Below are 86,201 nucleotides of genomic sequence, written 5' to 3'. Positions count from 1 at the left end.
CCCACCCCCCCCCCCCCCCCGCCCCCCCCCCCGCCCCCCCCCCCCCCCGGGGGCCCATGACGTGGTGTGGTGTGGTCGCCTTGTTGCTCCACCGCCTATCCTTCAACCTTTACTTTGCCCCCTACCTCCCGCATCACCGCGCGATGAGCAGCTCCGCCGTCGCCGATCCGGTCGCCTTCATCTACGGTAATACACGTCTTCGCCCGGTGCCGCTGGTGCCCGAGGTGTCGCTGCATGTCGCCGACGAAGCGCTGCCGTTATGGAGCAAGACCGAGGAGGAGCTCGGCGAGGCCGGGTTGCCGCCGCCGTTCTGGGCGTTCGCCTGGGCGGGCGGACAGGCGTTGGCGCGCTACGTGCTCGATCATCCGGACAGCGTCGCCGGCAAAGAAGTGATCGATCTCGCCTCGGGCTCCGGCCTGGTGGCGATCGCCGCGATGAAGGCCGGCGCACGCCGCGTCACTGCGTTCGACATCGACGACTTCGCCCGGCAGGCGATCGCCCTCAACGCATCGGCGAACGGCGTGGCGCTGGATATCAGCGGCGACGACCTCCTCGGCGGCCCGCATCCGCTGCCAGCGCAGGCGGTGCTGGCCGGCGACATCTTCTATCAGCAGGACATTGCCGGATTGGCCTTCGCGTTCCTGCAAAGCCGCGCCGCGCAGGGCGCGCGCGTGCTGATCGGCGATCCGGGGCGTTATTACTTGCCGAAGGATAAGCTCATGCAGCTCGCGACCTACAGCGTGCCGGTGACGCGCGAGCTGGAGGATGCAGAGATCAAGGCGACGGGCGTGTGGACGCTGAAGTAGCGCGCGGCGGCGCCCCAACCACAAACCGTCACCCTCCGCGAAAGCGGAGGGCCCAGTATTCCAGAACGCTGCTTGTTAGTAATGACTTATCAGCAATGCTCTGGAATACTGGGTCGCTCGGACAAGCCGGGCGATGACGGTGGGCGGTGTGGGGGCGCCATGCGCTATCCGCGAATTTCGATTCGCCCAGACCAGCTACGCCGCCGCGGCCGTCACCACCTGCGCCAGCAATTGCTCGCGCTTGGTCTGAGAGCGCGTCCCCTTCAGCGTCGCGGCGAAGCGCTCGAGGATGCCGTCCTCGAACGCGGTGACGATGGTGGCGTGGACGTAGCTCTTGCGGCAGATCGCGGGCGTGTTGGCGAGTTCGTCGGCGGCTTCACGCAGCGCGTTCAGCACCTGCTTGCGACGACCGGTGGCGCTGGTGGCGGGCTCGATCCGGGCCAGCGATTCCAGCACCACGGCCGAGGCCATCAGCGTGCGAAAATCCTTCAGCGAAATCTTGATGCCGGCGATCTCGCGCAGGAACACGTTGACCTGCGTGGCGCTGACCGCATGCACGGCGCCGTCCTGGCCGACATATAGAAACAGCCGCTTGCCCTTCAGCTTGCGCAGGATCTCGACCGCCCGCACGAGCCGTGCCGCGCCGCACTCCTTGCGCACCGCCTTGCCGCCCTTGGCCTTGAACGACAGGATCACGCAATCGTCGTCGATCGCCACGTTCGACTTGAGCAGCGTCGCGGCTCCGCGCGTGCCGTTGAGCCGCGCGTAGGATTCGCTGCCCGGCCGGATCGCGGTCCGGGCGATCAGTTCGATCACCGCCGCCAGCGCGAATTCGCGGGTCGGCTCGTCGCCGGACAAATGCTTGGTGACGGCCCGGCGGATCCGCGGCAGGGCGCCGACCAGCTGCGCCAGCCGATGCGCCTTGCGGGTCTCGCGGACCTTCTCCCAATCGGAATGATAACGATATTGCAGCCGCCCCGCGGCATCGCGGCCGACCGCCTGCAGATGCGACGCCGGGTCCGCCGCGTAGCGGACATCCTCATAGGCCGGCGGCATCGCCAACGCGTTGAGCCTGCTGATGACGTGCTGCTGCTTCACCGGCGAGCCGTCGGGTCGCAGATACTGGAAACGCTTGCCGCGCCGGATGCGGCGCAGCGTCAGCTGTTCGGGTTCGCCCAAGGTGAGCCCGAGATCCTTGGCCAGCACCTCGACCGCAACGGCAGCATCCGCGCGATTCTCGGACGTCTCGAAATTCTGCTGGTCCATCATGACCTTGCACGACCTCTGGTGTGGCCGGCGATAATGCCGGCCACGGCGCGATGTTCCTCACGCCCATGGTCATGCCTGCAGGGATGCGGTGGCCTAGATGTTATGGCCCTTCTTGCGCAGTTCCTCGATGATCTGCTTCTGCAGATCCGACCCGACCGAACGGCCGAACGCCTGGCCGGCCGCCATGGTCTGCTGCGTCAGCGAGGGCGTCTTGTCGAGCAGCTTGGTGCCGGTCGGGGTGCGGTAGAATGCCAGCAGGCTGCGCATCTCGTCGGGCGTGAAGTTCTTCGCGTAGATCAGCGTCACGGCGTCGATCAGTTCGCCGAGCCTCGCCTCGAAGCCCTTCGACAGCACCGGAACGATCGCGTCATAATCGCGGGCGACCTCGGGCCGGCCCTGCACGATGCTCGGCTTCAGGCTGGCCAGCACGGCTGGCAGCAGCGCCTTGAACTGGTCGGCCAGACGAATGGTCTCGACCAATTCGTGCGCCAGCGTCTTCGCTTCGGGCGATGGCTGATCGTCGGCACGAGCCGGCAGGCTGGCGAATGCGGCCAACAGCCACGCCACCATTGCCAGCAGCAGCACCGCGGGCCGATGCCATGGCGAAGGTGCCGTGCGCGCGCTTGCGGTTTGGATCAAATATCCCGAAGCCATCGAACAAACTCACTTGATCGTCCGGCGCCACCAGACAAAAGTGGCATTGCATTCCGCTTGCCGGTCCGGAAAGCAACAACGCATAATCGCCTCAACAAACCAACATGAAGAGCGTCTGCCGCACCGTTGGCGGTAGCATAGTGGAGGATTTGATGTCCGAGAAGATTTACGACGTGCCCTCGGAATGGGCGAGCCGAGCTTTCATCGACGACGCGAAATATCGCGAGATGTATGACCGTTCGGTGAATGACCCGAACGGCTTCTGGGCCGACGAGGCCAAGCGCGTCGACTGGATCAAGGCGCCGCACAAGATCGACAATTCGTCGTTCGCGCCCGGCAATGTTTCGATCAAATGGTTCGAGGACGGCGTCCTCAACGTCGCTCACAATTGCATCGATCGCCATCTCGCCACCCGCGGCGATCAGGTCGCGATCATCTGGGAAGGCGACGATCCCTCGCAGTCGCGCAGCATCACCTATCGCGAACTGCACGACGAGGTCTGCAAGTTCGCCAACATCCTGCGTAACCGCAATGTCGGCAAGGGCGACCGCGTCACCATCTATCTGCCGATGATCCCCGAGGCCGCGTTCGCGATGCTGGCCTGCGCGCGGATCGGCGCGATCCATTCGGTGGTGTTCGCCGGCTTCTCGCCGGACAGTCTCGCCGGCCGCATCAACGACTGCCAGTCGAAGATCGTCATCACCGCCGACGAAGGCCTGCGCGGCGGCCGCAAGGTGCCGCTGAAGGCCAATGTCGATGCGGCGCTGAAGAAGTGCGACGGCGTCGACTGGGTGATGGTGGTGAAGCGCACCGGCTCGCCGGTCGACATGGATGACGTGCGCGACTTCTGGTACCACGAGGCCGCCGAGATGGTGACCACCGAGTGCCCGATCGAGCACATGCACGCGGAAGATCCGCTGTTCATCCTCTACACGTCGGGCTCGACCGGGCAGCCCAAGGGCGTGCTGCACACTTCGGGCGGCTACCTCGTGTTCGCCTCGATGACGCACCAATATGTGTTCGATTATCACGACGGCGACATCTACTGGTGCACCGCCGACGTCGGCTGGGTCACCGGCCACAGCTACATTCTGTACGGCCCGCTCGCCAACGGCGCCACCACGCTGATGTTCGAGGGCGTGCCGAACTACCCGACCAATTCGCGGTTCTGGGACGTGATCGACAAGCACAAGGTCAACATCTTCTACACCGCGCCGACCGCGATCCGCGCCCTGATGCAGAGCGGCGATGAGCCGGTGAAGAGGACCTCGCGCGCCTCGCTGCGGCTGCTCGGCTCGGTCGGCGAGCCGATCAATCCGGAAGCCTGGGAGTGGTATCACCGCGTCGTCGGCGACGACCGCTGCCCGATCGTCGACACCTGGTGGCAGACCGAGACCGGCGGCATCCTGATCACGCCGCTGCCGGGCGCCACCAGGCTCAAGCCCGGTTCGGCGACACGTCCGTTCTTCGGCGTGGTGCCGGAGATTCTCGATCCGGAAGGCGTGGTGCTGGAAGGCGAATGCACCGGCAACCTGTGTCTGGCGCGGTCCTGGCCGGGCCAGATGCGCACCGTCTATGGCGATCACGCCCGGTTCGAGCAGACCTACTTCTCGGCCTACAAGGGCAAGTACTTCACCGGCGACGGCTGCCGCCGCGACGCCGACGGCTATTACTGGATCACCGGCCGGGTCGACGACGTCATCAACGTCTCCGGCCACCGCATGGGCACCGCCGAGGTCGAATCCTCGCTGGTGGCGCATCCCAAGGTGTCGGAAGCCGCGGTGGTCGGCTATCCGCACGACATCAAGGGCCAGGGCATCTACGCCTATGTGACGCTGATGGCCGACGAGGAGCCGACCGAGGAACTGCGCAAGGAGCTGGTCGCATGGGTCCGCAAGGACATCGGCCCGATCGCCTCGCCGGACCTGATCCAGTTCGCGCCTGGACTGCCCAAGACCCGCTCGGGCAAGATCATGCGCCGCATCCTGCGCAAGATCGCCGAAGACGAGCCGTCGTCGCTCGGCGACACCTCGACGCTGGCCGATCCGTCGGTGGTCGACGACCTTGTCGGCAACCGCCAGAACAAGCACCTCAAGGACAAGGTCAGCTGATCGCCAGCTGACCGGCAGCAGCACCGTGCAAGCCCCGCCCCCGCGGCGGGGCTTTTGCGTGGGCCTCGCCGCGATCACCGGACGCTGGTGATCCAGCGGCACGGCGATTAGTCCCGCCGGCGACAATCCGGCTGGCCCGCCTCAGGCGATGATCACGCCGGTTCAACACCCTGTGTGAGCCCGCTCACACGCGTACTTTGCGAGCCAGTGTTGTTTCCGCGTCATTTACTTTACCGCGCAGATTTTCTTTGTAGGGATCGTCCGATCCCATTTTCGAGTCCGACACCAATTGGTCGGTTACCACGCGGCGCCACACTCGCGACGCGCGAGTGGCCGTGTCGGACACGGACCGGCAGAGGGAAACTGGAGAGACACGAATGTATTTTGGATGTCGTTCGGTGAAGATGCTCGGCGCCGTTGCGGCCTTGGCGGCTGCCTGCGTGCTGACGGCGCCCGGCGCCGAGGCCCGGCCCGACGTGGTGGCCTTCCGCGGTGACTATGCGCCCGGCACCATCGTGGTGAAGACCAACGAGCGAAAACTGTATCTTGTGGTCGAGCCGGGTCACGCGGTGCGCTATCCGGTCGGCGTCGGCAAGGCCGGCAAGCGCTGGGAAGGCGTCACAAAGATCGACGGCAAGTATCGCAACCCGGCCTGGGCGCCGCCGGCCGACGTCAAGCGCGACAATCCGCAGATCCCCGCCGTCATCCCGGGCGGCACCCCCGAAAATCCGATGGGCGTTGCGGCGCTGACGCTGGCTGGGGGCGGCGAATATGCCATTCACGGCACCAACCGGCCCAATTCGGTCGGCGGCTTCGTCTCCTATGGCTGCATCCGGATGCTCAACGACGACATCACCGACCTGTACCAGCGCGTCTCGGTCGGCACCCAGGTGGTGGTCACGCGCTGAGCGCCTCGGCCATTCCGCACGCTGCACCGTCTCCCTCGGGGAGGTCCAATCACCGTAATGAAAAAGCCGCGCCCGTTTCGGAGCGCGGCTTGTTCGTTTGTTGTCGTGCTCAGGCTCAGCGCGGCGGCGCGGTGCCGGGGGGCGGCGGGGGCAGCGAGGCCTGGCCACCGTTGAGCAGCGGGGTGATGCGGCGGACCGTGACGCGGCGGTTCTGCCGCTCCGGACCATCCGTCTTCACCTTCAGATACTGCTCGCCGTAGCCCTGCGAGGTCAGGTTCTCGGCCGGGACGCCGAACTGCTGGGTCAGCAGCGCGGCGGCCGATTCGGCGCGACGATCCGACAGCGACAGGTTATCGGTGTCGTTGCCGACCGCATCGGTGTGGCCTTCGATCAGGAACACCTCGCGCGGGTTGCGCTGGATGGCCCGATTCAGACCGTCGGCGATCACCTGCAGCTTCGCGGCCTGATCCTGCGGGATGTCCCACGACCCGGTCTCGAACGTGATGGTGTTGAGGTCGATCGACGGCATCCGCTGACGCACCGCCGGGCTGTAGCGGATTTCGTCCATGGTGTAGCGGCGTTCGATCCGCTCGACCGGCGGCGCTTCGAGCGTGTCGTAAATCACCTCGGGCGAGGCGTCCTCGTAGTCGACGATGTAGCGGTCGCGCGGGATGCGAATCACGGGCGGCGGCAGGTCGACGTAGAAATTGGCCCGGTCGCGCGGACCGAAGCTGTTGTCGATGATGACGATCTCGCGGCCGTCGCGATCGCGGCGGATGCGGCGCATGAGTTGTCCGTCGTCACCGGTGACGTTGATGATCTCGGTGCCGTCGGGCCGCACCACGATGGTGCGGGAGCCGCCACCGCGGACCTGCTCGGTGCGGATGTCGCGTGCGCCATAGCGGAAGCGATCCACCTCGTTGTGGCGGATGAACTCCTGCCCGCTCGGATCGCGCACGATGACACGGCCGGGCTCGGTGATGACGGTGCGGCCGCCCTCGGTGGTTTCGCGGCGCTGGCTGCGGAAGTCACTGAGGTTACGCGGGCCGGGCGCCATCGTGCCCGGGGCGATCGGAGCGAGCGCCTGGGGCGGCGGCGGGGCCGCCGGAATCGGCGCCGTCACCGACGGCGGTGGCGTCCGGCCGATCGGCGCACCGGGCGGCAAGCCACCCGCGCCGCGCGGGCCGAGTGTGCCCGGCGGCTGACCCGGCGCACCCGCCGGCGGAGCCGCGGTGCCCGGAGCAGGCGGAGGTGTGGCGGCGCCCGGTGCGGGCGGCGGCGGAGTCTGGGCCGCCGGAGGCGCACCGATCTGACCGCCGGCGGGAGGAGTGCCGGCGGGCGGCGTGGCGGCCGGTGGCGGCGTTGGCGCACCCCTCAGGCCTTCGCGGGGCGACGGTCCGGCAGCAGGCGGCGAGCCGGCCGCCGGCGGCGTGCCGATCTGGCCGGCAGGCGGGGTCGCACGCGGCGGCGGCGCGCCCTTGTCGGCCGGGGGGACCGGACGCTGCGGCGCAGCGGCGGGAGGCGCGCCCTTGTCGGCAGGCGGAGCAGACCGCTGCGGCGCGGCCGCGGGCGGCGTGCCCTTATCGGCAGGCGGCGGCGGGACCGGACGCGGCGGAGCGCCTGGCCCACCCTTGTCGGCCGGCGGAGCCGTACGTTCCCGCTCGGCGGGCGGCGTCGGCCGAGGTGCCGGCGGCTCTCCGCGGGGCGCGGCTTTTTCGCCAGCCGGAGGCGCGGCGCGCTCGACCGGCGGAGTCGGTCGTTCGGCTGCCGGCGGACGCGGCGGAGCAGCCTTCTCGGCGGCAGGCGGCGGAGGCGCAGCACGCGGCGGCGCCGGTGGCTCGGCGCGGGGGGCCGGCGGCTCAGCCCGGGGCGCGGGGGCGGCAGGACGCGGCGGTTCGGCGCGAGGGGCTGCGGGCGGCTCGGCGCGCGGCGCCGGAGCGGCGCCCGGCGGCGGACCCTTGCGCTCGCCGGGCGGCGGGCCCTTGCGCTCCTCGCCCTTTTCGGGCGCGGGGGCGGCCTGAGCCAGGATGATCGGTGCATCGCCAGCCTGCGCCGGCACGCTCGCGACATGCCATGCCGCAATGGCCGTGGTGGCGAGCAAGGCGAATTGCAGTTTTCTCATCGTAATTCCTTGCTAATCCTAAGCGGCGAACTCTGCGTTCCTCGACGCGGAACCGGTTCGCGGTGTGATGAACGACGATGCGTTGGGCCGGATTGTGGCAATGCGCTGCATCGTGCTGCTAATTATTTCTTTTGCTGCGGCCGCGCGGTAGGCGGCTATTCATCGCGCATTCAGCACGCTCCCTCAGTGATGCGGTGAGTACCATGACGGACACAGAAAGAGCGGCGCCCGAAGACGCCGCTCTGTGATCGAACTAATCGTTGACTACATCACCGCAGGATTCGGCGCGCCGGGACCCGGCGGCTGCGGTGTCGGCATTTCATCGGGCACGTCCCCAGGTAACTCCTCCGGCCGCGGCGGCGCATCGGGCTCGCGCACCGGCGGTGGAATGTCCGGGTTCGGATTTCCGGGCGGCGATTCCGATGGAGGCTCGGTCGGTGTGCCGGGCGTGGCCGGCGGAATTTCCGGCGGCGGCTCCGATGGCCCTGGATTATCCGATGCGGCGGCCATTCAGATCGCGACCTTACGGTTCTCGCCGAGATCGGGACGCCCACCGGTGGCGGCCGCGACTGCCATCTTGACATAGCTCACGATGGTGCCGGGCGAATCCCAGTATTCGGCTTCTTCCGGCGTCACCTTGAGGACGCGAATATTCGGATCGTCCGGGCTGTCCCACCAGGCTTTGGCAGCGGTGCCGAACAGCTCCTTGATCTTGGCGCGATCGTTGGAGATCGCCGCGTAACCGGAAACCGACACGTATTTCTGCGCGCTGGCATCGGCGAAGCCGAGGTTGACGTGATGATCGCGGGCGATCTCCTCGTCCTTATGGCGGCGCGCATCGGTGAGGAAATAGATGAGACCTTCTTCGGGCCGCACATATGCCGCCATCGGTCGCGAGCGAATTTTCTCGCCGTCGCGCGTCGCCAGCATCGCGAAGGTGATCTTCTTCATCAGATCCCAGGCGTGCTGCGCATTGCCTTGGTTATCGGGTGTCGCCGCCATCGTCATCTCCCTGTGCGTCAGCGGCGATAACGATCGCTCTGCGACGATGTTCCGCGGTTCTGACGACGTGGAGACGCTGGCGACGCGCCAGCACGGGCAGACGCACGCAAACGATCGCCGCGCGCAATGATGATGCGGCTGCGCGGGGGTGAATTCGGAACGACCGAAAGACTAAGCTTCGCCCGGCGCCTTGGCCTTGATGGCGAGGGCGTGAACGCCGGCTTTCAGTTCCGCGGCCAGGAGGTCGTTGACCATGCGGTGACGTTCGAGCCGGCTCTTGCCGGCGAAGGCAGGCGACACGATATTCACTCGGAAATGAGTCTCGCTGCGGCCCGAATGGCCCGCATGACCTTCATGAAGGTTGGATTCGTCGATGACGTCGAGGCTTTCCGGTGTGAAAGCTTCGCGCAACTTCTGTGTGAGAGTATCGGTGACGCTCATGGTTCGGCCGGGATCCGGTTCAACGTTGCGCTTCAACCATCAACCCGGGGCTCGCTGATAATGTCAAGACTTGAAGCTCAGCGCGGAGCGTAGTCAAAGTCCCCCATGCCCATCGACTCGTCCAAGTTCTTCGACAAGATCCGCATCAAGCCGGCCAAGGCCGCGGCGGCACGTGAAGCCGCACGCGAACAGGTGGTGATGTGTGACGCACCCGGCTGCGCCAATCGCGCTGCCCATCGCGCCCCGAAGGGTCGCGGGCTCGAAAAGGACTATTGGCATTTCTGCCTGAACCACGTCCGCGAGTATAATCAGGGCTACAATTTCTTCGAAGGCATGAACGCCGACGCAGTGGCGCGCTATCAGAAGGATGCGCTGACCGGCCATCGGCCGACCTGGAAGATGGGGCAGAACGGCGCCAAGAGCCGGACCAAAAATCCCGAGGATCTCGCCGGCGCTGCCGATCCCTTCAACGTGATCAACGAGTTCAACGGCCGCAGCCGCTGGCGCCGCGGTCCCGATCCGTCGGAAGAAACCAAGTCAGAGCCGCGCAAGGTGTTCAACGCCGAACGCAAGGCGCTGCAGGTGATGGGGCTGGACAGCGACGCCACGCTCGAAGTCGTGAAGGCGAAGTACAAGGCGCTGGTCAAGCAGCACCACCCCGACGCCAACGGCGGCGACCGCTCGACCGAAGACCGTCTGATCGAAATCATCAAGGCCTACAATTATCTGAAGACGGTGGTCCGGAGCTGATCCGGACGCTTTTCGAGGAAATCGGCTCTCCGCTGAGGAGCCCGGCGCAGCCGGGCGTCCGGACCGATGCGCTCCGAGGCACAGCGTAGGTTGCACAAGGCTGGGGCCGCGCGGCTGCGTGGCTCAAGCCCGATGTCGGGTGCCTGAAAGACTTTCACTTCGGCAGCGCACGGCTTTGGCGCCTACGCCACAGCAGCCACCCCGCCATCAGCAGCAGCGCCGCGACGCCCGCGACCACCGGCAGCCAATGATGCAGCCGGCCGTGCGATTGCTCCAGCGCCGTCGCGGCAACCACGCCCGGCAGCACATGGGCTGGCGCCCACAGCAGGATTGCCGGGATGTTGATGGCGAAGAATCGCGCTGGCGTCATCTGCAGCGCGCCGGCGGTGACCGGCACGAAAGCGCGGATCGGCGGCACGAAGCGCGCAAAGAATACCGCCCAACCGCCGAAGCGCTGAAAGAACGCCTCGGCTCGCGCCACCAGTTCCGGATGTTGCGACATCGGCCAGGCCGAGAGAATCTGGCGCTGCTCGCGGTGGCCGATCAGATAGGCGGCGCCGTCGCCGAGCACCGCGCCAGCGGCGGCCGAAGCCAGCACACCGACCAGATCGAGCTCGCCGCCCGGGATCAGGGCGCTGAGCGCCAGGATGATGGTCGAGCCCGGCACCAGCGAGCCGAGCACCGGCACGGCCTCGAGCAGCGCCGCCAGAAACAGCACGCCGTAGGCCAGCCCGCGATGCGCGGACGCGAAGGCGATCAGGGTGTCGAGAAAGGCGTCCAATGGGCACTCCGCAGCCAGGCCGAACCAGAGACAACGCAAACTATGCGACTGCGCTTGAGGAAAGTTTGCAACTGTCGGTCAGCAGCCGCGATCTTCTCCCCCGGTTTCGCAACGCAGCCTTTCAAAATCCCACGCCACCGCCTATCTCAATGAAAGATCGACGGAACTTTGATCACGCAGCGGGCTTCTGCCAATCGCCGCTCTCTGCTAGGTTTAAATCCGCACTCAACCGCATCCACCACCAGAGATCGGGTTTCGGGCGCGTCCGGGACCACGGAGGATTGATGACCGCCGCCACGACCAAAGCCCAGGAGATCACCGGCCAGCCCGACATGAAGGTGTCGGTTCGCCAGGTCTTCGGCATCGACAGCGACCTCGAAGTTCCGGCTTTTTCCGAAGTCGATCCGCACGTGCCGGACACCGATCCGGACTATCGCTTCGACCGCGCCACCACACTCGCCATTCTGGCCGGCTTCGCCCGCAATCGCCGCGTCATGGTCACGGGCTTTCACGGCACCGGCAAGTCGACCCATATCGAGCAGGTCGCGGCGCGGCTGAACTGGCCGTGCGTGCGCGTCAATCTCGACAGCCACATCAGCCGGATCGACCTCGTCGGCAAAGACTCGATCGTGGTGCGCGACGGCAAACAGGTCACCGAATTCCGTGACGGCATCCTGCCCTGGGCGCTGCAGCACAACGTCGCGCTGGTGTTCGACGAATACGACGCCGGCCGCCCGGACGTGATGTTCGTGATTCAGCGCGTGCTGGAAGTCTCCGGCAGGCTGACGCTGCTCGACCAGAACAAGGTAATCAAGCCGCATCCGGCGTTCCGGCTGTTCGCGACCGCCAACACCATCGGCCTCGGCGACACCTCGGGCCTGTATCACGGCACCCAGCAGATCAACCAGGGCCAGATGGACCGCTGGTCGATCGTCACCACGCTGAACTATCTGCCGCACGACGAGGAAGTCGAGATCGTGCTGGCGAAGGCGAAGCACTATCGCAACCCGGAAGGGCGCGACATCGTCAACAAGATGGTCCGCCTCGCCGATCTCACTCGCAACGCCTTCGCCAACGGCGATCTGTCGACGGTGATGAGCCCGCGCACGGTGATCACCTGGTCGGAGAACGCCGAGATCTTCGGCGACATCGGCTTCGCGTTCCGCGTCACGTTCTTGAACAAATGCGACGAGCTGGAGCGCCCGCTGGTCGCCGAGTTCTATCAGCGCTGCTTCAACGCCGAACTGCCGGAAAGCTCGGTCAACGTGGCGATGAGCTGATCGACATCCCTCTCCCCTTGCGGGAGAGGGTGCCTTCGCGCAGCGAAGGCGGGTGAGGGGTTTGCCTCTCGCTGAACAAGGCCCCTCATCCGGCACGGACGTCGTCCGCGCACCTTCTCCCACGAGGGCAGAAGGAAACGAGGTTTAAGCTTGCGATGACGACCAACACCAAACTCCGCACCGGATCGAAGGAAGCGCCGACCGAGCCGTTCAAGCGGGCGGTGACGTCGTGCCTGCGGGCGATCGCGAAGTCGCCGGAGCTGGAAGTCAGCTTCGCGGCCGAGCGACCCGGCCTGTCGCCCGGCAAGGCCCGTCTGCCCGAGCCGGCGCGCAAGATGAGCAAGAAGGACGCGGCGATCGTGCGCGGTCATGCCGACTCGATCGCGCTCAAGCTCGCCTGTCACGACCCGAAAGTGCATCGCAAGCTGATGCCAGGCAATCCGCAGGCCCGCGGCGTGTTCGAGGCGGTCGAGCAGGCCCGCGTCGAGGCGCTGGGATCTCGGCGGATGGCAGGCGTCGCCAGGAACCTCACAGCGATGCTCGACGATCATTTCCATCGCGGCAAGTTCGACGAGATCACCGACCGCGCCGACGCGCCGCTGTCGGATGCGCTGGCGATGCTGGTGCGCGAGCGCCTGACCGGCCTCGCCCCGCCCACCGCGGCGAAGAAGCTTGTCGATCTGTGGCGACCGGTGCTCGAAGACAAGATCGGGCCGCGGCTCGATCAGCTCGAGCGGTTCGCCGAGGACCAGACGAAGTTCGGCGACGCCATCCATGATCTGCTCGACGTGCTCGAACTCGGCGACGAGCGCGACACCGAATCGGACGAGGAAGAGAACCAGGACGACAAGCAGGAAGGCGAGAACGACCAGTCCGGCGCCGAAGGCGAGCCGCAGGGCGAAGCCGCTCAGGAGATGACGGCCGAGCAGGCGGAGACGTCGACCGACGAAATGAGCGACAGCGCGATGGACAGCGCGCAAGCCTCGGCGTCCGACAGCTTCGACGATTCCGAGATGGGCGAGGACGACACGCCCGGCGAAGCGACGCGGCCCAACAACCGCGGCGCCAACGAGCCGCGCGGGCCGGAGTATCACGCCTACGCGCCGAAATTCGACGAAGTCGTCGCGGCCGAGGACCTGTGCGATCACGACGAGCTGGAGCGGCTGCGCAGCTATCTCGACAAGCAGCTGGCGCACCTGCAGGGCATCGTCGCCCGCCTCGCCAACCGGCTGCAACGCCGGCTGATGGCGCAGCAGAACCGCGCCTGGGATTTCGACCTCGAGGAAGGCATTCTCGATCCGGCGCGGCTGTCGCGCGTGGTCACCGACCCGTTCCATCCGCTGTCGTTCATGAACGAGAAGGAAGCGACGTTCCGCGACACCGTGGTGACGCTGCTGCTCGACAATTCCGGCTCGATGCGCGGCCGCCCGATCACCGTGGCGGCGACCTGCGCGGACATTCTGGCGCGGACGCTGGAGCGCTGCGGCGTCAAGGTCGAGATCCTCGGCTTCACCACGCGCGCCTGGAAGGGCGGGCAGTCGCGCGAAGCCTGGCTCGCCGCCGGCAAGCCGACCAACCCGGGCCGGCTCAACGATTTGCGCCACATCATCTACAAGTCCGCGGACGCGCCTTGGCGTCGTGCGCGTAAAAATCTCGGGCTGATGATGCGCGAAGGTCTCCTGAAGGAGAACATCGACGGCGAGGCGCTGGACTGGGCGCACAAGCGGCTGCTCGGCCGCCCCGAACAGCGCAAGATCCTGATGATGATCTCGGACGGCGCGCCGGTCGACGACTCGACGCTGTCGGTCAATCCCGGCAACTATCTCGAGCGGCACCTGCGCCACATCATCGAAGAGATCGAGACCCGCTCGCCGGTCGAGCTGATCGCGATCGGCATCGGCCACGACGTGACGCGTTACTATCGCCGCGCCGTCACCATCGTGGACGCCGAGGAACTCGGCGGCGCCATCACCGAGAAGCTCGCCGAGCTGTTCAGCGAGACCGCGGTTGCGCCCACGGGCCCCGGCAAGCCGCGCCGCCGGCTGCATTCGTGAGCGTGCGCCTCGCGCGATGAGGCGACCGGGCCCCCGCTCGGCTGAGTTGGTGGAGCACAGCGTGAGCAGCTCTGACGGTGCGCTCCTTCCCCCCTTGCGGGGGAGGGTCGGGGTGGGGGGTACCCCAAGCGAGACGCCATCCTTGTGGACCCCCACCCCCGCCCCCTCCCCGCAAGGGGGAGGGGAGACGACACGCCGGGGATTTATCGCACGAGGTCTCGCACTCGGCGGTTTGGCGTCGGTGCAGTTAGTTGCACCGCATCCCGCGTTCGCCCAAGGTACCAAGGCCGAACTCGAGGCCTACGCGGTCAGTACTCCGGAACGCGTCGAGGTGGTGGCGCGGCCGATCGACTCGTTCGATCTGCGGGACCGCGCGGCGCAGCGGTTCGGCGCGCTGCAATTCCGCAGCGGGCTGGTTCTCACCTCGTCGTTCCGCGGCTTCGGCGGCCTGTCGGCGCTGCGGCTCGATCCGAAGGGCGAGCGCTTCGTTGCGGTCAGTGACCGCGGCAGTTGGTTCACCGGTCGGATCGTCTATGCGGGCGCCGCGATGACCGGGCTTGCGGATGTCGACGCCGCACCGATCCTCGGAGCCGACGGCGAGCCGCTGACGCGGCGCAAATGGTACGACAGCGAGTCGCTCGCCTTCGACGGTGGCACCGCCTATGTGGGCTATGAGCGCGTCAACCAGATCGTGAAGTTCGATTTCGGCCGCGACGGCGTGCGTGCGCGAGGCCAGCCGATTGCGGTGCCGCCGGGACTGCGCAAGCTGCCGAACAACAAGGGCATCGAGGCGCTGATCGTGGTGCCGAAAGGCCTGCCGCTGGCCGGCACGCTGATCGCGATCTCCGAGCGCGGCCTCGATGCCGATCGCAACATCCTCGGCTTTCTGATCGGCGGCAAGACACCCGGCACCTTCGCGATCCGCCGCACCGAAGGGTACGACATCAGCGACGCCGCGCTGCTGCCCGCGGGCGACCTGCTGGTTCTCGAACGTAAATTCTCCTGGCTGGAAGGCGTGCACATCCGCATCCGGCGGATCGCGCTCACTTCGCTGGCCCCGGGCGCAACCGTCGACGGGCCTACGCTGTTCACCGCCGACCTCGGCCACGACATCGACAACATGGAAGGCATCGACGTGCATCGCGACGAGGCCGGCGAAACGGTGCTGACGCTAGTGTCCGACGACAATTTCTCGATGCTGCAGCGGACGCTGCTGTTGCAGTTCACGCTGATCCAGGACTGACCGGCCCGCCGCGCGCATCACCTCGCGGCGCGCGTCGCTTCCGAACTGGCGCCGATCCGCTCGTCGCTCGGCGCGGCGCGTTCGACAGAGCCGGCCTCCGGCGCGGTGCTCAGCGCCTGCCGGATCGTCCGGGCCAGATCGATCCGCCGATACGGCTTCGACAGCAGCAGGATGCCCGAAGCGATGCGATCGTTGTGGATCAACGCGTTCTCCGAATAGCCGGAGGTGAACAGCACCTTCAGGCCAGGGCGCCGCCTGGTCATCTCGGCGGCGAGCTGCACGCCGTTATACGGCCCAGGCATCACCACGTCGGTAAACAGCAGGTCGAACCTGGTGTCGCTATCGCAGATCGACAGCGCCGCCGTCGCGTTGCCGACCGAGATCGCCGTGTAGCCGAGGCTCTTGAGCTGGGCGTTGACGTAACTGCGCACCATGGCGTCGTCCTCGACCACCAGAATGGTTTCGGTGCCGCCGATCGCGCCCTGTTCGGAGGAAGGCGGCGCTTCGCGTTCGGCCTCGGCCGCGGCGCGCGGCAGATACAGCCGGAACGTGGTGCCCAATCCTTCCTCGCTGTACAGCGTGATGTGGCCGCCGGACTGCTTGATGAAGCCGTACACCATGCTCAGTCCGAGCCCGGTGCCTTTGCCGATTTCCTTGGTGGTGAAGAACGGATCGAACACCTTGCCGCGGATCGCCTCCGGGATGCCGCAGCCGGAATCGCTGATCGAGATCATCACATAGGCGCCGACATCGACATTGCCGAGCCGCCGGGCGAATTCCTGATCGACCATGACGTTGCAGGTTTCGAGCGTCAGCTTGCCACCGCCCGGCATCGCGTCGCGGGCATTGACCGCCAGATTGACCAGCGCGGATTCCAGCTGGCCACGGTCCACATAGATCGGCCAGACATCGTCGGCCATCAAGGTCTCGACCTCGATCTGCTCACCGAGCGTCGGCCGCAACAGGCTTTGCAACCCTGCGACCAGCCCGTTGACGTCGGTCTCGTCGGGCCGCAGCGGCTGTTTGCGGGCGAACGCCAGCAACAGCCGCGTCAGTTCGGCGCCGCGGTCCGCCGCCTCGCTGATCAGCTTGGCGATCGCCGCCAGATGCGGCTGGTCGGAGACACCGTCGCTGATGATATCGATGGTGCCGGTGATCACCGTCAGCATGTTGTTGAAGTCGTGCGCGATGCCGCCGGTGAGCTGCCCGATCGACTCCATCTTCTGCGACTGCCGGAGCTGCTCCTCGAACGCGATCTTCTCGGTGAGGTCACGCAGGAACGCGTTGATGACGAAGCTGCCATCGCGATACAGCGCCGTCATCGCCACCTCGATCGGGATCGGTGCGCCGTTGTGGCGAACCGCTTCGATCTCGACGCGGAAGCCGCTGTCGTCGCGGCCGAGCGTGGTGGCGAACTGCGTGAACTCCTCGGTGCGCTGCGCGAGCTGGTCGGGCGGGATCAGCAGTTGAAAGACGTTGCGGCCGATCGCTTCGGTGCGCTTCCATCCGAACATCAGCTCGGCATGCGGACTCCACTCGGTAATCGTCGCCAGCGCGTCGATCTGCACGAAGGCATCGAGCGCGGTGTCGACGATCGCCCGCGCCATCTGCTCGCTGCGGCGCAGCGCCTCCTCGGCTTTCTTCTTCTGCGTGATGTCGTGATACACCATCACGGCGCCCTGGACGTCGCCGTTATCGTTGAGCAGCGGCCGCCCGTTGGCGATCAGATAGGATCGCCGTCCGCTGCCGAGCGGCTGCACGATGAACTCGAAGTTCTCGATCGTCTCGCCCAGCGAGGCGCGCAGCAGCGGCGCCTTGTCGGCCGCGAGCGGTTTGCCGTCCGGGGTGAAGCGGTCGAACGAGCGCGTCGTGTTGAGGACGCTGGTGCCGGTCAGCGCACCGAACATCGCGTGCGACGCAGGGTTGGTGAGAATTACAATGCCGCGCGCGTCCGCGACCAGCACCGGGTCGACCATGCTGTCGACAGTGTTCTGCAACACGCCGGCCAGACGGCTGCGCTCTTCGGCTTCTTCCGCGAAGGCGATGGCGCGGCGCTGCGAGTCGCTGGTCATCTGTTCGAACGCGTCGGCCAGCAGCTTGATCTCGTGGCCGCCGCCGGGCGCGAGTTCGAATTTCTCGCCGCGCGCGAAGGCCTGGACCGATCGGGTGATCCGCACCAGCGGCCGGGTCAGCGAACGGGCCAGTGGCACCGCGATCAGGATCGCGATCAGCAGCGCGACCGCGCCGCCCGCCAAAGTGGAGTTGCGGACCGCGGTCTGTACCGACCCGAACGATGCGTAGTCACGCATCTCGACCACACCGATCAGCGGACCGTCGGCCAGCCTGACCCAACCGACGCCGATGCCGAACGATCGTCCCTCGGCGTTCTCGATGACCGAGGGGATCGCGCGCTGGTCTTTCAGAGACGCGGCGAACGTCGGGAAATCGTCCTGGATGCGGCGCGGCCGGCCGAGATCGAAGCCGAACTCCTGCGTACGATCCGGATGCACCAGATAGTCGCCGTCCTCGTTGACGACGTAGATCGTATCGCTGGCGTCGACGCTGGATCGGACCCGTTCGAACAGCGCGTCCAGATTGGTGTTGATCACCAACAGGCCGAGACGCCGGCCATCGGCCGTATCGATCGGCGCGATCGTCCGCACCGTCGGCGTGTAGGGCAGCTCGAGGTCGGTCGCATCCCGGTTGAGCTCGATGCGGGAGATCGACACCTCGCCGCGCGGCAGCGCCATGCCTTGTTTGAAGTAGGCCCGGTCGCCGCGCCGCGTCAGTTCGGCAGGCGGAACCGCGCGAATGCCGCCTTGCGGTCCCAGACGATCGACACGGACCAGTTCGAGTCCGTCATCCTCGGCTCCGATAATCCGCAGGATCGCGCAGTTCGGCTTGGCGGCCAGCTCCGCGGCGAATCGGTCTTCGATGCGATGTCGCCAGCCCACGCTGGTGGCCCCCACGAATTCGGGGCGCCTGACGAGGAGATCCTGCAGCGCCGTCGACGCTTGCGCACTCTTGGCGTCGGCGAGCGTGCCGCGCAGTTGCGCATCCATCAGCAACGCATTGAGCTGAGCGTGGGTCTGCAGCCGCTGCACCGTGCGGGGGATCAGCAGTTCGACGATGCTACGATAGTTGAGGAAGCCGAGCACCGCCGTAGTCACCAGGACCAGGGCCACCATCGCCAGCATCAGGCGTGTCGAAAGCTTCATCGCGGCCTCTGCGACCGGGCGGCGGCGCCTTTGCCCAGGATCGGAAACCGGTGCGGCTTGCGGGGCATCGTCGAATCCGACACATCATTTGATCGTAACAGCTTTTGCGTGTGGTCGCCGGACCCGTCACCTCGGAACACTACGAGATTCGACCAACGTCGGATGGATAGTCTTGATCCGGGATGCGGGCGCTTCGCAAGCGCGTCCATCCGCGTGCGGATCGTCCATCGCGGCGATGCGCAGCTGGCACGCAGGCAAACGAAACGGCCGGGTCTTTCAACCCGGCCGTCCGAAATCAGGATCGCCGATAGATATTCGCGCGGGACGAGGCGCTCAGCTCGCGACTGCGACCGCTTCGCCGGCCTTCTTCTTGGCAATCGCACGCTTCAGCTCGGCGGCCTTCGGCGACAGCTCGGCAATGCTCGCCTTCAGCAGGAAGGCATCGAGACCACCGCGGTGGTCGACGCTCTTCAGCGCGTTGGTCGACACCCGCAGCCGCACCGGGCGGCCGAGCACGTCGGACAGGAACGTAACGTTGACCAGATTGGGCAGAAAACGCCGCTTGGTCTTGATGTTCGAGTGGCTGACCTTGTGGCCGGTCTGGGCACCCTTGGCGGTCAGTTCGCAGCGCCGGGACATGGCGAAAATCCTTTGTCATCCCCGCCTGCCCACTGGCAGGCGCGGGGGTTCTATCGACGTCCATTTCAGGAACCGCGGACCTATAGTCGGGCTCGCGTCCAGCGTCAACCCAGAGCAGCCTCCGATGCGGTATTTTGCCGACCGGCTGGAACCCCGAAATGCCCTGCCCGGGTCATTGATTACCCGCGCCGGATCAACAATCTACCATCATATAAACGACGCATTCGGTTCCGAAACCGGGGAATTGGATCGGCCGTCGATCGCAGACCGTTGAACGGCGTGCCGCGGCCGCCAGGCAGGACGACCTGAGTGAACATTTCCGTCAGCAATCGCCTTCGTCGGCAGCCGGGCGCTTCGCCGCGGCGGCCGGGATTTTTCGCCGGGATGCTGGCGTTGTCCACGCTGGTGCTGGCGCTTCCCGGCACTGCCAGTGCCCAGGGCAAGCTGGATGCCCGTTACGAGGCGACGCTGGCCGGGATCGAGGTCGGCAAGGGCACCTGGGTAATCGAGATCACCGGTGACGGCTATGCGGCGGCCGCCAATGGCGCGACGTCGGGCGTGATGCAGGCCTTCTCCCGCGGCCATGGCAGCGGCGAGGCGCAGGGCCGCATCGTCAACGGCCAGTTCGTGCCGATGAACTACATGGCCTCCACCACCAGCGCCAAAAAGACCGAGATGGTCCGGATCTCGCTGGCGAACGGCAGCGTCAAGGAATCGTCGATCGAGCCGGAGCCGCCGGTGGATCCGGACCGGATTCCGGTGACCGACGCGCATCGGCGCGGCGTAATCGATCCGATGACCGGCTCGTTTCTGCGCGTGGCCGGCACCGCCGACCCGATGACGGCCGACTCCTGCCGGGTGACGACGCCGATCTTCGACGGCCGCATGCGCTACGACCTGCGGCTCGAATACAAGCGCACCGAGATGGTCAAAGCCGAAAAGGGCTATCAGGGTCCGGCGCTGGTCTGCGGCATCTACTTCACCCCGATTTCCGGCTATATTCCCGACCGCGCAGCGATCAAATACCTGATCGAACAGCGCAATATGGAAGTCTGGCTGGCACCGATCGCGGGCACGAGGGTGCTGGTGCCGTTCCGCCTCAAGATCCCGACGCCGCTCGGCAACGCGGTGCTGCAGGCGACGCAGTTCGTCACCACCGCCACCCCGCCGAAATCGGCGTTGCGGACCCAATAGACCATCGATCGCTCGCGCCGACGGGCGTGACCGCGGCTCGTTCGAATCCAGTTGACTCCGGCCGGAATCACAGAACGCATGACTGCGACGGCGACTACCGCGTTCCAAGGCGTTGATCTTGCGATCGACCCCTGATCTGGTGGGAAAAGTCTCGCGCAACGCGAGATGTTGCGACGGAGCGAAGCTGGACCCGGCGAGTCTGCGATTCGGCCGCGTTTCGTTCCAGACTCGTTCTACACCTTAACTGGCGTGCGCTGCGGCGTCGCAATGTGACACATCTCTGACCGCACCCATGCAGAAATACACCCAAAATGCCCACCAGGTTTTCCGCGCCGTTTACCAATGACCGGGCGCCCGGCGCCGGCGTCACCGCGGTGCTCGGTCCGACCAACACCGGCAAGACCCATCTGGCGATCGAACGGATGGTGGCGCATCCGTCCGGGTTGATCGGCTTGCCGCTGCGGCTCTTGGCACGCGAGGTCTACAACAAGGTCGTCGACCGGGTCGGCGAGGGCGCGGTGGCGCTGGTCACCGGCGAGGAGAAGATCAAGCCGCCCAAGGCGCGGTTCTGGGTCTCGACCGTCGAGGCGATGCCGCGCGATCTCGACGTGTCGTTTCTGGCCGTCGACGAAATCCAGATCGCGGCCGATCTCGAGCGCGGCCATGTCTTCACCGATCGTATCCTGCACCGGCGCGGCCGCGACGAAACGCTGCTGCTCGGCGCCGCGACGATGCGGCCGATCATCGAGCGGCTGCTGCCCGGCGTCAGCATCGTCACCCGGCCGCGGCTGTCGCAGCTCGAATTCGCCGGCGACCGCAAGCTGACGCGGCAGCCGCGGCGGACCGCGATCGTGGCGTTCTCGGCCGACGAAGTTTACGCCATCGCCGAACTGATCAAGCGGCAGCATGGCGGCGCCGCGGTGGTGCTCGGCTCGCTGTCGCCGCGCACCCGCAACGCCCAGGTGGCGATGTTTCAGTCCGGCGACGTCGATTATCTGGTCGCCACCGATGCGATCGGCATGGGTCTCAATCTCGATGTCGATCACGTCGCGTTCGCGTCGGATCGCAAATTCGACGGCTATCAGTTTCGCCGACTGACGCCCTCGGAGTTCAGCCAGATCGCCGGCCGCGCCGGCCGCGCCACCCGCGACGGCACATTCGGCACCACCGGGCGCTGCGCGCCATTCGAGCCCGAACTGGTCAACGCCCTGCAGAACCACAGCTTCGAGCCGGTGAAGATGCTGCAATGGCGCAATTCCGCGCTGAATTTCAGCTCGGTCAGCGCCCTGCAGGTGTCGCTGGCGGAAGCGCCGCGGCAGGAGGGGCTGACCCGCGCGCCGGTCGCCGAGGACCTGCGGGTGCTCGAGCACGTCGCCCGCGACGGCGAAATGCGCGACATGGCGCATGGCGCCGCCGCCGTGGAGCGGCTATGGGAGGTCTGTCAGGTCCCGGATTATCGCAAGATCGCACCCGCGGCCCACGCCGAATTGGTGACGACTCTGTACCGCTTTCTGATGCGGAAGGGGCGGATTCCGGATGAATGGTTCGCCGCGCAGGTCGACCAGGCGGACCGGATCGATGGCGGCATCGATACGCTTTCGGCGCGGATCGCCCAGATCCGGACATGGACTTTCGTCGCCAACCGGACCGACTGGCTGGCCGATCCTGAACACTGGCAAGGCATTTCGCGCGACATCGAAAATAAATTGTCAGATGCGCTGCATGAACGGCTTACGGAACGTTTCGTAGATCGTCGGACCAGTGTATTGATGCGCCGCCTGCGGGAAAACACGATGTTGAATACGGAAATTGGTAAGACCGGCGAGGTCATCGTCGAAGGACATGTGATCGGTCGTCTCGACGGGTTTACGTTCGCCCCTGATGCGGCGGAAGCGGGATCCGATGCGAAGGCCTTGCAGGCGACCGCGCAGAAGGCCCTGGCCGGCGAGATCGACTCCCGCGCCGAGAAGCTTTCGGGCGCGCCCGACGAGCAGTTCGTGCTGACCTCGGAAGGCCTCGTGCGCTGGACCGGCGACGCAGTGGCGCGGCTGGTCGGCTCCGACGACGTGCTGCGGCCGCGGCTGCGCATCATCGCCGACGATCGTCTGGCCGGCGCGGCGCGCGAAGCCGTGCAGACCCGGCTCGATCTCTGGCTCAAGACCCACATCGAGAAGATCCTCGGGCCGCTGTTCGAACTCGGCAAGGCCGAGGACATCACCGGCATCGGCCGCGGCATCGCGTTTCAATTGATCGAGTCGCTGGGCGTGATCGAGCGCAGCAAGATCGCGTCCGAGATGAAGGACCTCGACCAGCCGTCGCGCGCCACGCTGCGCAAATACGGCGTGCGGTTCGGCGCCTATCACATCTACATCCCGTCGCTGCTGAAGCCGGCGGCGCGCGCGCTGGCGTCGCTGCTCTGGGCGCAGAAACTCGACAATGTCGATATGTCGGCGCTGTCTGGCGCGCAGCATCTGGCCAGCAGCGGCCGCACCTCGTTTCCGATCGACAAGGCGCTGGATCGCGACGCCTATCGGACGCTCGGCTACAAGCTGTGTGGCGAGCGCGCCGTGCGCGTCGATATTCTCGAGCGCTTGGCCGACCTGATCCGCCCGGCCTTGGCCTGGCGTGAAGGCGCGCCCGGAGAGAAGCCGGCTGGCGCGTTCGACGGCCGCAGCTTCGTGGTGACGCAGGCGATGACGTCGCTGACCGGTTCGGCCGGCGAAGACTTCGCCTCCATCCTGAAGGCGCTCGGCTATCGCATGGAAAAGCGGCCGCCGCTGCCGCAGGCTCCCACGCCGCAGCCGTCGCAGGCCGAAGCTGCCTCCGCAGCCGAGGCCACACCCGCCGCCGACACCACGCTGTCGGCCGAAGACCACGCCATTCTGGCCGGCGCGATCGCGTTCGAGTCGGTGGCGACCCCCGAGGCGCCGGAAGCGGCTCTGGACGCTGCTTCTGCCGATCAGGCCGAAGCGCCGACCGAGCCGGTTGCCCAGGAGACTGCGGCGGCCGAGCCGACCGAAGCCGCGCCTGCCGAGGACAGCTCGGCCGGGACTGCGGCGCAGACCGAAGCCGAGGCGCCGGCTGGCGAGGGCGCTGCGACCGAGTCTTCGGCAGCAGAGGTCGCAACCGAAGCTCCCACCGAGACGGCGACTGCCGATGCGCCGGCTGTTGAGGCGACCAGCGCCGAAGCGGCACCTGCCGCCGAAGCTGCCAAGCCGCAGCCGGATCTGGTCGAAGTCTGGCGTCCGGGCGGCCGCTCGGATGAGCATCGCCCGCGTCACGATCGTAACAAGCGTCCGAATAACCGCTCGCAGCAGGGCCAGGGCGGTCAGGCGAATGCCGACGGCGAAGCCGGCGCGCGTCAGGACCGGCCGGATCAGGGCAATCGCCGCGGCAAGGGGGACTTCCGCCGAGACCGCCGCGACGGCGAGGGTGCTCCGCGTCGTGAGGCGCAGGGCGAAGGCCGTCCGCCGCGCGAGCGCTTCAAGGGCCGCGACAAGTTCTCCGACAAGGGCGGCAAGGGTCGCGACAATCAGGGCGGCGGATCGCACCGGCAGGTGCATTCCAGCGCGCCGCCGCGCGAGCGCGATCGGCCGATCGATCCGAACTCACCGTTCGCCAAACTCGCTGCGCTCAAGGAGCAGCTCTCCGGCGGCCGCAAGGACTGAGTTTCGCCGCGCGCCCGCGCGGCCGATCTTGGGTGTCAGGTGGAGCGGCAGCGTCTCGACAAATGGCTGTGGCATGCGCGGGTGGTGAAAGCCCGCGCCACAGCGGCCGCCTTGGTGGAAAGCGGCCATGTCCGGATCAACGGCGCGCGCGAACGGTCGCCCGGACATGCGATCAAGCCCGGAGACGTCGTGACGATTGCGCTGGATCGTGGCGTGCGCGTACTGAAGGTGATTGGATTTGCCGAGCGCCGCGGTGACGCGGGCTCTGTTACTGGACTTTATGCCGATCTCGAAGTGCCACGGGACTAGGCATCTTCATCTTGCGGCTGTGGGACACCTGCGGTACGCAAACACTCAAAATTAGAACCGTTCCGGAGCTTCGGATGACTTACGTCGTCACTGAAAACTGCATCAAGTGCAAATACACCGATTGCGTTGAAGTCTGCCCCGTGGATTGCTTCTACGAGGGCGAGAACATGCTCGTCATCCATCCGGACGAATGCATCGACTGCGGCGTGTGCGAGCCCGAGTGCCCGGCCGACGCGATCAAGCCCGACACCGAGCCGGGTCTCGAGAAGTGGCTCGAGCTGAATTCGGAATACGCCAAGTCCTGGCCGAACCTGACCCAGAAGAAAGACGCGCCCGACGAAGCCAAGCAGTTCGACGGCATGGAAGGCAAGCTCGAGAAGTTCTTCTCGAAGGAGCCCGGTACCGGCGACTAAGGCTGACGCCTCTCGTCCCGCTCGCCGCGGACGCGATTCTCAGACCCTGCTTAACCCTGTTGATGATCAGTCCGCCCGGCGCCGCATCGGCACCGGGCGCGATTCGTCATAAATCATTGATTTTTGCGGGAAATGTGCTATATTTGGCACATTCTACACACTCGGCATGCCGTTTTTGCGGCCGGGAAGGGATCCCGTCAAGAACAACCAACAGGGGCGTGGCGGTTCCACGCGCAGGCTGTGTCACAGAAAACGCGTAAAATGAGTGCTTCCTCGAAGGGTGCCAAGCACGCTGGCAGCCGCAGCGCAACCAATAGCCGATCCCGTGCATCAAAGGACGCCCGGACCACCAAGACCGCGGGCTCCAAATCGACGATTTCAAAGGCTTCGGTGTCGAAGCCCTCACAATCGAAGACTTCGGTTTCGAAGTCACTGGCCGCCAAGGCGCCGAGCGCAAAAGCGAGCGCCGCCAAGGTCGCAACCGCTAAGGGTTCCGCCGGAAAGGCTTCGGCCTCTTCGGTAACGTCCCTCAAGTCCTCGAAAACCAAAAGAAGTGCAATGCCATCCAAGACTGCGAAACCCGACGTTGCGGCGACCGTCTCCAAGGCTGCCTCCGCCAAACCTGCCGCTAAGCCCGCCGCCAAGGCTCCGGTCGCTGCCGCGCCGAAGGCTGCTGCGAAGCCGGAGGTGAAGCCGGTGGCTGCCAAACCGGCAGCGGCCCCGAAGGTCGAGGAGCCGAAAAAGGCCGTGACCCAGCGCCAGGGCTTCAAGGCCAACGAGTTCGTGGTCTATCCGGCGCATGGCGTCGGCCAGATCCTGGCGATCGAGGAGCAGGAAATCGCGGGCGCCAAGCTCGAACTGTTCGTCATCAACTTCATCAAGGACAAGATGACGTTGCGGGTGCCGACCGCCAAGGTCGCCAATGTCGGCATGCGCAAGCTGTCGGACCCGGCGCTGGTGAAGAAGGCGCTGGAGACCCTGAAGGGCCGCGCCCGCGTCAAGCGCACGATGTGGTCGCGCCGCGCCCAGGAATACGAAGCGAAGATCAACTCCGGCGACATCGTGGCGATCGCCGAAGTGGTGCGGGATCTGTATCGCTCGGACTCGCAGCCCGAGCAGTCCTACAGCGAGCGCCAGCTCTATGAAGCGGCGCTCGACCGTCTGTCCCGCGAAATCGCCGTGGTGCAGCAGGTGACCGAGACCGAAGCCATTAAGGAAGTCGAAGGCCAGCTCGCCAAGAGCCCGCGCCGCGGCGCCAAGGCGGACGCCGAAGGTGAAGCCGACGCGGACGGTGATGCCGACGGCGACAGCGACGACACCGTGACCGATGAAGCCGCGTAAGGCTTGCGATCAGCTTTGAGGGTCACGGGCCCGCGAGACTTCAAGGCCCGGCGGAACGCCGGGCCTTTTTGCTGTCTTCAATAGGAAAGCCGGATGGGCTGCTCGGCACGTTCCGCGCGCTGCCCTACAGGGTATTACCCGTGATCTTGCGGGCTCGACCTGGAGTTCGCGGACGAAGGAAACGCATTCATGGTGTATGAGCTGACCACGCTGTCCGGTCCCCTTCTCGAGCTCGCGCGGCTGTCGCAAGGCGCCCGCGTCTGGATGAACGATCCGGACGCGAAGGGCGAAGTGCTTGGGATCTGGCGCAGCGACATCGGCACGCTCGGGCAATTGCTCATCCTGCGCGGCTTTGAGGCCGAGGCTGAGCTGCGCAAGGAGCGTGACCGTGCCCTGCTCAGCGCCAACCCATTCAATTGCGTCGGAACAGCGAGCGCATTGAGCATGGATAGCTACGCCGGCTTTCCGTTTCTGCCGCCGGTTCGACCTCGGCAATGCGGCGGGTTCTACGAATTCAGAACCTACACGCTGAAGCCCGGCGGGTTGCCGGCGACACTTGCGGGGTGGCAGGCAGCGATTGCGCCGGCGCACGACTACACGGCCCACCTCATCATCAACATGTATGCACTCGATGGTCCACCGCGCATCACCCACATCTGGGGCTTCGTGGGTGTCGACGAACGCATGAAGCTGCGGGCCGATCACTACGCCGCCAAGCTGTGGCCGCCAAAAGGCGGGCCTGAACAGATCGCACAGGCATCCTCGACCATCGCCATCGCCGAACCGGGGTTGCCGCTCGGCTGAGCTCGCAGCGACATCGCGCGTCAATCCACCACGATCTTCACCAGGTCGCGCGCCTTCACGGTGGCGTTGGCTTCGAGGCCGTTGAGGACGCGGAAGCGCTCGAGCGGGCGGTCGACGCCGGCCATCCGGTGCGACAGCGACTCGACGGTGTCGCCGGGTTGCACGGTGATCACCTTGATGCGCAGCGGCCGCGCCGCCTGGATCTCGTCCAGCGTCAGCCGGCGAAACGAATTCACCGTGTCACGCGCGTTGCGCTCGCTCTCGGCCGAGCGCTGCCGTGTCGCGAAGATGAAGCGGTAGACGTCGCTGCCGAACCGCAGCGCATAGACCTTGAACTGCCACTGATCGCCGCGCGCCACCACCGCGGCGGCCGGGAAGCCGTTGATACTCAGCTCCTCGGTCGAACTCTTGTCGACGTTTTCCATCCAGCCGGAATTGAGGTAGTCGCCGAGCGACTGCTCGGCCGGCACACGCACCACGTCGAAGCGCATCGCCTGGCTGCCGCCCTCGCGCACGCCGATCACCGCCTGCGCGGTATTGTCGAGCGTGTAGCTCTCGGGCGCCTGGAAGGTGAAGCCGAGCTTGGGATGCAGGAAGCGGCGGCCGCGCACGAAGCCTTCGCTCGGGTCCTCGCCATAGACGATGTTGTCGATGGCGTTGAGATAGGTCTCGCGGTCGCGCTCGCCCTTGGCGGTCTGCTCGGCCGACGCGTATTGCCGCGCGTTGGCCTGCGCGTTGCGCACCCGCTCGGGCGTCGCCGGATGCGACGCCAGGAAGTCCTGCGACCTCGTATCGCCGCTGCGGCCGGCCTTCAGCGCGGCGCTGCGCTCCATCGCGGTGAGGAAACGCGCCGCCCCGAACGGATCGAACTGCGCACGTGCCGAGATGCCCACGCCGATGCCATCGGCCTCCAGCTCCTGCTGCCGCGAGAAGCTCGCCATCGACAGCTTGGTCTTGGCCAGCGCCAGCGCGGTGAGTTCGGGATCGTTGCCCATGTCGGTGACGACGCGCGTCACCAGTGCAGCCTGCCGCGCCTGGTCCTCGCGGATCGCCGCGTGCTTGGCGAGCACATGCGCCATCTCGTGCGACAGCACCGACGACAATTCGGACGTATCGCTGGCCAGCGCCACCAGTCCGCGGGTGACGTAGAGCTGCCCGGTCGGCAGCGCGAAGGCGTTGATGGCGCCCGAATTCAGGATCGTCACCTTGTAGGTGAGGTCGGGCCGGTCCGACGCGGCGACCAGCCGGTCCACCGTGCTGGTGATCAGCGCCTCGAGCCTGGGATCGTCGTAGGCGCCCCCATAGGTGGCGAGGATCCGCTCGTGCTCCCGTTCGGCGGCGGGAGACTGGGCCGGCGGCCGCGCCGGCTTCGGCGCCGCCGGGGTGCTGGACGGGATCGAGGCGGTCTCGAACCGGCGGAAATCGCCGCAGCCGCCAAGCGCCAGCGCGCCGAGCAGCGGCAGCACCAGCCAGCGGCGGCTTGTCCAGATGTTACGCCGTCCCTCGGATCCGCTCACGTATGGCTCTTTCGCGGACGCTAGCGCGCGCCCGGCACCTCGATCTGTCCCACCTCGCGAATCCCGATCTGCGGGCCGGTGCGCCGCTCGATCCAGCCGCGGACTCGGATTCGCTTGTATTCCAAGGACTTGGGCGAGATGCCCGCGGCCTCGAAGGACCCCAATATGCGCCTTGAAATAGTCACCGCAAAGTCCCGAGTCCAGCGCCGGCCGAAGTTCAGGAAGATCATGCTGCCGGCCTCGCGGACCGACACAATCCGGCCTTCCACCACCGTGAACCGACCGGCACGCGCCAGCAGCGCATCGCCGTCCGCGGCTTGCAGCAGCGCGCCCGGCTCAGCCCACAACCCGAGCCGGGCGTCGCGGGCGGCCGCTTCGGCGGCGAGCAGCTCAGCCCGGCAGTCCGGCTGCGCAATGCCCAGACCGACCATCGCGTGCCCGGCCTGCAGCAGGCGCGCCTGAACCGGCAGCGCCGCGTCGTCGGTCACCACATAGGCCGGCTGCCGGCCGTAGCGGTCGGGCGTACCGTCAGCGCCGTGCAGCGCGACGTGACGACCGCGCGTCAGTGTGGTCAGCGCGGCGATGGTTGCGGCGGCGTGTGCGGCGGCGACTTCCAGGCCGGCGAGCCGGATCTCGCGGCCATCATCGAGCCGCAGGCTGCGCGCATCGTCGATCGCCGCGACGACGCCGTCGCCCTGGACAGGAAGATCCGCGCAGCCCGCCTGCGCGCTGCCGCAGGCGATCAGCAGCACAACTACGGTCACCGCCGAGCGCCGCTCGCGTCCTGATCGAGTCGTCGTGCTCATTCGCCACACTCGCACCAGCGGATGCGCAGACGAACGGCGCCGCGCACTCACGCCTCGTCGCTTACTAATCGTGTCTGCGGCGCGCAAGCGCATTCCATCCGCCGGAAAACCTGATCGCTTGCCGCTGCGGAAACGATACGGCATGATCGCACCGCGATCAGAAGCGCCGCGAATGAAGTCGGCGCCGGTCAGGGGGAGGACGCTGTGAGAATGATCCGAACGAGTGTTTTTGCATGTCTGTCGCTAGCCGCGGTTTCGCTGGCACAGGCGCAGTCCCAGCCACCGCTGAAGCTCGGCGCAATTCTCGACATGTCCGGTCTGTACGCCGACATCACCGGCACCGGCAGCGAGACCGCCGCCAAGATGGCCGCGGAGGATTTCGGCGGCAGCGTGCTCGGCCGCAAGATCGAGATCATCGCAGCCGACCATCAGAACAAGGCGGACATCGCCGCCAACATCGCGCGCGACATGCTGGACAATCAGGGCGTCGAGGCGATCATCGACGTCGCCGCCTCGGCCACCGCGCTCGCCGCCGGCGAGATCGCCAAGGCGCGCGGCAAGATCATCATGTATTCGGGACCGGGCTCGGTGCGGCTGACCAACGAGGCCTGCGGCCCGTACACCATGCACTACGCCTACGACACCTACGCGCTCGCGAATGTCAGCGGTCTCGCCACCGTCAAGCAGGGGCTCGACACCTGGTTCTTCCTGTCAGCCGACTACGCGTTCGGTCAGGACCTCGAGCGCGACGCCACCAACGTCGTCAAGGCGTCGGGCGGCAAGGTGCTGGGCGGCGTCAAGCACCCGATCAACACCTCGGATTTCTCGTCCTTCCTGCTGCAGGCGCAGAGCTCCAACGCCAAGGTGATCGGGCTCGCCAATGCGGGCGGCGACACCATCAACGCCATCAAGCAGGCGGCAGAATTCGGCGTCACCCGCAAGGGCGGCCAGAAGATCCTGCCGCTGCTCGCCTTCATCAGCGACATCGACAGCATCGGGCTGGAGACCGCGCAGGGCCTGCTGCTGGCCGACGCCTTCTACTGGGACCTCAACGACGACACCCGCGCGTTCTCCAAGCGCTTCATGGAGCGTACCAAGCGGGTGCCGACCTCGGCGCAGGCGGGCCTGTACTCCGAGACGATGCACTATCTGAACGCCGTGAAGGCCGCCGGCACCACCGATGCGGCGGCCGTGATGGCAAAGATGAAGGAAATGCCGGTCAACGACTTCTTCGCCCGCAACGGCAAGGTCCGCGCCGACGGCCGGATGGTGCACGACATGTACCTGTTCGAGGTCAAGAAACCGGCCGACTCCAAGGCGCGCTGGGACTACTACAAGCTGGTCGCGACGATCCCGGGCGACCAGGCGTTCCAGCCGCTCGAACAATCACGCTGCCCGCTGGTGAAGAAGTAACACAATCAACGGTCGTTATTGCGAGGAGCGGAGCGACGAAGCAATCCAGCCCCGGGCACTGAGCCCTGGATTGCTTCGCCTTCGGCTCGCAATGACGAAAGTGAGATACCCGGCCGCAAAACGGCCCAACAACAAGGACCACCATGACCGACATCGTCCTGCAACAGCTCGACCGCGGCCTGCTCACCATCACGATGAACCGCCCCGAGCGGCGCAATGCGCTCAATCAGGAGATGATCCGCGGCCTGGTCGAGGCGGCGCATCGCGCCAAGGACGATCCGGAGGTGCGTGCGGTGCTGCTGAAGGGCGCCGGCGGCACGTTCTGCGTCGGCGGCGACGTCAAGTCGATGGCAGCGGCCGGCGCCCCGCCGCCGCTCGAGCAGAAGGTGGCGAATCTGCGCCGCGGCATGGAAGTCTCGCGCATCCTTCATCTGATGCCCAAGCCCGTCGTCGCGCAGATCGACGGCGCGGCCGCCGGCGCGGGCCTGTCGATGGCGCTGTCGTGCGATCTGCGGGTCGCTGGTAGCTCGGCCAAGATCACCACCGCGTTCGCCAAGGTCGGGCTGTCGGGCGATTTCGGCGGCACCTATTTCCTGACGCAGCTGATCGGCGCCGCCAAGGCGCGCGAGCTGTACCTGACCTCGCCGGTGCTCACCGCGCAGGACGCGCTGGCGCTCGGCATCGTCACCAAGGTGGTGCCGGATGCCGAGGTCGAGCAGGCGACGCATGAGCTGGCGCTTTCGCTGGCACAGGGCCCGACCGTGACGCTCGGCTACATCAAGACCAACATCAACAATGCCGAGAGCCTGTCGCTCGAAGCCTGCTTCGACGCCGAGGCGCTGCATCACTCGCGCTGCGCCGAGACCGCCGACCACAAGGAAGCGGCCGCCGCCTTCGTCGAGAAGCGCAAGCCGTCGTTCCAGGGCCGCTGACGATGGCGCCGTTCCTCCGCCTGCGCCAGATCTGCCTCGTCACCGAGCCGATCGAACCCGCCGCGTCGCAGCTCGCCGCGATCCTGGGGCTGAATATCTGCTACCGCGATCCGCATGTCGGCAAATACGGCCTCGAAAATGTGCTGCTGCCGGTCGACACCACGCTGCTGGAAATCGTCGCGCCGACGCAGCCCGGCACCGCGGCCGGCCGCTTCCTGGACAAGACGGGGGGCCGCGGCGGCTACATGGCGATCTTCTGCTGCGACGATCCGGACGCGCGCGGCCGCCACGCCGCCAGCCTCGGCGTGCGCACCGCCAACGTCATCGACCATGCGCCCTATCACGGCGTGCAACTGCACCCGCGCGACTGCCGCGCCGCCTTCATCGAACTCAACCACACCGAAGGCAGCGACAACATCCGCGGGCCTTACCCGCCCGCCGGTGCCGATTGGGACAAGGCGATCCGCACCGACACGACGCAGGCGTTGACCGCAGTCGAAATGCAGAGCCCCGACCCGGCGGATCTCGCCGCGCATTGGGGACGGATTCTCGACCTGCCGGTGAGCACAGGTGCCGACGATGCGCCGGAATTGAAGCTGCCGAACGCGACGTTCCGGTTTGTGCAAGGCGTCAGCGAAGCGATGACCGCGCTCACGTTAGAAGTCGCGGACGTAGCCAAGGTGCGCGACGCCGCAAAGGCGCAGGGTGTTACTTCCACTGACGACGGCTTCAACCTCGCCGGCGTCGAGTTCAAGCTAACCACCTAACCACGAGTCATTCCGGGGCGCTCCGCGCAGCGGAGCGAACCCGGAATCTCGAAGTTGTGGAAATGATTGAGTCGCAGAACACGTCGGGATTCCGGGTTCACGCGCTACGCGCGTGCCCCGGAATGACCGCCTGGGGCTGACGACGAGCCGGGGCTGACGCGTAGCTGGGCCTCACTGTCCCTGACGCTCGCCGTGTTCGCCGAGCGTCGACTACAAGCTAACCACCTAACCCCGAGTCATTCCGGGGCGCTCCGCGAAGCGGAGCGAACCAGGAATCTCGAAGTTGTGGAAACGATTGAGCCGCAGAACATTTCGGGATTCCGGGTTCACGCGCTCTGCGCGTGCCCCGGAATGACGGACTGGGGCTGGCGACGAGCCGGGGCTGACGCGTAGCTGGGCCTCACTGTCCCTGACGCTCGCCGTGTTCGCCGAGCGTCGACTACAAGCTAACCACCTGACCCCGAGTCATTCCGGGGCGCTCCGCGCAGCGGAGCGAACCCGGAATCTCGCAGTTGTGGAAACGATTGAGCCGCAGAACACGTCGGGATTCCGGGTTCACGCGCTCTGCGCGTGCCCTGGAATGACGGACTGGGGCTGGCGACGACTCGGGGCTGACGAGCCGTTGCTACGCCGTCAGCGCCCCTTGAAATGCGCGGCGCGGCGTTCTTCGGTGGCTTTGACGCCTTCCTTGAAGTCCTCGGTGGCGCGCAGCCGCGTTTGTTCGGCGAGTTCGTGCTTGGTGGCTTCCATCACCCGGTCGGCCAGATTGGCGCGCATCGTCGCGCGGGTCGAGAGCAGGCCGAGCGGCGAGCATTCGGCGATCTCGCGGGCGAGCTTCAGGGCGGCGCTGCGCACTTCGTTGAGCGGCACCAGCTCGTTGGCAAGGCCCATCTTCACGGCATCCTCGCCGGTGATGCGACGCGAGGTGTAGAACATCAGCTCGGCGTTGTTCTGGCCGATCAGCTCGGGCAGCGTCACCGTCAGGCCGAAGCCGGGATGGAAGCCGAGCTTGGTGAAGTTGGCGGAGAACCGCGCTTCCGGGCAGGTGATGCGGAAATCGGCCGACACCGCGAGCCCGAGCCCGCCGCCGATCGCGGCGCCATGGATCGCGGCGACGATCGGCTTCTTGGCGCGGAAGATTCGCACTGCTTCCATGTACAGATGCCCGATCTGGCCGAGGCTGTCGGCCGGATCGCCCTGTGCGGCCTTTTCGTCGATTTCCTTGCGCGCCGGATCGCCGAAATTGGCGCCAGCGCAGAACGCCTTGCCCTGCGCGGCCAGCACTGTGGCGCGGACCTCCGGATTGGCGTCGATCTCGTCGAGCGCGTTGGCGATCTGCTGGATCAGCGAGATGTCGAAGAAATTCAGCGGCGGACGCTGGATCTCGATCAAAGCGACGTGGCCGGTGATTTCGACCGCGATGTCGGTGAATTTGCTCATGGTAAGTCCTTCAGAGTTCGAGAGGCGCGCCGCGTTCAGCGCAGGCCGAGGCCGCGCGCGATGATGCCGCGCAGCACCTCGGTGGTGCCGCCCTGGATGGTGAGTTTCGGCGCCAGCTGGGTGGCGAACGCGGTGAGTTCGCCCAGCGTGGCGTGGTTCGAGTTCTCCGCGTCGACGAAGGCGGACAGTTCGCGCACGCGGTGCGGCAGCTGCTGCTCCCACACCGTGCCGATGTCCTTGACGATCGAGGCTTCGACCACCGGCTCCTTGCCGGCTTGCAGCATGCCGGCGACCGACACCGACATCCGCCGCATCGTATGCAGCTGCGCCACCAGCCGGCCGATGCCCTCTGCGCCGCGCGTATCCGGCTCGGGCCCGAGCGCGCGCACCAGTTCGGTCAGCACGTAGTAAGTCTCGAGGAAGCGCTCCGGCCCGGAGCGCTCATAGGCGAGCTCGGAGGTCGCCTGTTTCCAGGCGCCGTCGATCTCGCCGAGTACGTGATCGTCCGGCACGAAGGCGTCGGTGAACACCACCTCGTTGAATTCGTGCTGGCCGGTGATCTGCGCGATCGGGTTCACCTTGATGCCCGGCGTCTTCATGTTCACCAGGAACTGCGTCAGGCCGTGGCGACGGTTCTCCTTGGTGGACGGCGAGGTGCGGAAGATCGCGATCATGTAGTCGGCGATATGCGCCGAGGTGGTCCAGATCTTCGAGCCGTTGATCAGCCAGCCGCCATCGGTCTTGGTCGCCTTGGTCTTGGCGGCGAACAGATCCGACCCGGAATTCGGCTCGCTCATGCCGATCGCAAAGCACAGCTCGCCGCGGCAGATCCGCGGCAGGATGTCCATCTTGATGTGCTCGGGCGCGTATTTCAGCAGCACCGGCCCGCTCTGCCGGTCGGCGACGAAGAACCGCCGGGTCGGCGCATTGGCGACGCGCATCTCCTCGGTGACGACGTAGCGCTCCAGGAAGCTGCGCTCGTGGCCGCCATATTGCTTCGGCCAGGTCATGCCGAGCCAGCCGCGCTCGCCGACCCGGCGCGAAAATTCCGGTGCGTCGGTGTCCTCACGCTGCGGCTTGTGCGGATCGAAGGTGCCGGCGGCGATCTCCTCGGCGAGAAATGCGCGGACTTCCTTGCGCAGCTCTTCGCAGACGGGCGGCAGACGGATCGGATCGAAACGGAGGGCGGCGGTCATGGTGTTGCTACTCGTTTGATGCGGTCAGCGCGAGGCGACCAGCGGCCACAGATCGTCGGCGCCGCGCTTGGCCACCATGCGGCCGAGCTCGACCGCCCAATGGCTCTCGTTGCCGAAATCGTCGCGCCAGGCGAGCGCGCGCAGCGAGTAGCGATGCAGGATGTGCTCGGACGTGAAGCCGATCGCGCCATGCACCTGATGGGCGATCGCCGCGCCCTTTTCGGCCGCTTCGGCGCAGCGGATCTTGGCGGCCGCGGCTTCGAGAAACACCGCATCGTCGAACGCCGCCGCGGTGCTGATCGCATCGGCCGCTGAGGTCGCGGCGGCCAGTGCGGCGGACGTCTCGCCGGCGAGCTTCGCGAGATTGTGCTGCACCGCCTGGAATTTGCTGATCTTCTTTTCGAACGCGACGCGGTCGTTGGCGTAGGCCACGCTGATCTCCAGCAGCGTCTCGAGCGCACCGGCGATCTGCAGGCTGCGCGCGACCGAGCCCATCAGCAGCAGCGCGGTGGCGCCGAAGTCCTCGGATGCGGAGGCCAGCTGCAGAGGTGTGGTCTTGTCGAACGACACCACGTCGGACGCATCGTTGCCGAGGCCCAGTCCCTTCTCGATCCGGCAGGCGGAGGCCTCGACCAGCGCGATCGACGCGCCGTTGGGGCCCTGCGCCAGCACCGCGATATGCTGCGCGTCCTGGGCGAACGGCACGCCGCGGGCGCGGCCCGTCAGGGTGCCGTCGGCCGCCAGCGTGATACGATCCTTCGGATGCGCCGGCGCGATCGTCATCGCGCCTTCGGGCGAAGTGATCCCGCCCTGCGCCAGCAGCCAGCCGGCCAGCATCGTTTCGGCGAGCGGCACCGGCAGGCCGGCGCGGCCGGCGGCGTTGAGCACGCCAAAACCTTCCGCCAGGCTGGCGCCGGACCCGCCGAACTCGTCCGACACCCAGGACAGCGGCAGGCCGGATTCGCCGAGCGCCTGCCACAGCGGCGCTTTCCAGCTTCCGGATTTGTCGGCGTTGATGGTCTGCGCGTCGGCGAGGTCGGCGAAGATCTTCTCCGCGGTCTCGACGACGATGTTGTCGGTCTCCGTCACAGCGTTCCCCGGTTCGCGCAATCTCGTCGCAGTCCGCGCGACGCGGACAGGGAGCTGCAGCCTTGTTGTTGCGCAGCATGATGCGGAAAACCGCCAGCGATGACAAGCGGCGGCCCGCGCGCAGCCGCCTGCAACGGCGGCATGGTGTTATTCCGCCCGGTGGGACTGACCTTGAGAGTCTCACGCTTGCCGAGCGCCTCGCAGCCGATATGGTGGCGCACGCGCTGCGGGCGTGAACGGATGAACGGAGCAAAGATGGCGAAGGGTGGACTGAATGTGATCGTGACCGGATCGGCGTCCGGTCTCGGCGCGGCGACAGCCAGGATTCTGGCACAGGACGGCGCCCGGCTGCTGATCAACTACGCGTCGAGCGAGACCGACGCGCACGCCGTCGCCGAGGAATGCCGCAAGCTCGGCGCCGCCGAAGTGGTGGTGGCTCAGGGCGACGTCTCCAAGGACGAGGACTGCAGGAAGATCGTCGCAGCCGTGGCGCATTGGGGCGTGCTCGACGCGCTGATCAACAACGCCGGCACCACCAAGCATGTCGCCCATCATCTGCTCGACGAATTGTCGGCCGAGGATTTCCAGCGGCTCTACGCCATCAACACGATCGGTCCGTATCAGATGGTTCGCGCGGCGCGCGCGCTGCTGGAAGCCGGCGCCAAGGCATCCGGCCGCGCCAGCGCGGTGGTGAACGTGTCGTCGGTGGCGGGCATCAGCGGCGTCGGCTCGTCGATCGCCTATGCGGCCAGCAAGGGCGCGCTCAACGTGATGACGATGTCTCTGGCGCGCGCGCTGGCGCCGGCGATCCGGGTCAACGCCATCTGCCCGGGCTATATCGACACGCCGTGGTTCACCAAGGGCCGCGGCGCCGAGGCCGCCAAGCAGGTACGCGATGCGGTGACGTCGCTGGTGCCGCTGCAGATCGCCTCGTCACCGGAGGACATCGCCGAACTGGTGTGCTTCCTCGCCACGCCGCGGTCGAGCAGCATGACGGGCGAGCTGGTCCGCATGGATGCCGGCATGCATCTCGGCGAGTTCAAGGCCGTGACGCGCAAGCAGTAACAAGCGAAGCCGTCCTAGCGAGGAAGCGTAGCCGACGAAGCAATCCAGCCCGGTGCACGGGCTGGATTGCTCGCTCAAGCTTGCAATGACGACGTGTCGGTGCTGCCCCGCCTACATCGATCGTCGGGCTGTAAACCTGTTCCAGACAAACAGCACCAACACCGCGCCGATCGTTGCGGTGATGAAGCCGGCGCCCTGGTTGGGGCCGTAATGCCCGATCGCCTGGCCGATCGCGGTGGCCACGAAGGCGCCGACGATGCCGAGCACCGTCGTCAGCAGGAAGCCCTGCGGATTGTTCGGACCGGGCGTCAGCAGCCTGGCAATGATGCCGGCGACGAAGCCGACCAAGATGATCCAGAGTATCCCGCCCATCGCCCGTTCCTTCAGATGTTGGTTGCTGCTACGCGGCCGGCGGAACGCACGGCCGTTCCGCTCAATGAGGATGGCCGGCCAAAGGTTCCGTCTCGGCTGCGTGCGCCGAGGTTCAGATCCAGCGCGAGGCTTCGTCTTCGTTCGGCAGACGGCCCTCGGGGGTCATCTGGTCGATGAATTGCGGCAGCTGGTGGCTGAGGCCGTCGAGCAGCTCCTCGCGCGACATCCCGGTCTGGTGCTGCAGCATCTCGAGCTGATCGGCGCCGAGCGCGTTGGCGAGATCGTTCGGGCCGATCGACTGGTTCTCGCCGCGGCCGACCCAGGAGTTGGCGGCGTCGCCAAGCCCGCTGGTCTGGAATTGCCGCAGAAGATCACCAAGCCCGCCCGACAGGATGCTGCCCGCGGCGCCGCCGGCCAGCAGACCGCCGAGCCCGCCCTTCAGCATATCGCTCAGCCCGCCGCCGGGCATGCCGGCGTTGATCGTGTTGGGCGGCGGCGAATTCGGCACCGAGGGCGGCCGTCCGCTTCCGTCTGGCACCTGCGGATGATTGTCGGCGGTGACGTGCTTGTAGGCCTTGTAGGCAAGCAGCGCGAGGATCGCCATGGTGAACTTGGACATCCCGCCGCTCTTGTCGTTCGGATCGGCCGGGCCGCGCGGACCGTTCTGCATGCCGTTCAGAATGTCGAGCAAACCCATCGTGGCCTCCCTGTGACCCTGTGCAATCAGTCTACCGGCCCAACATGAACCGGCGGCAACAAGCCGACAGCAACGCAAACCGCGCCGCTTCGTTCACGGCCGGCCAGAGATAGGAACGCCCCGGGGCGGCAGCAAGGCAGGGACGGTGCGGATCGGACTAACCGGATGTGTGACGAGACCGTGACGGGCGTATCGAGAGCACTGCGCCCGCCCCACCCCCAACCGTCACCCTCCGCGAAAGCGGAGGGCCCAGTATCCCAGAGCGCCGCTGGTGATCATCGTCGGCACTCTGGGATACTGGATCGCCCGCTTTTGCGGGCGATGACCCGTGGCCGCGGGGTATGGGCTGAGCCCGATCGCTCATTCCGGGGGTGGCGATTCGCGGGGCCCTCTGCTATTTGGTTTTGCCAGGCCCGCGGCACGCCGCGGCCGGCCGGTCCCGTAGCTCAGCCGGATAGAGCGGCGGTTTCCTAAACCGTAGGTCGGATGTTCGAGTCATCCCGGGATCGCCAATTCTCGCTTGCTCCAAGCAAGCGCGAGTGATCGGGACCTGCTCCCGCCAGTTGATCTTCATCGTCGATAAATCAGGATCTCGTCGCCGCGGCTGTTGGTCAATGTCTCGACCGGCGACTGGCCGAAGCGCGATTGCAGCTCTTGCGCCAGGCCCGTCTGGCTCTGCCGCAGCTCCAGCACCACGGCGTCATAGTCCGACCAGCGGTCGAAGATGGCGGGATTTGGTCGTTGCGGGCCCAAGCCGACGACGAGATCGGGCGTCGTATTGGCGAAGCCGCCATAGAACAGGATCTGATTGCTGTTGCTGGCGATCCGCGCGGTTTTTGGAAGATGGCTCGCCAGCCAGGCACCGGCCGTCATCCGATAGCTCTGCGAGTCCGACTTGCGCATGCCAACGGCGAATCCCGCCAACAACAACGCGGCGATGAGGCCTGCGAGCACCCTCGTCCAAATCCTCCGCTGCGACTTCGTCGCGCGATAAAGGTCAGCCAGGCCGACCGCCGCGAAAGGAGTGAAGATCAGCGAAAGAATCAGGCCGTGGCGCGGATCGAAGACGAGATTGAAATAGACCTGCGTGGCGTAGATGACGATGCCCGACAGCAAGTACACACCCGCCAGACGGAGCCCGGATGAGCGCCGCACCGTGCCGTCCGCGCGCGCAGCGAATCCGACCAGCAGGATGGTGGCAACTCCGATGGCGGTCACGAGGCCGTAGAGCAGCAAGCCGCCGACCATCGCCACATACGCGTAGGACGCTTTGCGCGACTCGAACGGAAACAGCACCTCGGAACGCAGGATCTCGATGCGGGCCGCCGGCGCTGCGAGCAGGTTTTGCAGACTGCCGGAGTTGCTCCAGCCAGCAATCGCGGCCAGGGCCGCGAGCGGCGCCAGGATGAGGAGGGCGATGGCGGCCCATCTCATCGGGCGCGACGTCGATTCGAAGACGATCCTCAGCGTCGGGACCAGGACGAGAAATCCGAGCGCCTCGATGCGAAACGCCGCGGCGACGAGGGTCAGGCCTGCGAAGCCGAATTTGTAGGCCATGCGCGGGGATTGCAGATCGCGAAGGGCGCAATAGAAGCCTGCGATCATGAACAAGAAATAGAAATGCTCACGCACGATGGTGGCGCGCAGGTCGTTGAACCAGAGATTGCCGAACAGCAGCAGCGCGGCCGCGATCAGCGTCGCGCGCTGCGGCCGAACGATCCAGGCGCAACGCAAGATCAGCAGCACCGTCAGGGTCGAGGCGGCGCCATTCAGGAAGAGCGCGAGCGGCCATGCGTCCACGCTAGTCGCGGCCATCGTGCTGCCGACCAGCAACGGATAGGCGAACCAGAAGAACAATTGCCGCGCGCCGTCCCAGTCTCCCGACGCGAACAATCGCGCCGCGCGTACGTACAGGATACCGTCGTTGTTGATCTGGTCGATGTGAGCCTGCCAGGCGACGAGCGCCACGTTGATCAGGCAGATGATCGCGACCGTGATGGCGACCGACATCGAGGCCGATTTCTTCTGCGGCAATGCACTCTCAGCGGTCTCGTTTGTCATGCGGCGCTCGCGGGATCAGTCGAAAGTAGTCCAACTCGGATTAGTCGTGGCGGGTAGCATCATAATCGAGTCGGCATGCATTCGACTGATGACGTATTCACGCCCGACGACATCTTACTTATCGTGCCAGCCAGTATTATTTTTTTCTCTATTATTTTCGCAGGCCGCAATGCCGCCGCTTCGGGTCCTGTTCTTTATTTCGGACAGGCTGACCGCAGATATCAGAATTATTCCTTTGCTGGTCCCGCTCTGCCTGTCCGGCCGGGTGCGCCTCGCATTCGTCGATCGCAACATGCGGCTCAGCGGCAACGTCTCGGACAGATACGATGTCTTAATTGCGCATCGCAATTTGAGCCAGCGGCAAACGCGGTGGCTGCGTGACCACGATCTGCCTTTCGTCTACGACATCGACGATCTCATCCTTTCGGACGACGATAGTTGCGCCGAACCGGCAGGCCGCCGCCGCGCGCAGCAGCAGAAGTCGATCCGATGGTGCCTGTGCCATGCGGCAGCGGTGACGTCGCCGTCCCGCCGCCTGCTCGACGAACTCGATCGCATCGTCGGCGGAGCGATCAGCGCGAAGGCGAGGTTTCTGCCGAATCCGGGTCAGGATCGAGCACCGCCCCGAAAGGCGGGCTCCTGCGGGGCGATCATATGGACCTCGAGCGCGGAGCCGATGCTGGCTCCGGATATCGAGGATGTCTGCGCCGGCATCGGCGACGCCGCACGGCTGGAGGGCCTAGAGGTTCTGCTGATCGGCCGATTTCCGACGCGAATGCAGTGGTGCCTCGGCGCCGGCCGCCGCATCGACTGGCTGGAGCCGGCGGCCTATCTGCGGCTGCTTGCCGACGAGAACCTCATCGCCGTCGCGCCGCTGAGCCAGCAATTGCCGCCGCCCTTACAGAGATTCGCCGACTGCAAATCCGATATCAAGATTGCGCAGTACGACTCCAGTCGGGTCGCTGGAGCCTATTCGCCCGCTTTGCCTTTCATCGACAGCGATTTGCCGCGGCGCATCGTCGGCGCCAATACGCGCGACGCGTGGCGTGACGCTGTCCGAGAGCTGGTATGCGGTGCTCCAGAATCGGGAAACGAACTCGCCGAGGGCGCCGAGGTGGTGGCGCGACGCCCCGGCGTGCTTGCGGAGAGCTATTATCACGTCCTCGCGGGTGTCGCGCAGACCGCGCCCCCCTTCAAATTCTGGGCGATCCCGACGCCAGAGATCGGCCGGCGCCTCGAAGAAGGCTTCAGGGCGATCAAGCGCCAACTTGAACCGAGGGGTCGGCCGAGCGCGGTCCGATGAGTTCGATCCGCCCCTCTCCGTTGAAGCTCCTTAGACCTTCACCATCCGCTTGCCGCGGTTCTCGCCCGCCAAGAGTCCGATCAGCGCCTGCGGGGTGTTCTCGAGGCCGTCGATGACGTCTTCCTGCACCTTGAGCTTGCCGCTTTCGACCCAGCCCTGCAGCTCGGCCACGGCCTCGTCGCGGCGGTCCATGTAGTCCATCACGATGAAGCCCTGCATGATCAGGCGCTTCACCACGATCAGTCCGGGCACGCCACGCGGGCCGGTGGCCGAGGGGGTGCGGTCGTATTGCGAGACGGCGCCGCAACAGGCGATGCGGCCCTTGAGGTTCATCTGGGCCAGGCAGGCCTCGAGAATGTCGCCGCCGACATTGTCGAAATACACGTCGATGCCGTTCGGCGCCGCGGCGCGCAGCGCCTTGAACAGAGCGCCGTCCTTGTAGTCGACGGCGGCGTCGAAGCCGAGTTCGTTCACCAGCCAGTCGCACTTGGCCTTGCCGCCCGCGATGCCGACGACGCGGCAGCCCTTGAGTTTGGCGATCTGGCCGACGATCGACCCCACCGAACCAGCCGCGGCCGACACCACGACGGTCTCGCCGGCTTTCGGCTGGCCGATGTCGAGCAGGCCAAAGTACGCGGTCAGGCCGGCGATGCCGTAGACGCTGAGTAGATGCGTCAGCGGCTCGACCTTCGGCAGCTTGGTGAGATGCTTGGCGGGCAGCGCCGCGTAGTCCTGCCAGCCGGTGTCGGCGAATACGATGTCGCCGGCTGCGAGCCCGGGCGCCTTCGAACTCACCACTTCGGCAATGCCGCCGCCCGGCATCACGCTGTCGGTCTCGACCGCGGCCCGATAGGTCGCGCCCTGCATCCAGGCGCGGTTGGCGGCGTCGAGCGAGATGTAGCGTACCTTGACCAGCGCCTCGCCGTCCTTCGGCTCCGGCATCGCGGCGTCCGCCATCCGAAAATGCTCGGTCCCGAGCTTCTCTTTCGGCTTCTCGATCAGCAGCACCTGGCGATTGACGGCGGTCATGCGTTCTCCCTTGGCGATTGTTTTGTATCGGGCGCGGACGCTAATCGGCGCTGCGCCGATGCGCAACTTTCAAATGGCCGCGATCAGAAGAAGCGCAGATCCTCGGCGCGGCCGCCGCGCAGCACGGTGGCGAATTCGATCGCCAGGAACAGCCCGCCCGCCACGTAGATCCGCGCGCCGAGCCGCTCGGCCAACGCGCGCGCGTCATGCACCGCGTCCGCAACCGTCGCGGCGACGTACACCTCGGCGCGCGGATTGGCCGCGCGCGCAGCTTCGGCGATGACGTCGGCCGGCGCGCCCTTGTGATGCGCCGAGCTGCACACGATGGTGTCGAACGACGGCGCCAGCGCATTCACGATCTCGGCCGCGGCCTTGTCGCGCGACACGCCGAGCACCAGCAGCCAGCCCTGCGGGCCATGCGCCGCTGAAAGCCCGGCGAGCGCCTGCCGGATGCCGTCCGGCGTGTGGCCGACATCGATCACGGTGAGCGGCTCGGTGCTGATCGTCTCCAGGCGTCCCGGCCAGCGCGCGTCGCACAGGCCGTTGCGGATCGCAGTCTCGACGCGCGCCGGATCGTGATCGGGACGCGCCCGCCGTACCCATAGCGACACCAGCGCGGCGGCGACCGCCGCGTTATTGAGCTGGAAGGCGCCGAGCAGCGAGGTCTCCAGTCCCTGATAGGTGCGATCGCCGATCCGCAGATCGAAGCGCTGCCGCGCCTCGACGATCGTGGCATTGGCGATGCCGATAGCGTCGCCGACAAACAGCGCCTCGACGTTGCGACTGCGATTGTACTCGGTGAGGTGATCGCGCAGCGGCCGGCAGTTCTCGCCATACACGATGGTGCCGCCGGCCGCGCAGGCGTCGCTCTTGTCGGAGACGATCAGTTCCAGCGAATCGCCGAGCAGCGCGGTGTGTTCGAGGTCGACAGAGGCGACACAGCTGACCGGCGCGCCGAGCAGCCGCACCGGATCGTAGCGGCCGCCGATGCCGGCTTCGAACACCGCCAGATCACACGCGCTCTGCTGGAAGTACACGCAGGCCAGCGCGAACTGCGCCTCGAACGCGCCGAACTTCTCGCCGCGCTCGCGCGCGACGTCGGCGAGCGCATCCGTGACGCGCGCCAGCAGCGGGTTCAGCAGCTCGTCGGCGATCGGCTCGCCGTCGAGGCGGAAGCGCTCGTTGAAGCGGGTGAGATGCGGCGAGGTGAACAGCCCGGTGCGCAGCCCGAAGGCACGCCCGATGCTGGCCGTGAAGGCGGCGGTCGAGCCCTTGCCGTTGGAGCCGCACACCGCGACAGCACTACGCCGCAGCCGCTCCCGGTCGACGCCGAGCCTGCCCAGCAGGGCGCCGAGCCGCGCCAGGCACAGGCCTTCGCCGTATTTCGGCAGGTCGAACATTTACAGCAGTCCCATGGTGGTGAAGGTGTGACGCCAGATCGCAACTATCAGATCGGCGCGGCCGCAGCTTTCCAGAAAGCGGATCGCCGGGTTGGCGTTGACCTCGATGACTCGAACCGACGCGGCATCGTCCGGATCGACGAACAGATCGACCGCGCCGAGCCGCAGCCCGAGCGCTTTCACCGCCGTCGTCGCAGCGGCAACCGCCGCCGCGCCGGCGTCCGCCATGCTCATCACGCCGCCGGCGCTGAGATTCATCCGCCCGGCAATGTCGCAGCGCTCGCCCGCCGCGGGCACGCGATCGAACGCCGCATCGTCCGTCGCGCTCTCCGACAGCCCGTGCGCCCGCAATGCGCGATCGTGCTCGGCGACGAGCGTGCGCAGCGTGCGCGTGCCATCGCCGATCACGTAAGGCGGCAGCTTTCGGGCGCTGTAGAGAACATTGCCGTCGATCACGAACACCCGGTACTCGTCCCCCGAGGCGACCGGCTGGATCAGCACCGAATCGTAGGTGCGCCCGACCTCGCCCAGATACGCGGCCAGCGCCGCGGGCCCCTCGATGATCTGCGCGAAGTCGCCGCGCGACCCGGTCAGCGGCTTGGCGAAGGCGCGGCCGCCGAGGCCGGCGAGATACGCGGCCGCGTCGCCGCGGTTGTGTCCGGCGGGACGCAGGGCCTGGTGGCGATCGTGCAGAAAGAAGTAGTTCCCGCCCAGCGTCGCCACACCGGCGCGTTCGAGTAGCGCATTGGCGAGCGCCTTGTCGGTGGCGAGTGTGGCCGCCGTGGCATTGTTCTGCGGATAATACGAACAGCGCCCGCCGCCGAAGCACACTTCCGTGGCGTTTGAGGCCACGCTGAACAGCAATCCACTGCCGCCGTCGAGATCCTGAAAGGACAGGCCGAGCCGTGCACACGCATAGGCCGCATAGATCGCCTGATCGGGATAATATCCCGGCTTTCCGGCGCGATAGTCCTGAAGCTTCGGCATCACACTCCGGCCCACCGCGGTCCGCGCCCGGACGACTTGCATGGCCGCAACCTAGCGGATCAACGAGGCGTGATCCAGCGACCTGCTGCCGTTATCGTGTCGCGATCGGCGTGCTAAAAGCGCGGCCGCGGTCCGCCGCCACGGACGACAACTCGGCCGGTGCCTCGCGATCCGGCCTGCGGAGATTTCATGGACACCATCCTGCTTCCGTTTTCGCCGCGCTACATCGCGCTGACGATCTGCACCGTGCTGACCGCGCTGTTCGCGGCCGTGGCGCTGTCGGATGTCGACAGCGATCTGTTCGGCCTGGTGCTGACGCTGGCGCTGCTGTTTGCGGCGCTGATGCTGCTCGGACTGTGGGACCTGGTGCAGAAGAACCACGCGGTGCTGCGCAACTATCCGATCTCGGCGCATCTGCGGTTCCTGCTCGAGGAGATCCGGCCCGAGATGCGGCAGTACTTCTTCGAGAGCGAGAAGGACGGCAAGCCGTTCAGCCGCGACACGCGGGCGCTGATCTATCAGCGCGCCAAGATGGTGCTCGACAAACGGCCGTTCGGCACCCAGGAGGATGTTTACGGCGACGGCTACGAGTGGATGCATCACTCGGTGGCGCCGCGCCCGCATGCCGAGGAGGATTTTCGCATCAGCATCGGCGGTCCGGACTGCGCCAAGCCTTACTCCGCCTCGGTGTTCAACATTTCGGCGATGAGTTTCGGCGCGCTCAGTCCGAACGCCATCCGGGCGCTCAACGCCGGCGCGAAGAAAGGCGGCTTCGCGCACGACACCGGCGAAGGCGGTGTCAGCCCGTATCACAGCGAGAATGGCGGCGACCTGATCTGGGAGATCGGCTCCGGTTACTTCGGCTGCCGCACCCGCGACGGCCGGTTCGATCCGGGAGCCTTCGCGCGCGTCGCCTCCGAAGATCAGATCAAGATGGTCGAGCTGAAGATCAGCCAGGGCGCCAAGCCAGGCCATGGCGGCGTGCTGCCGGCCGCCAAGGTGTCGGAGGAGATCTCGCGCATCCGCGGCGTGGCGATGGACGAGGATTGCGTGTCGCCCGCCTATCACAAGGCGTTCTCGACCCCGATCGAGATGATGCGCTTCATCGCCGAGATGCGGCGGCTGTCGGGCGGCAAGCCGACCGGCTTCAAACTGTGCATCGGCCATCCGTGGGAGTTTCTGGCGATCTGCAAGGCGATGCTGGCGACCGGCATCACGCCGGACTTCATCGTGGTCGACGGCAAGGAAGGCGGCACCGGCGCGGCGCCGCTGGAATTCATGGACCATCTCGGCATGCCGATGCGCGACGGCATCAATCTGGTGCACAACGCGCTGATCGGCGCCGGACTGCGCCACAGGATCAAGCTCGGCGCGTCCGGCAAGATCGCCACCGCTTTCGACATGGCGCGCGCGATGGCGCTCGGCGCCGACTGGTGCAATTCGGGGCGCGGCTTCATGTTCGCGCTCGGCTGCATCCAGTCGCTGAGCTGCCACACCGACCGCTGCCCGACCGGCGTCACCACCCAGGAGCCGACCCGGTATCGCGCCTTGGTGGTGCCGGACAAGATCGAGCGCGTCGCCAACTATCACCGCGCCACGCTGCACGCGCTGGCCGAACTGATCGCCGCGGCGGGGCTCGATCATCCGCAGGAGATCCGGCCCTATCACTTCTCGCAGCGCGTCTCGCCGTCCGAGGTGGTGTCGTTCGCGCAGCTCTACCCGGCGCTGCGCGAGGGCGAGTTGCTACAAGGCACCGAGGATGCGCGCTTCAAACAGGCCTGGGCGATGGCCCGCGCGGAGAGCTTTGCGCCGGTGGCGTAAAGGCCCGCAATCAGCAACGCGGAGCTGAATTCACGCACCGTCATGCCCGGGCTTGTCCCGGGCATCCACGCCTTCAAGCCTCTCGACGGAGCAAAGGCGTAGATGGCCGGGACAAGCCCGGCCATGACGAAGGAGGGCCGCGTCGTAACGACGATCAAAACTCCCCGTGCAGCCGTCCCGAGAACACCGAGACCGGGCCGCGGTCGGCGTTGAACGCCGGGTTGACGATGTATTGGTAGTCGGCCGTTGCGGTCCAGGCGGGGGTGACGGCGTAGGCGTAGTAGGTTTCCAGCACGCGCTCGCGGCGATAATTCAACGCGCCGTCGCCGATCAGCGGGCCGAGGCCGCCGGCGGCGAGGAAATCGCGGTGGTCGCGCGACAGGCCGTTGCTGGCGCCGGCGATGCCGATGACGTCGTCGGGCCGGCCCCAGCGCGCGCCGCGAATCGAGATGCCGCCGGATAGGCTGTCATCGATATCGGTGAACGCCATGATCTCGTTCTTGCCGTCGTTCCAGCTCCAGCGGCCGAACAGGCCGAGATCGTCGGTGATGGCCTGTTCGAGATTGAACGCATAGCCGTATTTGATTCGTCCCTTGCGGGTCTGGCTGATGTCGACGCCGTACTGCGGATTGTCGAGCGTCTCGCGATAGCTGCCGGCGAACACGCTGTTGATGAAACCAAGCGTGCGCAGCTTGCCGGGCTGGCCGAACAGCGTGTAGCGCGTCTCCAGCTCGGCGACGTATTGGCCGCGCCTGAACAGTCGCATGTCGAAATTGTTGGAGTTCGATTCGGCGTCCATCAGGAAGTAGCCGGCGCGGATCGCCCATTGCTTCTGGTTCAGCTCGGCGGTCGCGCCGTAGGTCAGCCCGAGCTTGTCGGCGGCGTAGTCGAACGCACCGGACGCCCAGATCGACCAGTTCATGAAGTCGCGTCGCGGATCGTGTGCGTAGCTGTTGCCGTCGAATAGATCGACGACGCTGAAGCGGCCGACCTGCAGCGTCAGCCGCGAGATGTCGGCCTTGCCGGACAGCTGCGAGGCGCTGGAGGCGAGCTGCTCCTGTTCGCCGCCGAGCCCGAAGGTCTGACGCAGATAGAACCGCGACGGGCTGATATGCGGGTAGGCGAAGCCGGATTTCTGGCCTTCGCCATTGGGGAAGCCAGCGACGCCGACGGTGTCGCTGAGCCCGTAGCCCTGCAGGAATTCCGGGCCGAGATACAATTCGCCGCCGTCCCACAGCCGGACATTGGCGAACAGGCCGCTGCTCCAGGTGGCCTTGAACTGGCTATTCGGCGCCAGACTGTTGGTGCCGCTATAGGGCGCGCGGAACGACGGATAGCCCTGGCCCACCACGGTGGTCTGGCCGTGGATTTCCCAGCGATCCGATTCCGGATCGGCGACTGCGGCGAACGGTGTCGCATCGCCGGTGCCGAGCCAGTCGAGCCGGCGATTGAGCCCGACCCGGATGGTCTGCAGATTCAGCGCCGACTCGAAGCGGCCGCCGCCGGGCAGCGCCACCGAGGCGTGCTGATAGTCGCTGTACAGATACTCGATCCGCGCGCTCCAATGCGGCGTGAACCCGTATTCGAGGCCGGCGCCCGCCACCCAGCCGAACCGGCCGTTGAGCGCCTTGTCGGATTCCGGATCGGTCAGATAGCGCTCATGCGCGTAAGCGAGACCGCCGGTGACGTAAGCCAGCCATGGTCCGGTCGCGACGCCGAGCCGGCCCCGCACGCCGCCGTAGAAATCGAGATGCTGCAGCTGCGCCGGCGTGCCGCTGAATTCCGACAGCACCGCGTTGGCCGGCAGGTAGCTCGGAAACGAGATGTCGGCCTCGAGCCCGACCAGCACGCCGGACCGCGTCAGCCAGTTGTAGCCGGCCTGCGCGCCGGCGGTGACGCCGCCGGAGCCGTTCGAGGCCTGGGCGACGAAAGCCGGGTCGCGCAGCGTTGCGTCGGAATGGCCCCGCAGGTAGCCGGCGTGAGCGCCGACATAGAAGCCGCTCCAGTCATAGGCCGGCGCCGGCAACGCCTTCAGCGCGTCGGCCGCCGCAGCGGCGTGCGGCAGCGCCACCGCTCCGAGCGCCGCACCGGCGAACAGCCAGGCGACACCGCGCGGGGCGGGCCGATCGGCGGGCGGGAATTTTCGAGCGGATGATACTGGGCGGCGGAAGACCATCGAATGACCTGACTTGTAGAGTACGACGAGCGACACCGGGCCGATGCATCGATTAGTTGTACGTGCAAGAGGCTCGCAAGCTGACGATAGTCGAGGTCGTTGTCACTGATTTGACATGGGAGCACAGCAACCCGGCCAGCGGCCGGAAGCTGAGCTCCATGCGCCGCGATCCAGTACTCTGGAATAGTTCGGCCGCACAAGCACGCGGCGCCCTGATGTAGTAAGGGCTGTGCAGCTCGTCGCCGGGCGTGTCATTGCGGCCACGAGCCGCGACACCGTGCGGGCGACTTCAGGCGCGCGGCGTGGTGCCGAGCGCTGCGAGATCGAAGCGGTCGACGTCGGCCAGCAGGTCGCAGAACGCGCGGGCGCCGTGGTCGAGCAGCTGCCGGCCCTTGTCGGCGGAGGCGGCGCCGGCATCGCCGATCGCGCCGCTCGGATGCAGGTCCTGCGCGGCCCAGGCGAACGGCGCCGGCCGCTGCGCCGACAACACGCGAAAATCCTGCTCGATCGCGCGCGTGGTCGGCACGAAATCGGCGATGCGTTCGGTCCGCACCAGATCCGGCGCGTGTGCCAGCATGATCGAGGTCTCGATCGCGCCGCCATGGATGCCGTGGCGCAGCTCGTCGTCTTCGAAAAGGCCGGCGGGCGTGCCGAACCGCGCCCAGCCTGTGGTCACCGCCAGCATGCCGTGCCGCACCCGCAGCTCCTGCGCCACCAGCCCCATCGCGGCGCTGTTGCCGCCGTGGCTGGTCACCATCACCAGCTTGCGGACGCCGGCGCGCGCCACGCTGTCGCCGATCTCGGTCCATAGTTTGAGCACGGTGTCGGAGGCGAGCGTCAGCGTGCCGGGAAACGCCAGATGCTCCAGCGACAGCCCGACCGGCTGCAGCGGCAGGAAGGTCACCGGCAGCTCCGCCGGCAGCAGCGCGCGGACACGCGCCAGATAGGCCTCGGCGATGGTCACATCGGTGCCGAGCGGCAAATGCGGGCCGTGCTGTTCGGTGGCGGCGAGCGGCAGCACCGCGATCCAGCGCGCCGGGTCGGCGGCTTCGATCTCGGGCCAGGCAATCGCGGTCCAATCGTGCGGCGGCTGTCTGGTCATCGGCGCGCGGCGGCTGTCCGCATCAATGGTTCAAATGCCCGCATTGTTTCGCTATCAATCCTCGACCGGACCTAACCGCGCCGCCTCGTCGCTGCATCATGGGGCAAAACGAACGACGGAGTCCAACCATGACGGCCGCCTTCCTGCTGCGAGCGTTAACCGGGGCCCTCGTGGCGGCCTCGCTGGTGCTGCCGGCGCTCGCCTCCCCGCCGCCGGCGCCCGAAAAGCCCCCCGAGAAACCCGCTGCGCCGCCCCCTCCCCCGAAGAAACCTCCGCCGCCGGTGGCGCAGCCGTCCCGCAAAGTGCCGGAAGGCGGTTTCGACAAGGTCTCGTTCGGCACCAACTGGGTCGCCGAGGGCGAGCACGGCGGTTTCTTCCAGGCGGCGGCGGACGGCACCTACAAGGCCTACGGGCTCGACGTGACGATCGTGCCGGGCGGACCGAACGTCAACAACCGCGCGCTGCTGCTCGCCGGCAAGCTCGATTTCTTCATGACCGCCAACACGCTGCAATCGTTCGACGCGGTCGCCAACAATGTCCCGGTGGTGGCGATCGCGGCGGTGTTCCAGAAGGACCCGCAGGTGTTCGTGACGCATCCGGAAGCCAAGGTCGAGAAGCTCGACGATCTGAAGCGGCTGACGCTGTTCGTCTCCAAAGAGGGCATCACCAGCTACTTCCAGTGGCTGAAATCCGAATACGGCTTCGACGAAGCCAAGGTGAAGCCCTACACCTCGAACCCGCAGCCGTTCCTCATCGACCGCAACTCGGCGATGCAGGGCTACGTCACCTCCGAGCCGTTCGTGATCGAGCAGCGGGCCAAGTTCAAGCCGAACGTGCTGCTGCTCGCCGATTACGGTCTCAACGGCTACTCGACGCTGATCGAGACGCGGCGCGACCTCATCGACAAGAACCCCGACATGATCCAGCGCTTCGTCGATGCTTCAATGATCGGCTGGTACACCTATCTGTACGGCGACAATTCGGCCGGCAACGCGATGATCAAATCGCTCAATCCGGAAATGACCGACGAGATGCTGGCCTATTCGGTCGAGAAGATGAAGCAGTACGGCATCGTCGATTCCGGCGACGCGGTGACGGGTGGCATCGGCGCCATGAGCGACGCGCGCTACGCCAGCTTCTTCGACAAGATGACCCGCGCCGGCGTGGTGCCGCGCGACCTCGATTTCCGCCGCGCCTACACGCTGCAATTCGCCAACAAGGGCGTCGGCGTCGATCTGCGGCCGAAGAAGTAGCACCGTGGCGGCGCCGCAGCCTCGCGCACCAACGGACGCCGATGCGGCGATCCGGCTGAGCGCGATTACCAAGACGTATGACAGCGGCGTGCTGGCGCTCGGTCCGATCGACCTTTCGGTCGGCCGCGGCGAATTCGTATCGCTGCTGGGGCCGTCCGGCTGCGGCAAGTCGACGGCGCTGCGGCTGATCGCCGGGCTGGCGACGCCCTCCTCCGGCAGCATCGAGGTCGCCGGCCAGGTGAAGCCGCCGCGCGGCGGTCCCGCCATCGGCTTCGTGTTCCAGGAGCCGACGCTGATGCCGTGGGCCAGCGTCGCCGCCAATGTGGCGCTGCCGCTCGAGCTTGCGCACACGCCGGCCGACGAAACCGCCCAGCGCGTCGCGGCGGCGCTGGCGCGGGTCGAACTATCCGAGTTCGCCCTCGCCTATCCGCGCGAACTCTCCGGCGGCATGAAGATGCGGGTGTCGCTCGCCCGCGCGCTCGTCACCGATCCGGACATCCTGCTGATGGACGAGCCGTTCGCGGCGCTCGACGAGATCACCCGCTTCCGCCTCAATGACGATCTGTTGGCGCTGTGGCGCGACCTCGGCAAGACCGTGCTGTTCGTGACGCATTCGGTGTTCGAGTCGGTGTATCTGTCGCAGCGCGTGGTGGTGATGTCGCCGCGGCCGGGCCGGATCGCGGCGGAGTTCGTCATCGATGCGCCGGAGCCGCGCGGCGAGGCGTTCCGCACCTCTGCGGACTACGCGGCACAATGCCGTGACGTCTCGGCCGCGCTGGCCGCGACCGGCGGCACACGGGGGCTCGGATGAGCAACCGCGCAGCGCGACCTCAGCGGCTGAGCACGGCGCGGCTGGTCCGCGTGCTGCTGCCGCTCGGCGTGCTGGCCGCGGTGGTCGGCGGCTGGGACCTCGTCGTTCGGGTCAATCAGATTCCGCCCTACATCCTGCCCGGGCCGGGACTGGTGGTGTCGACCCTGTGGGCCGACTGGACGGTGTTGTTTCAATCGCTGCTGGCGACGCTGTGGACCACGCTGCTGGGCTTTCTCGCCGCCGCGATCGGCGGCATCGCGCTGGCGCTGCTGTTCAACCTGTCGCGCTGGGTGGAGTACGCGCTGTTTCCCTACGCGGTGGTGTTGCAGGTGACGCCGGTGATCGCCATCGCGCCGCTGCTGCTGATCTATCTGCCGCAGGAGACCGCCGTGGTGGTGTGCGCCTGGATCGTGGCGTTCTTTCCGGTGCTGGCCAACACCACGCTCGGGCTGAACTCGGTCGACCGCAATCTTGCGGGGCTGTTCCGGCTGTACGGCGCCTCGAAGCTGCAGACGCTGGTCCGGCTGAAGCTGCCTGCGGCGATGCCCTACATGCTTGGCGGACTACGCATCGCCGGCGGGCTGTCGCTGATCGGCGCGGTGGTGGCGGAGATCGCCGCAGGCTCCGCAGGCGCCGGTTCGGGCCTGGCCTACCGGATTGCGGAATCCGGATATCGGCTCAACATTCCCCGCATGTTCGCCGCCTTGCTGTTGCTGTCGCTGGCGGGCATTGTGATTTACGGAGCGCTCGCGCTGGTGTCGCATCTGCTGTTGCGGCGATGGCACGAAAGCGCATTGGGACGGGAACCGTGAAGGGAGCCATGATGGCCGAGACGACTGGGTCGGCGGACGCGATCGATGTGTTGATTTACGGACCGCGCAAACCGGTGGTCGACGACGGCTTCCCCAGCGGCTACGCGCTGCATCGCTGCGAGCAGCAGACCGATCTCGACAGCCTGTCCGACGACGTGCGCGCGCGAATTCGCGGCGTCGCCGTCACCGGCCTGGTGCCGACCAGCGCCGCCGTGCTGTCGAGTTTTCCCAGGCTGGAAATCGTCGCCTCGTTCGGCGTCGGCTACGATCACATCGACGCCGCCTGGGCGGCGCAGCACGACGTCGTCGTCACCAACACGCCCGACGTGCTCACCGAGGAAGTCGCCGACACCGCGCTCGGCCTGTTGATCGCGACGCTGCGCGAATTCATTCGCGCCGACAAATACGTCCGTGCCGGGCTGTGGCAGACCCAGCCCTATCCGCTCAGCGTCGGCTCGCTGCGCGACCGCAAGGTCGGCATCGTCGGCATGGGCCGGATCGGCCAGGCGATCGCGCGGCGGCTCGACGCCTCGCTGGTGCCGGTGGTGTATCACTCGCGCAATCCGGCCGCCGGCGTCGCCTACAAGCACTATCCGGACCTGATCGCGATGGCCAAGGAGGTCGACACGCTGGTGGTGATCACCCCCGGCGGCGCCGCCACCAACAAGCTGATCAGCGCCGACGTGCTGAAGGCGCTCGGCCCGCGCGGCGTGCTGATCAACGTCGCCCGCGGATCGGTGGTGGACGAAACTGCACTGATCGCCGCGCTGAAATCCGGTACCATCCTGGCGGCCGGGCTCGACGTATTCGCCGACGAGCCGAACGTGCCGGAGGAGCTGCGCGCGCTCGGCAATGTGGTGTTGCTGCCGCATATCGGGTCGGCCTCGGTGGTGACCCGCAACGCGATGGATCAGATGGTGGTCGACAACCTCAGGGCATGGTTCGACGGCAAGCCGCCGCTGACGCCGATCGCCGAGACGCCGGTCAAGGACCGCTGACATGTTGGCGCGTCTCGGTGTGGCATTGGGTTTGCTGCTCGCGGCGGGATCGGCACTGGCGCAGGACGCCGGGACGCTGAAGAACAACATGATCGGGCAGTGGGAGCTGTCCACCACCGAGCGCAGCAAGACCTGCGTGGTGACGCTGAAGGCCGATGCGGCGCCGGGCGTGGCGCAAGGCATGAAGCTCGAACTCGAGCCCGGCTGCGCGACGGCGCTGCCGTTCACCAAGGACGTCGTCGCCTGGACCGTGAAGGGCCTCGACATCGTCCGGCTGGAGACCGCAGCAGGCGACGCGGTGATCGACCTGACCGAAGTCGAGAGCGGCATCTTCGAAGGACTGCGCGCCAACGAGGGCGTCTACATCCTGCAGAACCTGGTGGCGGCGCGCTCGCTCGCCAAATCGATGGACCAGATGATCGGCGACTGGTCGATGGTCCGCGGCAACGGCCGGGCCATCTGCGGCCTGACGCTGACCAACAACGAAGCGCCGACGCCGGACAATTTCGAAGCCTATCTGAAGCCGCGCTGCGAACAGCCGGTCGCCTCCTTCGCGCCGACGATGTGGCGACTGGAACGCGGCGCCCTCCTCCTGATCGCACCATCGGGCGAGACCTGGCGTTTCGAAGCCGACGACAACGCGCAATGGCGCAGAAGCCCAGATACCGCCGACCCGCTGATCATGCTGCGGCAGTAAAAGCGGCTGATCAATCCCGGCTGATCGACATATCGTCTCGAGCGCTATGGCACGACGAGCGAACCCCACCGCTTGCCGTCATCGCCCGCCCAGGCGGGCGATCCAGTACTGCAGAACTCAGGTTTCCTTCCGGCGCCTCGCCGTCATTGGGAGGAGCTAAGCGACGAAGCAATCCAGGGGCTCAGTCGTTCACGGCTTCCTGGATTGCTTCGCTTCGCTTGCAATGACGCGGAGCGTCTTCGCTGTGTCGCCGCGGCGACCGAAATGCTTAGTTCAGATCCCCGCCATCATCACGTACTTGATCTCGACATACTCTTCCATGCCGTGATGCGAGCCTTCGCGGCCGAGGCCGGATTCCTTGACGCCGCCGAACGGCGCGACTTCGGTGGTGATCAGGCCGGAGTTGACGCCGACCATGCCGCTCTCCAGCGCCTCGGCAACGCGCCAGACGCGGCCGATGTCGCGGGCGTAGAAGTAGCTGGCGAGGCCGAACGGCGAGTTGTTGGCGAGCCGGATCACTTCGGCTTCGTCCTTGAAGCGGAACACCGGCGCCAGCGGGCCGAACGTCTCCTCATGCGCCACCAGCGCGTCGGTGCGCACGTCGGCCAGCACGGTCGGCTCGAAGAACGTGCCGCCAAGCTCCGAGCGCTTACCACCGGTGATCACCTTGGCGCCGTGCGCGACCGCGTCGGCGATGTGCCGCTCGGTCTTCTCGACCGCGGCCTCGTTGATCAGCGGGCCCTGCGTCACGCCCTGCTCGGTGCCGTCGCCAATTTTCATCGCCTTGACCTTGGCGGCGAGCTTTTCGACGAACGCGTCGTAGACGCCGTCCTGCACATACAGGCGATTGGCGCACACGCAGGTCTGGCCCATGTTGCGATATTTCGACACCATGGCGCCTTCGACCGCGGCGTCGATGTCGGCATCGTCGAACACGATGAACGGCGCGTTGCCGCCGAGTTCGAGGCCGAGCTTCTTCACCGTGCCGGCGGATTGCCGATACAGGATTTTGCCGACTTCGGTGGAGCCGGTGAAGCCGACGAAGCGCACTGCTGGATGCTCGCAGAACACCTTGCCGATCGGCGGCGCATCACCGGTGACGATGTTGAACACACCCTTCGGCAGGCCGGCCTTCTCGGCCAGCACCGCCAGCGCCAGCGCCGAGAACGGCGTCTCTTCGGCCGGCTTCAGCACCACGGTGCAGCCTGCCGCCAGGGCCGGCGACACCTTGCGGGTGATCATCGAGTTCGGGAAGTTCCACGGCGTGATCGCGGCGCACACGCCGATCGGCTGCTTGATGGCGATCAGCCGCGCGTCGGCGCGCTGGGTCGGGATGGTCTCGCCGTAAACCCGCCGCGCTTCCTCGGCGAAGAACTCGATATAGGCGGCGCCGATGTCGACCTCGCCGAGCGCCTCGGCGAGCGGCTTGCCTTGTTCGGTGGTGAGAATCAGCGCCAAATCCTCGCGATGGGCGACGATCAGCTCGAACCACTTGCGCAGGATGTTGGAACGCTGCTTGGCGGTCAGCTTGGCCCAGGCCGGAAACGCGCGCTGCGCGGCTTCGACCGCGGCGGTTGCGTCGGCGGCGCCGAGACTGGGCACCCGGCCGATTTCGCCGCCGGTCGCCGGATTGGTGACGACGATCGACCCGCTGCCGGTCCAGGCGCCGTCGACATAACACTGCTCGCGCAGCAGCGACGGATCCTTCAGGCGGTCACGCAGGGCTGCGGTATCTGACTTGCGGGCGGCAGCGGTCTGGGCCATCGGATCACATCCTCCAGGTTGGCATCGGCGCGGCTCATCGCACCGACGATATCTGCAGGAAGTATAGGCGCATCGCGGCGCCGGCGCACCGACGCCGCATCGTCAAACGGCTGTGACCGCCGATGCTGCGGCGCGGCGATCAGGCGGCGCGGTTGAACCAGGATTCGCGGCGGCTGAGCATATGATCAGCGGCAAGCCGGGCATGTTCCCAGCTCCGCGTCGGGAAATAGCGGTATTCCAGCTCCGGCAACGCAACCCCACCGCGACGGCCGAACCAGCCGAGCCGCTTCGGGCGGGTCTGCAGCTTGGCCAGCGCCATCGCGAGGTTTTCGACCACGTCGAACGCGAACATTCCGCCATCGGTGGCGCGGCGAACTTCATAGATGCCGGGTCCGATCGGCGCGTCGATATTGCCGAGACCGCCCTGCGGGTAGTGTTTCCAGCCGCTCCAGGATGGGGTCATTGATGTGCTCCGCCAGGTGAGTCGGCGCACCCGGTTGAGCGAATCTCGTCGCGACTGCGGCCGCATTGTGAACCGCGGGCGGCGTCCTTCGTTCCGGTGGCGTCGTGACGCAAGTCACTTTGGTTGCGGGCTCCTTAACCTGGATGGCGACAGGCGGCTTCTCGGCGCGTCCCGCTGTCCGGCCACTGCACCGATCTCCCGTCTTGCGCCGGTCGTTCCGCAGCGGAACAATGCCCCAGTACAAAAACCATCAGGGAGGATGACCACATGCACAGCGCAGAGATCGACCAATCGCTGCAACGCTTCTGCGAGCGCGGCGACATTCCAGGCGTCGTCGCGATGGCCGGCAGCGCCGGCGACACCGTGTATCAGGGCGCGTTCGGCCAGCGCGATCTGTCGAAGCCGCAGCCGATGACGCTCGACAGCGTGTTCTGGATCGCCTCGATGACCAAGGCCATCACCGCCGCGGCGGCGATGCAGCTGGTCGAACAGGGCAAGCTGTCGCTCGACGAGCCGATCGGCAAGGTGCTGCCCGATCTTGCCGCGCCGCTGGTGCTCGACGGCTTCGCGGCCGACGGCACGCCGAAGACGCGGCCAGCCAGGACGCCGATCACGCTGCGCCAGCTGCTCACCCACACCGCCGGCTTCTGCTACGACATGTGGAACGCCGACATGGTGAAGTACATGGAGCACCACGGCGTGCCCGGCATCATCGGCTGCCAGGAGGCCGCGCTGAAGACGCCGCTGGCGTCCGATCCCGGCACGCGCTGGGAATACGGCATCAATATCGACTTCGCCGGCAAGGCGGTGGAAGCGGCCAGCGGCCTCAAGCTCGACGCGTATTTGCGTGACCACATCTTCGCGCCGCTCGGCATGACCGACACCGGCTTCAAGATCGGTGATACGCAGCGCGAACGGCTGGTCGCCGTGCATGCCCGCGGCGAGGACGGTTCGCTGACGCCGATTCCGTTCGAGGTCGCGCAGGAGCCCGAATTCCCCATGGGCGGCGGCGGCCTTTACGGCACCGCGGCCGATTACTTGAAGTTCGCCCGGATGATCCTCAACAAGGGCCGTGGTAACGGCCAGCAGGTGCTGAAGCCCGAGACCGTCGCGCTGATGGGTCAGAATCACATCGGCGATCTCAACGTCACCCGGCTGAACTCGGCGATCGCCTTCGCGACCAACGACGTCGATCTCTATCCCGGCATGGACAAGAAGTGGGGCCTCAGCTTCCTGATCAACACCGAGACGACGCCCGAAGGCCGCAGCCCCGGCAGCCTCGCCTGGGCCGGCCTTGCCAACACGTACTACTGGATCGATCCGACCCGCGACATCTGCGGCGTGATCCTGATGCAGGTGCTGCCGTTCGGCGACGCCAAGTGCCTCGATACCTTCGCGGCGTTCGAACGGGGCGTCTATGCGGGCCTCGGCACTGGCCAAAAGGCTGCCTGAAGTTTGCCACAAGCACTGCGGCGGGGCTCGACAAGCTCCGCCGCAGGCACGACCCTCTTCCAATCAAGACCGGCGCCGATTCAAATCAGCCCGCACGGAGGAACCCAGCACGTGACCGATCAGGCTTCAGGCGGCAAGTCTCCCAGCTACAAGTCTCCCAGCTTCGTGTCTCCCAGCTACGTGTGCGGCGTCTCCGACGCGCCGCTGCTCGGCATCACCATCGGCCAGGCGCTCGACCGCACCGCGCAGCGCTGGCCCGAACGCGAGGCTTTGGTATCACCGAGTCATGATGTTCGCTGGAGCTGGCGCGCATTCGCGCAGCGCGTCGATGCGCTTGCCGCGGGCTTCCTCGCGCTCGGCCTGCAGCGCGGCGAACGCATCGGCGTGTGGTCAATGAACCGACCCGAATGGACGCTGACGCAATTCGCCGCCGCCAAAGCGGGCCTTGTCCTGGTTACTATCAATCCGGCCTATCGGCTCAGCGAACTGGAATTCGCGCTCGCCAAGGTCGGCTGTGCCGCGCTGGTCACCGCCACCGCCTTCAAGACCTCCGCCTATATGGAGATGCTAAATACGCTGATCCCCGAGCTGAGGCAGTCGCAACCGGGCGCGCTGAAATCGGCGAAGCTACCCCAGCTACGCGCGGTGATTCAGATCGGCGGCCCGAAATCTGCCGGCACCATCGCGTTCGACGAGATCGCCACGCTGGGCGGCGATCGGCATCGCGAGATGGTCGCGCGGCTTGCCGGCGAATTGCAGTTCGACGATGCGGTCAACATCCAGTTCACCAGCGGCACCACCGGCTCGCCCAAGGGCGTGACGCTGACGCATCACAACATCCTCAACAACGGTTACTTCGTCGGCCGCGCCATGAAGCTGACCGAGCAGGACCGCATCTGCATTCCCGTTCCGCTGTATCACTGCTTCGGCATGGTGATGGGAAACCTAGCGTCCGTTACTTCCGGCGCCACCATGGTGTATCCGGGCGAAGGATTCGATCCGCTGGCGACGCTGGAGACCGCATCATCGGAGAAATGCACCGCGCTGTACGGCGTGCCGACGATGTTCATCGCCGAGCTCGACCACCCGCAGTTCGCGAGTTTCGATCTGTCGGCGCTGCGCACCGGCATCATGGCCGGCGCGCCGTGCCCGGTCGAAGTGATGCGCCGCGTCAACGATGCGATGAACATGCGCGAAGTCACGATCGCCTATGGCATGACCGAGACCAGCCCGGTCAGTTTCCAAAGCGCGGTCGACGATCCGGAGGAGCGCCGGGTCTCGACGGTCGGACGCATCCATCCGCATGTCGAGGTCAAAGTCATCGATCTCGAAGGCCGTATCGTGCCACGTGGCACGCGCGGCGAGCTCTGCACCCGCGGCTACAGCATCATGCTGGGCTATTGGGACGAAGCGGAGAAGACCGCCGACGTACTCGACGCTGCCGGCTGGATGCACACCGGCGATCTGGCGGTGATCGACGACGAAGGCTTCTGCAATATCGTCGGCCGCATCAAGGACATGGTGATCCGCGGCGGCGAGAACCTGTATCCGCGCGAGATCGAGGAATTCCTGTATCGCCACCCCAAGATCCAGGACGTTCAGATTTTCGGCGTCGCCGACGAACGCTACGGCGAGGAGCTGTGCGCCTGGGTCCGCGTCCGCCCCGGCGAGACGCTCACCGCCGACGACATCCGCGCCTTCTGCCAGGGCCAGATCGCCCACAACAAGATCCCGCGCTACGTCGAATTCGTCGACGACTTCCCGATGACCGTCACCGGCAAGATCCAGAAATTCGTGATGCGCGAGAAGGTGGAAGAGAAGCTGGGGCTGAAGGCGGCGAAGACGGCGTGAGGCGTCGTTGCAAGTAGCAACAAGAGCGACGTCATTCCGGGATGCGCGCGACAGCGCGCAGACCCGGAATCCCGACATGTTCTGCGAGACGGCAGTGCGACAAGCAGGAGATTCCGGGTTCGCGAACTTCGTCCGCGCCCCGGAATGACTTGGGGAGAGGTTTACACCGGCAGCCCGTGCTGCTGCGCCAACTCTTTAAGCGACACCTGCGGGCGGGCGCCGATGTGCTGGATGACTTCGGCGGCCGCGAGGGCGGCGAGGCGGCCGGCGTTCTCGTAGCCGGCATTGCGGACGAGGCCGAACAGGAAGCCGGCGGCAAACAGGTCGCCGGCGCCGGTGGTGTCGACGAGTTGCTCGATCGACGCGGCGGGCACCAGCGTGATGCTATCACCTTCGACCACTGCGCAGCCCTTCTCGCTCCGCGTCACGACGCCGAGCGCGACGTCCTGGCCGAGCGCCTTCAGGGCGGTGTCGAAGTCGGAGGTCTGATACAGCGCGTGCAGCTCCGACTCGTTGGCGAAGATCAGGTCGACGGTCTTGCTGCGCATCAGGTCGAGAAATTCGGCGCGGTAGCGATCGACGCAGAACGAGTCCGATAGCGTCAGCGCGACCTTGCGGCCGGCGCCATGGGCGATCTTCGAGGCCTTGAGGAAGGCCTCCTTGGCCTGCGGCGGATCCCACAGATAGCCTTCGAGATACACGATCGACGCGGCGGCGATCTGCGCCTCGTCGATATCGGCCGGCACCAGATCCTGCGCGGCTCCCAAATACGTGTTCATGGTGCGCTCGCCATCGGGCGTCACCAGGATGTAGGAGCAGCCGGTCGCCGGCCCCTCGGATGCCGGCTTGGTGTCGAAGGCGACGCCGGCGGCGCGGATGTCGTGCGCGTACAGCTTGCCGATCTGGTCGTCCTTGATCTTGCCGACATACGCGGTGCGGGCACCGAACGAGGCCAGCCCGACGATCGTGTTGGCGGCCGAGCCTCCGGAAATTTCCGTCGCCGTTCCCATGTCGGCATAGATCGCCGCCGCCTGTGCCTGATCGATCAGCGCCATGCTGCCCTTCGCCATGCCGTGCCGGACCAGGAAGTCGTCCTTGGTGCGCACCAGCACGTCGAACAGCGCGTTGCCGATGGCGAGGACGTCGTATTTGGCTGGGGTCATCGAGATCTGTCCGTGGCGACGAGAGAAGGGAAAATCCGCGGAGGGCGCGGTTCGGCCGGGCGATCGCCGGCACCCCGAAAGGCGCGCCGGCCTATCATGTTCGGCCCCGGCGCAGCAAGCGCCGGCTGTTCCCAGACCAAGCCCGGGCGACGAAAGACGAACTAACCGCCGGCCTCGAGCCGGCGGATGATGTCGTCGAGCTGATCGAGATCGGCGTAGCAGATCTGCACGGCGCCGGCGCCGTCCTGATCGTCGATCGTGACCTTCATGCCGAGCGCGTCGCTGATGCGCTTTTCCAGCGCCAGCGTATCGGTGTCCTTGGCCGGCTTCGTGCTCGCGGCCGCGCGCGGCTTCTGCGGCTTGCGTTCGGGCACGCCCTCGTCATGCGCCAGCGCCTCGGTCTGCCGCACATTGAGACCTTCGGCGATGATGCGCTTGGCGACCGCGGACGCATCGGGCACGCCGATCAGCGCGCGGGCATGGCCCATGCTGAGATCGCCCGCGGCGATCAGGCCTTGAACATCCTCGGGCAGCCTGGTCAGCCGCATCATATTGGCGACGTGGCTGCGGCTCTTGCCGACGATCTTGGCGATCTCGTCCTGACTGCGCTTGAACTCGTTCGCGAGCGCGTGATAGCCGAGCGCCTCTTCGAGCGGATTGAGGTCCTCGCGCTGCACGTTCTCGACGATGGCGATTTCGAGCGCGAGCGCGTCCGAGACGTCGACCGGCACGATCGGCACTTCGTGCAGGCCGGCGCGCTGCGCCGCGCGCCAGCGCCGCTCGCCGGCGATGATCTCGAAGCGATCCTGCGCGCCCTTCACGGGCCGCACCACGATCGGCTGGATCACGCCGTGCTGCTTGATCGAGTCCGACAATTCGCTGAGTTCGGCATCGGTGAAGTTGCGCCGCGGGTTGCGCGGATTGGCCTTGATGAATTCGATCGGCACCTTGCGCTGACCGCGCGGCCGCTCGACATGCGCGGCCTCGCCGCCGACATCTCCGATCAGGCTCGCCAGCCCCCGCCCCAACCGCGACCGGTGTTCATCGGCCATCGCCAGCTCCCTTGGATTCACATCGATACTCCGCGTTACGTTGGTGCTTCGTCATCCGCCGATGACGCCGAGTTGTTAGTTCGCATCTGGTCGGTCCGAGATGCGCCGTGCCCACGCGCTGATCGTTCCGCCATCAGTCTTATCGCAGCCGCGGTGGGCACGCTTCGCTTTGCCCACCCTACGGGGCGTCGCCTCAATGCGCCGTGCGTAGTTCGCGCTCGCGCTGGATCACTTCGGTCGCGAGCTTCAAGTAAGCTTCGCTGCCGACGCATTTCAGATCATAGACCAGCACCGGCTTGCCGTGGCTCGGCGCTTCCGAGATCCGGACGTTGCGCGGGATCATGGTGTCGTAGACCTTCTTGCCCATGAACTGGCGGACGTCGGCGACGACCTGGCTCGACAGGTTGTTGCGGCTGTCGAACATCGTCAGCACGATGCCGTGGATGGTGAGGTCGGGGTTCAGCGTCGAGCGCACCTGCTCGACGGTCTGCAGCAGCTGCGACAGACCTTCGAGGGCGAAGAACTCGCACTGCAGCGGCACCAGGATCGCATCCGCGGCCGCCATCGCGTTGACGGTCAGAAGGTTCAGCGACGGCGGGCAGTCGATCAGCACATAGGTGTAGTCGAGCGGCGGATCGATGTCCTTGTTGAGCAGCCCGATGGCGTCGCGCAGCCGAAAGGCGCGGTCGCGGCTGTGGCCGAGTTCGAGCTCGAGACCCGACAGATCCATGGTCGAGGCGGCGATATGCAGCCGCGGCACAGCGGTCGCCACCACGGCGTCGCGCAGCGGCGCTTCGCCGGCCAGCACGTCGTAGGTCGAACAGTTGCGGTCGCGGCGGTCGATTCCGAGGCCGGTCGAGGCGTTGCCCTGCGGATCGAGATCGACGATCAGCACGCGCTCGCCGATGGCGGCCAGCGCAGTGCCGAGATTGATCGCGGTGGTGGTTTTCCCGACCCCGCCTTTTTGATTGGCGAGCGCGATGATGCGCGGGCGCAAGGGCTCGGTCATGCCCTTATCCTCTTGATATATCTCATCAATGACGGTCATGCGCGGCTTCTTTGCTGGCGGCGGTCGGGGCCTGGCGGTCGATCCGGTCGAGTTCGACGACCCAGCCCTGACCCCCGGTCAAGCTGGCATGCAAACGCGGCTCGATATTCCAATATTTGGTGGCTTCCGTCAATTCAGCCTCTACATCTTGGCCCTTGAGGAACAGCACGTGTGTGCCAGGAGCCATCAGAGGTTCGGCGAAACCGATGAGCTGGTGTAGCGGAGCGACGGCGCGCGCGGTGATGCAATCGAGCCGCTGGGGAAACCTATCCACGTTATCCCCAATGTCCCCGAGCACCACAGTGCCGGGCGCGCCGGTCACGCGCAGCGCTTCACGCAAAAAGGCAGCTTTCTTGGCGATGCGCTCGACCAACGTGACGTGGCCGCCGACCTCGGCCATGGCGCAGGCCAGCACGATGCCGGGAAAGCCGCCGCCGCTGCCGAAGTCGAGCCAGCGGCGGGCATCCGGCGCCAGAGCGAGGAGCTGGAGCGAGTCGGCGACGTGCCGGGTCCACAGGTGGGGCAGCGTGGACGGCGCGACCAGATTGGTCTTCGCCTGCCATTGCCGCAGCAGATCCAGATAGGCGTCGAGCCTCTGCTCTGTTTCACGTGAAACAGGCGTGAGCGCCAAGGCGGCGGCCTTGTCTGTATGATCCGGCGTGGAGGACATCATCGAGGATTGGCTGCGTGTGGGCATCTGCCCGGAACTCCGTCTCTACGGATCTACACATAAGGTGCCGGTGCGCTTCCGGCTACTTCTAGATCTACACGCAGTGCATTGCCTGAGGCGCCCTCACCCCAACCCTCTCCCGCAAGCGGGAGAGGGAGCCCGCTGTGCTCGGGGAGATGCCTAGGCGTCATGGGAGATGTGGATTTCAGCCGTTCGCGAGCCGTACCTTACTGATTCTAGCACAGACGCTTCACGAGCAAGGCCTACTCCCTCTCCCGCCTGCGGGAGAGGGTTGGGGTGAGGGCGACGCGAGCACTGAACGGGCGCTCGTCCCCTTCTAAAACCCGCGGATGTTTCACGTGAAACAGTTCGTCCCAAGAGCCAGCCTCAAGACTAACCGACAGCGGGCCGTTTCCGCGCTTCTCGCCGGATATAGGCCGCCAGAATCCCGAGCGCGGCCGGCGTGATGCCATCGAGGCGGCCGGCTTGCCCGACGGTGTGCGGGCGATGCCGTTCCAGCCGGGTTCGGGCTTCATTCGACAGACCAGGCACCTGTGCATAGTCGATCTCGACCAGAGACAGGCTTTCATCCCGCCGAAACGCTTCGACGTCCGCCTTCTGCCGCTCCAGATAGACGTCGTATTTGGCATCGATCTCCACATGGGTGGCGATCACGGGCGAAACGGCGCCCAGTTCGGGCCAGATCGCCCTCACCTGCTCCCACCCGATCTCCGGATACGACAGCAGATCGAATGCCGAGCGGCGCTGCCCGTCGCGATTGAGCGCGAGACCGTGCCGGGCGGCTTCGTTCGGCGTGATCGACACCGACCGAGCCAGCGCTTTCGCATCGGCAAGCGCCGCCATCTTGGTCTGGTGAAACGCCGCCCGCTCGTTGCCGACACAGCCAAGCGCAAGACCACGGTCGGTCAGGCGCTGATCGGCATTGTCGGCACGCAGCGTCAGACGATATTCGGCCCGGGAGGTGAACATCCGATACGGCTCGGTGATGCCGCGGGTCACCAGATCGTCGATCATCACCCCGAGATAGCCATCGGCGCGGTCGAACACCGCGAGTTCGCCGCCGCCCGCGAGCAGTGCGGCATTCAGACCGGCGACCAGCCCCTGGGCGGCTGCTTCTTCATAGCCGGTGGTGCCGTTGATCTGCCCGGCCAGGAACAGCCCGCGCAGCCGCTTGGTCTGCAGCGTCGGCTCCAGTTCGCGCGGATCGACATGGTCGTATTCGATCGCATAGCCCGGCCGGATCATGTCGGTCCGTTCGAGGCCGGGGATCGTCTTCAGGATCACCCGCTGCACCTCTTCGGGCAGCGAGGTCGAGATCCCGTTGGGATAGACGGTCGGATCGTCGAGCCCCTCGGGCTCCAGAAAGATCTGGTGGCCGTCGCGGTCGCCGAATTTGACGATCTTGTCCTCGATCGACGGGCAATAGCGCGGCCCGGTCGACTGGATCTGGCCGGAATACATCGGCGAGCGATGCACGTTGGCGCGGATCACCTCGTGGGTCGCCGGCGTCGTCCGGGTGATGCCGCATTCGATCTGCGGTGTGTTGATCGCAGCGGTCAGCACCGAGAACGGCTCGGGCGGATCGTCGCCCGGCTGCATCTCGACTGCGCCCCAGTCGATCGTGCGGCCGTCGAGCCGCGGTGGGGTGCCGGTCTTGAGCCGGCCCAGCGTGAAACCTATCGCCTCGAACGAGGCCGACAGACCCAGCGCCGGCGCTTCATCGATCCGGCCGGCCGGCCAGCTCTGTTCGCCGAGATGAATCAGGCCGCGCAGGAAGGTCCCAGTCGTGACGACCACCGAGCCGGCCACCAGTTCGCGACCGTCCGCAAGCCGAAGTCCGGTGATCCGGCCTTGGTCCCACCGCAGGGCGTCGGCCTCGCCTTCAATCACCTCGAGGTTCGGTGTGGCGCGGATCGCCGCCTGCATGGCGCCGGCATAGAGCTTTCGATCCGCCTGGGTTCGGGGCCCGCGCACCGCCGGACCCTTGCGCCGATTGAGCATGCGAAACTGGATGCCGCCGGCGTCGGCGACGCGGCCCATCAGCCCGTCCAGCGCATCGACCTCCCGGACCAGGTGGCCCTTGCCGAGTCCACCGATCGCCGGATTGCACGACATGGCGCCGACCGTCGCGAAGCGATGCGTGACCAGCGCCGTGCGCGCGCCGAGCCGTGCTGATGCGGCCGCAGCCTCGCAGCCGGCATGGCCGCCGCCGATGACGATGACGTCGAAAGTTGTCCACATCCGCCGGCTTCTAGCGCACTCTGTCCTGGCTTTGAAGCGGTATTGCCGGCCCGTGAGCTGGCCCCTGTTTCACGTGAAACATCGCTGTGGGCGCGCCAGCCGAACAGGCTTCAATCATTTCCCGATGCAGAAGCGGCCAAAGATTTCGCCGAGCACGTCTTCGACGTCGACGCGGCCCAACAGCCGCCCCAACGCAACAGAGGCCAGCCGAAGTTCCTCGGCAACGAATTCCGGCTCAAGATCGGGTTTCATGCTGCAATGCAGCATAAGGGCGGCTTTTTGCAGCAATGTCCGGTGGCGCACTCTCGAAATCAGGCTAGTTTCTCCAACGGCAAAATACTGTTCCGCAAATTGCTGCACCGCAGCAATAAGCTCCACCACGCCGAGGCCGCTTTCAGCCGAAATGACGAACGACGAACCACCTGGCTCGGCCACCTCCTCCGCCAGATCAGCCTTGGTCCGAACGCTCCAGAGCGCTACCGACCCGAACCACGGGTGCTCTGTCCCGTCGCCATCGCTCAACCACAACACCAGATCGGCTTCCGCCGCCCGGGCCTGCGCGCGGCGAATGCCCTCCTGCTCGATCGGGTCATCGCTTTGCCGAATGCCGGCCGTGTCGATCACCGTCACCGGATAGCCGCCGAGATCAAGCTGCACCTCGATGACGTCCCGCGTGGTTCCGGCGTAGGGCGACACGATCGCGACGTCGCGCCGGGCCAGCTTGTTGATCAGCGTCGACTTGCCGACGTTCGGCGGCCCGGCGATCGCCACCACCAGTCCATCGCGCAGCCGCTCGCCCCGACCTTCCGCCGCCAGAACCTCGGTGATCTCGCCATGCAGCCCGGCGATTGTGCGCAGCGCCGGCGCCATCAAGTCGCCCTGCACGTCGCCTTCGTCGGAAAAATCGATCCCCGCTTCGATCAGTGCGGCCGCCTCGATGATCTGCGCCCGCCATTGCCGGGCCCTATCGCCGAGCAGGCCGCCGAGCTGCCGCATCGCCTGGCGGCGCTGAATCTCGGTGTCGGCGTGGATCAGATCGTCGAGCCCCTCCGCCTCGGTGAGATCGAGCTTGCCGTTCTCGAATGCGCGCCGGGTGAATTCGCCCGGCTCGGCCGGCCGCACCCCTTCGAACGAGGACAGCACCGCCGTCAGCGCGGCCAATACGGCGCGCCCGCCGTGAATATGGAACTCGGCGACGTCCTCGCCGGTGGCACTGGCCGGCGCTGGAAACCACAGCACCAGTCCATCGTCGAGCGGCCCGCCATTATGGTCCCGCAGAGTCGCCCGCGTCGCCATGCGGGCCGTCGGCACCCTGCCCGCCAACATCTGCACGGCAGCCGCAGCACGCGGACCAGATATCCGCACGATCGCAACCGCCGCCGGCGGACGCCCCGAAGACAGCGCGAAGATGGTCTGTGCGCCCGCGTTCACTGCAGACTCCCATGGAAGCAGACCGGCTCCGGGCCGCGGCGTTCGTCGACGGCGAAGCCGCAGAAACCAACCATTAACTCACCTGCAACATCGCGCTCGCGCCGAGCCGGATCCTCAATAAGCGCTCATATCCGTCCTGTACATTTGCCACCAGCATCAACCGCCCCTGATTGCAAATGCGGATAGAACTGAACTCTGCGCCCGACCACATGGCCGGACGCCAAACCAGCCTGCACATCTGGGCGCTGATCGCGCTCATGATGTTCGGCGTCGTGGCAGGCTTTCCGCTGCTGCGGATCCGGATCGATCTGACCAGCAATCCCGCCTTGCTGGCCGCCATCGCGGCCTACACGGCGGTGACCATCTATTACGCCAAATTCCGAGCCGAGCCCTCGATCGTCGCAGCCTTGATCAGCATGGGCCAGTTGGTCCTGCTGCTGGTGCTTGGCGTGCTGCTGACCTACGTGGCGATTGCGATCGGTCTGCCGCTGCGCGACGCCGAACTGCAGGCGATCGACGTCTGGCTTGGCTTCGACAGGCAGCGCTATCTGGCCGCCTACCACGCGATCCCGGCGCTCTCAGCGCTCTTCAACGCCGCCTATTTGTCGATCCAACCGCAGACCGTGCTGGTGCCGCTTGTCCTGCTGCTCGCCGGCCAGCAATTGCGTATGCGCCAATTCGTGCTCGCCTTCGGACTGGCGTTACTCGCCACCACGGTGATTGCGACATTGGTTCCGGCGGTCGGCGCTGTGGTCTATGTCGACCTGGCGCCGCATGGACTGTCCGCCTTGTCGGCCGATATCTACACGCCCGCCCGCACCATCGAGGCGCTGCGAAGCGGCACGATGTCGACGGTTCGCCTGGACGATCTCGAAGGGCTGCTTGCGTTTCCGAGCTTCCACACCGCCGACGGCATTCTATTCACCTGGGCGCTGTGGCGGATCCGCTGGCTGCGGATCGTCGGCTTGGTGATCAACACAATGATGATCGCCAGCACGCCGGTCGACGGCGCGCACTATCTCGTCGACGTCCTGGCCGGAGCCATGGTGGCGTCGGCGGCGATCGCCATCGCCTGCCGCCAGAGATCAGCCGTGCGCGCCTTCCAACCGGAAGCCGCGCACGCCTAATTCGTCAGGTATTCATCGACTCGAAGAACTCGTTGTTGCTCTTGGTGTTGCGCAGCTTGTCGAGCAGGAAATCGATCGCGTCCATGGTGCCCATCGGGTTCAGGATGCGGCGCAGCACGTACATCTTCTTCAGCACCTGCGGATCGGTGATCAGCTCTTCCTTGCGGGTGCCGGAGCGCGAGATATCGATCGCCGGGAAGGTGCGCTTGTCCGAGACCTTGCGGTCGAGGATCAGTTCGCTGTTGCCGGTGCCCTTGAACTCTTCGAAGATCACTTCGTCCATGCGCGAGCCGGTGTCGACCAGCGCCGTGGCGATGATGGTGAGCGAACCGCCCTCTTCGATGTTGCGCGCGGCGCCGAAGAAGCGCTTCGGGCGCTGCAGCGCGTTGGCGTCGACGCCGCCGGTCAGCACCTTGCCGGAGGATGGCACGACTGTGTTGTAGGCGCGGCCCAGACGCGTGATTGAGTCGAGCAGGATGACGACGTCGCGGCCATGTTCGACCAGACGCTTGGCCTTCTCGATCACCATCTCGGCGACCTGGACGTGGCGCACCGCCGGTTCGTCGAAGGTCGATGACACCACCTCGCCCTTCACCGAACGCTGCATGTCGGTGACTTCTTCGGGCCGCTCGTCGATCAGCAGCACGATCAGATAGCACTCGGGATGATTGGCGGTGATCGAGTGTGCGATGTTCTGCATCAGCACGGTCTTGCCGGTGCGCGGCGGCGCCACGATCAGGGCGCGCTGGCCTTTGCCGATCGGCGCCACGATGTCGATGACGCGGGCCGACAGATCCTTGCGGGTCGGATCGTCGATCTCGAGCCGGAAGCGCTCATCGGGAAACAGCGGCGTGAGGTTGTCGAAATTGACCTTGTGCTTGGACTTCTCGGGATCCTCGAAGTTCAGCGTGTTGACCTTGAGCAGCGCGAAGTAGCGTTCGCCTTCCTTCGGGCTGCGGATATGGCCCTCGATGGTGTCACCGGTGCGCAGGCCGAAGCGGCGGATCTGCGAGGGCGAAACGTAGATATCGTCCGGGCCCGGCAGATAGTTGGCATCCGGGGAGCGAAGGAAGCCGAAGCCGTCGGACAGGACCTCGACGACGCCTTCGCCGATGATATCGGTCTCTTTCGCCGACAGCTGCTTCAGGCAGGCGAACATCAGCTCCTGCTTGCGCATCGTGCTGGCGTTCTCGACCCCCAGCTCTTCCGCAAACGAGACGAGCTCGGCCGGCGTCTTGGCCTTGAGGTCTTGAAGTTTCATTTCCCGCATTGGGATAGTCCTGTGGAAAAGCGACAGAAGGGATTCGTCAGCGGAAGAGAGCGGCGCCTGGAAATACGGGGAGTCCGCAGGTCTTCAGGTCGACGACGTCTTGAGCAAGGAAGGTGCGAAGAGGCTTCAAACCCGATGCGGCGGCCGGGCAAAACGGAACCGGGTCGCAACCACATTCGCCTGCTTTAGGTGGGACGGAAGGACTATAGAAAATCGCCCGGAGCTTCGCAAGGCGTTCGATATCGTGATGCCGCTCGATTTTGCGGCATCAGAACGGCTTGACTACCACGAAGATTACCGCTCCGACCATCAGTAGAGTCGGTACCTCATTGATGATACGATAGAATTTGTGTGATCGCGTATTCCGGTCTGCGGCGAAATCGCGCACGTAGCGGCCCAGCATGACGTGGATCACGGTCATTAAAATAACCGCAGCGAGCTTGGCGTGAAACCAGCCGACCGCGAAATAGCCCTGCTGCCAGGCGATCACCAGGCCCGCCACCCAGGCCACCATCATGGCCGGGTTCATAATCGCCCGGTACAGGCGCCGCTCCATCACCTTGAACGTCTCGGACTGAACCGATCCGACTTCGGCGGCACAGTGGTAGACGAACAGCCGGGGCATGTAGAGCATGCCGGCCATCCATGAGATCACCGCGATGACATGCAGGGCCTTCACCCAGAGATAGACATCGGTCCAGTCGAGCATGTGGGTCGCCCATCGCGTGGCTTTCGCGTCCAGGATCGGAACCGACGTTCCTCACCGCGCGTTAATCGAATGCGCGATGACGGAGTTTTCCGCAAGCTCCACCTCCCTAAACAATATTTATAGATTCTTAGGGTTTGAGTCGTAGTGACAGGGGATAGTGCCGGCGCAACAGATGCTCCGGCTTGTCCTCGTGCGATTCACATTTGCACAGGCTACGGCCGGCGCTGTCCCAAGCGCGCCGAGTGCTGTGCGGTGGGCGGTCCGGGCCGTTTTGCCGTCGCATTATCAAGAGACAAATCCACATACACCCGTTAACCTCGGCTTCATCCCGAGACACTTTCCTCACCCCGAGGCCTGTGAAGAAAAAGCCGGGTTATCCCGCCCGCGCCGGCCGCGGCGCCGCAATCCGGCGGTGTTCGCCCCGTTGTTCACAGGATACACAGGGTCATGATGCTGACCGATGGCAGCTATTTTCACCTTCACCTGGTGTCGGACTCGACCGGCGAGACTCTGATTACGGTGTCCCGTGCGGTCGCGGCCCAATACGCCAACGTCAACGCCGTGGAACATGTCTATCCGCTGGTGCGCAGCCAGAAGCAGCTCGACCGCGTGCTGCAGGAGATCGAGGAATCGCCCGGCATCGTGCTGTTCACCCTATTGGAGAGCGAGCTGGTCAACCGGCTCGAGGCCAAATGCCAGGAGATCAACAGCCCCAGCCTGTCGATCATCGGGCCGGTGATGCAGTTGTTCGAGGCCTATCTGGGCGCATCGACCACCGGCCGGGTCGGCGCACAGCACACCCTGAACGCCGAATATTTCCAGCGCATCGACGCGTTGAACTATTCGATGATGCATGACGACGGCCAGCATGTAGAAGGCCTGGAAGAGGCCGACGTGGTCCTGGTCGGCGTGTCGCGCACGTCGAAGACCCCGACATCGATCTATCTGGCGAATCGCGGAATCCGCACCGCGAATGTGCCGCTGGTCGCCGGCATTCCGATTCCGCATCAGCTTGAAACCCTGAAGAAGCCGCTGGTGGTGAGCCTGCACGCCACGCCGGAACGGCTGATTCAGGTGCGGCAGAATCGTCTGCTCAGCCTCGGCGCCGGAGCCGGCAATGATTCATACATCGACAAGCAGGCGGTGACCGACGAGGTGCTGCTGGCGCGCCGGCTCAGCGCTAAATACGGCTGGTCGCTGCTCGACGTCACCCGCCGCTCGATCGAAGAAACCGCTGCGGCGATTATGAAACTGCTCGCCGATCGGCAGCGTCAGAGGATGGCGGAATGACGCTGTGGCTCGGGCTGCAGCCATTGGTGCTGGCGTCGCAAAGCCGCGCGCGGCAGTTGCTGCTGGCCAATGCGGGAATCCCGTTCGACGCGATTCCCGCCGACATCGACGAGCGCGGCATCGCCAAAGCCTCCGGCCTGTCGGCGCCCGGCGAGATCGCCGGACTGCTGGCGCGGGAAAAAGCCGCGTTCGTCTCGAACCGCAGTCCCGGCCGCCTGGTGCTCGGCGCCGACCAGACCCTGGCGCTCGGCGCCCGCGGCTTCAACAAGCCGGCTGACCGCACGGAAGCCGCCAAACAGTTGCGCGAGCTCGCCGGTCGACGTCATGAATTGCATTCGGCGATCGCGCTGGTGCGCAATGGTGTGGTGCTGTTCTCCGATGTCGCCATCGCCCGGATGACGATGCGGCCGCTGACCGATGACGAGATCTCCGCCTATCTGGATCAGGCCGGCGACACCGCAACGTCGAGCGTCGGCGGCTATCAGGTCGAAGGCCTCGGCGTGCATCTGTTCGACGGCATTCATGGTGACCACTTCACCATCCTCGGCCTGCCGCTGTTGCCTCTGCTCGGATTTCTGCGTAGCCAGAAATTGCTGACGTTTTAGGGAGCAGGCGACGCCATGCTGGTGCTTGGACTGACCGGGTCGATCGGAATGGGCAAGTCGACCACCGCCAAGCTGTTCGAAGAAGCCGGGGTGCCGGTCTACGACGCCGACGCCACCGTGCATAAGATCTACGAGGGCGAAGCGGTGCCGGCCATCGAGGCGGCGTTTCCCGGCACTGTGGTCAACGGCAAGGTCGACCGCGCGCTGTTGTCGGCGAAGGTCGTGCACGACGCCGCGGCGATGAAGCGGCTCGAACAGATCGTGCATCCGATGCTGCGCTCGCATCATCAGACCTTCCTGGACGATGCCGAATCGTCCGGCGCGGCGGTTGCGGTGGTCGACGTGCCGCTGCTGTTTGAAACCGGTGGCGAGAAGCGGGTTGACGCGGTGGTGGTGGTCACGACGTCGCCGATCGTGCAGCGCGAGCGCATTCTCGCCCGCGACAACATGACACCCGATAAGCTCGACGCCATCCTGGCCCGGCAGATGCCGGACGCCGAAAAGCGCAAGCGCGCGGATTTCGTAGTGGATACCTCGGACGGTCTCGATCCGGTGCGGGCCCGAATCCAGGAAATTCTCGCTGCCGCTGCTAAAATGCCCCGGCGCCGGCCGTGATTCGGTGAGCTCTGTTTTGCCGGACTGCTGACATCCCATGCGTGAAATCGTTCTCGATACCGAAACCACCGGCCTCGATCCGCTGCGCGGCGATCGGCTGGTCGAGATTGGCTGCGTCGAGATCTACAACCGGATGCCGACAGGGCAGACCTATCACCGCTACATCAATCCCGAGCGGGATATGCCGGCCGAGGCCTTTGCGGTGCACGGCCTGTCGGCCGAGTTTCTCGCCGACAAGCCGCTGTTCGCCCAGGTTGCCGACGAATTCCTCGCCTTCATCGGCGACGCGCCGCTGGTGATCCACAACGCCTCGTTCGACATCGGCTTCATCAATGCCGAGCTGGCGCGGGTGTCGCGGATCGCGATCCCGCGTGAGCGGCTGGTCGATACGCTGCTGCTGGCGCGCCGCAAGCATCCCGGCGTGTCGAACCGGCTCGACGATCTGTGCTCGCGTTACGCCATCGATAACTCCCGCCGCACCAAGCACGGCGCGCTGCTCGACGCCGAACTGCTGGCCGAAGTCTACATCGACCTGATCGGAGCGCGGCAGTCGCAGCTGATTCTGGCCGAGGTCCCGTCCGATCACAGCGGCGTCGGCGGCGACACGCCGCGCCGGCAGCGCCCGATCGCACTGGTGCCGCGCGTCACCGATGGCGACATCGAAGCCCACCGGGCGTTCATCGGTCTGATGGGCGAGAAGGCGATCTGGAACGAATATCTGGCCGGCGCCTGAGCTGCCGAGACGCCCCGACCTTGTGATGCCGTGCCCTGTGGGGGCGTCCACATTCCGAGCGTTCAACCCTGAAACGCAAATGGCCGGGACGAGCCCGGCCATGACGATATTCTGGATCTGCGCTGGGCCCGAAGGCTCAGCTCGGCTGGCCCTGCTGCGCGCGCTCGAGGTTCTGCCGGTACAGGCCGACGAAATCGACTGGGTCGAGCATCAGCGGCGGGAAGCCGCCGTCGCGGACCGCGGTGGCGATGATCTCGCGGGCGAACGGGAACAGCAGCCGCGGGCATTCGATCATGATCAGCGGATGCAGGTTCTCTTCCGGGATGTTGGTGATGCGGAACACGCCCGCATAGGCGAGTTCGAAGCTGAACAGCACGCTGCTGCCGGATTCGGCCTTGCCCTCGATCGACAGCGTCACTTCGAATTCGGTGTCGGCGAGCTTGTTGGCGCCGACATTGATCTGGATGTTGATCGCCGGCTGGTTCTGCTGCGGCGCCAGCGAGGCCGGGGCGTTCGGGTTCTCGAACGACAGGTCCTTGGTGTACTGCGCCAGCACGTTGAGCTGCGGAGGAGCGCCCTCGGGAGGAGCACCATTGCCGTTGGTCATCAAAATTCTCTCCTGGAGCGCGCGGGAGGCTGTGGCCGCCGGGGCGGCATCCACGCGGATAAGCGGGTGAACGCGTCGGCGAGTGGCTATCATAGCCGCGCCGCCATCCACAAGGTCGACCGAAGCGGTAGACGCGGCCGATCGGCGGTGCCCGGACGGTGCTCGCACGGCCGGGCCATCGGGCCTAAATCACTGGCGCCGTGAACTTTCTTACAATGATCCGGTTTCCCAGTTGCTGCGAAGGGCCTACATTTGACTGGATCTGAGCACGGGCGCGGCGGAACGGCACTTGCCAACCGGCCCGGCTGTGCCAAAACGCGGCATTGGACGGGCCGAGTTGCTCCCTACATGTGGGGGCCGGCCCATCGTGAATCTGGGCCGCCGGCCAGCGCGCAACGCGTCAGGGCCGGCGCCGATGAGAAAGTGAAGCGACGTGGATATTTACACCATCATCTTCCTGGCACTTGCGGTGTTCATCTTCCTGCGTCTGCGCAATGTGCTGGGCCAAAAAACCGGGAATGAACGTCCGCCGTTCGATCGCGCCGCGGCACGGGACGTGCTGCCCGGCAAGCCCGACACCAATGTGGTGCCGATGCCCGGTTCGGTGATCGACCAGGCGCCGGCTGCGCCGAGCGCCGATGTGGTGCCGCCATCGGATCGCTGGAAGGGGATCGCCGAGCCGGAGTCGCCGCTCGCCCACGGCCTCAATGCCGTGCTGCTGCAGGACTCCTCGTTCGACGCGAATCACTTCCTGACCGGCGCCAAGAGCGCCTACGAGATGATCGTGATGGCGTTCGCCAATGGCGATCGCCGCGCCCTCAAGGATCTGCTGTCGAGCGAGGTCTATGACAGCTTCGATTCCGCCATCAAGGATCGCGAGAAGAACGAGTACAAGACCGAGACCCGCTTCGTGGCGATCGAAAAGGCCGAACTGACCGGCGCCGAAGTGCGCGACCACACCGCGCAGCTGACCGTGCGGTTCGTCTCGCAGATGATCTCGGTGACGCGTGACAAGGCTGGCGCGATTGTCGACGGCAGCCCCGACAAGGTGGCGGACATCACCGACGTCTGGACCTTCGCCCGCGACATCAGCTCGCGTGATCCGAACTGGAAGCTGGTTGGGACCGGCGCGGGCCAGTGAACTGCTGCGCGGCGTATCGCGCGCCCCCTGGGCGCGCGGTGCTCTTGCCGTGCTGCTGTTGACGCCGCTTGCGGCGGACGCTGCGCCCCGGCATTCCGCGTCGAAACATCATCATCACGTCGCCAAGCGGCAGGGTCCGCCGCTGTGGCCGGTGGAAATTCCCGGCGCCCAATATGCGCCGATCGCTTGGGATCAGGTCGCCGGCTGGGATGCCGACGATCAGCTCGCCGCGCTCAAGACATTCAGGGTGAGTTGCCGCCCGATCCTGGCCAGCCGGACCCGGTCGACATCCGACAGCAAGCCGCTCGGCGCCTCACTGGTCGAGCCCTGTACGGCGGCGCGTGGTGCGAATATCACCAGCAATGCGGCCGCGCGAAGATTCTTCGAACAGCATTTTCTGCCGGTGGAGATTTCCCGGATCGGCGAGGATGCGGGCTTCGTCACCGGCTATTACGAGCCGGTCGTCGACGGCTCGCGGGTGCGGACCGACGTCTATAACGTCCCAGTGTATCGCCGGCCCTCGAACCTGTTCGTCCGCGGCTATCAGCAGGACGCGGCGCTGCCGAATGGCGGGCCGGTGTATCGCAAGATCGGGCGGCGCAAGCTGGTGCCGTATTACGACCGCGGCGCGATCGAGGATGGCGCCGTCGCCGGCCGCGGGCTGGAGATCTGCTGGCTCAAGAGCCAGACCGATCTGTTGTTCTCGCAGATCCAGGGCTCGGCGCGCGTCAAGCTCGAGGACGGCAGCGTCGTGCGGATCAATTACGATGCTCACAACGGCTATCCCTACACGCCGGTCGGCCGCGTGCTGATCGATCGCGGCATCATCCCCAAAGAGCAGATGTCGATGCAGCGCATCCGCGAGTGGATGGACGCCAATCCGGACGGCGCCAAGGATCTGCGCCGCGCCAACCGCTCCTACGTGTTCTTCCGCGAGGTCAAGCTGAAGGACGACGACGAGGCAGTCGGCGCGCAGGGCGTACCGCTGACGGCCGGCCGCTCGATCGCGGTCGACAAGGCGCTGCACGTCTACGGCACGCCGTTCTTCATCACCGGCGAGCTGCCGGTCGAGAGCGTCAACGCCAAGTCGGCGTTCCGCCGGCTGATGGTGGCGCAGGACACCGGATCGGCGATCGTCGGCCCCGCCCGGGCTGATCTGTATTTCGGCGCCGGCGCCGAAGCCGGCGCGGTGGCCGGCCGGATGCGGCATCCGATCCGGTTCGTGATGCTGATGCCGAGGAGCCTGGATCCGCTGTCGCGCGGCCGCACCATGCCGCTGCCCGAGCCGCGGCCCTCGGCCAAGATCGCCAAGCTGTTCCCGCAAACGCTGCCCAAGGAGCCCACGCCCGCGCCGTCAACGGAGACCAAGCCGCCAGAGCCGGCCGCTGCGCCAGCGCCGGCATCGGCCACCACCCAGGCGACGCCGACGCCGCAGGCCCGTCCGGACACCGCTCCGACCGCGGCACCGAAGAGCAAGCCGCGAAGCAACGACCGCGATGCCGATCGCCGCGCGGATTGATGCCATGAAGCGCGTCATTCCTCCGCTCGATCCACCGGCGCAGCGCCGCAAGCGCCATCTCAGCGAGGACGAGCGCGCGCTGTGGGACAGCGTCGCCAAGCAGGTCAAGCCGCTCCGCGGCCGGCCGCTGCTGACCAGGATCGAGGTCGTCACAGCGCCGCCGGAGGTGCCCGCCGCGAAGCCGCCCGCCCCTGCGCCGCCGCAGCACCCGGTCAAGCGACCGGTGAAACTCGCAGCGCCGATGAGCCCGCCGCCGCTGGCCAGCCTCGGCCGCCGCGAGCGCTCGCATCTGTCGCGCGGCCGCAAGGACATCGACGCCCGGATCGACCTGCACGGTATGACCCAGGCGCGCGCGCATCACGCGCTACTACGATTTCTGCAGCACGCCAGTCACGACGGGTTGTCGTTCGTGCTGGTGATCACCGGCAAAGGCAGCCGGCTCGGCGGCGATCCGGAACGCGGCGTGCTCCGCCGCCAGGTGCCGCAGTGGCTCAGCCTTCCGGAGTTCCGCAGCTACGTGGTCGGCTTCGACGAAGCCGCGATCGGCCACGGCGGCGAAGGCGCCCTGTATGTGCGGGTGCGAAGGGCGCGCGGTTAGTTAGCAAGCTCTGGATTTCATCCACCGACGCATCCCCATCCCCTGTCGTCATCACCCGCGCATGCGGGTGATCCAGTATTCCAGGGCGACTGTTACTGAGCCGCGGACGCTCTACGATACTGGGTCGCCCGGACAAGCCGGGCGATGACGTGGGAGAGTCGGGGAGAGGCCGGTAGTTAGCCGAAACGCATCACGACCCCACACCCGTCATTGCCGGGCTTGACCCGGCAATTCATCGTCTTCGCGGAGACTCACACAGCGCGCTTACGCACGGGATGATTGCCCGGGTCAAGCCCGGGCACGACGGCTCTGGTTGGGGATGCGCCGTGCGCTTAGTCGTCCGCCCGAGTCTGCAATCACCTGAACGCGATGGCTGACGAGATGACCACCGACAACACGGCCGCTACAGAATGAACCGGCTCAGATCGGTGTTCTTGGCCAGATCGCCGACGTTCTTCTGGACGTAGTCGGCGTCGATGCGGATGGTTTCGCCGCCGCGGTCGGGGGCCACGAAGGAGATCTCGTCGAGGACGCGCTCCATCACGGTCTGCAGCCGGCGCGCGCCGATGTTTTCGACGGTGGAATTGACGCCGACCGCGACGTCGGCGAGCGCGTCGATGGCGTCGTCGCCGAATTCGAGCGTGACACCTTCGGTCTGCAGCAGGGCGACGTATTGCTTGATCAGCGAAGCTTCCGGCTCGGTCAGGATGCGGCGCATGTCGTCGCGCGTCAGCGCGTTGAGTTCGACGCGGATCGGCAGGCGGCCCTGCAGTTCGGGCAACAGGTCGGACGGCTTGGCGATGTGGAAGGCGCCCGAGGCGATGAACAGGATGTGCTCGGTCTTCACCGCGCCGTGCTTGGTGGCGACGGTGGTGCCTTCGATCAGCGGCAGCAGGTCGCGCTGCACGCCCTCGCGCGAGACTTCGCCGCCGCTGCGGCCGTCGCGGACGCAGATCTTGTCGATCTCGTCGAGGAATACGATGCCGTTGTTCTCGACCGCGCTGATCGCTTCCTGCACCAGCTGATCGCTGTCGAGCAGCTTGTCGGCCTCCTCATTGACCAGGATCTCGTGCGAGTCGACGACCGAAAGCCGACGCGTCTTGGTGCGTCCGCCCATCTTGCCAAAAATGTCGCCGAGCGAAATCGCGCCCATCTGCGCGCCGGGCATGCCGGGGATTTCGAACATCGGGGCGCCGCCGCCGCCGCCCTGCGTCTCGATCTCGATTTCCTTGTCGTTGAGTTCGCCGGCGCGCAGCTTGCGGCGGAACGAGTCGCGCGTCGCGGCACTCGAACCGGGGCCGACCAGCGCGTCGAGCACGCGCTCCTCGGCGGCGACCTGGGCGCGCGCCTGGACGTCCTTGCGCTTCTTCTCGCGCACCTGCGCGATCGCGACTTCGACGAGGTCGCGGATGATCTGCTCGACGTCGCGGCCGACGTAGCCGACCTCGGTGAACTTGGTGGCTTCGACCTTGAGGAACGGCGCGCCGGCGAGCTTGGCCAGCCGCCGCGCAATCTCGGTCTTGCCGACGCCGGTCGGGCCGATCATCAGGATGTTCTTCGGCAGCACCTCTTCGCGCAAGCTGCCTTCGAGCTGCAGCCGCCGCCAGCGGTTGCGCAGCGCGATGGCGACCGCGCGTTTGGCATCGGCCTGGCCGACGATGAAGCGGTCGAGTTCGGAAACGATTTCGCGGGGGGAAAAGTCGGTCATGGGGCCTACGTAGGGTCGGTCGGAGTGCGGAGCAAGCGGCTAGATGCAGGCAGTCAGATGATCGGCGGTCCCGCCTGCCACTGCCGGATAGCGTCGAACGGATGAATCAGCATGATGACGTTGAGGGTCAGATTGTCGCGGATGTGCAGGCCGACCAGCACCTCGAACAGCAGCGCGATCGCGATCGTGGCGGCGACCGGCAGCCAGCGGGCGAGCAGGAAGCCGGCGATCATCGACACCGTGTCGGCGACCGAATTGACGATGCTGTCGCCGTAGTAATCGAGTGAGATCGTGCCGGCGCGGTAGCGCTCGATGATGAAGCTCGAATTCTCGGTCAATTCCCAGGCGCCTTCGATCAGCACCGCCACGATCAGCCGCGCCGCCCACGACCATCGCGGCAGCAGCAGCCATGTGCCGGCGTAGAACAGGAAGCCGTGGATGATGTGCGAGAACGTGTACCAGTCGGTGAGGTGCTGCGAATTCTCCGAACTCTGCACCACGCCGTGCCAGAGCTTCACGGTGCCGCAGGTGCAGATCGGCACCCGCCCCATCATCCAGAGCGCCGCCGCCTGCACCGCCAGCAGGGCCAGAACGACGGCCAGCGCCCAGTGGACCGGCAGGCCGGCCGCGGACGCCACCGGCCGCTCGGCCCGCATAGTGCTCATGCGGGCAGCGTCTCGATGGTGAGGTTGCCATTGGTGTAGACGCAGATCTCGGCCGCGATGCCGAGCGATTTGCGCACGATGGTCTCGGCGTCCTGATCGGTGTCGATCAGCGCGCGCGCGGCCGCCAGCGCATAATTGCCGCCGGAGCCGATCGCCATCACGCCGGCTTCCGGCTCGAGCACGTCGCCGGTGCCGGTCAGCACCAGCGAGACGTCCTTGTCGGCGACGATCATCATGGCCTCGAGCCGGCGCAGATAGCGGTCGGTGCGCCAGTCCTTGGCGAGCTCGACCGCCGCGCGCGTGAGCTGCCCCGGATATTGCTCGAGCTTGGCCTCGAGCCGTTCGAACAGCGTGAAGGCGTCAGCGGTGGCGCCGGCAAAGCCGCCGATCACATCGCCTTTGCCGAGCTTGCGGACTTTCTTGGCATTGGCCTTGATCACAGTCTGGCCGATCGAGACCTGGCCATCGCCGCCGATCACGACCTTGCCGCCCTTGCGCACCGTCAGGATGGTGGTGCCGTGCCAGACCTGCGGAGCGGCCTCGCCCGAGGAAGAATGAATGTTCATGGCAGTCCTTTCGCGAGCGCTGATCTAGGCACGACTGGCCGCCGTTGCAAACCGACCATCCACCGATGACCCGAATGGCCGAATTCCGGTCACCATAGGACGAAGATCGGGACGCGGTTGCGCCGCGTGCAGTAGCGAAGCCGTCATCCGCCTGTTAAAAGGGCCGCGTTTTTCCAGGAGAGGCCGCTTTCATGCGCACGGCGACGATCAAGCGCAAGACCCGCGAGACCGACATCGAGGTGACCGTCAACCTCGACGGCACCGGCGTGTCCAATTCGGCGACCGGGATCGGCTTCTTCGACCATATGCTCGAACTGCTGGCCAAGCATTCGCGGATCGACATCACCGTCAAGGCGGTCGGCGACCTGCATGTCGACTTCCACCACACCACCGAGGACGTCGGCATCGCGCTCGGCCAGGCGGTCAGGCAGGCGCTCGGCAATATGGCGGGCATCACCCGTTATGCCAGCATGCTGATGCCGATGGACGAAACGCTGACGCGGGTGGTGATCGACGTCTCGGGGCGGCCGTTCCTGGTGTTCAAGGCGGAGTTTCCGCGCGACAAGATCGGCGAGTTCGACACCGAGCTGGTGCGCGAATGGTTCCAGGCCTTCGCCATGAATGCGGGTGTGACTCTGCACGTCGAAACCCTATATGGCGTGAACAGCCACCACATTGCCGAATCCTGCTTCAAGGGTCTGGCGCGGGCGCTGCGCGCCGCGGTGGCGATCGATCCGCAGGCGGCGGGCGAAGTGCCGTCGACCAAGGGGCAGCTCGGCGGCTAGGGCGCCGTCCAGCGGCGGAGATATCTGATGCCGGTCTACACAGTTCATGCGCCCCCGTCCGACGGCGACGAGCGCGGCGCCGCGCCCGACCGCTTCGTGTTCGTGCGCGACGGTTTCTATGTCTGGGCGTTCGTGTTCGGGCCGCTGTGGCTGCTGACGCGGCGGCTGTGGCTGGCACTGCTGGGCTATCTGGCCGTGTCGGTGGCCGCCGCGGTGGCGCTGAGCGCACTCGGCGTCGCGTCCGGGCCGCGCTTTCTGGTGCTGTTGCTGATCGCCATGCTGCTCGGTCTCGAGGCCGGCAGCCTGTGGCGCTGGACGCTGCGCCGCCGCGGCTGGCGCCAGCTCGACGTCGTGATCGGCGAGGACCTGCCCGCCGCCGAGCGACGCTTCTTCGATCGCTGGTCCGGCCGGCAGGGCACCGCCATGAGCTTCTCGCTGCCGATCGACCGCGGCGCGCCGCCGCCGACCCGCAGCATGCCGCTGCCGGCGTCCTCGATCCACGGCGACATCGTCGGCTCGTTCCCGCGTCCGGGAGGCCTGCGATGAGCGTCGCCATCGTCGATTACGGGTCGGGCAATCTGCACTCGGCCGCCAAGGCGTTCGAGCGCGCGGCGCGCGGGCTGGAGAATCCCGAAAAGATCATCGTCACCCGCGATCCCGAGCAGGTGTTTCGCGCCGACCGCGTCGTGCTGCCCGGCGTCGGGGCCTTCGCGGACTGCCGCAAGGGGCTGGATGCGATCGACGGCATGGTCGAGGCGCTCAACGAGACGGTGCGGGTCAAGGCGCGGCCGTTCTTCGGCATCTGCGTCGGCATGCAGCTGATGGCGACCCGCGGCAAGGAGCACGTCACCACCGACGGGCTCGGCTGGATTCCCGGCGACGTGGTCAAGATCGCGCCCCAGCAGGAGGATCTGAAGATCCCGCATATGGGCTGGAATACGCTCGACGTGCTGCGCGACCATCCGGTGCTCGACAGGCTGCCGCTCGGGCCGAAGGGCCTGCACGCCTATTTCGTGCACTCCTTCCACCTCGCTGCGCAAAGCGAAACCGACGTGCTGGCGCGCGCCGATTACGGCGGCCCGCTCACCGCGGTGGTCGGCCGCGACACCATGCTGGGCACCCAGTTTCACCCCGAGAAGAGCCAACGCTTCGGCCTGGCGCTGATCTCGAATTTTCTGAAGTGGAAGCCGTGATTCTCTTCCCCGCGATCGATCTCAAGAACGGCCAGTGCGTGCGGCTCGAACAGGGCGACATGGCGCGCGCCACCGTGTTCAATCTCGATCCGGCCGCGCAGGCGAAAAGCTTTGCGGCGCAGGGCTTCCAGTATCTGCACGTCGTCGATCTCGACGGCGCCTTCGCCGGCAAGCCGATGAACGCGCAGGCTGTGGAAGCGATGCTGAAGGTGGTGTCGATGCCGGTGCAGCTCGGCGGCGGCATCCGCGACCTGAAGACCATCGAGGCCTGGCTCACCAAAGGCATCTCGCGCGTCATCATCGGCACCGCCGCGGTGCGCGATCCCGCGCTGGTCAAGGACGCCGCGAAGCAATTCCCCGGCCGCGTCGCGGTCGGCCTCGATGCCCGCGACGGCAATGTGGCGGTCGAAGGCTGGGCCGAGAGCTCGCAGGTCACCGCGCTGGACATCGCGCAGCGCTTCGAGGACGCCGGCGTCGCCGCGATCATCTTCACCGACATCGCCCGCGACGGCCTGCTCAAGGGCATCAACTGGGACGCCACGATTGCGCTGGCGGATGCGATCTCGATCCCGGTGATCGCCTCGGGCGGCCTCGCCTCGATCGAGGATGTGAAAACGCTGCTGAGCCCGCGTGCCAACAAGCTCGAAGGCGCGATCGCCGGGCGGGCGCTGTATGACGGCCGGCTCGATCCGGCCGAAGCATTGGCGCTGATCGGCGCCGCCAAGGCGGCTTGAGGGCACAATGTTCAAGGTCCGCGTCATTCCCTGCCTCGACGTCAAGGACGGCCGCGTCGTCAAGGGCGTCAACTTCGTCGATCTGCGCGACGCCGGCGATCCGGTGGAAGCGGCGATCGCCTATGACGCCGCCGGCGCCGACGAGCTGTGCTTCCTCGACATCACCGCCACCCATGAGAACCGCGGCATCATGCTGGATGTGGTGCGGCGGACCGCCGAGGCCTGCTTCATGCCGGTGACGGTCGGCGGCGGCGTGCGCACCGTCGACGACATCAAGACGCTGCTGCGCAGTGGCGCCGACAAGGTGTCGATCAATTCGGCCGCGGTGGCGCGGCGCGAATTCGTCAAGGAAGCGGCCGAGAAGTTCGGCGACCAGTGCATCGTGGTGGCGATCGATGCCAAGCGGGTGCCGAACAGGGACCGCTGGGAGATCTTCACCCATGGCGGCCGCAAGGGCACCGGCATCGACGCGATCGAGTTCGCCCAGGAAGTGGTGTCGCTCGGCGCCGGCGAGATCCTGCTGACCTCGATGGATCGCGACGGCACCCGCGTCGGATTCGACCTGCCGCTGACCCGCGCGATCGCCGACAGCATCGGCGTGCCGGTGATCGCCTCGGGCGGCGTCGGCAATCTCGACCATCTGGTCGATGGCATTCGCGAGGGCCACGCCACCGCGGTGCTGGCGGCATCGATTTTCCATTTCGGCGAATACACCATTCGTCAGGCCAAGGATCATATGGTTCGGGCCGGTTTGCCGATGCGGCTCGATCCTTAGGCTCGATCTCTGGCTTCACGTTGACCGGCGCGGTAATATCCGACCGGCAGAACTGTAGAGTACGCGTATGGCCCGCTTCACGCTCCAAGATCTCGAAGCCACCATCGAGGCACGGGCCGCCTCCGGCGGCGAGTCGTCCTACACCAAGAAGCTGCTCGACAAGGGCGCCGAGCACTGCGCCAAGAAGTTCGGCGAAGAGGCGGTCGAGCTGGTGATCGCCACGGTCGAGAACAACCGCAGCAACCTGATCGCCGAAGCCGCCGACGTGCTGTTCCACATGCTGGTGCTGCTGAAGGCGCGCGGCGTTACGCTGGACGAAGTCGAGGCCACGCTCGGCCAGCGCACCGCGATGTCGGGACTTGAAGAGAAAGCCTCGCGCAAACGCGATTAACCCAGCCGGCGCGGCCGGGCGGCCTCGCCGAACAACGACGCCCATTCGATCGATCGGCCGAGGGCCGCAACAACAACAAAAGCCGCTACCGGAAACAAGGCGAGGACGACGCGATGGATGCCAGGTCGGAACTGCACCACTACAACCCCTACCGCACCTTCTCGCGGTCGGAGTGGGCCAATCTGCGCCAGGACACCCCGATGACGCTCGACGCCGCCGAGATCGCGGCGTTGAAATCGATGCACGACCGGCTCGACCTCACCGAGGTCGAGGAGATCTATCTGCCGATGTCGCGGCTGCTGTCGATCCATGTCGCGTCGATGCAGCAGCTGTACTACGCGCAGCGCCGCTTCCTCGGCGTGGTCGAGCGCAAGATGCCCTACATCATCGGCGTCGCCGGCTCGGTGGCGGTCGGCAAGTCGACCACGGCGCGCGTGCTGCAGGCGCTGCTGGCGCGCTGGTCGCCGCGCCCGAAGGTCGATCTCGTCACCACCGACGGCTTTCTGTACCCGAACGCGATCCTGGAGCGCGCCGGCATTCTGCAGAAGAAGGGTTTCCCGGAGAGCTACGATCTGCCCGCCCTGCTCGGCTTCCTCAGCGACATCAAGTCGGGCCGCCGCAAGGTCAAGGCACCGATCTATTCGCATCTCACCTACGACATCGTGCCCAACAAATTCACCGTAGTGGATCGGCCCGACATCCTGATCGTCGAGGGCGTCAACGTGCTGCAGACGGGGCGCTTGCCGCGCGACGGACAGGCGGTGCCGGTGGTGTCCGACTTCTTCGATTTTTCGGTCTATATCGACGCCGACGAGCCGGTGCTGCGCGACTGGTACATCCGGCGCTTCCTGGCGCTGCGCGACACCGCGTTCCACGATCCGCGCTCCTACTTCCACCGCTACGCGCCGCTGTCCGACGAAGAGGCGACAGCCACCGCGATCGCGATCTGGGAGCGCACCAACCTCGCCAACCTCGAAGACAACATCCTGCCGACCAGGCCGCGCGCGACGCTGATTCTGAAGAAGGGCGCCGATCACGTTGTCGACTCCGTGGCGCTGCGGCGGCTGTAGCTCCACCCGTCGGCCGTCATCCGCGGGCTTGACCCGCGGATCCATCGCGCGCGAAGCGTGCCATCGAAGGACTCTTGCGAAGAGGATGGATTGCCGGGTCAAGCCCGGCAATGACGGTAGGTTGTGAGCGCCGGACGTGAGTTGTGGCAGCCGCCCCATTCCCCGCCGTCATCGCCCGGCTTGACCGGGCGAC

The 86,201-nt window shown here is 66.3% G+C and carries 77 protein-coding genes and 1 tRNA gene; 42 read left to right on the top strand and 36 right to left on the bottom strand.

Annotated features, from left to right (window positions below; genetic code table 11):
* Positions 1-143 precede the first annotated feature (143 nt).
* The gene (locus LPW26_RS16245) at positions 144-806 is read left to right on the top strand and encodes a class I SAM-dependent methyltransferase (protein WP_238736477.1); all 663 of its coding nucleotides are present in this window, start codon (positions 144-146) and stop codon (positions 804-806) included.
* 195 nt (positions 807-1,001) lie between these two features.
* Here the strand turns inward: LPW26_RS16245 and LPW26_RS16240 are convergent, their stop codons facing one another.
* Both LPW26_RS16240 and LPW26_RS16235 read right to left on the bottom strand, forming a co-directional pair.
* Positions 1,002-2,072, bottom strand: a complete 1,071-nt coding sequence (locus LPW26_RS16240; protein ID WP_406677719.1) for a DNA topoisomerase IB — start codon at positions 2,070-2,072, stop codon at positions 1,002-1,004.
* Positions 2,073-2,168: 96 nt separating this feature from the next.
* Complete coding sequence (locus tag LPW26_RS16235; protein WP_238736474.1) at positions 2,169-2,729, bottom strand: DUF2059 domain-containing protein; 561 nt, start codon at positions 2,727-2,729, stop codon at positions 2,169-2,171.
* A 152-nt stretch (positions 2,730-2,881) separates the two neighbouring features.
* Between LPW26_RS16235 and acs the strand changes: the two genes are divergently transcribed.
* Positions 2,882-4,840: an acetate--CoA ligase gene (gene acs / locus LPW26_RS16230; RefSeq protein ID WP_238736472.1), complete on the top strand. Its 1,959-nt coding sequence runs from the start codon at positions 2,882-2,884 to the stop codon at positions 4,838-4,840.
* Positions 4,841-5,217: 377 nt separating this feature from the next.
* Positions 5,218-5,748, top strand: coding sequence for a L,D-transpeptidase (locus LPW26_RS16225; protein ID WP_238736471.1), 531 nt, complete (start codon positions 5,218-5,220; stop codon positions 5,746-5,748).
* 115 nt (positions 5,749-5,863) lie between these two features.
* Here LPW26_RS16225 and LPW26_RS16220 read toward each other — a convergent pair whose 3' ends face one another.
* From LPW26_RS16220 to LPW26_RS16205, 4 genes are all read right to left on the bottom strand, one after another.
* On the bottom strand, positions 5,864-7,870 hold the full coding sequence (locus LPW26_RS16220; RefSeq protein WP_238736469.1) for an OmpA family protein: 2,007 nt from the start codon (positions 7,868-7,870) through the stop codon (positions 5,864-5,866).
* A gap of 264 nt (positions 7,871-8,134) precedes the next feature.
* Positions 8,135-8,380 (bottom strand): hypothetical protein, encoded by a 246-nt coding sequence (locus LPW26_RS16215; protein WP_238736467.1) that lies wholly within the window; start codon positions 8,378-8,380, stop codon positions 8,135-8,137.
* A complete protein-coding gene (locus LPW26_RS16210; protein ID WP_238736462.1) occupies positions 8,381-8,872 on the bottom strand; it encodes a pyridoxamine 5'-phosphate oxidase family protein in 492 nt (163 codons plus the stop codon).
* Positions 8,873-9,043: 171 nt separating this feature from the next.
* Positions 9,044-9,313 carry a BolA family protein gene (locus LPW26_RS16205; protein ID WP_238736456.1) on the bottom strand — a complete coding sequence of 90 codons (270 nt, stop codon included), beginning with the start codon at positions 9,311-9,313 and terminating at the stop codon, positions 9,044-9,046.
* Between the two features lie 105 nt (positions 9,314-9,418).
* Here LPW26_RS16205 and LPW26_RS16200 point away from each other — a divergent pair, with 105 nt between their 5' ends.
* A complete protein-coding gene (locus LPW26_RS16200; protein ID WP_238736453.1) occupies positions 9,419-10,063 on the top strand; it encodes a J domain-containing protein in 645 nt (214 codons plus the stop codon).
* A 154-nt stretch (positions 10,064-10,217) separates the two neighbouring features.
* On the opposite strand, the gene LPW26_RS16195 is transcribed toward LPW26_RS16200, so the two are convergent.
* Positions 10,218-10,844, bottom strand: coding sequence for a DedA family protein (locus LPW26_RS16195; RefSeq protein ID WP_238736452.1), 627 nt, complete (start codon positions 10,842-10,844; stop codon positions 10,218-10,220).
* Between the two features lie 284 nt (positions 10,845-11,128).
* Here LPW26_RS16195 and cobS point away from each other — a divergent pair, with 284 nt between their 5' ends.
* The 3 genes from cobS (at position 11,129) to LPW26_RS16180 (ending at position 15,421) form a co-directional block, all read left to right on the top strand.
* Entirely contained in the window at positions 11,129-12,124 is a 996-nt protein-coding gene (gene cobS, locus LPW26_RS16190) for a cobaltochelatase subunit CobS (protein WP_238736451.1), read from the top strand.
* Between the two features lie 155 nt (positions 12,125-12,279).
* A complete protein-coding gene (gene cobT / locus LPW26_RS16185) occupies positions 12,280-14,178 on the top strand; it encodes a cobaltochelatase subunit CobT (RefSeq protein WP_238736449.1) in 1,899 nt (632 codons plus the stop codon).
* 241 nt (positions 14,179-14,419) lie between these two features.
* Positions 14,420-15,421: an esterase-like activity of phytase family protein gene (locus LPW26_RS16180; protein WP_238736447.1), complete on the top strand. Its 1,002-nt coding sequence runs from the start codon at positions 14,420-14,422 to the stop codon at positions 15,419-15,421.
* 17 nt (positions 15,422-15,438) lie between these two features.
* On the opposite strand, the gene LPW26_RS16175 is transcribed toward LPW26_RS16180, so the two are convergent.
* Positions 15,439-18,639: a PAS domain S-box protein gene (locus tag LPW26_RS16175; protein WP_238736445.1), complete on the bottom strand. Its 3,201-nt coding sequence runs from the start codon at positions 18,637-18,639 to the stop codon at positions 15,439-15,441.
* Positions 18,640-18,972: 333 nt separating this feature from the next.
* Positions 18,973-19,278, bottom strand: coding sequence for a 50S ribosomal protein L28 (gene rpmB, locus LPW26_RS16170; protein WP_238736443.1), 306 nt, complete (start codon positions 19,276-19,278; stop codon positions 18,973-18,975).
* A gap of 309 nt (positions 19,279-19,587) precedes the next feature.
* Here rpmB and LPW26_RS16165 point away from each other — a divergent pair, with 309 nt between their 5' ends.
* The 6 genes from LPW26_RS16165 to LPW26_RS16140 all read left to right on the top strand — a co-directional run bounded on the left by LPW26_RS16165 (position 19,588) and on the right by LPW26_RS16140 (position 27,007).
* Positions 19,588-20,472: a DUF3108 domain-containing protein gene (locus LPW26_RS16165; RefSeq protein ID WP_319942182.1), complete on the top strand. Its 885-nt coding sequence runs from the start codon at positions 19,588-19,590 to the stop codon at positions 20,470-20,472.
* A gap of 311 nt (positions 20,473-20,783) precedes the next feature.
* On the top strand, positions 20,784-24,140 hold the full coding sequence (locus LPW26_RS16160) for a helicase-related protein (RefSeq protein ID WP_238736441.1): 3,357 nt from the start codon (positions 20,784-20,786) through the stop codon (positions 24,138-24,140).
* A gap of 39 nt (positions 24,141-24,179) precedes the next feature.
* Positions 24,180-24,449 (top strand): RNA-binding S4 domain-containing protein, encoded by a 270-nt coding sequence (locus tag LPW26_RS16155; protein ID WP_238736438.1) that lies wholly within the window; start codon positions 24,180-24,182, stop codon positions 24,447-24,449.
* 74 nt (positions 24,450-24,523) lie between these two features.
* A complete protein-coding gene (gene fdxA / locus LPW26_RS16150; RefSeq protein WP_238736436.1) occupies positions 24,524-24,862 on the top strand; it encodes a ferredoxin FdxA in 339 nt (112 codons plus the stop codon).
* A 132-nt stretch (positions 24,863-24,994) separates the two neighbouring features.
* Positions 24,995-26,203: a CarD family transcriptional regulator gene (locus LPW26_RS16145; RefSeq protein WP_238736435.1), complete on the top strand. Its 1,209-nt coding sequence runs from the start codon at positions 24,995-24,997 to the stop codon at positions 26,201-26,203.
* 264 nt (positions 26,204-26,467) lie between these two features.
* A complete protein-coding gene (locus LPW26_RS16140) occupies positions 26,468-27,007 on the top strand; it encodes an NIPSNAP family protein (RefSeq protein ID WP_238736434.1) in 540 nt (179 codons plus the stop codon).
* Positions 27,008-27,027: 20 nt separating this feature from the next.
* Here the strand turns inward: LPW26_RS16140 and LPW26_RS16135 are convergent, their stop codons facing one another.
* Positions 27,028-28,524 carry a M48 family metalloprotease gene (locus LPW26_RS16135; protein WP_238736433.1) on the bottom strand — a complete coding sequence of 499 codons (1,497 nt, stop codon included), beginning with the start codon at positions 28,522-28,524 and terminating at the stop codon, positions 27,028-27,030.
* A 20-nt stretch (positions 28,525-28,544) separates the two neighbouring features.
* The gene (locus tag LPW26_RS16130) at positions 28,545-29,474 is read right to left on the bottom strand and encodes a thermonuclease family protein (RefSeq protein WP_238736432.1); all 930 of its coding nucleotides are present in this window, start codon (positions 29,472-29,474) and stop codon (positions 28,545-28,547) included.
* Between the two features lie 66 nt (positions 29,475-29,540).
* Here LPW26_RS16130 and LPW26_RS16125 point away from each other — a divergent pair, with 66 nt between their 5' ends.
* From LPW26_RS16125 to LPW26_RS16115, 3 genes are all read left to right on the top strand, one after another.
* A complete protein-coding gene (locus LPW26_RS16125) occupies positions 29,541-30,743 on the top strand; it encodes an ABC transporter substrate-binding protein (RefSeq protein WP_238736431.1) in 1,203 nt (400 codons plus the stop codon).
* A 143-nt stretch (positions 30,744-30,886) separates the two neighbouring features.
* The gene (locus LPW26_RS16120; RefSeq protein WP_238736430.1) at positions 30,887-31,675 is read left to right on the top strand and encodes an enoyl-CoA hydratase; all 789 of its coding nucleotides are present in this window, start codon (positions 30,887-30,889) and stop codon (positions 31,673-31,675) included.
* Between the two features lie 2 nt (positions 31,676-31,677).
* Positions 31,678-32,442: a VOC family protein gene (locus tag LPW26_RS16115; protein WP_238736429.1), complete on the top strand. Its 765-nt coding sequence runs from the start codon at positions 31,678-31,680 to the stop codon at positions 32,440-32,442.
* A gap of 633 nt (positions 32,443-33,075) precedes the next feature.
* Here LPW26_RS16115 and LPW26_RS16110 read toward each other — a convergent pair.
* The 3 genes from LPW26_RS16110 to LPW26_RS16100 are packed head-to-tail and all read right to left on the bottom strand — an operon-like array spanning position 33,076 to position 36,167.
* Positions 33,076-33,882 carry an enoyl-CoA hydratase/isomerase family protein gene (locus LPW26_RS16110; protein WP_238736428.1) on the bottom strand — a complete coding sequence of 269 codons (807 nt, stop codon included), beginning with the start codon at positions 33,880-33,882 and terminating at the stop codon, positions 33,076-33,078.
* Positions 33,883-33,917: 35 nt separating this feature from the next.
* Positions 33,918-35,078, bottom strand: a complete 1,161-nt coding sequence (locus LPW26_RS16105) for an acyl-CoA dehydrogenase family protein (RefSeq protein WP_238736427.1) — start codon at positions 35,076-35,078, stop codon at positions 33,918-33,920.
* 24 nt (positions 35,079-35,102) lie between these two features.
* Entirely contained in the window at positions 35,103-36,167 is a 1,065-nt protein-coding gene (locus tag LPW26_RS16100; protein WP_238736426.1) for an acyl-CoA dehydrogenase family protein, read from the bottom strand.
* 255 nt (positions 36,168-36,422) lie between these two features.
* Between LPW26_RS16100 and LPW26_RS16095 the strand changes: the two genes are divergently transcribed.
* Entirely contained in the window at positions 36,423-37,232 is an 810-nt protein-coding gene (locus LPW26_RS16095) for an SDR family NAD(P)-dependent oxidoreductase (RefSeq protein ID WP_238736425.1), read from the top strand.
* A 111-nt stretch (positions 37,233-37,343) separates the two neighbouring features.
* Here LPW26_RS16095 and LPW26_RS16090 read toward each other — a convergent pair whose 3' ends face one another.
* On the bottom strand, positions 37,344-37,604 hold the full coding sequence (locus LPW26_RS16090) for a GlsB/YeaQ/YmgE family stress response membrane protein (RefSeq protein ID WP_238736424.1): 261 nt from the start codon (positions 37,602-37,604) through the stop codon (positions 37,344-37,346).
* A gap of 112 nt (positions 37,605-37,716) precedes the next feature.
* Positions 37,717-38,301, bottom strand: a complete 585-nt coding sequence (locus tag LPW26_RS16085; RefSeq protein WP_238736423.1) for a YidB family protein — start codon at positions 38,299-38,301, stop codon at positions 37,717-37,719.
* 435 nt (positions 38,302-38,736) lie between these two features.
* Between LPW26_RS16085 and LPW26_RS16080 the strand changes: the two genes are divergently transcribed.
* Positions 38,737-38,813: transfer RNA gene (locus LPW26_RS16080), tRNA-Arg, on the top strand.
* 58 nt (positions 38,814-38,871) lie between these two features.
* Here LPW26_RS16080 and LPW26_RS16075 read toward each other — a convergent pair.
* The gene (locus tag LPW26_RS16075) at positions 38,872-40,311 is read right to left on the bottom strand and encodes a hypothetical protein (protein WP_238736422.1); all 1,440 of its coding nucleotides are present in this window, start codon (positions 40,309-40,311) and stop codon (positions 38,872-38,874) included.
* On the opposite strand from LPW26_RS16075, the gene LPW26_RS16070 reads away from it, so the two are divergent.
* A complete protein-coding gene (locus LPW26_RS16070; RefSeq protein WP_238736421.1) occupies positions 40,283-41,665 on the top strand; it encodes a glycosyltransferase in 1,383 nt (460 codons plus the stop codon). The genes LPW26_RS16075 and LPW26_RS16070 overlap by 29 nt on opposite strands.
* A gap of 30 nt (positions 41,666-41,695) precedes the next feature.
* Here LPW26_RS16070 and LPW26_RS16065 read toward each other — a convergent pair whose 3' ends face one another.
* The 3 genes from LPW26_RS16065 to LPW26_RS16055 all read right to left on the bottom strand — a co-directional run bounded on the left by LPW26_RS16065 (position 41,696) and on the right by LPW26_RS16055 (position 45,081).
* Positions 41,696-42,694, bottom strand: coding sequence for an NADP-dependent oxidoreductase (locus tag LPW26_RS16065; RefSeq protein ID WP_238736420.1), 999 nt, complete (start codon positions 42,692-42,694; stop codon positions 41,696-41,698).
* A gap of 83 nt (positions 42,695-42,777) precedes the next feature.
* Positions 42,778-44,094, bottom strand: a complete 1,317-nt coding sequence (locus LPW26_RS16060) for a bifunctional folylpolyglutamate synthase/dihydrofolate synthase (RefSeq protein ID WP_238736419.1) — start codon at positions 44,092-44,094, stop codon at positions 42,778-42,780.
* Entirely contained in the window at positions 44,095-45,081 is a 987-nt protein-coding gene (locus LPW26_RS16055) for an ATP-grasp domain-containing protein (RefSeq protein ID WP_238736418.1), read from the bottom strand. It abuts the gene before it with no gap.
* A gap of 189 nt (positions 45,082-45,270) precedes the next feature.
* On the opposite strand from LPW26_RS16055, the gene LPW26_RS16050 reads away from it, so the two are divergent.
* The gene (locus LPW26_RS16050) at positions 45,271-46,902 is read left to right on the top strand and encodes an FMN-binding glutamate synthase family protein (RefSeq protein WP_238736417.1); all 1,632 of its coding nucleotides are present in this window, start codon (positions 45,271-45,273) and stop codon (positions 46,900-46,902) included.
* A 154-nt stretch (positions 46,903-47,056) separates the two neighbouring features.
* On the opposite strand, the gene LPW26_RS16045 is transcribed toward LPW26_RS16050, so the two are convergent.
* Complete coding sequence (locus LPW26_RS16045; RefSeq protein WP_249785232.1) at positions 47,057-49,078, bottom strand: carbohydrate porin; 2,022 nt, start codon at positions 49,076-49,078, stop codon at positions 47,057-47,059.
* 289 nt (positions 49,079-49,367) lie between these two features.
* Positions 49,368-50,180 (bottom strand): creatininase family protein, encoded by an 813-nt coding sequence (locus tag LPW26_RS16040; protein WP_238736415.1) that lies wholly within the window; start codon positions 50,178-50,180, stop codon positions 49,368-49,370.
* 128 nt (positions 50,181-50,308) lie between these two features.
* Here LPW26_RS16040 and LPW26_RS16035 point away from each other — a divergent pair, with 128 nt between their 5' ends.
* The 5 genes from LPW26_RS16035 to LPW26_RS16015 are packed head-to-tail and all read left to right on the top strand — an operon-like array spanning position 50,309 to position 54,751.
* Positions 50,309-51,433: an ABC transporter substrate-binding protein gene (locus tag LPW26_RS16035; protein WP_238736414.1), complete on the top strand. Its 1,125-nt coding sequence runs from the start codon at positions 50,309-50,311 to the stop codon at positions 51,431-51,433.
* 4 nt (positions 51,434-51,437) lie between these two features.
* Positions 51,438-52,244, top strand: a complete 807-nt coding sequence (locus LPW26_RS16030) for an ABC transporter ATP-binding protein (protein ID WP_238736413.1) — start codon at positions 51,438-51,440, stop codon at positions 52,242-52,244.
* Positions 52,241-53,056 (top strand): ABC transporter permease, encoded by an 816-nt coding sequence (locus LPW26_RS16025; RefSeq protein WP_238736412.1) that lies wholly within the window; start codon positions 52,241-52,243, stop codon positions 53,054-53,056. Before LPW26_RS16030 ends, LPW26_RS16025 begins: the two co-directional genes overlap by 4 nt.
* An 11-nt stretch (positions 53,057-53,067) precedes the next feature.
* Complete coding sequence (locus tag LPW26_RS16020; protein ID WP_238736411.1) at positions 53,068-54,054, top strand: 2-hydroxyacid dehydrogenase; 987 nt, start codon at positions 53,068-53,070, stop codon at positions 54,052-54,054.
* Between the two features lies 1 nt (position 54,055).
* Entirely contained in the window at positions 54,056-54,751 is a 696-nt protein-coding gene (locus tag LPW26_RS16015) for an AprI/Inh family metalloprotease inhibitor (RefSeq protein ID WP_238736410.1), read from the top strand.
* A gap of 273 nt (positions 54,752-55,024) precedes the next feature.
* On the opposite strand, the gene LPW26_RS16010 is transcribed toward LPW26_RS16015, so the two are convergent.
* Positions 55,025-56,515: an NAD-dependent succinate-semialdehyde dehydrogenase gene (locus tag LPW26_RS16010; protein WP_238736409.1), complete on the bottom strand. Its 1,491-nt coding sequence runs from the start codon at positions 56,513-56,515 to the stop codon at positions 55,025-55,027.
* A 139-nt stretch (positions 56,516-56,654) separates the two neighbouring features.
* A complete protein-coding gene (locus LPW26_RS16005) occupies positions 56,655-56,978 on the bottom strand; it encodes a hypothetical protein (protein WP_238736408.1) in 324 nt (107 codons plus the stop codon).
* Between the two features lie 267 nt (positions 56,979-57,245).
* Here LPW26_RS16005 and LPW26_RS16000 point away from each other — a divergent pair, with 267 nt between their 5' ends.
* Positions 57,246-58,430 (top strand): serine hydrolase domain-containing protein, encoded by a 1,185-nt coding sequence (locus tag LPW26_RS16000; protein WP_238736407.1) that lies wholly within the window; start codon positions 57,246-57,248, stop codon positions 58,428-58,430.
* Between the two features lie 165 nt (positions 58,431-58,595).
* The gene (locus LPW26_RS15995) at positions 58,596-60,281 is read left to right on the top strand and encodes an AMP-binding protein (protein WP_238736482.1); all 1,686 of its coding nucleotides are present in this window, start codon (positions 58,596-58,598) and stop codon (positions 60,279-60,281) included.
* Positions 60,282-60,442: 161 nt separating this feature from the next.
* Here the strand turns inward: LPW26_RS15995 and LPW26_RS15990 are convergent, their stop codons facing one another.
* From LPW26_RS15990 to mnmE, 6 genes are all read right to left on the bottom strand, one after another.
* Entirely contained in the window at positions 60,443-61,444 is a 1,002-nt protein-coding gene (locus tag LPW26_RS15990) for an adenosine kinase (protein ID WP_238736406.1), read from the bottom strand.
* 161 nt (positions 61,445-61,605) lie between these two features.
* Positions 61,606-62,496 (bottom strand): ParB/RepB/Spo0J family partition protein, encoded by an 891-nt coding sequence (locus LPW26_RS15985; RefSeq protein ID WP_238736405.1) that lies wholly within the window; start codon positions 62,494-62,496, stop codon positions 61,606-61,608.
* 193 nt (positions 62,497-62,689) lie between these two features.
* Complete coding sequence (locus LPW26_RS15980; RefSeq protein WP_238736404.1) at positions 62,690-63,544, bottom strand: ParA family protein; 855 nt, start codon at positions 63,542-63,544, stop codon at positions 62,690-62,692.
* Positions 63,531-64,241, bottom strand: coding sequence for a 16S rRNA (guanine(527)-N(7))-methyltransferase RsmG (rsmG, locus tag LPW26_RS15975; RefSeq protein WP_238736403.1), 711 nt, complete (start codon positions 64,239-64,241; stop codon positions 63,531-63,533). Before rsmG ends, LPW26_RS15980 begins: the two co-directional genes overlap by 14 nt.
* A gap of 366 nt (positions 64,242-64,607) precedes the next feature.
* Positions 64,608-66,476: a tRNA uridine-5-carboxymethylaminomethyl(34) synthesis enzyme MnmG gene (gene mnmG, locus LPW26_RS15970; protein ID WP_238736402.1), complete on the bottom strand. Its 1,869-nt coding sequence runs from the start codon at positions 66,474-66,476 to the stop codon at positions 64,608-64,610.
* A 114-nt stretch (positions 66,477-66,590) separates the two neighbouring features.
* The gene (mnmE, locus tag LPW26_RS15965; RefSeq protein ID WP_238736401.1) at positions 66,591-67,907 is read right to left on the bottom strand and encodes a tRNA uridine-5-carboxymethylaminomethyl(34) synthesis GTPase MnmE; all 1,317 of its coding nucleotides are present in this window, start codon (positions 67,905-67,907) and stop codon (positions 66,591-66,593) included.
* Positions 67,908-68,083: 176 nt separating this feature from the next.
* On the opposite strand from mnmE, the gene LPW26_RS15960 reads away from it, so the two are divergent.
* The gene (locus LPW26_RS15960) at positions 68,084-69,034 is read left to right on the top strand and encodes a phosphatase PAP2 family protein (protein WP_238736400.1); all 951 of its coding nucleotides are present in this window, start codon (positions 68,084-68,086) and stop codon (positions 69,032-69,034) included.
* A 4-nt stretch (positions 69,035-69,038) separates the two neighbouring features.
* On the opposite strand, the gene rho is transcribed toward LPW26_RS15960, so the two are convergent.
* Positions 69,039-70,304, bottom strand: coding sequence for a transcription termination factor Rho (gene rho / locus LPW26_RS15955; RefSeq protein WP_238736399.1), 1,266 nt, complete (start codon positions 70,302-70,304; stop codon positions 69,039-69,041).
* A gap of 268 nt (positions 70,305-70,572) precedes the next feature.
* Entirely contained in the window at positions 70,573-71,013 is a 441-nt protein-coding gene (gene hemJ / locus LPW26_RS15950) for a protoporphyrinogen oxidase HemJ (RefSeq protein WP_238736398.1), read from the bottom strand.
* 450 nt (positions 71,014-71,463) lie between these two features.
* Between hemJ and LPW26_RS15945 the strand changes: the two genes are divergently transcribed.
* The 4 genes from LPW26_RS15945 to dnaQ are packed head-to-tail and all read left to right on the top strand — an operon-like array spanning position 71,464 to position 74,256.
* Positions 71,464-72,303 carry a pyruvate, water dikinase regulatory protein gene (locus LPW26_RS15945; protein WP_238736480.1) on the top strand — a complete coding sequence of 280 codons (840 nt, stop codon included), beginning with the start codon at positions 71,464-71,466 and terminating at the stop codon, positions 72,301-72,303.
* Positions 72,300-72,908 carry a Maf family protein gene (locus LPW26_RS15940; protein WP_238736397.1) on the top strand — a complete coding sequence of 203 codons (609 nt, stop codon included), beginning with the start codon at positions 72,300-72,302 and terminating at the stop codon, positions 72,906-72,908. The genes LPW26_RS15945 and LPW26_RS15940 overlap by 4 nt, the downstream gene beginning before the upstream one ends.
* Before the next feature lie 15 nt (positions 72,909-72,923).
* Positions 72,924-73,523, top strand: coding sequence for a dephospho-CoA kinase (gene coaE / locus LPW26_RS15935; RefSeq protein WP_238736396.1), 600 nt, complete (start codon positions 72,924-72,926; stop codon positions 73,521-73,523).
* 37 nt (positions 73,524-73,560) lie between these two features.
* A complete protein-coding gene (gene dnaQ, locus LPW26_RS15930; RefSeq protein WP_238736395.1) occupies positions 73,561-74,256 on the top strand; it encodes a DNA polymerase III subunit epsilon in 696 nt (231 codons plus the stop codon).
* 136 nt (positions 74,257-74,392) lie between these two features.
* On the opposite strand, the gene secB is transcribed toward dnaQ, so the two are convergent.
* The gene (secB, locus tag LPW26_RS15925) at positions 74,393-74,863 is read right to left on the bottom strand and encodes a protein-export chaperone SecB (protein ID WP_238736394.1); all 471 of its coding nucleotides are present in this window, start codon (positions 74,861-74,863) and stop codon (positions 74,393-74,395) included.
* 433 nt (positions 74,864-75,296) lie between these two features.
* On the opposite strand from secB, the gene LPW26_RS15920 reads away from it, so the two are divergent.
* From LPW26_RS15920 to LPW26_RS15910, 3 genes are read left to right on the top strand one after another with little or no spacing between them, the layout of a single operon-like run.
* The gene (locus LPW26_RS15920) at positions 75,297-76,004 is read left to right on the top strand and encodes a Tim44/TimA family putative adaptor protein (protein ID WP_238736393.1); all 708 of its coding nucleotides are present in this window, start codon (positions 75,297-75,299) and stop codon (positions 76,002-76,004) included.
* Positions 75,982-77,523 carry a murein transglycosylase A gene (gene mltA, locus LPW26_RS15915; RefSeq protein WP_406677700.1) on the top strand — a complete coding sequence of 514 codons (1,542 nt, stop codon included), beginning with the start codon at positions 75,982-75,984 and terminating at the stop codon, positions 77,521-77,523. Before LPW26_RS15920 ends, mltA begins: the two co-directional genes overlap by 23 nt.
* 4 nt (positions 77,524-77,527) lie before the next feature.
* A complete protein-coding gene (locus tag LPW26_RS15910) occupies positions 77,528-78,121 on the top strand; it encodes a Smr/MutS family protein (protein WP_238736392.1) in 594 nt (197 codons plus the stop codon).
* 403 nt (positions 78,122-78,524) lie between these two features.
* Here LPW26_RS15910 and hslU read toward each other — a convergent pair whose 3' ends face one another.
* Genes hslU through hslV form a run of 3 tightly spaced genes read right to left on the bottom strand, consistent with a single transcriptional unit; the run spans position 78,525 to position 81,060 of the window.
* Entirely contained in the window at positions 78,525-79,829 is a 1,305-nt protein-coding gene (hslU, locus tag LPW26_RS15905; RefSeq protein ID WP_238736391.1) for an ATP-dependent protease ATPase subunit HslU, read from the bottom strand.
* A gap of 53 nt (positions 79,830-79,882) precedes the next feature.
* Positions 79,883-80,494: a DUF2585 domain-containing protein gene (locus LPW26_RS15900; protein ID WP_238736390.1), complete on the bottom strand. Its 612-nt coding sequence runs from the start codon at positions 80,492-80,494 to the stop codon at positions 79,883-79,885.
* Positions 80,491-81,060: an ATP-dependent protease subunit HslV gene (hslV, locus tag LPW26_RS15895; RefSeq protein WP_238736389.1), complete on the bottom strand. Its 570-nt coding sequence runs from the start codon at positions 81,058-81,060 to the stop codon at positions 80,491-80,493. Before hslV ends, LPW26_RS15900 begins: the two co-directional genes overlap by 4 nt.
* Before the next feature lie 191 nt (positions 81,061-81,251).
* Here hslV and hisB point away from each other — a divergent pair, with 191 nt between their 5' ends.
* From hisB to coaA, 7 genes are all read left to right on the top strand, one after another.
* Complete coding sequence (hisB, locus tag LPW26_RS15890) at positions 81,252-81,845, top strand: imidazoleglycerol-phosphate dehydratase HisB (RefSeq protein ID WP_238736388.1); 594 nt, start codon at positions 81,252-81,254, stop codon at positions 81,843-81,845.
* A 27-nt stretch (positions 81,846-81,872) separates the two neighbouring features.
* On the top strand, positions 81,873-82,391 hold the full coding sequence (locus LPW26_RS15885; RefSeq protein ID WP_238736387.1) for a DUF2628 domain-containing protein: 519 nt from the start codon (positions 81,873-81,875) through the stop codon (positions 82,389-82,391).
* The gene (hisH, locus tag LPW26_RS15880) at positions 82,388-83,038 is read left to right on the top strand and encodes an imidazole glycerol phosphate synthase subunit HisH (RefSeq protein ID WP_238736386.1); all 651 of its coding nucleotides are present in this window, start codon (positions 82,388-82,390) and stop codon (positions 83,036-83,038) included. Before LPW26_RS15885 ends, hisH begins: the two co-directional genes overlap by 4 nt.
* Entirely contained in the window at positions 83,035-83,772 is a 738-nt protein-coding gene (hisA, locus tag LPW26_RS15875; protein ID WP_238736385.1) for a 1-(5-phosphoribosyl)-5-[(5-phosphoribosylamino)methylideneamino]imidazole-4-carboxamide isomerase, read from the top strand. The genes hisH and hisA overlap by 4 nt, the downstream gene beginning before the upstream one ends.
* Before the next feature lie 7 nt (positions 83,773-83,779).
* Complete coding sequence (hisF, locus tag LPW26_RS15870) at positions 83,780-84,547, top strand: imidazole glycerol phosphate synthase subunit HisF (RefSeq protein ID WP_238736384.1); 768 nt, start codon at positions 83,780-83,782, stop codon at positions 84,545-84,547.
* Between the two features lie 67 nt (positions 84,548-84,614).
* Positions 84,615-84,938 carry a phosphoribosyl-ATP diphosphatase gene (locus LPW26_RS15865; protein WP_238736383.1) on the top strand — a complete coding sequence of 108 codons (324 nt, stop codon included), beginning with the start codon at positions 84,615-84,617 and terminating at the stop codon, positions 84,936-84,938.
* Between the two features lie 113 nt (positions 84,939-85,051).
* Positions 85,052-86,008, top strand: a complete 957-nt coding sequence (coaA, locus tag LPW26_RS15860) for a type I pantothenate kinase (protein WP_238736382.1) — start codon at positions 85,052-85,054, stop codon at positions 86,006-86,008.
* Positions 86,009-86,201 lie beyond the last annotated feature (193 nt).

Origin of the sequence: Rhodopseudomonas infernalis (assembly GCF_022271405.1) — a bacterium.
Classification (GTDB): domain Bacteria; phylum Pseudomonadota; class Alphaproteobacteria; order Rhizobiales; family Xanthobacteraceae; genus Rhodopseudomonas; species Rhodopseudomonas infernalis.
The sequence above is the reverse complement of the archived record's forward strand: the minus strand, read 5'-3'. Positions and strand labels throughout refer to the sequence as shown.

Coding starts and splice junctions, on each gene's coding strand:
- rpmB (WP_238736443.1), bottom strand. CDS start 19,278: ATGTCCCGGCGCTGCGAACTGACCGCCAAGGGTGCCCAGACCGGCCAC.
- LPW26_RS16075 (WP_238736422.1), bottom strand. CDS start 40,311: ATGTCGGTCGCCATCACGGTCGCGATCATCTGCCTGATCAACGTGGCG.
- LPW26_RS16215 (WP_238736467.1), bottom strand. CDS start 8,380: ATGGCCGCCGCATCGGATAATCCAGGGCCATCGGAGCCGCCGCCGGAA.
- LPW26_RS16035 (WP_238736414.1), top strand. CDS start 50,309: ATGACGGCCGCCTTCCTGCTGCGAGCGTTAACCGGGGCCCTCGTGGCG.
- LPW26_RS16110 (WP_238736428.1), bottom strand. CDS start 33,882: ATGAGCAAATTCACCGACATCGCGGTCGAAATCACCGGCCACGTCGCT.
- acs (WP_238736472.1), top strand. CDS start 2,882: ATGTCCGAGAAGATTTACGACGTGCCCTCGGAATGGGCGAGCCGAGCT.
- LPW26_RS15960 (WP_238736400.1), top strand. CDS start 68,084: ATGCGGATAGAACTGAACTCTGCGCCCGACCACATGGCCGGACGCCAA.
- LPW26_RS15945 (WP_238736480.1), top strand. CDS start 71,464: ATGCTGACCGATGGCAGCTATTTTCACCTTCACCTGGTGTCGGACTCG.
- LPW26_RS16125 (WP_238736431.1), top strand. CDS start 29,541: ATGATCCGAACGAGTGTTTTTGCATGTCTGTCGCTAGCCGCGGTTTCG.
- LPW26_RS16045 (WP_249785232.1), bottom strand. CDS start 49,078: ATGGTCTTCCGCCGCCCAGTATCATCCGCTCGAAAATTCCCGCCCGCC.
- LPW26_RS16025 (WP_238736412.1), top strand. CDS start 52,241: ATGAGCAACCGCGCAGCGCGACCTCAGCGGCTGAGCACGGCGCGGCTG.
- LPW26_RS16245 (WP_238736477.1), top strand. CDS start 144: ATGAGCAGCTCCGCCGTCGCCGATCCGGTCGCCTTCATCTACGGTAAT.
- LPW26_RS16240 (WP_406677719.1), bottom strand. CDS start 2,072: ATGGACCAGCAGAATTTCGAGACGTCCGAGAATCGCGCGGATGCTGCC.
- LPW26_RS16070 (WP_238736421.1), top strand. CDS start 40,283: ATGATCGCGACCGTGATGGCGACCGACATCGAGGCCGATTTCTTCTGC.
- rho (WP_238736399.1), bottom strand. CDS start 70,304: ATGCGGGAAATGAAACTTCAAGACCTCAAGGCCAAGACGCCGGCCGAG.
- LPW26_RS16020 (WP_238736411.1), top strand. CDS start 53,068: ATGGCCGAGACGACTGGGTCGGCGGACGCGATCGATGTGTTGATTTAC.
- LPW26_RS16055 (WP_238736418.1), bottom strand. CDS start 45,081: ATGCCGAAGCTTCAGGACTATCGCGCCGGAAAGCCGGGATATTATCCC.
- LPW26_RS15990 (WP_238736406.1), bottom strand. CDS start 61,444: ATGACCCCAGCCAAATACGACGTCCTCGCCATCGGCAACGCGCTGTTC.
- LPW26_RS16005 (WP_238736408.1), bottom strand. CDS start 56,978: ATGACCCCATCCTGGAGCGGCTGGAAACACTACCCGCAGGGCGGTCTC.
- dnaQ (WP_238736395.1), top strand. CDS start 73,561: ATGCGTGAAATCGTTCTCGATACCGAAACCACCGGCCTCGATCCGCTG.
- LPW26_RS16000 (WP_238736407.1), top strand. CDS start 57,246: ATGCACAGCGCAGAGATCGACCAATCGCTGCAACGCTTCTGCGAGCGC.
- LPW26_RS16140 (WP_238736434.1), top strand. CDS start 26,468: ATGAACGATCCGGACGCGAAGGGCGAAGTGCTTGGGATCTGGCGCAGC.
- LPW26_RS16235 (WP_238736474.1), bottom strand. CDS start 2,729: ATGGCTTCGGGATATTTGATCCAAACCGCAAGCGCGCGCACGGCACCT.
- coaE (WP_238736396.1), top strand. CDS start 72,924: ATGCTGGTGCTTGGACTGACCGGGTCGATCGGAATGGGCAAGTCGACC.
- LPW26_RS15985 (WP_238736405.1), bottom strand. CDS start 62,496: ATGGCCGATGAACACCGGTCGCGGTTGGGGCGGGGGCTGGCGAGCCTG.
- secB (WP_238736394.1), bottom strand. CDS start 74,863: ATGACCAACGGCAATGGTGCTCCTCCCGAGGGCGCTCCTCCGCAGCTC.
- LPW26_RS16120 (WP_238736430.1), top strand. CDS start 30,887: ATGACCGACATCGTCCTGCAACAGCTCGACCGCGGCCTGCTCACCATC.
- LPW26_RS16065 (WP_238736420.1), bottom strand. CDS start 42,694: ATGACCGCCGTCAATCGCCAGGTGCTGCTGATCGAGAAGCCGAAAGAG.
- mnmG (WP_238736402.1), bottom strand. CDS start 66,476: ATGTGGACAACTTTCGACGTCATCGTCATCGGCGGCGGCCATGCCGGC.
- hslV (WP_238736389.1), bottom strand. CDS start 81,060: ATGAACATTCATTCTTCCTCGGGCGAGGCCGCTCCGCAGGTCTGGCAC.
- LPW26_RS16085 (WP_238736423.1), bottom strand. CDS start 38,301: ATGGGTTTGCTCGACATTCTGAACGGCATGCAGAACGGTCCGCGCGGC.
- LPW26_RS16105 (WP_238736427.1), bottom strand. CDS start 35,078: ATGACCGCCGCCCTCCGTTTCGATCCGATCCGTCTGCCGCCCGTCTGC.
- LPW26_RS16205 (WP_238736456.1), bottom strand. CDS start 9,313: ATGAGCGTCACCGATACTCTCACACAGAAGTTGCGCGAAGCTTTCACA.
- LPW26_RS16095 (WP_238736425.1), top strand. CDS start 36,423: ATGGCGAAGGGTGGACTGAATGTGATCGTGACCGGATCGGCGTCCGGT.
- LPW26_RS15940 (WP_238736397.1), top strand. CDS start 72,300: ATGACGCTGTGGCTCGGGCTGCAGCCATTGGTGCTGGCGTCGCAAAGC.
- LPW26_RS16015 (WP_238736410.1), top strand. CDS start 54,056: ATGTTGGCGCGTCTCGGTGTGGCATTGGGTTTGCTGCTCGCGGCGGGA.
- LPW26_RS16115 (WP_238736429.1), top strand. CDS start 31,678: ATGGCGCCGTTCCTCCGCCTGCGCCAGATCTGCCTCGTCACCGAGCCG.
- LPW26_RS16200 (WP_238736453.1), top strand. CDS start 9,419: ATGCCCATCGACTCGTCCAAGTTCTTCGACAAGATCCGCATCAAGCCG.
- LPW26_RS16040 (WP_238736415.1), bottom strand. CDS start 50,180: ATGACCAGACAGCCGCCGCACGATTGGACCGCGATTGCCTGGCCCGAG.
- hisB (WP_238736388.1), top strand. CDS start 81,252: ATGCGCACGGCGACGATCAAGCGCAAGACCCGCGAGACCGACATCGAG.
- LPW26_RS15980 (WP_238736404.1), bottom strand. CDS start 63,544: ATGACCGTCATTGATGAGATATATCAAGAGGATAAGGGCATGACCGAG.
- hemJ (WP_238736398.1), bottom strand. CDS start 71,013: ATGCTCGACTGGACCGATGTCTATCTCTGGGTGAAGGCCCTGCATGTC.
- rsmG (WP_238736403.1), bottom strand. CDS start 64,241: ATGCCCACACGCAGCCAATCCTCGATGATGTCCTCCACGCCGGATCAT.
- LPW26_RS15865 (WP_238736383.1), top strand. CDS start 84,615: ATGGCCCGCTTCACGCTCCAAGATCTCGAAGCCACCATCGAGGCACGG.
- cobT (WP_238736449.1), top strand. CDS start 12,280: ATGACGACCAACACCAAACTCCGCACCGGATCGAAGGAAGCGCCGACC.
- hisH (WP_238736386.1), top strand. CDS start 82,388: ATGAGCGTCGCCATCGTCGATTACGGGTCGGGCAATCTGCACTCGGCC.
- LPW26_RS15885 (WP_238736387.1), top strand. CDS start 81,873: ATGCCGGTCTACACAGTTCATGCGCCCCCGTCCGACGGCGACGAGCGC.
- LPW26_RS15910 (WP_238736392.1), top strand. CDS start 77,528: ATGAAGCGCGTCATTCCTCCGCTCGATCCACCGGCGCAGCGCCGCAAG.
- hslU (WP_238736391.1), bottom strand. CDS start 79,829: ATGACCGACTTTTCCCCCCGCGAAATCGTTTCCGAACTCGACCGCTTC.
- LPW26_RS16060 (WP_238736419.1), bottom strand. CDS start 44,094: ATGTTCGACCTGCCGAAATACGGCGAAGGCCTGTGCCTGGCGCGGCTC.
- LPW26_RS16210 (WP_238736462.1), bottom strand. CDS start 8,872: ATGGCGGCGACACCCGATAACCAAGGCAATGCGCAGCACGCCTGGGAT.
- LPW26_RS16050 (WP_238736417.1), top strand. CDS start 45,271: ATGGACACCATCCTGCTTCCGTTTTCGCCGCGCTACATCGCGCTGACG.
- LPW26_RS16010 (WP_238736409.1), bottom strand. CDS start 56,515: ATGGCCCAGACCGCTGCCGCCCGCAAGTCAGATACCGCAGCCCTGCGT.
- coaA (WP_238736382.1), top strand. CDS start 85,052: ATGGATGCCAGGTCGGAACTGCACCACTACAACCCCTACCGCACCTTC.
- LPW26_RS16090 (WP_238736424.1), bottom strand. CDS start 37,604: ATGGGCGGGATACTCTGGATCATCTTGGTCGGCTTCGTCGCCGGCATC.
- hisF (WP_238736384.1), top strand. CDS start 83,780: ATGTTCAAGGTCCGCGTCATTCCCTGCCTCGACGTCAAGGACGGCCGC.
- LPW26_RS16220 (WP_238736469.1), bottom strand. CDS start 7,870: ATGAGAAAACTGCAATTCGCCTTGCTCGCCACCACGGCCATTGCGGCA.
- LPW26_RS16175 (WP_238736445.1), bottom strand. CDS start 18,639: ATGAAGCTTTCGACACGCCTGATGCTGGCGATGGTGGCCCTGGTCCTG.
- LPW26_RS16225 (WP_238736471.1), top strand. CDS start 5,218: ATGTATTTTGGATGTCGTTCGGTGAAGATGCTCGGCGCCGTTGCGGCC.
- LPW26_RS16160 (WP_238736441.1), top strand. CDS start 20,784: ATGCCCACCAGGTTTTCCGCGCCGTTTACCAATGACCGGGCGCCCGGC.
- LPW26_RS15900 (WP_238736390.1), bottom strand. CDS start 80,494: ATGAGCACTATGCGGGCCGAGCGGCCGGTGGCGTCCGCGGCCGGCCTG.
- LPW26_RS16145 (WP_238736435.1), top strand. CDS start 24,995: ATGTGCTATATTTGGCACATTCTACACACTCGGCATGCCGTTTTTGCG.
- cobS (WP_238736451.1), top strand. CDS start 11,129: ATGACCGCCGCCACGACCAAAGCCCAGGAGATCACCGGCCAGCCCGAC.
- LPW26_RS16130 (WP_238736432.1), bottom strand. CDS start 29,474: ATGCCGTATCGTTTCCGCAGCGGCAAGCGATCAGGTTTTCCGGCGGAT.
- fdxA (WP_238736436.1), top strand. CDS start 24,524: ATGACTTACGTCGTCACTGAAAACTGCATCAAGTGCAAATACACCGAT.